The sequence below is a fragment of the Variovorax sp. J31P179 genome (assembly GCF_030316985.1).
Lineage (GTDB): Bacteria > Pseudomonadota > Gammaproteobacteria > Burkholderiales > Burkholderiaceae_C > Variovorax > Variovorax ginsengisoli_B.
In genome coordinates this window covers 113,773-221,867 of the sequence record NZ_JASZYL010000008.1, presented here as the reverse complement: position 1 = coordinate 221,867, position 108,095 = coordinate 113,773, and the positions used below count along the sequence as shown (strand labels likewise).

The following is a 108,095-nucleotide window of genomic DNA, read 5'->3' as shown; positions in this document are numbered from 1 at the left end:
GCATGCGCTCGCGGATCAGTGCCTCGGCTTCGGGATGCAGCGCCAGCGGCACGCCCAGAGCGGCCGCCGCGCACTGGCGCGTGTGGTCGTCGGGCGTGGCGCCGATGCCGCCGGTCGAGAACACGATGTCGCCCGACGCGAAGGCGCGGCCCAGCGCCGCCGTGATGCGCACCGGCACGTCGCCCACGTACTCCGCCCAGCCGAGCTCGAGCCCGCGCGCGGCGAGCAACTCGATCACCTTGGGCATGTGCTTGTCGACGCGCTTGCCCGACAGGATTTCGTCGCCGACGACGATCAGACCGAAAGAACGGCTCATGGGGCACTCCATTGGCTCGCGGCCGCGCTGGCATCCAGCACTTCGACCGCGGAAGAGGAAACGGCGGCCGCGGCACGCTGCGCCCGCAACTGGGCCAGCGCATCGAGGCAATAGTGGGCAAACCACAGCGCCGAGAAGGCGAACACCAGGGTATAGATCCAGATGGCCAGCGGCGCCAGCACGAAGAAGGCGGCGGCGAACAAGAGGCCTGAAGCCCAGACGATGCTGGGTGCCGCACCGAGGTAGCCGCACAGCACGCCGATGCCCAGCAGCGGCAGGCGGTGGGTGCGCAGCAGCGTGTCGCGCTCCTCGGGGCTGGCGTGCTCGGCCAGCGCGTCGAAGCTCATCACGCGGTAGGTCAGCCAGCCCCAGATCAACGGCGGAAGGATCAGCACCAGCGGCGGAATCAGCCACAGCGGCATCGACACCACCAGCGCCAGCAGCGCCAGCACCGTGAGGCCGATCGAACGGGCCATGCTGCCGAAGAAAGAGGCGCCCTTCTTCTGCTCCAGGCTGGCGAAGCGCCGCTCGGCCACCAGCCGGGTGAGCGCCGGCGCCATGATGCCGGCCACGATCAGCAGCGACACCACGACGATCAGCGGCGTGGCGGCGAAGACCACCACCAGCGGCGCCAGCGCGGCCGTGACGTCGCCGGAGAAGAAGCGGCCAATCCAGCCCCAGAAGCCGGCGAGCAGGGGCCAGGCATCGAGCGCCGAGCGGGTCCAGGCCACCGCGGCGTCCCAGTAGAAATAGCCGAGCACCGTCGCCAGCGCGATCATCAGGCCGAGCGGCAGCAGCGACAGCACGATCACCCGCGGGTGCAGGCAGTAGGCGACCGCGCGCCAGAAGGAATCGAGGAGAAGACGCATCGGGTGCCGAGGATAACGCCAGCGGGTGACCGCGGCGCCTCAATCCCTGCCGACCAGGCGCCGCAGCCCGAGCCATTGCTGGGCCCAGAAGCCGCGCCCGTAGTCGCGCACCCGGCCACTCGCATCGGGCTCGACCTGGTCGCGGATGCCGGTGGCGTCGTAGCGGTCTTCGAAGTTGACGCTCCGAAAGAGCATGTCCCACCAGGGCAGCAGCACGCCGAAATTGTGGCCTCCCAAGGTCTTCGGTCCCTGGGACTCGTGCCCGATGCCGATCGCGTGGTGCACCCGATGGAAGCGCGGGCTGATCCACAGGCGCTCGCCGATGGCGCCGAAGCCGAGGCGCAGGTTGGCATGCTGCAGGCTCTCGCTGAGCTGGGTGAAAGCGACGATCGCGATGAACTGCCCCGGCGCGACGCCGATCAGCTGCGCCACGAGGACGATGATCGCGTCGTGGATCAGGTCGTCGAGCAGGTGGTTGCGGTTGTCGCTCCACATCGTCATCTGGCGCTGCGAGTGGTGCAGCGAATGCAGCGCCCACCACCAGCGGAAGCGATGCTGGCCGCGGTGGATCAGGTACTCGACGAAGTCCAGCACGACCAGGTAGATCGCGAACGCGATCCAGGGCACGTCGGTCACGCCGGGCCAGAGTTCGTCCAGGTGCATGCTGCCCCAGCCGGCCGCGCGCGCCGCCCCCAGCAGGTCGTCGAACAGCGGTTGCACGGCGAAGAACATGGCCAGCCGGAACAGCCCGAGCCGGTGGATCAGCGTGTAGAGGATGTCGGTGCGGATCGCGCGCCGGTCGACCACCGGCTCGGCTGGCCGCCAGCGCTGCAGCGGGCCGATGACCGCGACCAGCACCGCGATCTGGATCAGGCCGACCAGCAGCCAGCCGGTGGCGTCGAAGGCATCCTCGACCCAGCCGCCCAGGCCGATGGCATAGACCAGCGGCTGGACGGCGGCCTCGAACAGCCATTGCTGCAAGGACGAGAAGAGGTCGGTGAGCCAATCCATCTGCGTGCGATCCGCGGGAACGACCGAAGGTTCAGGAATGGGCCGCGATCCAGGCGCGGTAGGCCGGATGCTGGCGCAGCGTCTCGAAGCAGAAGCCGCGGGCCTTGAGGCCGACGATCAGCGGCTCGAGGTCGGCCGGCGCCCACGGGTCCTTGCGCGACCAGATGCCCAGGTGCGCAAGCAGGATGTCGCCGGGCTGGATCTTGTCGAGCGCCTGGGCCAGCAGCTGCGCGTTGCTGTAGGTCTCGCTCGGCAGTTCGTCGCCCAGGAAGCCGGCCGACGCCCAGGCCACGTGCTCGAAGCCGCAGGCCTTGGCGGCCGCCAGCAGCTTGGGCGAGGTCTTGCCGCCCGGCGCGCGGAACAGCGGCAGCGGCTTCTTGCCCGTGATGAGCTGCAGCCGCTCGGAGGACTTGGCAACATTGGCGCAGTATTCGGCGGCGCTCCAGGTGAACTCGCGGCCGGCGAAGGCGCCGGCCGTCGGGCGGATCCGGAAGCGCGGCTCGACGCCCTTGATGTCGCCGCGCCAGTAGGCATGGTCGTAGGTGTGGGAGGCGAACTCGTGGCCCTCGGCCGCCCTCGCCTTCCACCACGGCGCCCAATGGTTGTCGAGGCTGTCGCCGTCGGTCTGGGTGCGCTCGGCGGCGGCGAAGAAGGTCACGCGGACGTCCTGCCGCTTGAGCACCTCGGCCACCAGCGGCGCAATGCCCATGTGGCCGGTATCGAAGGTCAGGTAGACCGGCTTGGCGCAGGCCTGGGCCAGCGCCTGGCCCGAGACGGCCGCGCAGGCCGCCAGCAGCAATGCGCCGGCGGCAAGCCTAGGCCGGCGCCGGGCCGCCAGCGCGGCGAAGTCCGCGCTTCGCGCAGACTGGCGGCCTGCTGACTCCCCCTCGGGGGGCAGCGACCCACACGCAGTGGGGGAGCGTGGGGGCCATTCAGGACTTGGCATGGTCGAGCGTCCACACCCCGTGCGGCGACCGGCCGACGTTCACCTGCCGCACCACCTTGCGGCTGGCCAGGTCGACCACGCTGAGCTTCTTGGCCCAGCGCGAGGTCACGTAGAGGGTCTTGCCGTCGGCCGAGACGTCCATGCAGTCGGGTCCGCCGGGCACCGGGTAGGTGTCGGTCACCTGCAGCGTCGCGAGGTCGATGCGGCTGATGGTGTTGGCCACCCGGTTGCTGACGAACACGCTGCGGCCGCCGTCGCCGGCGGCGCGGAAGGCATGGGCGCCCTTGCCGGTCGGGATCTTGCCGACCAGCTTGGGCTGGGCGCCCGCGACGTCGAACACCTGCACGCCATCGCTGCCGGTCAGGCCCACCAGCAGCGTCTTGCCGTCGTGGATGCCGAAGATGTCTGCCGGCATCGGGCCGGTCGCGGTGCGCCAGCGGATGGTCTGCGTCGCCAGGTCGACCGCGATCAGTTCGTCGCTGTCCTGCATCGAGACATAGGCCGTGGTGCTCTTGCCGTCGATCCAGATGTGGCTGGGCGTCTTGCCGGTCGGGATGCGCTTGACCAGCTTGGGCTCCTTGCCGTCCCAGCGGTAGACGTCGACGTGGTTCAGGCGGTTGCCCGCGGTGACGAACCACTTCATGTCGGGCGAGAAGCGCAGGTGGTAGGGGTCGATGATCCCGTAGACCACGCGCTGCACCTCGGCCGTGCGCGGATCGAGGAAGGTCAGCGAGTCACCGGCCGAGTTGGCGACGATCAGCGAATGCTCATCGGGCGCCAGGTAGAGATGGTGCGGCTCCTTGCCGGTCGGGATGCGCGTCTTCTCGGTCCAGCCGGTGGGCTCGATCACGCTGACGGTGGCGTCGAGGGAGTTGAGCACGAAGACTGGCGGGGGTTCGGCGGCCTGGGAAGCCACCGACGCGCAGACAAACAAAAAGGCCGCGAAACGGCCCGTCAGGGAGGAAATGGAGCGCAAGGGAGGAGTTCCGGACGAAGACTGGCTATCTTAACGACCCACACCCACCGTTGGCTGACCGCCGCGCGCGCTGCGCAGGCCTTCGACTTGATCCGCGTCAAGCCAGCGCCACTGGCCGGGCGCCAGGTCGTCCGGCAGCGCCAGTTGCCCGATGCGCGAGCGATGCAGCGCCTCGACCCGGTTGCCGACCGCCGCCAGCATGCGCTTGACCTGGTGGTACTTGCCTTCGGTCAAGGTCAGCCTCAGCTGCAGCGGGCCGGTGGCCTCGCAGGCGGCGGCCCGGACCGGCTTCGGGTCGTCGTCGAGCACCACGCCGGCCAGCAGCCGGTCGATCTGGCCCGGGTCGACCGGATGCTTGGTCGTGACCTCGTAGACCTTCGGCACATGGTGCTTCGGAGACCCCATCCGATGGATGAACTGGCCGTCGTCGGTCAGCAGCAGCAGGCCCGTGGTGTCCTGGTCGAGGCGACCGATCGCCTGCACGCCCTGCACGGCCCCCTTGTTCGGCCGCAGCCGCAGCGGCGAAGGCAGCAGCGTGTAGATGCTCGGGTAGGTCGACGGCTTCTGCGAGCATTCGGTGCCGGCCGGCTTGTGCAGCATCAGGTAGGCCTTCTCGTGGTACGCCCAGGCAGTGCCCTGGACCGTGAAGTGCAGGCCGTCGGTCGCCACGTCCGCGCCGGGATCTGTGACCGGGGCGCCGTCGATCGTGACGAAGCCCTGCTGGACCAGTCCGGCGCACACGCGCCGGGTGCCGAAGCCCTGGGTGTAGAGAATTTCTTCGATATGCATTCAGTAGCCGAGCGCGAGGCCCGTGTTGCGGCGCGGATCGTTGGCGCCATAGAAGCGGTTGGCGCCCACCGGCCGGCCCCCTAGCGTCGGCGCGCCGACCAGGATCGCCGCCAGGTGGTTGGCGGGCTGGGCCTCGCCGAATTCGTGGCCCATGTCGACCAGGATCTTGCGGGTGTCCGGCGACAGCGCGAACGGCTCGACGTTGGTCACGTCCGGCATCCACTGCTGGTGGAAGCGCGGCGCGTCCACGGCTTCCTGCACGTCCATGCCGTAGTCGACCAGGTTCAGGATGCTGTGGAGCACCGTCGTGATGATGCGGCTGCCGCCCGGCGTGCCGACCACCAGCACCGGCCGTCCGTCCCGCGAGACGATGGTCGGGCTCATCGAGCTCAGGGGCCGTTTTCCCGGCGCGATCGCGTTGGCTTCGCCCTGGATCAGCCCGTACATGTTGGGTTCGCCCGCCTTCGAGGTGAAGTCGTCCATCTCGTTGTTGAGCAGCACGCCGGTGCCTGCCGCCATGACCTTGGCGCCGAACCAGTCGTTGAGGGTGTAGGTCACCGACACCGCATTGCCCCACTGGTCGAGGATCGAATAGTGCGTGGTGTTGCTGCCTTCGTGCGGCGCGACCCCGTTGCGCAGGTCCTTGGACACGCCGGCGCGCGCCGGATCGATGGTGCTGCGGATCTTGTCGGCATAGCGCTTGTCGATCAGGCGCTCGACCGGGTTCTTCACGAAGTCCGGGTCGCCCAGCTGGCTGTTGCGGTCGACGTAGGCATGGCGCATGGCCTCGATCTGGTAGTGCACGCCCTGGGCCGACCGGAAGCCCAGCGACTTGAGCGGGTAGCCCTCGAGGATGTTCAGCATCTCGCAGAGCACCACGCCGCCCGAACTCGGCGGCGGCGCCGAAATGACGCGATAGCCGCGGTAGCTGCACTCGATCGGAAGCAGTTCGCGCGCCTTGTACTGGTCGAGGTCGGCCTGCGTGATCAGCCCGCCCCCGGCCTGGTTCGAGGCCACGATCGCGCTGCCCACGGGCCCCTTGTAGAAGCCGTCGACCCCGTGGCGGCTGATCGCCTTCAAGGTCTTCGCCAGGTCTTTCTGGACCAGCTTCTGCCCCACGGCGAAGGCTTCGCCCTTGTTCAGGAACACCGCCGCCGACGCCGGATCGCTGCTGAAATCGGTGGTGGCGGTCGCCAGCATGTCGATGTCGCCCTGCTGCAGCACGAAGCCGCGTTCGGCCAGCGCGATCGCCGGCGCGACCAGCGCGCTGCGCTTCATGGTGCCGTACTGTTCGCGGGCCCGCTCGAGGCCGGCGACCGTGCCGGGCACACCGACCGCGAGGTGGCCCCGGGTGCTGAGGCCCGGAATCAGGTTGCCGGTCTTGTCGAGGTACATGTCGGGCGTTGCCGCCAGCGGCGCCTTCTCGCGGAAATCCAGGAAGGTCTTGCGGCCGTCGGCCAGCTGCGCCGTCATGAATCCGCCGCCGCCGAGATTTCCGGCCGCCGGATAGACCACCGCCAGCGCGTAGCCCACCGCCACCGCGGCGTCGAACGCGTTGCCGCCGCGCTTGAGCACATTGACGCCCACCTGGGTCGCCAGGGTTTGGGCGCTCACGACCATGCCGTTCTCGGCGGTGACCGGTGCCTGCGAGGCCGCCTGCGCAAAGGCGCCGGCCCACGTGAATGCCGCTGCCACGCCCAGGCGCAGCGCCTTCGTCCAGCAGTGGCGCCGCGCATGCACGTCGCTGTGGGTCGTCAATGTCGTCTTCGATGAATCCATGGGCCTCTTTGCACGGGACAGGGGGTGCCGTGGAGGGATTGGATCGCAGATGCGCCGCCGATGCAAAATGCATCGGCGGCGCGTTCTTGAGTGGTGGAGCTGGGGGGATTTGAACCCCCGTCCGCAAGCCTTCTTCGCGCAGATCTACATGTTTAGCGGTCTGATTTGAGTCTCGCCACCGGTGTCGCGCAGTCGCACGCTACACCGGCCGCCAGCACCCTATTTTCTCGTCCCGACCCAAGGTACCCGGATCAGGACCAGCCCATGTAGATTATCTTTGCAGCCGGGAGGCGTCAGATTGCTCTAGCGCCCCCTTGCCCAGCCCATCGGCCTGCTGTTGCAAAGCTCACCGGCAATTAAGCGGCGAGTGCGAAACGTTCGTCGTTTGCAGTTAGTTTGTTTGAATCTGTTTTACGAGCGCATTCAGCTCGACATGCCCCGCTGCGATTCCGAACCCACGTCGAAACCAGTGCAGCCCCAAGGCTCGCATTTTAGGCCTGTTTCAGCCATTGCAAGAGTTCCATCGGCGAAGCGATCGCGGCGTCGGCTTCCCAGCGCGCGACTTCCGCCTGCTCGCCCATGTAGCCGTAGGTGGCAGCCACGGTCCGCATACCGGCGGCCCGGCCGGCCATCATGTCGCGTTCGTCGTCGCCCACGTAGACACAGTGCTCCGGCGCGACGCCGAGCCGGCGCGCCGCCTCGAACAGCGGCTCCGGATGCGGCTTCGCATGCGGCGTGGTGTCGCCGCTGACGATCGCGCGCGCACTCTCGAACAGCGCCATCGCGCGTGTCAACGGCACCGTGAAGCGCTCGGACTTGTTGGTGACGACGCCCCACTGCAGGCCCGATGCCCTCAGCGCCTCGACCAGCTCGGCCACGCCTTCGAAGACCTGCGTGTTGAGCAGCATCCGCGATTCGTACTTGACGAAGAACTCTTCCCGCAGTACCGGGAAATCGGGCGCCTCGGGCGTGATGCCGAACGCCACGCCCAGCATGCCCCGCGCGCCGGCGCCCGCCATCGGGCGATAGCGCGCGAGCGGCAGCGAAGGCAGGCCGCGCTCGGTCCGCATCTGGTCGGCCGCGGCGCCCAGGTCGGGGGCGCTGTCGATCAGGGTGCCGTCGAGGTCGAACAGGACGGCTTCGGTGCGGCGCGTGCTCACAGGGGAGCCGCCGGCTTGCGGGTCGCGAACATGTAGTTGACGCTGGTGTCGCCGCTCAGCCAGTAGCGCCGGGTCAGCGGGTTGTGCTCCAGGCCGCGGGTGTGGCGCAGATCGAGTCCGGCCGCACGGCAATGGGCGGCCAGCTCGCTCGGCCGGATCAGCTTCTGGTATTCGTGGGTGCCGCGCGGCAGCATGCCCAGCAGGTACTCGGCCCCCACGATCGCCAGCATGAAGGACTTGAGGTTGCGGTTGATGGTCGAAAAGAAGACCCAGCCGCCGGGCTTGGCGAGGTCGGCGCAGGCCTTGACGACGGAGGCCGGATCGGGCACGTGTTCGAGCATCTCCATGCAGGTCACGACGTCGAAAGCGGCTGGCTGCTCGGCCGCCAGCGCCTCGGCACTGACCGAACGGTACTTGACGCCGCGCGTGCCGGCCTCAAGGGCATGCAACTGCGCCACCTTGAGCGCCTTGTCGGCCAGGTCGACACCCAGCACCTCGGCGCCCTTGCGCGCCATCGAGTCGGCCAGGATTCCGCCGCCGCAGCCCACGTCGAGCACCTTGCGCCCGGCAATCGGTGCGATGCCGTCGATCCAGTCGAGCCGCAGCGGATTGATTTCGTGCAGTGGCCGGAATTCACTTTCGAGATCCCACCAGCGGTGCGCGAGTTCGGAAAATTTGGCGAGTTCCGCCGGATCGGCATTCACGGTATCTGTCATGCAGCGATTATGAAACGTCGCGAATTGAAATGCCGGCGCGCGGCCGGCCATAAAAAAACCCCGCCGAGGCGGGGTTTTCATCAGCGATTCTGGCGAATCACTTGTTGGGGCGGGTGCCGACCACTTCGATTTCCACGCGGCGGTTCTTGGCGCGGCCTTCGGCGGTGCGGTTGTCAGCGATCGGCTGGCTCTTGCCCTTGCCTTCGGTGTACACGCGGTTCTTTTCGACGCCTTGCGAGACCAGGAAGGCCTTGACGGCTTCAGCGCGGCGGACCGACAGCTTCTGGTTGTACGCAACGGTACCGATCCAGTCGGTGTGACCCACGGCGATGATGACTTCCAGGTTCACGTCCTTGATCTTGGAGACCAGGTCGGTGAGCTTGGCGCGGCCTTCAGGCTTCAGGACGTACTTGTCGAAGTCGAAGAATGCGTCAGCGGCGAAGGTGACCTTCGAAGCAGCGACTGCCGGGGGAACCGGAGCCGGTGCCGGAGCAGGTGCAGCAGCCACAGGAGGTGCCGGAACCAGAGCGCCGTCGCAACCAGCGGCAGCCGTTGCGGGCGTCCAGTTGGCATCGCGCCAGCACAGTTCGTTCGTGCCGTTCTTCCAGACCAGTTCGCCCGTGCCGTTTTGCCAGTTATCGATGACCGGTCCGCCATTCGCAGCGGTGACACGGGTCTGCGCGCCGGCGGCAGTGGCGAGCGCAGCGACTGCAAACATCATCGCCACTTTATTCAGTTTCTTCATGGTTCTCCTCTTGGGGAAAAAGCCGCAGCCGCGCTGCGAATCAAGGACGCTTTAAGTGACCACCACCCAAAACGTTGAGGCGATTGTGCCATAGGGTCTTTGGCAAACCCCCCCGCAGACGCCCCGGAAACGTAGGACGGAGGCGGAATACCGGCCTTGTGTTGCGGCGGTGCGACACCGTCCACAGCGTAAAATTCCGCCTCCCTTGCCGTCAGCGTGCCGCCCATGACCTCGTTCGCCAAAGAAACACTGCCCATCAGCCTCGAAGAGGAAATGCGTCGCAGCTACCTGGATTACGCCATGAGCGTGATCGTCGGGCGCGCCCTTCCGGACGCCCGGGACGGCCTCAAACCGGTGCATCGGCGTGTGCTTTTCGCCATGCACGAGCTCAACAACGACTGGAACCGGCCCTACAAGAAGTCGGCACGTATCGTCGGCGACGTCATCGGCAAGTACCACCCGCACGGCGACCAGTCGGTCTACGACACCATCGTGCGGATGGCGCAGAACTTCTCGATGCGCCACATGCTGGTTGACGGTCAGGGCAATTTCGGCTCGGTCGACGGCGATATGGCGGCCGCCATGCGCTATACCGAGATCCGGCTGGCCAAAATTGCCCACGAAATGCTGGGCGATATCGACAAGGAAACAGTCGATTTCGGCCCCAATTACGACGGCTCCGAAAAAGAGCCGCTGGTATTGCCGAGCAAACTGCCAAATCTGCTGGTCAATGGCGCCGGCGGCATCGCGGTCGGCATGGCGACCAACATCCCGCCGCACAACCTGAACGAGGTGGTCGACGCCTGCCTGCACCTGCTGCGCCACCCCGACGCCAGCATCGACGACCTGATGGAGATCGTGCCGGCGCCCGACTTCCCCACCGCCGGCATCATCTACGGCATCAACGGGATCAAGGACGGCTACCGCACCGGCCGCGGCAAGGTCGTGATGCGCGCCAAGTGCCACTTCGAGGACATCGACCGTGGCCAGCGGCAGGCGATCATCGTCGACGAGCTGCCCTACCAGGTCAACAAGAAGACGCTCCAGGAGCGCATGGCCGAGCTGGTGCACGAGAAGAAGATAGAAGGCATCAGCCACATCCAGGACGAATCCGACAAGTCGGGCATGCGGCTGGTGATCGAGCTCAAGCGCGGCGAAGTGCCCGAGGTGGTGCTCAACAACCTCTACAAGCAGACCCAGCTGCAGGACACCTTCGGCATCAACATGGTGGCGCTGGTCGACGGCCAGCCGAAGCTCTGCAACCTCAAGGACCTGATCGAGGTCTTCCTGCAGCACCGCCGCGAAGTGGTCACTCGCCGCACCGTGTTCACCCTGCGCAAGGCGCGCGAGCGCGGCCATGTGCTCGAAGGCCTGGCGGTGGCGCTGGCCAACATCGACGAATTCATCGCGATCATCCGCAACGCGCCGACGCCTCCGGTCGCCAAGGCCGAGCTGATGAGCCGCGCCTGGGACAGCAAGCTGGTGCGCGAGATGCTGACCCGCACCCGCGCCGATGGCGGCGTGATCAACGCCGACGACTACCGGCCGGACGGCCTCGAGCGCGAATACGGCATGCACGCCGACGGCCTCTACAAGCTGTCGGACACCCAGGCCCAGGAAATCCTGCAGATGCGCCTGCAGCGCCTGACCGGCCTCGAACAGGACAAGATCGTCGCTGAATACAAGGACGTGATGGCCGAGATCGACGACCTGCTCGACATCCTGGCCAAGCCGGAGCGGGTCTCGGTGATCATCGGCGACGAGCTCGGCGCGATCAAGCAGGAGTTCGGCCAGAGCAAGCTGGGCGCCCGCCGCAGCCTGGTCGAACACAGCGCCTTCGACCTCTCGACCGAGGACCTGATCACGCCCACCGACATGGTCGTGACCCTGTCGCACAGCGGCTACATCAAGAGCCAGCCGCTCAGCGAGTACCGGGCCCAGAAGCGCGGCGGCCGCGGCAAGCAGGCGACGGCGACCAAGGAAGACGACTGGATCGACCAGTTGTTCATCGCCAACACGCACGACTACATCCTGTGCTTCTCGAACCGCGGCCGGCTCTACTGGCTCAAGGTCTGGGAGGTGCCGGCGGGCTCGCGCGGCTCGCGCGGGCGGCCGATCGTCAACATGTTCCCGCTGCAGGAAGGCGAGAAGATCAACGTCGTGCTGGCGCTCACCGGCGAGAAGCGCACCTTTCCGGCCAACCAGTACGTCTTCATGGCGACCTCGATGGGCACGGTCAAGAAGACCGCGCTCGACGAATTCAGCAACCCGCGCAAGGCCGGCATCATCGCGGTCGACCTCGACCCGGGCGACTACCTGATCGGTGCCGCCCTGACCGACGGCGCCCATGACGTGATGCTGTTCTCCGATGGCGGCAAGGCGGTGCGCTTCGACGAGAACGACGTCCGCCCGATGGGCCGCAACGCCCGCGGCGTGCGCGGCATGACGCTGGAAGACGGCCAGGGCGTGATCGCCATGCTGGTGGCCGAGGACGAAGAGCAGAGCGTGCTCACCGCGACCGAAAACGGTTACGGAAAACGTACAAGCATTACCGAGTACACGCGTCACGGCCGGGGAACCAAGGGCATGATCGCGATTCAACAAAGTGAACGTAACGGCAAAGTGGTGGCGGCGACTCTCGTGCATGCCGACGACGAGATCATGCTCATCACCGACAAGGGTGTCCTCGTGCGCACCCGAGTCTCCGAAATCCGCGAACTGGGGCGAGCGACGCAAGGCGTCACCCTGATCGGACTCGACGAAGGCGCCAAGCTCAGCGGGCTGCAGCGCATCGTCGAGAATGACGCGAATATCGAGAATGAACCCGGCGCCGACGACGACACTTCCACCCCCCCTTCAACGGAGAACCCTCAGTGAAAAAAATCAAACTCGCGCTCCTCACGGCCGCGCTTGCCGGCAGCTCGCTGGCCATGGCCCAGGACAAGGCGACCTTGATCAAGCAGTTCATCGACATGCAGCGCCCCGGCATCGAATCGCTGGCGCGCGGACTGGTCGAACAGTCGAGCGCCCCGATCGCCCAGGCCGGCTCCCAGTACCTGCAGACGCAGGTGCCGGCCGAGAAGCGCGAAGCCGCCGCCAAGGCCGCCGATGCCGAACTCAAGAAGTACTTCGACGAGGCCTACCCGATCGTGCGCGACAAGGCCGTGCAACTGGCACCGGGCGCCCTGACCCCGATCATGGAGCAGAACTTCAGCGAAGACGAACTCAAGCAGCTCATGGCCTGGATCAGCTCGCCGCTGAGCAAGAAGTACCAGGAGGTCAACCCCAAGCTGCAGACCGCCCTGACCGAAAAGCTGGTGGCTGACACCCGCGCCACGATCGAGCCGAAGATGGTCGCGCTCGACGCCAGCGTCGCCAAGGCCCTGGGCGCACCGACCGGCGGAGCCGCTGGTGCCGGCAAGCCCGCAGCGCCCGCCAAGGCGCCTGCCAAGAAGTGACGAAGCCCGCGGGTCCGCGCCCGTACAACTTCTCCGCCGGTCCGGCCGCGATGCCGGAGGCGGTGCTGCAGCGCGCCGCCGCCGAGATGCTCGACTGGCACGGCAGCGGCATGGGCGTGATGGAAATGAGCCATCGCGGCAAGGAGTTCGGCGCGATCTGCACGCAGGCCGAGGCCGACATCCGCGAACTGCTCGCGGTACCGTCGCAGTTCCACATCCTGTTCATGCAGGGCGGTGGGCTGGGCGAGAACGCGATCGTGCCGATGAACCTGTCGCGCGGCACGCGTGCCGACTTCGTCCTCACGGGCAGCTGGAGCATCAAGTCGCACAAGGAAGCCCAGCGCTACTGCGAGGCGAAGGTGGTGGCGAGCAATGCGGCGGACGGCCACACGCGGCTGCCGGATCCGGCCGGCTGGCAGCTCTCGGCCGATGCGTCCTACGTCCACGTCTGCACCAACGAGACCATCAACGGCATCGAATTCCAGCAGCTGCCCGACCTCGCCGCGCTCGGCAGCAAGGCACCGCTGGTGATCGACTTCTCGTCGCACGTGGCGTCGCGCCCGGTCGACTGGTCGCGCGTGGGCCTGGCCTTCGGCGGCGCCCAGAAGAACCTCGGCCCGGCCGGCCTCACGATCGTGATCGTGCGCGACGACCTGCTCGGCCACGCGCTCCAGATCTGCCCGAGCGCCTTCAACTACAAGACGGTGGCGGACAACCAGTCGATGTACAACACGCCCCCGACCTGGGGCATCTACATCGCCGGCCTGACCTTCCAGTGGCTGCGGGAGCAGCAGGAAGGCGAACTGCGCGGCATCGCGGCCATGGAGGCGCGCAACGTCGCCAAGGCGCGGCTGCTGTACGACTTCATCGACGGCTCCGACTTCTACGCCAACAAGGTCGACCCCAGCTGCCGCTCGCGCATGAACGTCCCTTTCTTCCTGGCCGACGAAAGCCGCAACGAGGCCTTCCTGGCCGGCGCCCGCGAGGCCGGGCTGCTGCAGCTCAAGGGCCACAAGTCGGTCGGCGGCATGCGCGCCAGCATCTACAACGCCATGCCGCTGGCCGGCGTGCAGGCGCTGGTGGCCTACATGCGAGAATTCGAACGGTCGCGTGCCTGATCTGACCCCCACGCTCCTCACTGCGTGTGTCGCTGCCCCCCGAGGGGGCCGCAGGCCGCCTTGGGGCGGCCCGGCGCCGACCTAGGGACCTGCAGACACCGAGCACTTGACCAATGACCGCACCAGCCACACCGCCCTCCACCCCCGAAACCTCCCCCGGCCTGGCCGATCTGCGCGTGCAGATCGACTCGCTCGACCAGCAGCTCCTCGACCTCCTGAACCGGCGCGCCCGCGTGGCCGAACAGGTCGGCGAGGTCAAGAAGCGCGAGGGCACGCCGTTCTTCCGGCCCGACCGCGTGGCCCAGGTGATCGAGAAGATGCAGCAGAGCAACGGCGGCCCGCTGAAGGCGCTGCACGTGGCCGCCATCTGGCGCGAGATCATGTCGGCCTGCCTGGCGCTCGAATCGCCGCAGCGGGTCGCCGTGCTCGGCCCCGAAGGCACTTTCTGCGAGCAGGCCGCGGTCGAGTACTTCGGCGGCGCCGCCGACCTGGTCTATTGCGCCAGCTTCGACGAGGTCTTCCATGCCACCGCCGCCGGCAGCGCCCAGTACGGCGTGGTCGGGGTCGAGAACTCCACCGAGGGCGTGGTCACGCGCTCGCTCGACCTGTTCCTGCACTCGCCGACCCACGTGGTCGGCGAGGTCAGCCTGCTGGTGCGCCACCACCTGCTGCGTTCGAGCAACTCGCTCGAGGGCATCGAGGCGGTGCTGGCCCATCCGCAGGCGCTGGCCCAGTGCCAGACCTGGCTCGCCAAGCACCTGCCGAACGCCGAGCGGCGCGCAGTGTCGAGCAACGCCGAAGGCGCCCGGCTGGCGGCCGGCAACCCGGCCTGGGCAGGCCTGGCCAGCGAACGCGCGGCCACCCGCTTCGGCCTGCACATCGTGGCCCACGCGATCCAGGACGACTCCTACAACCGCACCCGCTTCGCCGTCATCTGCCTGCCGCAGACGCTGGCGATGCCGCCGGCGACCGGGCGCGACTGCACCAGCCTCGTGGTGTCGGTGCCCAACCAGCCCGGCGCGGTGCACGACCTGCTGGTGCCGCTCAAGGCCAACAACGTCTCGATGACCCGCTTCGAGTCGCGGCCGGCCCGCACCGGCCAGTGGGAGTACTACTTCTACATCGACCTCGACGGCCATCCCTCGCAGCCCAACGTGGCCGCCGCGCTCGTCGAACTGCGCAAGCTGTGCGCGTTCTACAAGGTTCTCGGCGCCTACCCCATCACGGCATGAACCCCCACGCTCATCGCTTCGCGTATCGCTGCCCCCCGAGGGCGCGCTCAGTGCCCTTCGGGCGGCCGGGCGGGCACTGACGATGATCGAACAACTGGGCCTGATCGGCTGCGGATTGATGGGCGGCTCGTTCGCGCTGGCGCTCAAGCGCGCGAAACTGGTGAAGCGGGTGGTCGGCTACAGCAAGTCGCCCTCGACCACCGAACGCGCCCGGCAGCTTGGTGTCATCGACGTCGCGGCGCCATCGGCGCTGCTGGCGATGTCGGGCGCCGACCTGGTGCTGATCGCGGTCCCGGTCGGCGCTTCCGAGCAGACTTTCAAGGCGATCCGCCACGGCATCAACGACAAGATGTTCGTGATGGACGTCGGCTCGACCAAGGGCGACGTCATCGAGGCGGCGCGGCGCGGCCTGCAGGACCAGATCGGCGCCTTCGTCCCGGCCCACCCGATCGCCGGCAAGGAGGTTGCCGGCGTCGAGCATGCGGATGCCGACCTGTACGCCGGGCGCCAGGTGGTGCTCACGCCGGTCAAGGCCACGCTGCGCTCGAACGTGCAGCGGGCCTCCAAGGTCTGGACCGCCATCGGTGCCAAGGTGGTGACGATGACGCCCGAGGCCCATGACAGCGCCTTCGCGGCCGTGAGCCACCTGCCGCACCTGCTGGCCTTCGCCTTCATCAACGCCATGACCGCGCACCCCCAGGGGAGCCGCTTCCTCGAACTGGCGGGCCCGGGCTTCCGCGACTTCACGCGCATCGCCGCCAGCGACCCGACCATGTGGCGCGACGTCCTGCTGGCCAACCGCGAGCAGGTGCTGCTGCAGGCCCAGGGCTTCCGCGAGGCCCTGGCCCACCTCGAGGCGCTGGTGCGCACCGGCAACGCCCAGGAGCTGGAAGACGCGATCGCGGCGGCGAGCGGCACTCGCTCCCTGTGGCAGCCCGGCGTGGCCGCCTCGCCGGACTGACCATGTTCACGACCCCCTTCCTCGACATCCCGCCGCTGGACGCGGCCGCCGGCACCGTCCGGCTGCCGGGCTCCAAGAGCATTTCCAACCGCGTGCTGCTGCTGGCGGCACTGGCCAGCGGCACGACGACCGTGCACGACCTGCTCGATTCGGACGACACGCGGGTCATGCTCGATGCGCTGGCCGCGCTCGGCTGCAGCGTCGAGCGCGCCGGCGACACCCTGCGCATCAAAGGGCTCGGCGGCCGGTTGAAGACGCCCTCGGCGTCGCTGTTCCTCGGCAACGCCGGCACCGCGATGCGGCCGCTGACCGCCGCGCTGGCCCTGCTGGGCGGCGAGTTCGAGCTGCGCGGAGTGCCGCGGATGCACGAGCGCCCGATCGGCGACCTGGTCGACGCCCTGACCCAGCTCGGCTGCCGTGTCGACTACCTCGGCAACCCGGGCTATCCGCCGCTGCAGATCCATCCGGTCGCGCTCGACGACCTGCAGCTCGACGCCCCGATCCGCGTCCGCGGCGACGTCTCCAGCCAGTTCCTGACCGCGCTGCTGCTGGCCCTGCCCCTAGCCGCCCGGCGCGACATCGTGATCGACGTGGTCGGCGAACTGATCTCCAAGCCCTACATCGAGATCACGCTCAACCTGCTGGCGCGCTTCGGGATCACCGTGCAGCGCGAGGGCTGGCAGCGCTTCACGATTCCGGCCGGCAGCCAGTACCGCTCGCCGGGCGACATCCACGTCGAGGCCGATGCGTCGTCGGCCAGCTACTTCATCGCGCTCGGCGCCATCGCCGAAGGAACAGGCATCCGGATCGAGGGCGTCGGCGCCGAATCGATCCAGGGCGACATCCGCTTCATCGAGGCCGCGCGCCAGATGGGCGCCAGGGTCGACAGCGGCCCGAACTGGCTGGCGATCTCGCGCGGCGCCTGGCCGCTCCGGGCCATCGACCTCGACGCCAACCACATTCCCGATGCCGCGATGACGCTGGCCGTGATGGCGCTCTACGCCGATGGCCCGAGCACGCTGCGCAACATCGCCAGCTGGCGCGTCAAGGAAACCGACCGCATCGACGCCATGGCCAACGAGCTGCGCAAGCTCGGGGCCACGGTCGAGGACGGCCCCGACTTCATCCGCGTCCACCCGCTGCCGGCCGGCAGCTGGCGGCCGGCCAGCATCAAGACCTACGACGACCACCGGGTGGCGATGTGCTTTTCGCTGGCGGCCTTCAATCCGGACGGCGTCGCGGTGCGCATCCTCGATCCGCACTGCGTCGCCAAGACCTTCCCCGATTATTTCGAGACCCTGTTCTCGGTCGCCCATGCGCCCGAGGTGCCGGTGATCTGCATCGACGGCCCGACCGCCTCGGGCAAGGGCACGCTGACGGTCGAGGTGGCACGGCGGCTCGGCTATCACTACCTGGACTCGGGCACGCTCTACCGCGTGACCGGGCTGGCGATGCGGCGCGCCGGACTCGACGCCCAACCCGCCCACGAGGCCCGCATCGCCGACCTGGCGCGGGCCCTGCCTCTCGTGTTCAACGAGGGCAAGGTGCTGTTGGCAGGCGAGGATGTGAGCGAGGACTTGCGCACCGAGGCCGCCGGCATGGACGCCTCGCGCGTCTCGGTGCTGCCGGCGGTGCGGGCTGCCCTGCTGGCCCTGCAGCGCAGCTTCCGGCGCCTGCCGGGCCTGGTGGCCGACGGCCGCGACATGGGCACCGTGATCTTCCCGGACGCCGGGCTCAAGGTCTACCTCACGGCGAGCGCCGCCCACCGTGCCGAACGGCGCTATAAGCAGTTGATTTCAAAGGGTATTTCGACTACAATCGACAGTCTTCGCGCCGACCTGGAAGCGCGTGACCTTCGGGACTCGTCCCGCAGCGTCGCGCCACTGAAGCCGGCGCCTGATGCCCGCCTCCTGGACAACTCGCACCAGACGATCGAGCAATCGGTCGTGCAGGTGCTTGCCTGGTGGCAGGAAGTACAGCCGTTCGAGTCCGCTTGAACGGTGTTTTCGATCCAGCCGGGTCCCCGCCGCGCGACAGCGCATCGGCCCTGCTGGTTGTTCAACCCTAACCGGGCTTCATGCCCACACAACCGCCGTCGCCAGATCCAAGCCAGCTGCAGGCAATGTCGCCATCGCCGCTGCAAACCCTGCGTGACGGAAGGAAAAACACATGTCTGAATCTTTTGCCGACCTATTCGAAGAATCCCTGAAGCGTTCGGAGATGCGCACCGGTGAGGTCATCACCGCCGAAGTCGTGCGTGTCGAACACAACCACGTCGTCGTCAACGCAGGCCTCAAGTCCGAAGCCTACGTGCCGATCGAAGAGTTCAAGAACGACAAGGGCGAGCTCGAAGTCCAGGCCGGCGATTTCGTTTCCGTGGCCATCGGCAGCGTCGAAAACGGCTACGGCGACACCATCCTCTCGCGCGACACCGCCAAGCGTCTGGCTTCGTGGCTCGCGCTCGAGAAGGCCCTCGAATCCGGCGACTTCGTCACCGGCACCACGAGCGGCAAGGTCAAGGGCGGCCTCACGGTGCTGGTCAACGGCATCCGCGCCTTCCTGCCGGGTTCGCTGATCGACACCCGTCCGATCAAGGACCTGACCCCGTACGAGAACAAGACCCTCGAATTCAAGGTCATCAAGCTCGACCGCAAGCGCAACAACGTCGTGCTGTCGCGCCGTGCCGTGGTCGAAGCCAGCATGGGCGAAGAACGCGCCAAGCTGATGGAAACCCTGAAGGAAGGCGCAGTCGTGCGCGGCGTCGTCAAGAACATCACCGAATACGGTGCGTTCGTCGACCTCGGCGGCATCGACGGTCTGCTGCACATCACCGACATGGCATGGCGCCGTGTCCGCCACCCGAGCGAAGTGGTGCAGGCCGGCCAGGAAATCACCGCCAAGATCCTCAAGTTCGACACCGAGAAGAACCGTGTCTCGCTGGGTCTGAAGCAAATGGGCGACGACCCGTGGATGGGTGTTTCGCGCCGCTACCCGCAATCGACCCGCCTGTTCGGCAAGGTCACGAACATCGCCGACTACGGCGCGTTCGTCGAACTCGAACCCGGCATCGAAGGCCTGGTGCACGTCTCCGAAATGGACTGGACCAACAAGAACATCGCGCCGAACAAGATCGTCTCGCTCGGCGACGAAGTCGAAGTCATGGTCCTCGAGATCGACGAAGACAAGCGCCGCATCAGCCTGGGCATGAAGCAGTGCAAGGCCAACCCGTGGCAAGAGTTCGCGCAGAACACCAAGCGCGGCGACCGCGTCAAGGGCCCGATCAAGTCGATCACCGACTTCGGCGTCTTCGTGGGTCTGGCTGCCGGCATCGACGGCCTGGTCCACCTGTCCGACCTCTCGTGGAACGAAACCGGCGAGACCGCCGTTCGCAACTACAAGAAGGGCCAGGAAGTCGAAGCGATCGTGCTGGCCGTCGACGTCGACCGCGAGCGCATCTCGCTGGGCATCAAGCAGCTCGACAGCGATCCGTTCACCACGTTCACGACCGTGAACGACAAGGGCCAGGTCGTGACCGGCAAGGTCAAGACCGTGGACGCCCGCGGCGCTGAAATCGACCTCGGCGAAGACATCATCGGCTACCTGCGCGCCAGCGAAATCTCCCGCGACCGCGTGGAAGATGCACGCAACGTGCTCAAGGAAGGCGACGAAGTCACGGCCGTGGTGGTCAATGTGGATCGCAAGACCCGCAACATCCAGCTGTCGATCAAGCAGAAGGACATGGTCGACGAGCAAGGCGCCATGGCCAGCCTGAGCCAGCAGTCGGCACGCGAGAACGCGGGCACGACCAGCCTGGGCGCCCTGCTGCGCGCCAAGCTGGACAACTCGGACAAGTAATCCGGGTCCCGGGGACAGGGTCGGCGCCGGGCGCCACCCTGTCTTTTTTTTCGCCTACATTTCTTGCCATGACCCGCTCCGATCTCGTCGAAGAACTCGCAGCCCGCTTTGCGCAACTCACGCACCGCGATGCCGAATACGCCGTCAAGACCATTCTTGACGCCATGGGCGACGCGCTGGTGCGCGGGCACCGCATCGAGATCCGCGGCTTCGGCAGCTTCACGGTCAACCGGCGCCCGCCGCGCATCGGACGCAACCCGCGGTCCGGCGAGAGCGTCCAGATCCCCGAGAAGCGGGTGCCCCACTTCAAGCCGGGCAAGGCCCTGCGCGAGGCGGTCGACGCCCAGACCGCGATCCTCGACGCCGAGAAGAACAAGGCCCGCTGAGGCATAGAATTCCCCGGCCATCGGGGACCCGCATGAAATACCTCCTGTGGCTGCTCAAGGCAGCCATTTTTTTTACCCTCTTCGCCTTCGCGCTGAACAACCAGCACGACGCCACCGTCTACTTCTTCTTCGGCACCTCGTGGCGCGCGCCGCTGGTGCTGGTGGTGCTGGCCGCCTTTGCCGGCGGCCTGGTGGTCGGCGCGCTCGGCATGCTGCCGGGCTGGTGGAAACACCGCAGCGCCGCCGCCCAGCGACCGGCCGCCCCGGTCGCCCCGACGACGGCCTCGCCCGCGGCGCCGCCCGCGCCTGCCACCACCGACCTGCCCGCCGTTCGCCAACATGGACTTTGATTTCAGCTGGCTGCTGCTCGGCCTGCCGATCGCCTTCGTGCTCGGCTGGCTCGCTTCGCGCTTCGACCTGCGGCAGCTCAGGATCGAGAACCGCCAGGCGCCCAAGGCCTATTTCCGCGGCCTGAACTTCCTGCTCAACGAGCAGCAGGACCAGGCCATCGACGCCTTCATCGAGGCGGTGCAGAACGACCCCGACACGCAGGAGCTGCATTTCGCGCTGGGCAACCTGTTCCGGCGCCGGGGCGAATACCAGCGCGCAGTCCGCGTGCACGAGCACCTGCTGGGCCGGGGCGATCTGAGCCGCGCCGATCGCGACCGCGCGCAGCACGCGCTGGCGCAGGATTTCCTGCGCGCCGGGCTGCTCGACCGCGCCGAGGCCGCGCTGCAGAAGCTCGAAGGCACGCGCTACGAGAACGAGGCCCGGCTCTCGCTGCTCGCCATCTACGAACGTTCGCGCGAATGGGCGCAGGCCGAGGACGTGGCACAGAAGCTCGATGAATCCGACCAAGCCAGCTACGGCACCCGCCGGGCCCACCATCTGTGCGAACAGGCGGCCGAACGCGTGGCCGCCGGCGACCTCGGGGGCGCGGGCCGGCTGCTGCAGCAGGCCGTCGCGCTGGCGCCCGAGGCGCCGCGGCCGGCCATCGACAGCGCCACGCTGCAACTGCGCAAGGGCGATGCGGCGGCAGCCTTCGACACGCTGGCGGCACTGAGCGAGACCGCGCCGCTGGCGCTGCCCCTGTACGCGGCGGCGATGCAGCAGGCCGCCGTGGCTTCGCAGCGCTCCGGCGAGGCGCTCGCCCTGCTGCAGCGGCGCTACGTGGCGTCGCCATCGATCGATGTGCTCGAGGCGATCATCGCGCTGGGCGGCACGCCGGCATTGCCCGACGATGCGCCCTCGGATGCGGCGATCTCGGCGCAGCCGCGCGACGGCTACATCGCCCATCTGGCGCACCATCCCTCGCTGGTGGCGGCCTCGCGCTGGCTGGCCGGCGAGCGTTTCGAACACGAGCAATTCCACCCGCAGGTGCAGCGCTCGCTCGACCAGGCCACCCGGCCGCTGATGCGCTACCGCTGCGCGGCCTGCGGGTTCGAGGCCCACCAGTACTTCTGGCACTGCCCGGGCTGCCAGGCCTGGGACAGCTACCCCCCACGGCGCGTCGAGGAACTCTGACCGCCCCTGCCGAGGCGCTTCGCCGATATCATGGTCCGCGCCGGGCGCACTCGGCGCGCGGCGGGGTGCTTCGGCACCTCCCACACCATGTCAGGGAGAGAAAAAAGATGATGAAGAAGATAGTGGCCATCGCGGCCATGCTGTTTGCTGTCGGCTCCTGGGCCGCAGTCGATGCCAACAAGGCCACCGAGGCGGAGCTGCTCGGGATCAAGGGCGTGGGCCCGGCCATGTCCAAGCGCATCACGGACGCCCGCAAGGAGGCGCCGTTCAAGGACTGGGCCGACTTCATGAGCCGGGTCAAAGGCGTGAAGGACAAGGCGGCGACCCAGCTGTCGGCCGAAGGGCTGACGATCGATGGCCAGGGCTTCGGCGCGCCGGCGGCGCCCGCCGTCACGGCGGCGAAGGTCGAGCCGAAGGCGGCGGGCAAGGCCGCAGCGGCGCCGGCGCCGGTCAAGGCCGCAGCCAAGCCCTGAACCGTTCCGGCCACGCCGGACAACAACACGAGGCCGCCTCCGGGCGGCTTTTTCGTGGCCCGAGCCAGTCGCCCATCGGGACTGCCGTGGCAGGGAAAGGCCCGAGCAGTGGCCCGATATTTGCACGTATGCTGCCGATCGCCTTTCTACTTCCGCACCTTCTGGAGAGTCCATGCATCACAAGTTCGGCATTGCCCTCGCTGGCCTGACCCTCGGCGCCGCCGCCTTCGCGCAGACCAAGTGGGACCTGCCCACGGCCTACCCCGCAACCAACTTCCACACGGAGAACATCACTCAGTTCGCGAGCGACGTGGACAAGGCGAGCGCCGGCAAGCTCAAGATCACGGTGCATTCGAATGCGGCCTTGTTCAAGGCACCGGAGATCAAGCGTGCGGTGCAGGGCGGCCAGGCGCAGATGGGCGAGATCCTGCTGGTCAACTACCAGAACGAATGGCAGATGTTCGGTGCCGACGGCATCCCGTTCCTGGCCGACAGCTACGACGCGGCCTGGAAGCTCTATCAGGCCCAGAAGCCGGTGCTCGAGAAGAAGCTGGCCGAGCAGGGCATCATGCTGCTGTACGCGGTCGCATGGCCGCCGCAGGGCATCTTCGTCAAGAAGGAGATTGCCTCGGCCGCCGACCTGAAGGGCGTCAAGTGGCGCGCCTACAGCCCCGCGACCGCACGCATCGGCGAACTGGTCGGCGCCCAGCCCGTCACGGTGCAGCAGGCCGAGCTGTCGCAGGCCATGGCCACCGGCGTGATCGAGTCCTACATGTCGTCCGGATCGACCGGCTACGACACCAAGACCTACGAATACATCAAGAACTTCTACGACACGCAGGCCTGGCTGCCGAAGAACGCGGTGCTGGTCAACAAGAAGGCCTTCGACGCGCTGGACAAGCCATCGCAGGAGGCCTTGCTGAAGGCCGGCGCCGAGGCGGAGAAGCGCGGCTGGGAACTGTCGAAGAAGAAGAACCTCGAGTACCTCGACCTGCTGAAGAAGAACGGCATGACCGTTCACGTTCCCTCCGCCCAGCTCAAATCCGACATGAAGAAAGTGGGCGACACGATGATCAAGGAATGGCTCGAGAAAGCCGGCCCCGAGGGTCAGAGCGTGGTCGACGCCTACAAGAAGATGTAAGGGCGAACGCCTGGCCCCCAATGCGCAAGACACTCGACTTTCTCTATGACAGCGCCGCCGCCCTGGCGGCGCTTTTCATGGTCGGACTGCTGGCCATGGTGCTGCTGTCGATCATCGGACGGCAGCTGTACTTCAACATCCCGGGCATCGACGCCTATGCCGGCTACCTGATGGCGGGCACCGGCTTCCTGGCGCTGGCCCACACGCTGAAGCGCGGCGAGCATATCCGCGTCACGCTGATCGTCTCGCGGCTGGGGCCGGCCGGGCGCCGCTGGCTGGAACGCTGGGCCTGCGGCGTCGGGGCGCTGCTGGCGGCGCTGTTCGCCTTCTACAGCGTGCGCCTGGCCTGGCAATCGCACGGCTACAACGACATCTCCACCGGCAACGACGCCACGCCGCTGTGGCTGCCGCAGCTGGGCATGGCCGCCGGTGCCGTGGTGTTCGCGATCGCCGCGGTCGACGAGTTCTTCGTCGAGTGGAACGGGCGCCCGCTGCAAGCCAACGCCGAGGCGCTGCGCCATGAGTGACATCGCCACCGCAGGCCTGCTGATCCTCACCTTGTTTTTGATCCTCGGCAGCGGCGTCTGGATCGGCCTGACGCTCTCGGGCGTCGCCTGGATCGGCATGCAGCTGTTTTCCGCCCGGCCCGCCGGTGACGCGATGGCGGTGACCATCTGGGGCTCGGCCTCGGGCTGGACGCTGACCGCGCTGCCGCTGTTCCTTTGGATGGGCGAGATCCTGTTCCGCACCCGGCTCTCGCAGGACATGTTCAAGGGTCTCGCACCCTGGATGCAGAGCCTGCCCGGGCGCCTGCTGCACACCAACGTCGCGGGCTGCGCCGTGTTCGCCGCGGTGTCGGGATCGAGCGCCGCCACCTGCGCGACGATCGGCAAGATGACGCTGCCCGAGCTCCAGCGGCGCGGCTATCCGGACGACATGGTGATCGGCACGCTGGCGGGCGCCGGCACCCTGGGCCTGTTGATTCCGCCTTCGATCATCATGATCGTCTACGGCGTCAGCGCCGACGTCTCGATCGCGCGGCTCTTCATCGCCGGCGTGGTGCCCGGCATTCTGCTGGCCCTGCTGTTCTCCGGCTACATCGCCATCTGGGCACTGCTTCATCCGGACCGGGTGCCGCCCGCAGATCCGCCGATGCCCTTCGGCGACAAGCTGCGCGCCTCGCTGAGCCTGATCCCGGTCGCGTTGCTGATCCTCTCGGTGCTCGGCTCGATCTACGCCGGCATCGCGACCGCCACCGAAGCCGCCGCGGTGGGCGTGGTCGGCGCGCTGGTCATCTCGGGCCTGCAGCGCTCGCTGACCTGGGGCACCTTCAAGGAATCGCTGCTGGGCGCGACACGGCTCTATTGCATGATGGCGCTGATCCTCGCGGGAGCCGCGTTCCTCACGCTGGCGATGGGCTACATCGGACTGCCGCGGCACCTGGCCGAGTGGATCGGCTCGCTCGGGCTGTCGAAGTTCCAGCTGATCCTGATGCTGGCGGTGTTCTACATCGTGCTCGGCTGCTTCCTGGACGGCATCTCGATGGTGGTGCTGACGATGGGCGTGATCATGCCGACCGTGACCGCAGCGGGCATCGACCCGGTCTGGTTCGGCATCTTCATCGTGCTGGTGGTGGAGATGGCGCAGATCACTCCGCCGGTGGGCTTCAACCTGTTCGTGCTGCAAGGCATGACCGGGCGCGACCTGATCTACATCGCACGCGTGACGCTGCCGATGTTCTTCCTTATGGTGGCGGCGGTGCTCATCATCTACTTCATACCGCAGCTCGTGACCTGGTTGCCGCAGCAGATGGCGCCGTGAGAACATCGCGGCCCGCATGCTCGTTCACGTCCTCTCCATCTCCGCCGGTGCCTCCATCGGCGCACTGAGCCGCTGGGGCCTCGGCCTGTGGTTGTCGCCGCCGGGTTCGCTGCCCTGGGGAACCGTGGCCGCCAACCTGGTCGGCGGCTACCTCATCGGCATTGCCGTCGCGAGCTTCCAGGCGATGCCGCAACTCGACCCGGTCTGGCGCCTCGCGCTGATCACCGGCTTCCTGGGCGGACTGACCACCTTCTCGAGCTTCTCCGCCGAAGTCGTCGCCATGCTCATGCAGGGCCGCCTGGGTCTCGCATTCGGCACCGCGATGCTGCACGTGGCGGGCTCGCTGGCCCTCACCTGGCTCGGCATCCGGACGGTGCAGCATTTCATGGCCTGACCTGGGGAATTGCCGCGGGGCCGGTCGATAGAATCGACCGCAATGCCCCTTGTCTTCCTCGTTGCCCTTCCCTTTGTCGCCAGCGTCCTCGCCGCGCTGCTGCCATCGGACGCGCGCAACCGGGAATCGACGCTGGCCGGGCTGGTCGCGCTGGGCTGCGCGATCCAGGCGGCCTGGTTCTTTCCGAGCCTCGCCGACGGCAACGTGATCCGCCAGCGAGTCGAATGGCTGCCCGTGCTCGGGCTCGACCTCACGTTCCGCATGGACGGCTTCGCCTGGTTGTTCTGCATGCTGGTGCTGGGCATCGGCGCGCTGGTGGTGCTCTATGCGCGCTACTACATGTCGGCCTCCGATCCGGTGCCGCGCTTCTTCTCGTTCTTCCTCGCCTTCATGGGCGCCATGATGGGCGTGGTGCTGTCGGGCAACCTGATCCAGATGGTGATGTTCTGGGAGCTCACCAGCCTGTTCTCGTTCCTGCTGATCGGCTACTGGCACCACCGGCGCGATGCCCGGCGCGGCGCCAGCATGGCGCTCACGGTCACCGCCGCCGGCGGGCTCTGCCTGCTGGCCGGGGTGCTGATCCTCGGGCGCATCGTCGGCAGCTATGACCTCGACATGGTGCTGGCCTCGGGCGACCTGATCCGCGCCAACCCGCTCTATCCCGCCGTGCTGGTGCTGGTGCTGCTGGGCGCCTTCACCAAGAGCGCGCAGTTTCCGTTCCACTTCTGGCTGCCGCGCGCGATGGCGGCACCGACGCCGGTCTCGGCCTACCTGCATTCGGCCACGATGGTGAAGCTCGGCGTGTTCCTGATGGCGCGGCTGTGGCCGGTGCTGTCAGGCACCGAGCCCTGGTTCTGGCTGGTCGGCGGCGCCGGCGCGATCACCTTGCTGCTGGGCGGCTACATCGCGATGTTCCAGCGCGACCTGAAGGCGCTGCTGGCCTATTCGACCATCTCGCACCTCGGGCTCATCACGCTGCTGCTCGGGCTCAACAGCCCGCTGGCGGCGGTCGCGGCGGTGTTCCACATCATGAACCACGCGACCTTCAAGGCCTCGCTGTTCATGGCGGCCGGCATCATCGACCACGAGAGCGGCACCCGCGACATCAGCAAGCTCAGCGGCCTCATGAAGCTGATGCCGATCACCGGCACGCTGGCGATCATCGCCAGCGCCTCGATGGCCGGCGTGCCGCTGCTCAACGGCTTCCTGTCGAAGGAGATGTTCTTCGCCGAGACGGTCTTCATCCAGTCGAACGTCTGGGTCGACCGCGGCCTGCCGGTGATCGCCACGATCGCCGGGATCTTCAGCGTGGCCTACTCGGCCCGTTTCGTGTTCGATGTGTTCTTCGGTCCGCCATGCGGGTCCGATGTCCCGAAGACGCCGCACGAGCCGCCGCACTGGATGCGGGTGCCGGCCGAGCTGCTGGTCCTGATCTGCCTGGTGGTCGGCATTGCGCCGGCCTGGTCGGTCGGTGCCTTCCTGGCCGCCGCAGCGGCGCCGGTGGTCGGCGGCGAGCTGCCGGCCTACAGCCTGGCGCTATGGCACGGCTTCAACCTGCCGCTCTTGATGAGCTTCATCGCTCTGGCGGGCGGCGCCCTGCTCTACCTGCTGCAGCGGCACGGCCGCGCTCGCGGCGTGCTCTCGACCACGCCGCTGCTGCACTACTTCGACGGCCAGCGGATCTTCGAGAACCTGATGGCGCGCCTCAGCGAAGCCGGCCGCCGCAGCCGCCGGCTGCTCGGCACCCGCCGGCTGCAGATGCAGTTGCTGCTGCTGGTCGCCGTGGCGCTGGCAGGCGCCGGCGCGGCACTTTGGGTCACGCCGGTCGCGCGCGGCTCGCGCGAACTGCTCACCTTCTCCCCGATGTTCGCGATGACCTGGCTGATCGGCGCCACCTGCGCGGTGAGCGCGGCCTGGCAGGCCAAGTTCCACCGGCTCGCTTCGCTGATGCTGGCCTCGGGCGCGGGCCTGGTGTGCTGCATCACCTACATCTGGTTCTCGGCGCCCGACCTGGCGCTGACGCAACTGGTGGTCGAGGCCGTCACCACGGTGCTGATCCTGCTCGGGCTGCGCTGGCTGCCGATGCGCAGCGCCAAGTCGGAGCCGGTCGGCGCGCCACTGCGCCACTGGAGCCGGCGCGGACGCGACCTCGCCATCGCGATCGCCGCCGGCGCCGGCATGTCGGCCATCGCCTGGAGCGTCATGACGCGGCCGTTCCCGCTCAGCATCTCGCCCTTCTTCCTCGACAACGCGCTGTTCCTGGGCGGCGGCAGCAACGTGGTCAACGTGATGCTGGTCGACTTCCGCGGCTTCGACACCTTCGGCGAGATCACGGTGCTCGGGGTGGTCGCGCTGACGGTGTATGCGCTGCTGCGGCGCTTCCGGCCGGCGATCGAGTCGATGGCGCTGCCGATCCAGCAGCGGCTGCAGCCGGCCGACGGCAGCAGCGACCTGCTGAATCCGCGCCGGGCCAAGGACACGGCCGTCGGCTACCTGATGGTGCCGGCGGTGCTGGTGCGGCTGTTGCTGCCGCTGTCGGTGCTGGTCTCGGTCTATTTCTTCATGCGCGGCCACAACCAGCCGGGCGGCGGCTTCGTCGCCGGTCTGGTGATGTCGGTGGCGCTGCTGCTGCAGTTCATCGTCTCGGGCACCGAGTGGGTCGAGGAGCACCTGCGGATCTATCCGCGCCGCTGGATCGCGGTCGGCCTGCTGCTGGCCCTGGCCACCGGCGGCGGCGCGGTGGTGCTCGGCTATCCGTTCCTCACCACGCACACCGCACACCTGCACCTGCCGTTGCTCGGCGAGGTTCACGTGCCGAGCGCGCTGTTCTTCGACATGGGCGTGTTCTCGCTGGTGCTCGGCGCGACCATGCTGATCCTCACCGCGCTGGCCCACCAGTCGGTGCGCAGCCATCGCTGGTCCGACGAGCAGGCCGAGCGGGAGGCCGCGCGCGTCGCGGCCGAAGCCGGAGCGACCGCCTGATGGAAGTCGTGCTCGCCATCGCCATCGGCGTCGTCACCGGGTCGGGCGTGTACCTGCTGCTGCGTCCGCGCACCTTCCAGGTGATCATGGGCCTCACTCTGATCTCCTACGCCGTCAACCTGTTCATCTTCAGCATGGGGCGGCTCAAGATCGACAGCGAGCCGGTGCTCGAACCGGGCCTGGTCGCGACGCTCGCCAACACCGCCGATCCGATGCCGCAGGCGCTGGTGCTGACCGCGATCGTGATCGGCTTCGCGATGACGGCGCTGTTCCTGGTCGTGCTGCTGGCCTCGCGCGGCCTGACCGGCACCGACCACGTCGACGGCAGGGAACGCACGGAGGCGCAGGAATGAACGAGCTCTTCGCCTTCCTCGACCGGCTGCTCGAGTTCAGCATGCCGCACCTGATCGCGGTGCCGATCCTGGTGCCGATGCTGACCGCCGCCCTGATGCTGCTGCTCGGCGAGGAACATCGCCGAAGCAAGTCGGCGCTCAGCGTGGCCTCGGGCCTGATCGGCCTCTTGACCGCGCTGGCTTTGCTGCGCTGGGTCAACGCGCCGGACACCGGCGGCGGCCCCGGCTCGATCGGCGTCTACCTGCCGGGCAACTGGCGCGCACCCTTCGGCATCGTGCTGGTGGCCGACCGGCTGTCGACCATGATGGTCGCGCTGACCGGCGTGGTCGCCTCTGCCGCCTCGATCTACTCGACCTCGCGCTGGGACCGCGCGGGCGTCCATTTCCATCCGCTGCTGCAGCTGCAGCTGATGGGGCTCAACGGCGCCTTCCTCACCGGCGACCTGTTCAACCTGTTCGTCTTCTTCGAGGTCATGCTGGCCGCGTCGTACGGGCTGCTGCTGCACGGCTCGGGGCGGCTGCGGGTGCAGGCGGGGCTGCACTACGTGGCCATCAACCTGGCCGCCTCGTCGCTGTTCCTGGTCGGCGCCGCGCTGCTCTACGGCGTGACCGGCACGCTCAACATGGCCGACCTGGGCGTGCGCATCGCGCAGCTGGATCCCGCCGATCGCGGGCTGGTGCACGCGGCCGCGGCCATCCTCGGAACGGCCTTCTTCGCCAAGGCCGGCGCCTGGCCGCTCAATTTCTGGCTGGTGCCGGCCTACAGCGCGGCGGTGGCCCCGGTGGGGGCGGTGTTCTCGCTGCTGACCAAGCTGGGCATCTACACCATCCTGCGGCTCTGGACCGTGCTGTTCGCACCCGACACCGGCGCCTCGGCGCAAGTCGGCCAGGGCGTGCTGACCACGATCGGCATGGCGACGCTGTTCGTCGGCGCCTTCGGTATCGTGGGGACCCAGCGGCTGTCGAACCTGGCCGGCTTCAGCGTGCTGGTCTCGGCCGGCACGCTGCTGGCGGCGATCGGCTTCGGCCAGCCGGCGATATGGGCCGGCGCGCTGTACTACCTGCTGACCTCGACCCTGGCGGTGGCCGCCTTCTTCATGCTCATCGACATGATCGAGCGCTGGCGCAACGAGGGCCGGAGCATCGCGCCGCACGAGGCGGCGGGCGACGCGCCCTTCCTGTCCAAGGACCTGCGCCGGCTCGACGACGTCAACCTCGACGACGATGCACAGGCGCTCTACGGCCGCGCCATCCCGGCCGGCGTCGCCTTCCTCGGGCTCAGCTTCGTCTGCTGCACGCTGCTGCTGGCGGGCATGCCGCCGCTGTCGGGCTTCGTCGGCAAGTTCGCGATGCTGTCGGGCCTGCTCGGCGCCGAGCACGTCACGCCGGCGGGCTGGGTCTTTCTCGGGCTGCTGATGTTCTCGGGCCTTTTCTCGCTGCTGGCGCTGGGCCGTACCGGCATCCGGCATTTCTGGACCCAGGCCCACGCCACCTTGCCGGCCTTGCCAGCCCTCGAGGTGCTTCCGGTCGCGGCGCTGCTGGCCGCCTGCCTGGCGTTGACGATCGAAGCCGGCCCGGTGATGCACCATGCGGCCGCAACCGCCGAGGGCCTGTTCTCGCCCACCGCCTACCGCCGGGCCGTGCTCAGTGCGGCGCAGGTGCCCAATCCGCCTGCCAAGCCGGGAGCTGCGAAATGATCGCGCGCTGGCTGCCGGCGCCCTCGCTGTCGATCGCGCTGTTCGTGGTGTGGCTGCTGCTGAATCAGTCGCTCGATGCCGCCACCCTGCTGCTGGCGGCGATCCTCGCGATCGCGGTGCCGCTGCTGACCCAGTCGCTGCGGCCGGCCCGCGCGCACATGCGCCGCCCGGCGGTGGCGCTGCGGCTCTCGGGCGTGGTGGCCCATGACCTGGTCGAGTCGGCGCTGAGCGTCGCGCGCCTGCTGCTGACCCGCCGCAGCGCACAGATGTCGCCTTGCTTCGTGCGCGTGCCTCTCGAGATGCGCGACCCCAACGCGCTCGCGGTGCTGGCCATGATCATCTGCCTGACGCCCGGCACCGCCTGGGCCGAGATCGCACTCGACCGCTCGACCCTGCTGATCCACGTGTTCGACCTCGACGACGTGCCGGCCTTCATCGCCATGGTCAAGACCCGCTATGAAGCCCCGCTGATGGAGATCTTCGAATCATGACGCCCGTGCTCTTCTGGGCCCTCAAGCTGGCGCTGATGCTGCTGGCGGTGGCGATGCTGTGCGCGCTGTTCCGCCTGCTCGTCGGGCCGACCGCGCAAGACCGGGTGATGGCGCTCGACTGCCTCTACATCAACGGCATGCTCATGATGCTGGTGCTGGGCATCGTCTACGCGAGCAACGTCTACTTCGAGGCCGCGATGCTGATCGCGCTGTTCGGCTTCGTCGGGTCGACGGCGATCGCCAAGTTCCTGCTGCGCGGGGAGGTGATCGAATGAGCGCCGCGCCGGGCCGCCCCAAGCAAGCTCGCGCCCCCTCGGGGGGCAGCGAGGACACGAAGTGCCGAGCGTGGGGGCTGCAATGAATGAGGCATTGCCACTGTGGGCCGAGGTGCTGACTGCAGTCTTCGCGGTGGTCGGCGCCGCGTTCGCCGCCATCGGCTCCTTCGGCCTGGTGCGCATCCCGACCTTCTTCCGCCGCATCCACGCGCCCACGCTGGGCGCGACGCTCGGCGTCTGGTGCATGACGCTGGCCACCATCATCTACTTCTCGGTGCAGGGGCGCAGCCTGTTCCTGCACGCGGTGCTGATCGCCCTCTTCGTCGCCCTCACCGCGCCGGTCACCACCATCTTCCTGATGCGTGCGGCGCTGTTCCGCGAGCGGCAGAAGAAAAGCGACGTCCCGCCGCCGGGCTGAGGCCACCTTCCGATGCTGTCCGAGCTGCTCCAGCAATACGGCTACATCGTGGTCTTCGTGGCCGGCATCTTCGAGGGTGAGACGATCCTGATGCTGGGCGCGTTCGCGGTGCACCAGGGCTACCTCTCGCTGGGACCGCTGATCGCCTGCGGTGCGGCGGCGGCGTTCCTGACCGACCAGTTCTACTTCCACCTGGGGCGCCGCAAGGGCGCCGCACTGCTGGCGAGCCGGCCCAAGCTGCGGGCCCACATCGAACGGGTCAACGGCTTCGTCGACCGGCATCCGGTGGCGACGATCTTCCTGATGCGCTTCGCCTGGGGCCTGCGCATCGCGCTGCCGGCGACGCTGGGCATGGGCCCGATGCGGGCCCCGCTCTTTGCAGTGCTCGACGCCGTGGCCGCGCTGCTGTGGGCGGCCATCGTGAGCCTGTTCGGGCTCAAGCTGACGGGCTGGCTGCACGCGGCGATCGGCCACCTGAAGCCGTACGAGCATCAACTGATCCTCGGCGCGCTGGTGATCACGCTGGCCCTGGCGCTGTGGCGCCAGTGGCACGCGCGGCGGTAGTGGCGCCGCGCTAGTCCCGGATTTCGAGCGCCTTGTTGACCCGCAGCGCGGCCAGCGTGCACAGCGCGCCCGACAGCAGGTAGACGCTGACATAGCCCAGGCCGAAGTTGGCCGACAGGCCCAGCGCCACCAGCGGCGCGAAGGCGGCGCCGATCAGCCAGGCCAGGTCGGCCGTCAGCGCGGCGCCGGTGTAGCGGTAACGCGACTCGAAATTGGCTGTCACCGCCCCGGCCGCCTGGCCATAGGACAGGCCCAGGATCACGAAGCCGACCAGGATGAAGACGTCCTGGCCGAGCTTGCCGCCGTCGAGCAAGGTCGGGGCGAAACCGCTGAACACGGCGATCGCCACCGCCAGGCTGCCCAGGGTGTTGCGGCGGCCGATGCGGTCGGCGATCACGCCGGAGATCACGATACCGATGGCACCGAGCACCGCGCCGACCATCTGGATGACCAGGAATTCGCTCACCGACTGGGTGGAGTAGAGGGTGATCCACGACAGCGGAAACACCGTGATCAGGTGGAACAGCGCATAGCTGGCCAGGGCGGCGAAGGCGCCGATGACCAGGTTGGAGCCCTGCGAACGGGTGATCTCGACCACGCTGGCCGGCTCCAGTTCGCGCTCTTCGAGCAGGCGGTCGTATTCGTTGGTGGCCACCAGCCGCAGCCGGGCGAACAGCGCCACGACATTGATCGCAAACGCGACGTAAAAGGTGTAACGCCAACCCCAATCGAGGAAGTCCTCGGTCGACAGGCTGGAATACAGGAATGCGAACAGGGCGCTGGCGACGAAAAAGCCAACCGGCGCACCCAGTTGGCCCAGCATGGCGTACCAGCCGCGGCGGTTCGGCGGCGCATTGAGCGCCAGCAGCGAGGGCAGGCCGTCCCAGGAGCCGCCGAGCGCGATGCCCTGGCCGACGCGCAGGATCGACAGCGCGATGATCGAGGCGAAGCCCATGCTCGCGTAGCCCGGCAGGAAGGCGATGCCTGCGGTCGAGATGCCGAGCATGAACAGCGCCGCCGTCAGCTTGGCCTCGCGCCCGAAGCGGCGCTGGATCGCCATCGAGGCCACGGTGCCGAACGGCCGGGCGATGAAGGCGAAGGAGAAGATCACGAAGGCGTAGAGCGTGCCCTCGAGGCGGTTTTCCATCGGGAAGAAGACCGCCGGGAACACCAGCACCGAGGCGATGCCGTAGACGAAGAAGTCGAAATACTCGGAGGCGCGGCCGATGATCACGCCGACCGCGATCTCGCCCGGGGCGATCGGCGAATGGTCCGAGGCGGCGTCGGGGCTGTCGTGCTGAGTGTCGTGCAGCGGCGAGGAGCCGCCGGGACTGATGCTGGACGTCGTCATTTCTGCTTTTGGGTCGTGTTCAACTGGATTCCCCGAGGGTCTCACTGAATCGAGATTGCCGCCATAGGACAAAACGTCCAATATCCCGCAGTCGCCAAACGAAGTAGATTGTGGTCCCTTTGCGCACCAAACGCTCATCCTCCGGCATGCCTCCCCTCAAGAAACTCCGCGGACTGCTCCTGCTCCCGCTCGCCCTGTTGGCGGGCTGCGACATGGTGCTGTTCAATGCGTCCGGCGACATCGCGCGCCAGCAAGGCCAGCTGATCGTGGTCTCCACGGTCCTGATGCTGCTGATCATCGTGCCGGTGATCGGTCTTACCATCTATTTCGCCTGGCGCTACCGGCAGACGAACAAGGAGGCGAACTATTCGCCCGACTGGGACCACTCCACCGAGCTCGAACTGGCGATCTGGGGCGCGCCGCTGCTGATCATCATCGCCCTCGGCGCGATCACCTGGATCAGCACCCACACCCTCGACCCCTACCGCCCGCTGCGCCGCATCGAGCCCGGGCGCCCGGTGCCGTCCGAGGTCAAGCCGCTGACCGTCGAGGTGGTGGCCCTCGACTGGAAGTGGCTGTTCATCTACCCGGAGCAGGGCATCGCCACGGTGAACGAGCTGGCGGCGCCGATCGACCGTCCGATCGTCTTCAAGATCACCGCCTCCTCGGTGATGAACTCCTTCTTCATCCCGGCGCTGGCCGGCCAGATCTACGCCATGCCTGGCATGGAGACCAAGCTCAACGCGGTCATCAACAAGCCCGGTGACTTCGAAGGCTTCTCGGCCAACTACAGCGGCGCCGGCTTCTCCGGCATGCGCTTCCGCTTCCATGGCGTGAGCGAGCCCGACTTCGAGGCCTGGGTCCAGAAGTCGAAGACCGCCGGCGGCGCGCTGACCCGCGCGGCCTACCTCGAACTCGAGCGCCCCAGCGAGCGCGACCCCGTGCGCCGCTTCGCCAGCGTCGAGCCCGACCTCTACCATGCGATCGTCAACCGTTGCGTCGACCGCAACAAGATGTGCATGGAGCAGATGATGGCCATCGACGCCGATGGCGGCCTCGGCAAGGTCGGCGCCTACAACGTCTCGCCGCGCCCCTGGCAGCCCGACGCCGGCATCCCGCCCCGCACCTACGTGACGGCCATGTGCAGCGTCAACGACCCCGCCGGACTTTCGCTTCCGCTTTCCACCGCCCGCATCCGAGAAGAATAAAGATGCTCGACCATCTCGACCTGACGAAGCTCGTCTTCGGCCGCCTCTCCTGGGAGGCCATCCCCTTCCACGAACCGATCCTGCTGTTCACCTTCATCGCCGTCGTTCTCGGCGGCGTGGCGGTGCTCGGCGCGATCACCTATTTCCGTGTCTGGGGCACGTTGTGGCGCGACTGGATCACCAGCATCGACCACAAGAAGATCGGCATCATGTACATCATCCTCGGCCTGGTGATGCTGCTGCGCGGCTTCTCCGACGCCATCATGATGCGGGCCCAGCAGGCCTTCGCCTTCGGCGACAACGCCGGCTTCCTGCCGCCGCACCACTACGACCAGATCTTCACCGCCCACGGCGTGATCATGATCTTCTTCGTCGCGATGCCGCTGGTGACGGGCCTGATGAACTTCGTGGTGCCGCTGCAGATCGGTGCCCGCGACGTCGCCTTCCCGTTCCTGAACAACTTCAGCTTCTGGATGACCACCTTCGGCGCCGGGCTGGTGATGGCCTCGCTGTTCGTGGGCGAGTTCGCGCGCACCGGCTGGCTGGCCTACCCGCCGCTGTCGGGGCTGGAGTTCAGTCCGGACGTCGGGGTCGACTACTACATATGGTCCTTGCAGATCGCGGGGGTCGGCACATTGCTGTCGGGCATCAACCTGATCGCGACCATCGTCAAGATGCGCGCCCCGGGCATGTCGCTGATGAAGATGCCGGTGTTCACCTGGACCGCGCTCTGCACCAACATCCTGATCGTCGCCGCCTTCCCGGTGCTGACCGCCGTGCTGGCCCTGCTGTCGCTCGACCGCTATGTCGGCACCAACTTCTTCACGAACGACTTCGGCGGCAACGCGATGATGTACGTGAACCTGATCTGGATCTGGGGCCACCCCGAGGTCTACATCCTGATCCTGCCGGCCTTCGGCGTGTTCTCTGAAGTCGTCGCCACCTTCTGCGGCAAGCGCCTGTTCGGCTACGCGTCGATGGTCTATGCCACGCTGGTGATCACGATCCTGTCGTACCTCGTGTGGCTGCACCACTTCTTCACGATGGGCTCGGGGGCCAGCGTCAACTCGTTCTTCGGCATCACGACGATGATCATCTCGATCCCGACCGGGGCGAAGATCTTCAACTGGCTGTTCACGATGTACAAGGGCCGCATCCGCTTCGAGCTGCCCATGATGTGGACCATCGCCTTCATGATCACCTTCGTGATCGGCGGCATGACCGGCGTGCTGCTGGCGGTTCCGCCGGCCGACTTCGTGCTGCACAACAGCCTGTTCCTGATCGCCCACTTCCACAACGTGATCATCGGCGGCGTGCTGTTCGGCCTGCTGGCCGGCATCACCTACTGGTATCCGAAGGCCTTCGGCTACAAGCTCGACGAGTTCTGGGGCAAGTGCTCGTTCTGGTTCTGGGTCATCGGCTTCTACTTCGCCTTCATGCCGCTGTACGTGCTGGGCCTGATGGGCGTGACCCGCCGCCTGAGCCACTTCGAGGACCCGTCCTACCAGATCTGGTTCCAGATCGCGGCCTTCGGCGCCGTGCTGATCGCCCTGGGCATCGCCTGCTTCCTGATCCAGCTGGTGGTGAGCTACGTGCGCCGCGATTCGCTGCGCGACCTGACCGGCGACCCGTGGGACGGCCGCACCCTCGAGTGGTCGACCTCCTCGCCGCCGCCGGCCTACAACTTCGCCTTCACGCCCCGCGTGTACGACAACGACGCCTGGACCTACATGAAGAAGCACGGCTACGTTCGGCCGCTCGAAGGCTTCATCCCGATCCACATGCCGAAGAACACCGGCGCCGGCTTCATCATCGCGGCCCTGGCCGCGGCCTGCGGCTTCACCTTGATCTGGCAGATGTGGCTGCTGGCCGGCGTGTCCTTCGTCGCCATGCTGCTCGCCGTGATCATCCATACCTTCAACTACAAGCGCGACTACCACATCCCCACCGAGGAAGTCGTCCGCACCGAAGGCGCCCGTACCCGCCTGCTCGCCGGCCATGTCTGATACCACCGTCCTCTCCTCCCACGGCGCCGTGAGCGCCGGCCAGCACCCGCCCTTCCACCTGCCGGGCGAGCATCACCCGGAGAACGGCACCCTGCTCGGGTTCTGGCTCTACCTGATGAGCGACTGCCTGGTGTTCGCCTGCCTGTTCGCGGTCTTCGCGGTGCTGGGCCGCAGCTTCGCGGCCGGCCCCTCGGGCGCCGACCTGTTCGACCTCCGGCTGGTGGCGCTCAACACCGCCTTCCTGCTGTTCTCGTCGATCACCTACGGTTTCGCGATGATCGAGATGCAGCGCAAGCGCAAGGGCGCAATGATGGCCTGGCTGGCCATCACGGCCCTGTTCGGCGCCGCGTTCATCGGCGTCGAGCTGTACGAGTTCGCGCACCTGATCCGCGAAGGCGCCGTGCCGCAGCGCAGCGCCTTCCTGTCGTCGTTCTTCGCACTGGTCGGCACCCACGGCCTGCACGTCACCTTCGGCCTGGTCTGGCTGGTGGTGCTGATGGTGCAGGTGACCAAGCGCGGCTTCATCCCCGAGAACCGCCGCCGGCTGATGTGCCTGTCGATGTTCTGGCACTTTCTGGACGTGGTCTGGATCGGCGTCTTCACCTTCGTGTACCTGATGGGAGTGTTGCCATGAGCGCGCACAACGAACACGCCGCCCACGGCGGCCATGGCGATCACCACGACGACCATGACGACGGCGCCCCGCACGCCACCGTCAAGGGCTACCTGACCGGCTTCATCCTGTCGGTGATCCTGACCGCGATCCCGTTCTGGATCGTGATGGGCAACGTGTTCGACAAGAGCAGCACGACCGCCTTCGTGATCCTCGCCTTCGCAGCCGTGCAGATGGTCGTCCACATGATCTACTTCCTGCACATGAACGCGAAGTCCGAGCATGGCTGGACCATGCTGGCCCTGATCTTCACTGTGGTGGTGGTCGTGATCACGCTGAGCGGCTCGCTGTGGGTGATGTATCACATGAACCACAACATGATGCCGGGCCTGATGAACGAGACGCACAAGATGCCTTGACCGGCCCAAGGCACGGCGCTTCGGTGAGGAGACTTCTTCCGCGGCTGGCGCTGGCCTTGTGCGCGGTCTCGGCCTTCGCAGGCTTCTTTGCGCTCGGCACCTGGCAGCTCGAGCGCAGGGCCTGGAAGCTGGACCTGATCGAGCGCGTCGACCAGCGGGTCCACGCGCCCGCCGTCGACGCACCGGGACCCGGCCAATGGCCGACAGTCAATCGGGCCGCCGACGAATACCGGCATGTGCGTGCCACCGGCCGCTTCCTCCACGACCGCGAGACCCTGGTCCAGGCCACGACCGAACTGGGCAGCGGCTACTGGGTACTGACGCCCCTGCGCATGGCCGACGGCCGCTCGCTGCTGGTCAACCGCGGCTTCGTGACGCCGGCGCAGCAGAAGCAGCGTGCGGCGCGCCGCGAAAGCGGACCGGCTGAACCGGCTGAACCGGCTGAATCGGTCACTGTCACCGGCCTGCTGCGGATGACCGAGCCGCGCGGCGCCCTGCTGCGCGACAACGACCCGGGCGCCGATCGCTGGTATTCGCGCGACGTCCAGGCGATCGCGCTGGCGCGCGGCCTGAGCGACGTCGCGCCCTACTTCGTCGATGCCGATGCAGCGGCGGCGGCGCCGGGTGGCCCGGTCGGCGGCCTGACCGTGATCGCCTTTCCCAACAACCACCTGGTCTATGCCCTGACCTGGTATGCCCTGGCCCTGATGGTCGCGGGCGCGACCTGGATCGTGGTCCGCCAGGAACGCCGGCGCGCCGAGGAAGGAAGCCCCGATGGCTCGCACGACTGACTACGGCGACGCCACCGGCCTCGAGAACATGCAGCAGCTGATCCAGCTGCGCTGGATGGCGGTGGTCGGCCAGGTGGCGACCATCGCGGTGGTGCACTACGGCTTCGGCATCCGCCTGCCGCTCGACCAGATGCTGGCGGTGCTGGCCTTCCTGGCCGCCTTCAATGCCGCCAGCCAGCTGCGCTGGCGCATCCACCGCGACGTCAGCAACGGCGAGCTCTTCGTCGCCCTGCTGGTCGACGTCGCGATGCTGACCGCGCAGCTCTACCTGAGCGGCGGTGCCGCCAACCCCTTCGTCTTCCTGTACCTCCTGCAGGTGATCCTGGGCGCGGTGCTGCTGGAGGCCTGGTCGACCTGGACCATCGTCGGCATCACCAGCGCCTGCTTCGCCGGGCTGGCGATCTTCAGCGGTCCGCTGCAGTTGCCGATCGAGCATGGGCGCGGCCTGCTGAGCCCGTACATCCTGGGCATGCTGATCTGCTTCGGCCTCAACGCGTCGCTGCTGGTGGTGTTCATCAGCCGCATCAGCCGCAACCTGCGGGCCCGCGACGCCCGGCTGGCCGCGCTGCGCGAACGCGCCGCCGAGGAAGAGCACATCGTGCGCATGGGCCTGCTGGCCTCGGGCGCCGCGCACGACCTGGGCACGCCGCTGGCCACGCTGTCGGTGATCCTCGGCGACTGGCGGCACCTGCCGCATTTCACCTCCGACCCCGAACTGCTCGCAGAGATCGACGAGATGCAGGCCCAGGTGCAGCGCTGCAAGGCGACCCTGAGCGGCATCCTGCTGTCGGCCGGCGAGGCGCGCGGCGAGTCGTCGCTCGAAACCACGGTCAGCACTTTCCTCGACGACACGGCCGAGGAGTGGCGCTCGACCCGGCCGGTGCTGGCCTTCGAGTACGAGAACCGCTTCGGCCACGACCTGCCGATGGTCTCCGACTCGGCCCTGAAGCAGACCCTTTGCAACGTGCTCGACAATGCGCTGCAGGCGTCGCCCGACTGGGTGCGCCTCGAAGCGACGCACGACGGCGACACCCTGCGGCTCACGGTCACCGATGCCGGGCCCGGCTTCGCGCCAGGGATGCTGGCCGATTTCGGCAAGCCCTACCTGTCGACCAAGGGCCGGCCGGAAGGCGGGCTCGGGCTGTTCCTGGTGGTCAACGTGGCGCGCACGCTGGGCGGCAAGGTGAGCGCCCGCAACCGCCCCGAAGGCGGCGCCGAAGTGACGCTGACCCTGCCGCTGGCATCGATCATTCTCGAAGAGGAGGAAGACGAAGGAAATGGAAGCTGAACGCCTGCTGCTGATCGTCGAGGACGACGCGGCCTTCGCCCGCACACTCGGGCGCTCGTTCGAGCGGCGCGGCTACACGGTGCTGCTGGCGGCCAACGTCGACGAGGTCGCTTCCCTGCTCCAGGCCCATTCGCCGCGCTACGCGGTGGTCGACCTCAAGCTCAGCGGCGAGGCCTCGGGGCTGGCCTGCGTCCAACTCCTGAACCGGCACGACCCGGCGATGCTGATCGTGGTCCTGACCGGCTTCGCGAGCATCGCGACCGCGGTCGAGGCGATCAAGCTGGGCGCCTGCCACTACCTGGCCAAGCCCTCCAACACCGACGACATCGAGGCCGCCTTCGGACGCGCCGAGGGCGACACCGACATCGAGCTGACCAACCGCTCGACCTCGATCAAGACGCTCGAATGGGAACGGATCCACGAGACGCTGGCCGAAACCGGCTTCAATATTTCCGAGACCGCGCGGCGGCTCGGCATGCATCGGCGGACGCTGGCGCGAAAGCTGGTCAAGCAGCAGGTCAAATAAGACGGCCGCGGTCGCCGGACTTGTACCGAGCTTCTGTGGATAACGCTGTGCGAAGGGCGTGGAAGCGAATGCACGGGCCCAGTCCCCATGCGGGTTCCCACCGCATTGCCTGCAAAACGGGCAGGCTGGCCGGGCGTGGAAAACTAGGCCGCCGCCGCCAGGTATTTCAAACCGGCGCCCAATGCCACCGCCAGCACGACCAGCAAGAACAGCCGTCCCCATCGGACGCGGGGATGGCTGTTCAGATCGTGCAGTTCGGAACGGTGGAGGCCCGAAAACGACGTCGAATCAGGCTTGTCCCGGGCCCAGTCGTGGAAGTTGTCTCGCTCGGTGTTCATGTAATACATTTTAACTAACATTACATGATTTTTGACAAGCCCCACGTTGAGTCGATACCCATCTCAACGCCGAGGCATCCTATGTGGACGCCGTCCAGAATCCCTGCTATGGTTTGTGGATACCGTACACAATGCAGGAGATGCGGATGCTGCTCCAGAACCAGAGCGCGGTGGTCCACGGTGGGGGCGGTGCGATCGGCGGCGCCGTGGCCCGCGCCTTCGCGCGCGAAGGCGCACGGGTGTTCCTCACCGGCCGGACCCAGTCCCGCCTCGACGCCGTCGCGAACGACATCCGCGCGGCCGGCGGGCAGGTCGAGACCGCCCGGCTCGATGCCCTCGACACCGATGCGGTCGAACGCCACGCCGATGCCGTGGCGGCACGGACGGGACGGATCGACGTCGCGCTGAACGCGATCGGCATCGCGCACGTGCAAGGCACGCCGCTGGCCGATCTTTCGCTCGCCGACTACGAACTGCCGATCACGACTTACGCGCGGGCCAATTTCATCACCGCCAAGGCGGCGGCGCGCCACATGGCCGCCAGGCGATCGGGCGTCATCCTCACGCTGTCGACGCCCGGCGCGCGGCTTCCGGGACCGGGCTACCTGGGCAACTGCGTCGCGAGCGCCGCGGTCGAGGCGTTGTCGCGCCATCTCGCGGGCGAACTCGGCGCCCGGGGCGTCCGCGTGGTCTGCATCAGGCCGCATGCGATCCCCGAGGCCGCCGCCATGGGCTCCCACACCCGCGAGGTGTTCGCCCCGATGGCCGAGCGCGCCGGGCTGACGATCGAGCAGATGCTCGCGGGCGCCGCCGCCGGCACCTTGCTGAAGCGCCTGCCGACCCTCGATCAGGTCGCGAACACGGCGGTCTTTCTGGCCTCGAAGCATGCCGGCGCCATCACCGGCACCGTCGCCAATCTCAGCGGCGGCTTCCTGGTCGATTGAGAGCGACGATTCGCACGTAACGTAGGCCTTCTCCTACAGAAAAGCCCAAGCGAAAAGCCCACCATCAAGGCATGAAAAATCCGATCAAACTCGTTATCGACGAGCCGGCGCCCGGGTCTTTTCTCTGGACGCTGCTCGAATGCGACGCCGGTGGCGTCCCCCACAAGGTGGTGCGCGCCGCCGAATACGGCGCCGACACCTACGAGGCCGCGCTGGCGGCCGGCACCCGCATGATGGACGCCGAGATTCGCAAGAACATGGCGCCGCACCCGGCGGGCACGGCCTGAACCTGCCGGCCGCCGGGGCCTGTTGACCCTCAGGCCAGGTGCGTCTTGAGCGGCACGGCCGGATCGGCCGCGACCGCCGGCTCGGGGCTGCGCCCCGCTTCGAGCAGCTTGCGGCTCATCATGTGGTCGACCGGCGCGTTGACCGATTCGACGCAGCGCAGCTGGCCGTCCACGTAGTGCAGCAGCGAGAACGCAGCCGCGCTGGCCCCGGGGCGCCGCACCGTGACGTGGCCGGGCGCGCCGGGCGCCGGCACCAGGCCGGCCATCTGCAGCCGCAGGCTGCCCTGATCCGACCAGAACCACGGCACCGCGTCGTGCGGCCGCGGCGCACCGGTCAGGGTCGCCACGGCGGTGCGGGCCTGGTCGTTGGCGTTCTGCACCGACTCCAGGCGCAGCGCCTGGCCGGCGCGCCGGTCCGGGAAGCGCGTGCAATCGCCCACCGCCAGCACGCGCTCGTCGCTGGTCTGCATGTAGGCGTCGACCACGATGCCGTCGGCGCACTCCAGGCCGGCGGCCTCGGCCAGCGCGGTCTCGGGCACCGCACCGATGCCGAGCAGCAGCAGGTCGATCGGCTGCGGCGCGCCGTCGACCTCGATCGCCATCAGCCGCGGCCCGTCGATCTGCATTGCGCCGCTCTGCACGCCCACGCGCAGGTCCATGCCGGCGGCGCGGTGGGTCGCCAGCACGTGCGCCGACAGCTCGGGGGACACGGCGCGGCTCAACAGCCGCGGCGCGCTTTCGAGCACCAGCACCTGCTTGCCGAGCGCCAGCGCGGTGGCGGCCACCTCGAGGCCGATGAAGCCGCCGCCGAGCACGGTCACGTGCTGCGCCGCGGCCAGCAGGCTGCGCAGCTGCGCCGCTTCGTCGGCGGCGCGCAGCAGGGCCACGTTGGACAGTCCCGCCAGCGCCGACAGGCGGCGGGCGCGGGTGCCGGTCGCGAGCACCAGGCGCTCCCAGCCGAGCACGGCCCCCGATTGCAGCGTGACCGTGCGGGCGGCGCGGTCGATCGCCAGTGCCGCATCGCCCAGGTGCATCGTGATGCCCGATTCGGCATACCAGGCTTCGGCCCGATGCTGCTGCGGCTGCTCGTCCGGGCTCTTCAGGAAGGTCTTGGACAGCGGCGGCCGGTGATAGGGAATGGTCGCTTCCTCGCAGACCAAGTGGACGCGCCCGCCCTGCCCGGCCTCGGCCAGGCCGGCGCACAGCTGGGCGGCGGCATGGCCGCCTCCGACGATGACGATGTTGGTGCTCATGAATGCTCTCTGGTCGTGTGGCGGCCGATCGGCCCGGGTCCCCGGGGTCGCTGCAGCGCACCGAATGCTACTGCGCCCCGGGGCGGCCTTGGGCTTAGGATGGCGGACGCCGAACGGCGGCGAGTTCGCCGCCAGGAGACAAGGACCCGCATGATCGAGCTCTATCACTGTGTCAGCGCACGTTCGTTCCGCCCGCTCTGGGCGCTCGAGGAACTGGGCGCGCCCTACCAGTTGCGCATGCTGCCCTTTCCCCCGCGCGCGCTCCAGCGCAGCTACCTCGCGCTCAATCCGCTCGGCACCGTGCCGCTGCTGCTCGACGGCGACACGCGCATGACCGAGTCGTCGGCCATGTGCCAGTACCTGGTGCAGCGCTGCGACCCCGGCAACCGGCACGGCCTCGCGGTGCGGCCCGACGAGCCCGGCTTCGGCGCCTGGCTCAACTGGCTGCATCACGGCGAGGCCACGCTGACCTTCCCGCAGACCATCGTGCTGCGCTACGGCCGCTTCGAGCCCGAGGAGCGCAAGCTGCCGCAGGCGGCGGACGACTATGCCAAGTGGTTCATCGCCCGCCTGCGCGGCATCGACGCGGTGCTGCAGCAGCATGCCTTCCTGGCCGCCGACCGCTTCACGGTGGCCGACATCTCGGTCGGCTACGCGCTGCTGCTGGCCAACGAACTCGACCTGGTGCCGCGCTTTCCGGCCGCGGTGGCCACGTACTGGGAGCGGCTTCAGCAACGCGACGGTTTCCGGCGCGCGCTGGCCGCCCAGCACGACGCGGCCGTGGCGCAGGGCGTCTCGCCCTGGACCTCGACGCGTCCGCCACCGGTGGAGTCTGCCTGATGGCGCCGCCGACCTGTCGCATTGACGGCGGCCCCGGCCGGCCTGCATAAACTAAACGGGCATGGACTTCCACAACCCGCTGTTCGAGAGCCTGGCGCTGCCGCTGGTGCTGTCGTTCGGGGCCACCGGCCTGCTGCGCGCCGTCCTCGGCGGGGTGCATGGCCGGCGCTGGGCCTCGGCGGGCGTGGCGCCGGCGATCCTGGTCGCCTCGGCCTGGGTGCTCGGCTGGCAGATGTGGCCGGGCGAGCTGACCGAGGAGCTGCCCTGGATCTACGCCTCGGCCGCCTTGCTCGGCATCGGCCTGGAAGGCATGCGTGCGATGAAGCGCACGACCTGGCTCGCCTGCTGCGTGCTGTGGGCGCTGGTGCTGATAGGGCTCAGCGACCAGCCTGCGGTGCTGCAGGTCGCCACCTGGGCGGTCGGCGCCGCGGTGATCGCGGCGGTGCTGGGCGCGCCGCTCGAGCAGGCCGACGCGCCGGCCAGCCTGCTGATCGCCGGCCTCGGACTGTCGGCGGTGGCTTTCATTTCCGGATCGCCGCTGCTGTTCGAGCTCGGCCTGGCGATCGCCGCCGCCATTGCCGGCTGCGCCTTGTGGCTTTGGCCCAAGGTCCGCATCGGCTTCGGCGCCAGTGGTGCGGTGGTCTGCGTCATCGCCTGGCTGACGCTGGCGCAGGGCCTCGCCCTGCTGACGCCAGTGCAGCCCGAGGTACTGTTGCTGCTCGCTTGTGCCCTGACGTCGGGGCCGACAGTGCAGTGGCTGCGGCGCGGCCGACGCCCTGCGATCGATGCGGTGATCGTCGCGGGCCTGGCGGCGCTGTGGGTCGCAGGCGCGCTCGCGCTGGCGCTTCATGGCGAGGCCCAGGCAGCTCGCCAGACGCCGGACACCCCCCATTCCACGCCCCCACGCCTTGCTGACAAGCCATGATGCACGCCTCCCCCACCCTCCCCGGCATCGATGTGCTGTGGCCGCTGTGCCTGGAGATCGCGTCGCGCCGGCGCAGTCGCCAGCCGCCGCCGGCGGCGGACGCCGGCGCGCCGATCGCCTGGAACGCGGCGGGGGGCTTCGCGTTGCAGGGGCTGTGGGACGACCAGGCGCTCGAGCTGTTCGATCTGCTCAAGCCCCTGCTCGACCAGCCGCGCGCGGGCACGCCCTGGGCGATCGGCCAGCTCGGCCAGAGCCTGGATGGCTGCGTGGCCACGCATGGCGGTGACTCCAACTACGTCAACGGGCCGGAGATGCTGGTGCACCTGCACCGCCTGCGCGCGCTGTGCGACGCGGTCATCGTCGGCGCCGGCACCGCGGCCATCGACAACCCGCAACTGACGACGCGGCGGGTGCCGGGCCCGCACCCGGTACGGGTGCTGCTCGACCCGGCGCTGCGACTGCCGGCGACGCTGCGCGTCTTCTGCGACCGCCAGTCAGCCACCCTGCTGGCCTGCGACGCCGCACGCACGTCCGAAGCGGCGCGCCGCGTGGGTGCCGACCAGGTGCTCGGCGTGCCTGGCCTGCTGCGTCCCGATGGCAGCGCCGACCTGCACGCATTGCAAGCTGCCTTGCAGCAGCGCGGCCTGGGCGTGCTGTTCGTCGAAGGCGGCGGCGTCACCGTGTCGCGCTTCATCGCGCAGGGTTGCCTCGACCGGCTGCATCTCAGCATCGCGCCGGTGATCATCGGGGCCGGCCGGCCAGGATTGCAATTGCCGCGCAGCGCCGCGATGCGCGATTGCCTGCGACCGCCGGGGCGCCTGTTCCGCATGGGCGCCGACGTGCTCTGGGACCTTGATCTGCGCGCCGCGCGGTCTGCGGATTAGGGCCAGACGGCAAGCAAGTCCGCGTGGCCGATGCGAAGCCGGGTGCGCACGAGCAGTTGCATCCGTTCGGCCGACCATGCGGCCACCGATGCGGCGGCGCCGGCGTCCTGCTCGCGCGCGGCGGCCGCGCTGCCTTCGATCAGCGCGGCCAGCATCGCCTGTGCCTGGGCGCCGTCGCGAGCGTCGATGTGCCAGTCGCTGGCGATGCGCTGAAGCTCGCAGCCCAGCGCGCGCAGCCGATCGCCCACCGCCTCCACCGCCCTGCCGCCCAGCGCCGGGCCGAAGCCCTTGTCGCCCCGCTGGTGCGCCTCGAACAGACGCAGAACCGCCTCATCGGCCGCCCGCTTCGGGGTCCAGTCGACGCGCCCGTCGACCGTCAACGCGAACAGCAGCGCCGCCTTCGCCGCGCAGGCGAGGGTCAGCAGTTGGTCGAGCCAGGCGGCCGACACCAGGTCGAGCAGCGCCGACGCCGTGATCAACCCGACCCCGGCCAGCGGCAGCGCGGCCAGCTCGCGGGCGAGATCGAGGTGCACGACTTCCACATCGGCCTGCCAGTCCGGTCCTTCGATGCGCAGCCGATCCCCTTGCGTGCGCACCGCGAAGCCCTGCGCCGCCGCCCAGGCCGCGAGCGCGCCGGGCAATGCCGCCAGCAGCCGCGGATCGTGATCGACCAGCCGCCAGTGCTGCGCGCCGCCCAGGCGGGGCGCCAGTTCGCGCAGGTTGGCCCCGGTGCCGGAGGCCAGGTCGAGCACGCCGAGCGTGGCGCCATCACCGCGCAATCGGCGGGCCAACCCGACCAGGTCGAAGGCAGCGGCCGATGCCTCGCGTGCGGCCCGATCGAAGGATTCGCGCAGCGCGAGCCAGTCGGCGCTGAATCCGGTCATGGCAACGGTGCGCGCGCGGCGGCGTCGAGGGCGACGGCAAAGCGCGCTGCACGCGACGCCCAGGTCGGCAAGCCGCGCCGGGCTTCACGGGCGCCCTCGGCCAGCCGGGCCCGCAGGCCGTCTTCGTCCAGCAGGCGCCGCAACGCAGCCCGCAACGCGTCGACCTCGCCCGGCGGAACCAGCAGGCCCGCCGTGCTCGGCACGGTGTCTGGAATGGCGCCGGCCAGCGTGCTGATCACCGGCAGGCCGTGCGCCAGGGCCTCGGCCAGCGCCATGCCGTAGCCTTCGTGGAAGGACGGCAGCACGAAGACATCGGCAGCCTGGTAGAGCGCGCGCAGGCCGGCCTCGTCGCATTCACCGTGGAGCCGCACGCGATCTTGCAGGCCCCGGGCTTCGATCGCGGCCGCCAGGGCCGCCGCGCAGGCCGGGTCCATCGCGAGGCTGCCGGCGCAATCCAGCGTCCACGGCCGATCGCGCAGGCCGGCCAGCGCATCGACCAGCAAGGCATGGCCCTTGCGCGGCGTCACGCTGGCAACGCACAACAGCGCCAGTGCGGCCACGCCCGACCCCTTTGCCAGCGGCGCGGGATCGGTGCCCGGCTCGACCACCGTGATGCGGGCGTCCTCGACGTCGAAGGCCGCCAGCGCCCGCGCCGTGGCCGGGCCGGTGACGACGACGCCGCGTGCGGACGCCAGCGCGCGCCGCTCGCTCTCGAACAGCACCCGCTGCCGATCGGGCGCCAGCCCGGTCTCGAGCGACAGCGGATGGTGCACCAGCGCGACCCAGCGCAGCCTCTGCGCATGAGCGGCAGCGAGGTCGGGCAGCACGCCGAAGCCCAGCCCGTCGACCACCACCAGCGTGCCATCGGGAAGGGCCTCGATCAGGCGGCGAGCCAACGCCAGGGCCGATGCATCGGGATCGGGAAAGCCGGGTCCCAGTGACTGCACGTCGACCTGCCAGCCGGCCGCGCGCAGGCCGTCGATGATCCGGCGGTCGTAGCCATAGCCGCCGGTGCGGGTGCCGAGATCGCCCGGCACGAGGAAGCTGCAGCGCGCGTTCAATGGATTCAACCCGCCTCGGCCGGCAGTGCGCCCTCGTAGGCGGCCCAAGCCACGTGCGATTCGTTGAGCCGCACCCTCAGGCCCGACAGCCCGCTGGCGTGCGGCCCGAGGTCGCCGACCGGGATCCGCGCGGCGACCCGATCGAAGATCACGCGGGCCATGAACTCGGTGGTCGTGTTGCGTCCCTCGAAGGCCGGGTCGTCGTCGAGGTTGCGCAGGTTGAACTCGCCCAGCACGCTGCGCAGCACCTCGGTCGCCCGCGCGATGTCGACCACCATGCCGTCGGCATCGAGTTCGGCGCGGCGAAACTCGAGATCGACCACGTAGGTCGCGCCGTGCAGGCGCTGGGCCGGGCCGAAGGCCTCGCCGCGAAAGCTGTGGGCGACCATGAAGTGGTCGCGGACGTTGACGCTGTACATGCGGGGGCTCCTGGCAGGTTGGGTCTCAGGCGTAGTCGATGCGCTGGCACAGCGTGTCCGGCGCACCGGCGGCAAGGCGCGCCAGCACCTCGGGCAACTGGTCGAAGGGCGCGGTGTCGGTCACCAGCAGGTCGAGCACCGGGTCGCGCAGCAGCGACAAGGCCAGCGCCAGCCGCCGCCGGTGCGGCCAGCGGCTGCGCTGGGCCGGCGCCACGTGGCCGACCTGGGAGCTCTTGAGCACCAGCCGGCGCGAATGAAAGGCCTCGCCGAGTGCCAGCGACACCGGCCGCTCCCCGTACCAGCTGAGCTCGATCACGGTGGCCTCGAAGGCTGCCAGTGCCAGCGCCGTGGCCAGGCCCTGGGGCTGGCCGCTGGCATGCAGCACCAGGTCGGCCTCGGGCCGCGCGTGCTCCGGCAGCGAGAAGGCGACGCCGAGCCGCTCCGCCACTGCGCGCCGCGAGGACCGCACGTCGACCAGTTCGACCTCGCAGCCCGGCAGCCTTGCAGCCAGCCAGGCGACCAGCAGGCCGACGACCCCGCCGCCCACCACCGTGATGCGATCGCCGACACGCGGCGCCGCATCCCAGAGCGCATTGACCGCGGTCTCCATGTTGGCGGCCAGCACCGCGCGCCCGGGCGGCAGGCCTTCGGGCAGCGGGTGCACCGCATCGACCGGCACCACGTAGCGGGTCTGGTGCGGATGCAGGCAGAAGACAGGACGGCCCCGCCAACCTTCGGGGCCCTGCTCGACGATGCCGACGCTGGCGTAGCCGTACTTGACCGGTGCGGGGAACGCGCCCGCTTGAAACGGTGCGCGCATGCGCTCGAATTCGCTGGTCGGCACCTCGCCGCGGAACACCAGCGACTCGGTGCCGCGGCTGACCGCACTGTGCAGCGTCCGGACCTCGACCTCGCCGGCGCCGGGCGCGGCCATCGGCTCGATCCGGATCGCGGCGCGGCCCGGCGCTTCGATCCAGCAGGCGCGCGGTGCGGCGGCAGTGACTGGGGATGGGTGGGCTGGCATGCTGCTTTCCATCTTAAGGCGATGCCCGTGCATTAGTTCACGCTGCAGACTGATCGGCTCTGTTAGCCTGACGCCATGCGCGCCCTCATCCTGATCCTCAATGTCGCCCTGCTCGCGATCGCCTGGTGGGCGGCCTCGCTGACCGGCGTCCTGATTGCGGCCGGCCTCTGCTTCGTGCTCGTGGCCGGCTTCTTCGCCTTCTCGATGGCCCGCACCGAAGCCCGCGAGTCGCGCCAGATGCAGCGGGCGATGGGCCGCAACACGAGCTTCCTGGCGGAGCTGCTGGGCCCGCGAAAGCGCTGACGGATTCAGCCCACGGCCGCCTTGGCCACCGCCACCGCCGCTTCGCGCGGCAAGGCCACCGCGTTCTTCACCGCCAGGATCTCCGCCATCACGCTGACCGCGATCTCGGGCGGCGTCTTGCTGCCGATGTAGATGCCGATCGGGCCGCGCAGGCGCGCCAGCGATTGCTCGGTCTGCTCGAAGTGCTCGATCATCCGTTCGCGCCGGGCCTCGGCATTGCGCCGCGATCCGATCGCGCCGACATAGAAGGCCTCGCTCTGCAGCGCCTCCAGCAGCGCCAGGTCGTCGAGCTTGGGGTCGTGCGTGAGCGCCACCACGCAGGTCCGGCGATCGGGCTTGAACGCGGTCACGGCATCGTCGGGCATCTCGGTGGTGATGGCGACGCCGGGCAAGGTCCAGGCCGTGTGGTATTCGGTGCGCGGGTCGCACAGCGTGACCGCGAAGCCGCTGAACTTGGCCATCGTCGCCAGGTATTCGGCCAGCTGGCCGGCACCGATCAGCAGCATGCGGTATTCGGGGCCGAAGGTGTTCACCAGTTCGGTGTCGTCGACCAGCAGCTCGGCCGGTGAGGTCGCCTCGGCCAGCGCCACCGCGCCATCCGCCAGCTGCACCGTGCGCTGCATCAGCTGCCCCTGCTCGAGCGCCGCCACCAGCGTCTTCAGGGATTCGGCGTCGGGGTCGTATTCGAGCAGCAGCTCCAGCGTGCCGCCGCAGGGCAGCCCGAAGCGATGCGCCTCGTCGGCCGTGATGCCGTACTTGACCAGCGCCGGCGCGCCCGTGGGCATGACGCCGTCGCCGTGGGCGCGGCTGTAGCGGGCGATCAGGTCGTCCTCGATGCAGCCGCCCGAGACCGAGCCGACCACCGCGCCGTCCTCGGCCAGCGCCATGATCGAGCCGACCGGGCGCGGCGACGAACCCCAGGTGCGGACCACGGTCGACAGCAGCGCACGGCGGCCCGCCAGCCGCCAGTCGCGCAGGGTGCGCAGCACCATGACGTCCAGGTTTTCCATGGCTCAGTCGGGGTCCTTGTTGTCGGTGTCGGCCTTCTTGCCAATGCCTAGCTTCTGCATGAAGCCGGCCACGGCACCGACCTTCTCGGCCGGCGCTTCGGCCGCCGCCTCGGGCGGCGGGCCGTAGCGGCTCTGCATCTCGGCATCGAAGCGCTTGAAGAAATCGTCGGCCGTGGACTTGGCGGCGCCGTCGATCAGCCGCTGGCCCATCTGCGCGATCTTGCCGCCGACCTGGGCCTGCACGGTGTAGTCGAGCTCGCAGCCCTCGGCGCCGTCGGCCACCGGCTTGAGCGACACGCTCGACGCACCCTTGGCGAATCCGGCGACACCGCCCTGGCCCTCGAAAGACAGCTTGTAGCTGTCGGGCGCCAGGATGTCGGCCAGCGTGACCTTGCCGCTGAACTTGGCCGACACCGGCCCGATCTTCAGCGCCAGCCCGACCGAGTACTCGTTCTCGCCGGTGAGCTCGAACCGGTCGCAGCCCGGGATGCACTTCTTCAAGGTCTCGGGATCGTTGAGCGCATCCCAGGCCTGTTGCTGCGTGACGCCGAGACGGCGGTTGCCGAGCATTTCCATGGTGGATTCCTTGTTGTCTTGGTGGGTGAACGGGCCGCTATCGACCTGCGCGCATCAGCGCCGCGAGGCTCGAAGCCAGCTGTTCGAGGGCGCTCAGATTGTGGACCGCGAGCATCGCGTCTGCATGGCGGTGCAACATGGCCGCACCGCGCGCAAGGGGAGCGTAGCCCTCGTAGCGCAGCAACGGGTTGAGCCACAGCACGCGCCGCGAATGCCGCTTGAGCCACAGCAGTTCGTGCTCCAGCGCCTCGGGCTCGCCGGTGTCGAGGCCGTCGCTGATCACCAGCACCAGCGTGCGGCGTCCGGTGAGGCGCCGCGCGTGCCTGTGGCGCAGCTGGGCCAGCGAATCGCCCAGGCGGGTGCCGCCGGCGAAATCGTCGATGGCGGCGCCGGCCGCGGCCAGCATCGCATCGGTGTCGGCGATCCGGAAGGCCGGTGTCAGGTCGGTCAAGTGGGTGCCGAAGGCGAACACGTCGCGCCGGCCCGCGCGCCGGGTCGACGCATGCAGGAAGGCCAGCAGCAGGCGGGCGTAGCGTTCCATCGATCCCGAGACGTCGATCAGCACCAGCAGCGGCAGCGGCTGGCGGCGGCGCGAGAGCTTCGGCAGCCGCAGCATTTCGCCGCCGGTGCGCGCCGCCTCGTGCAGCACGCCGGGCCAGTGCATGCGCGAATGCACGCCGCCGTCGCCGGCCACCCGCAGCCGGCGCGAGGGCAGGGTCGGCACCGGCAACGCAATGTCGCGCGCCAGCCGCTCGACCAGCCGGTACTCGGCGGCGCCGAGCGCGTTGAAATCGGCATGCTGGACCCGCTGCCGGTCGCTGGCGGTCATCGCGGCATCGAAGTCGATCTCGCGCTCGGTCTGCGCTGGCTTGACCGCATCGCGCGGGGCCGCCAGCGCCTCGCGCACCCGCGGCCGGCGCTTCGCCGGCTCGGCCTTGCCTTCGGCGCTCGGCAGCATCTGGGCCAGCAGCTTGTTGGCCAGCTCGGGATCGCGGAACCAGGCGTCGAAGAGCTCGCGGAACACCCCCCGGTCTTCCTCGCGGCTGATCATCACGGCCTCCATCGCGGACGCCAGGTCGCCGCGGCTGTCGACGCCGACCAGCATCGCGGCCTCGGCCGCGAGCCCGATGCGCATGGCGTCGGTGCGCACGCCGGCGCGCCGCAGCGCACGGCCGAAGCCCGCCAGGTTGCCTGCGAGCTTGCCGCGGCGGGCATCGCCGAGCTGCTGCACTCGCTCTGTCAAGACGGGGCCTCCTCCTCGGGCTTGAGCAGGTCGGAGGCCAGCTCGCGCGTCAGCGCGGCGACATCGTCGCGCTGCTTGAACAGGATGCCGGCGGTGTCGGCCACCACCTCGGGGTCGAGTTCGACCGTGTCGAGCGCGATCAGGGCCTTGGCCCATTCGACGCTCTCGGCGATGCCCGGCGCCCGCTGGAAGGCGCTGGCGAACGGGGCCGTGCGCAGCCGGCCGACGAAGGCCGCGACCTGCTCCGACAGCACCCGGCCGGCCTCCGGCACCTGGGCCCGCACGATCGCCAGCTCGCGTTCGCGCTCCGGGTAGTCGAGCCAGTGATAGAGGCAGCGCCGCTTGACCGCGTCGTTGAGTTCGCGCGTGCGGTTGCTGGTGAGCAGCGTGACCGGCGGCACCAGCGCCCGCACCGTGCCGAGTTCGGGGATGCTGACCTGATACTCGCCCAGGTATTCGAGCAGGAAGGCCTCGAAGGGCTCGTCGGCGCGGTCGACCTCGTCGATGAGGAGCACCGCGCCGGGCGGCGCGGCCTGCAGCGCCTGCAGCAGCGGCCGACGGATCAGGTAGCGCGGCTGGTAGACCTCGGACTCGATGTCGCTCGATGCGCCCTGCGCCTCGGCGGCCCGCATGTGGAGCAGTTGGGCCGCGTAGTTCCATTCGTAGAGCGCCTCGCGCTGCTCGAGCCCGTCGTAGCACTGCAGGCGCAGCAGTTCGCGCCCGAGGGCGGCCGACAGGGCCTTGGCGAGCTCGGTCTTGCCGACCCCGGGCTCGCCCTCGAGCAGCAGCGGACGCTGCAGCTTGAGAGCCAGGAACACCGCCGTCGCCAGCCGTCGATCGGCGAAGTAGCCGACGCCTTGCAGCGCCTGCACGACCGCATCGATGGAGGAGAAAGGCGAGGTCGCGGCAGGCGTGGTGTCAGTCATGACGGGAGGATACCGGCGGCCAGGCCGGCGCCGGGCCGCCCCAAGGCGGCCTGCGGCCCCCTCGGGGGGCAGCGAGGACACGCAGTGCCGAGCGTGGGGGCCACATTCAGCCGAGGGCCTTGGCGACCGCGCGCTGGGTCAGCACGCTGATCAGGTTGGCCCGGTAGTCGGCCGAGGCATGCAAGTCGCTGTTGAGGTCGGAGGCGTCGATCTTGACGCCGGCCGCGGACTCGGGCGTGAACGCCTTGGCGAGCGCGTCCTCGAGGCCCTTGTGCCGGAACACGCCGTTGCCAGCGCCCGTGACCGCCACCCGCACGCCGCTGTCGGACTGGGCGACGAAGATGCCGACCAGCGGGAAGTTCGAGGCCTTCTGGCGCAGCTTCTCGTAGGCCGCCCGCTTCGGGATCGGGAACCGGATGGCCTTGATCAGTTCGCCGTCTTCAAGTGCGGTGGTGAACAGTCCCTGGAAGAAGTCGTCGGCCGCGACCTCGCGCTTGTTCGTCACGACCGTCGCGCCGGTCGCCAGCACCGCGCTGGGATAGCAGGCGGCCGGATCGTTGTTGGCGACCGAGCCGCCGAGGGTGCCCATGGCGCGCACCTGGCGGTCGCCGATGTGTGCCGCCAGGTAGGCGAGCGCCGGAAAGGCGGCCTGGATGTCGGCGTGGTTGGCAACGTCCAGGTGCCGGGACATGGCGCCGATGACGAAGCTGTTGCCATCGCGGGTGATCCCGGTGAGCTCCTTGACGCCGCTCAGGTCGGCCAGTTGCTCCGGGGCCGAGAGGCGCAGCTTCATGGAAGCCAGCAGGGTCTGGCCGCCGGCCAGCGGCTTGGCGCCGGCAGCGGCCAGCTTGACCGCGTCGGCCAGGGTGGTGGGACGTTCGAGGGTGAAGGCGTACATGGTGTTTTTTCCTTCGGTGTTCAGGGAGCCGGACGGCCTTGGGTGCTGGCGGCGAGCGAGGGTTGCGGGGTCGTGCTCGCGCTGCCCTTCTGCATGGCCTCCCAGACGCGGTGCGGCGACGCCGGCATGTCGAAGTCCTTGACGCCCAGCGGCGCCAGCGCATCGAGCACCGCGTTGATCACGGCCGGCGGCGAGCCGATGGCGCCGGCCTCGCCGCAGCCCTTGGTGCCCAGCGGGTTGTGGGTGCAGGGCGTGCAGACGGTGTCGAGCTTGAACATCGGGAAATCTTCGGCGCGCGGCATCGCGTAGTCCATGAAGCTGCCGGTGAGCAGCTGGCCTTCGCTGTCGTAGACGCAGTTTTCCATCAGCGCCTGGCCGATGCCCTGCACCAGGCCGCCATGCACCTGGCCCTCGACGATCATCGGATTGATGATGGTGCCGAAGTCGTCGACCGCCGTGAAGCGGTCGACCTTGACCTCGCCGGTCTGCTTGTCGATCTCGACCTCGCAGATGTAGGTGCCGCCCGGGAAGGTGAAGTTGGTCGGGTCGTAGAAGGCGGTTTCGTTGAGGCCGGGCTCGAGCTTGTCGAGCGGGTAGTTGTGCGGCACGTAGGCCGTCAGCGCCACCTGGCCGAACGGGATCTTCTTGTCGGTGCCCTTGACCGTGAACTCGCCGTTGGCGAACTCGATGTCGGCGTCGCTGGCTTCCATGAGGTGGGCCGCGATCTTCTTGGCCTTGGCCTCGATCTTGTCGAGCGCTTTCATGATTGCCGCGCCGCCCACCGAGATCGAGCGCGAGCCGTAGGTGCCCATGCCGAAGGGCACGCGGCCTGTATCGCCGTGCACCACGTCGACCGCCTCGACCGCGATGCCCAGGCGCGCCGCCACCACCTGTGCAAAGGTCGTCTCGTGGCCCTGGCCATGGCTGTGGGAGCCCGTGAACACGGTCACGCTGCCGGTCGGATGGACCCGGATCTCGCCGCATTCGAACAGGCCCGCGCGCGCGCCGAGCGCACCCGCGATGTTCGACGGCGCGATGCCGCAGGCCTCGATGTAGCTCGAGTAGCCCATGCCGCGCAGCTTGCCCTTCGCCTCGCTGGCCGACTTGCGCGCAGCAAACCCGGCGACGTCGGCCAACTGCCTCGACTTGTCCATGCAGGCGTGGAAGTCGCCCGTGTCGTACTGCAGCGCCACCGGCGTCTGGTAGGGGAAGGTGGCGATGAAGTTGCGCTTGCGGATCTCGTCCTGGCCCAGGTTCATTTCCCAGGCGCAGCGCGACACCAGCCGTTCGAGCAGGTAGGTGGCCTCGGGTCGGCCGGCGCCGCGGTAGGCATCGACCGGCGCGGTGTTGGTGAACCAGGCATCGACCTCGACGTAGATCTGCGGCGTCGTGTATTGGCCGGCCAGCAGCGTGGCGTAGAGGATGGTCGGCACCGCGGTCGCGAAGGTCGACAGGTAGGCACCCAGGTTGGCGTTGGTGTGCACCCGCAGCGCCAGGAACTTGCCCTGGGCGTCCATCGCCATCTCGGCATGGCTCACGTGGTCGCGGCCGTGGGCGTCGGACAGGAAGCACTCGGAGCGCTCGCCGGTCCACTTGATGCTGCGGTTGAGCTGCTTCGAGGCCCAGGTCAGGCAGACGTCCTCGGCATAGAGATAGATCTTGGAGCCGAATCCGCCGCCGACGTCGGGCGCGATCACGCGCACCTTGTGCTCGGGCAGGCCGAGTACGAAGGCGGTCATCAGGAGCCGTTCGACGTGCGGGTTCTGGTTCGACACGTAGAGCACGTACTCTTCGTTGGCGCGGCTGTAGCTGCCGATGGCCACGCGCGGCTCCATCGGGTTGGGGATCAGCCGGTTGTTGACCAGGTCGAGCTTGGTGACGTGCGCCGCATTGGCAAACGCGGCATCGACCGCCGCCTTGTCGCCGATCGCCCACTTGTAGCATTGGTTGTCGGGCGCCTCGTCGTGGATCGTGACGCCGCTCTGCTTCTTCGCGGCATCGGCCACGCTGACCAGCGCCGGGTGCACGTCGTAGTCGACCACCACCGCCTCGGCCGCGTTCTTGGCCTGCTCGACGGTCTCGGCCACCACCATCGCGACATGGTCGCCGACATAGCGCACCTTCTTGATCGCGAGGATCGGGTGCATCGGCTCCTTCATCGGCGTGCCGTCGGGGTTGTTGATGAGCCAGCCGCAGGGCAGCCCGCCCATCTTTCCCTCGATGTCCTTGCCGCTGAAGATGCCGACCACGCCGGGCATCTTCGATGCCGCGGCAATGTCGACGGACTTGATCGTGGCATGCGCGTGCGGCGAGCGCACGAAGATGCAGTGGGCCTGGTTGGCCAGGTCGATGTCGTCGGTGTACTGGCCGGCGCCAGTCAGGAAGCGATAGTCTTCCTTGCGCTTGAGGGCCTCGCCGATGTGCGGCAGGCCTGCGAAGTCGGGTGCGCCCATGTCGTGCTCCTCAAGCGGTGGCCGTGGTCTTGGCGGGCGCGGCGGACATCGCCTCGCCACCCATCTGCACCGCCTTGACGATGTTCTGGTAGCCGGTGCAGCGGCAGAGGTTGCCGTCGAGCAGTTCGCGGATCTCGGTCTCGCTGGACTTCGGATGGTGGGTGCACAGGTCGATGGCGCTCATCACCATGCCCGGCGTGCAGAAGCCGCATTGCAGGCCGTGGCACTCCTTGAAGGCCGCCTGCATCGGGTGCATGGTGCCGTCGGGCTGGGCGATGCCCTCGATGGTGGTGATCTGGGCGCCGGCCACCTGCGCGACCAGCACGTTGCACGACTTGACCGCGCGGCCGTTGACGTGGACGGTGCAGGCGCCGCATTGCGCGGTGTCGCAGCCGACATGCGTCCCGGTCAGGTGGAGATGCTCGCGAATCGCTTGCACGAGGAAGGTGTTCGGGGGGGCGTCGACCGTGACCTCGCGGCCGTTGACCGTGAATGGAACCTGCATGTGGCTGTCTCCGTTGTAGGTGATGGCTGAACTTCGGCCGCATGATCTTGGACGGGCGGCAAAGGCACGATCCTAGGCAAAACCCTAGGCGCTTGCGCGTTGTCCTTGAAATTCTCAAAATGAAACAGCTCGCCCTCCGGCGAGTCCCGAACAGGCGCCGCCGAGGCCCGATGTCCACACGATGACGCCCTCTTTCGCTTCTCCCCCGCCCGAGCGCACCCTGTCCATTGCCCAGGCGCGCCGCGCGTGGATCGACGGCGAGCGCCCGGCCGATCCACTGGCGGCGCCGGTCGAGCCGTGGCTGGTTCGCTCGTGGCAGCGCTGCCTGGCCGCCGGCCACCGCCCGCGGCAGCACGTGAGCTTCGATCCGGTCTCGGCCGAGCAGGCGCAGCGAGTGGCCGAGCGCAACCGCGCGCTGGTCACAGCAGCGCGGCCGGTGCTCGACCGCCTGTCGCGGGCGATCGCCGACACCCGCTATTTCGCCATCCTGACCGACGCCGACGGCATCGTGGTCGACATCGGCGCCCTGCCGTCCGGCAGCGACCCGGCCGCGCGGCATGCGCGCGACATCGCGCGCGTCGGCGTCGACCTGTCGGAGCGCGCCGTCGGCACCACGGCGATCGGTGCGGCGCTGGCCGAGCACGCCTCGGTCTGGCTGCATCGCGGCGAACATTTCTTCGACGACACCAGCATCTACAGCTGCGCCGGCGCGCCGCTGTTCGGCCCGCGGGGCGAATGCATCGGGATGCTCGACCTGACCGGTGTCCAGGTGGTCGAGCGGCCCGAGCTGCGCCACCTCGCGGCGTCCTCGGCCCGCAGCATCGAGAACGCACTGGTGCAAGGCCACCCCTGCGAGCTGCTGCTGCAGATCGGCTGGCCCGGCAGCGTCGCCGGCACCGACACCGAAGGCCTGCTTTGCATCGACGCCGACGGCGGCATCAGCGGCGCCAATGCCGCGGCGCGCCAGATGCTGCACCAGCCGCTCGGCGGGCGACCGTCGCTCCATTGCAACGACCTCTTCGCACTGCCGCCGCAGATGCTGTTCGATGCCGCCCGGCGCGGCGACGCCGTGCTCGAGGTGCCGCTGTGGTCGGGCTTGCGGGTCCAGGCCCGGCCGCGGCTGGCGCGGCAGCCCAGGACGGGCGCGGTCGCTGGCGCCAGCGCGCCGCGGCTGCGCGACGTCGAGTCGGCCCTGATCCGCAAGGCCGTCGACGACGCCCGCGGCAATGTGGCGGAAGCCGCGCGGGCCCTGGGCATCAGCCGCGCCACCGTCTACAGAAAGCTCGGCCGGGGGCGCTGACGGACCTCACGCCCGGCATCGCCCTAGTGACAATTTTACAAATTGTTGCTATTGTCAGCGCCTGTTAAAACCTGCGCGCCGAACCCGGCGGCCTGATTGGACGTTGACCATGCGTGAGCCCGAGGCCAATAGCTTTTCCCTGCCGTCGAAACCCAATCGGCGCCAAGTCATCACCCGCATCGCCGGCGCCGCCGGCCTTGCTGCCGCAGCCGGCTTCGGACTGCCCGCGTTCGCCCAGGCCCGGACCATCCGCATCGGTGCTTCGTTCGACAACAGCAGCGTCGAGAAGGCCAACGGCATCGCCCTCTTCGTGGGATCGTCGGCCTACTTCAACGGCCTGAACCGCGCCGGCGGCATCAATGGCACCAAGGTCGAGCTGGTGATGGCCGATGACCAGTTCAAGCCCGACATCGCCAAAGCCAACGCCCTGGCCTTCGCCGCCGACAGCTCGGTGCTGGCCATGGTGCACCCGCTGGGCACGCGGCAGACCGCCGAGATCAGCGATGCCGTGCCCGGCATGGCGGTGGTCGGCCCGAACACCGGCACCGTCTCGCTGCGCAAGAAGGCAGCACCCAACACCTTCTGGGTGCGCGCCAACTACGACCAGGAACTCGACCGGCTGATCGCCACCGCCGCCGTGCTGGGACAGTCGCGCATCGGCATCGTCTATTCGGAAGACCCGCTCGGCCAGTCGCTGCTGGCGGGTTTCAAGGCCGCGCTCGCCAAGGCCAAGCTCGAGCCGGCGGTGATCGCCAGCACGCCGAGCACCACAAGCATGGAGGTCGACGCAGCCGCCGCCAAGATCGCAGCGGCCGAGCCGCAGATCGTCATCATCGGCCTGGCCGGCACCGCGCCGGCCTTCGTTCGCGCGCTGCGCAAGGCCGGCGGCAAGAGCAGCGCCTACGGCCTGTCGATCACGGCCAGCGCGCTCGGCGCGATGGGCGACCTGGCCCATGGCCTGGGCTTCGCGATCGTCGTGCCCTCGCCCTTCGCGACCAAGTTCGAGATCGTGCGGCGCTACCAGGCCGACATGCTGGCCAACGGCGTCAAGGAGTTCTCGCTGCCGAGCCTGGAGGGCTACATGGACGCCTGCGTGCTGGCCGAGGGCCTGCGCCGCGCCGGTCCGTCGCCGACGCGCGCCGGCGTGATCGCCGCGCTGGAGCACATCGAGGGCTACGACCTGGGCGGCGTGAAGATCAACTACGGCCGCGGCAACCGCGAAGGCAACCAGTTCGTGGATGTCGCGGTGATCAGCTCGAACGGCCGTTTGATCAGCTGAACGGGGGCGCCGGCCGCGAGCGGGTTTCGCGCGGCTCGCGCAGAATCGCCGGATGATTTCGAGCTATTCAACGGTCGCGCCTTCGCGCGAAGAGGTCGACGCACTGCCCGGCCCCACCCTGGTCGAGTTCGGCACCGACTGGTGCGGCTTCTGCAAGGCGGCGCAGCCGCTGCTGGCCGAAGCGCTGGCCGCGGCGCCCGCGCTGCGCCACCTCAAGATCGAAGACGGCAGCGGCCGCGCGCTGGGCCGATCGTTCAAGGTCAAGCTGTGGCCGACGCTGGTCTTCATGCGCGACGGCCGGGAGGTCGGCCGGCTGGTGCGCCCTGCCAGCGCGGAGCTGATCCGACAGGAACTCGGCCGGCTCGGCACGGTGGCCTGAGTCCCGAAAATCAGCCGGGCAGCGCCACCACCACCGCCGCCTCCTCGACCATCGCCAGCACGCGCTGGCGCCCGCGCAGCGCCGTGCCGCTGGGCGCGAAGCCCACCAACTGCAGGCCGCCTTCCAGCGCCACCGAGATCTCGTCGCCGTCCTCGCCACGCGCCACGCCGGCGACCATGCCGGCCAGTTGGTTGCCCCTGACACGGCGCTCGGCCGAGGCTCGCTCGACCCGAACGGCGGTTGCCTTGCACAGCGCGATCGCCTGCATGCCCTCGGCCAGGCCGAGCAGTTCCGCGCTCTCCTGCGTGATGCGGGCGGCAAGGCACTGGCTCCCGCCCAGCGCCAGGCGCACCCGCACCAGGCGGCCGGTCGACTCGATCGCCTCGACGGTGGCCGGCAGCTGGTTGCGCATGCTGGTGCGGATCGCGAGCCGCGCCACCGCGTTGCCGGCGCCGGCGGCCGAGCCGCCCGCCGCTTCGGCGTGCGTCTGCACCGCGCGCCGCGCCACCTCCAGCGCCTGTGCGAGCTCGAGCAGCTGCGTACCGTGCGCCGTCAGCGTGGCGCCGCCGCCGCCGGCACCACCGACCGCACTCGCCACCAGGGGCACGCCGGCCAGGTTGGTCAAGGTCGCGACCGCCTGCCAGGCGGCCTTGTAGCTGACGCCGGCGTCGCGCGCGGCCTGCGAGATGCTGCCGGTGCGCCCGATGCCGCGAAGGATGTCGATGCGCTTGTCGCTCATGCCGTGGCCGAGCGCGTCGCCGAAGCGGGGGGATGCGGTTGCTTGTGCTTTCGCCATGGCGGCATTGTGCCGACGGCGCGCACGCGCCCTGCCCCGGATCAGGCCCCGACCGGCACCTTGTCCAGGAAACCCGTGACCGACTGCAGCCGGCCGGCTTCGAGCTGCGCGAAGTCGGTCCCCTCGATCAGGTCCTCGGCGCCGCTGGGGCCCAGGGTCCACGAGAAGCGCAGCCGGTCGCCGTGCGCGTCGGGCTGGCCCTTGAGGGCGAAGCGAAAGCCGGGAAAGCGCAGCTGCACGCCGCCGACGAGCGCGCTGATCTGCGTGCGGCCGCTGGCCTGCGCCAGCGGATCGACATAGCGCGCGTCCTCGGTCCAGTGGGTTTCGAGCAGCCTCAGGCGGCGCTCGGCATCGGTCTCGTTCCAGACGGCGATGTAGTGCTCGGCCACGCGGGTGGCATCGATGGTGGCGGTGTTCATGGCGTTTCCTTTCGATTCACGACCCGCAACAGCGCGGGGTGAACGAATGGTCGCCGTGCGGCCTCCGCGGGTCGATGACCCCGGAGGTCATGGACCCATTGCGAGCAGGTTCTCAGGCCGGCACGCCTTGCGGTCGGCCCGCGCTGCCACGTCCCGGCGCGACCGGCAGGTAGCGATCGACCGACAGCCCGTCGGTGCGAATCTCCGGACGCCGCCCCGTCACCTGGTCGGCCACCAGCTTGCCGGAACCGCAGGCCATGGTCCAGCCCAGCGTGCCGTGCCCGGTGTTGAGGAACAGGTTGCCGTAGCGGGTCGGGCCGACGATCGGCGTGCTGTCGGGCGTCATCGGCCTCAGGCCGGTCCAGAAGCTGGCGCGCGGCAGGTCGCCGCAGGGGAACAGGTCGGTGATGACGCGCTCCAGGGTCTCGCGCCGGCGCGGGTTCAGGCGCAGGTCGAAGCCGCCGAGTTCGGCCATGCCGCCGACCCGGATGCGGTCGTCGAAGCGCGTGACCGCCACCTTGTAGGTCTCGTCGAGCACCGTGGACTGCGGCGCCAGCGAGGGCTCGACCAGCGGCACCGTCAGCGAATAGCCCTTGACCGGATAAACCGGGATGTCGAGCCCCAGCGGCGCGATGAAGTCGCGCGAATAGCTGCCGAAGGCCAGCACGTAGCGATCGGCGGTGAGCACTTCGCTCGCCGCGCCGCCCAGGCGCACGCCGGTGATCCGGCCGCCTTCCGTGACCAGGCCGTCGACCGGCTGGTCGAAGCGGAAGTCGACGCCCAGCCCGCGGGCGATCGCCGCCAGGCCCTGGGTGAACAGGTTGCAGTCGCCGGTCTCGTCGTTCGGCAGGTGCAGGCCGCCGGAGAGCAGGTCGCCGGTGCGCGCCAGGGCCGGTTCGACGCTCGCCAGGCGGCTGCGGTCGAGCAGCGTGTAGGGCACGCCGCATTCTTCGAGCACGGCCAGGTCGCGCTGCACCGCGTCGAGCTGCGCCTGGGTGCGAAACAGCTGGAGCGTGCCCTGGGTGCGCTGCTCGTAGCGGATGCCGGTCTCGGCGCGCAGCGCGCGCAGGCAGTCGCGGCTGTACTCGGCGACGCGCATCATGCGTTCCTTGTTGAGCGCATAGCGATCGGGCGAGCAGTTCCTGAGCATCTGCGCCATCCAGCGCAGCTGGAACAGCGAGCCGTCGGGGCGGATCGACAGCGGCGCGTGCTTCTGGAACATCCACTTCAGGGCCTTCAGCGGGATGCCCGGCGCCGCCCAGGGCGTCGAGTAGCCGGGCGACACCTGGCCGGCATTGGCGAAGCTGGTTTCCTGCGCCGGGCCGCCCTGGCGATCGATCAGGGTCACCTCGGCGCCATTGCGCGCCAGGTAGTACGCGGTGGTGACGCCGATCACGCCACCGCCCAGAACGATCACTTTCATCGCAGAACTCCAAGAAAGCAGGAAAGGAGTCAATGTTATGAATTGATCGTCGGTAAACTCCACTGAAATTCAGCCGCGTTGCAGTGTTTTCAGCTGTTCCAAGCCTGCCAGAGGGCTCCAAGGAGTGAAATGACCGACCTCGACCGCACCGACCGGAAAATCCTCGACATCCTGCAGCGCCAGGGACGCATTTCGATGACCGACCTGGCCGAGCAGATCGGCCTGTCGACCTCGCCATGCTCCGAGCGGGTGCGACGCATGGAGCGCGAGGGCGTCATCAGCGGCTACCACGCGCGCATCGACCCGCAGGCACTCGGCAAGACCTTGCTGGTGTTCGTCGAGATCACGCTGTCGTCGAAGTCGGCCGATGTCTTCGACAAGGTCCGCCAGGAGCTCCTGCACGTGCCCGAGGTGATGGAATGCCACCTGGTGTCGGGCGGCTTCGACTATCTCGTCAAGGCCCGCCTGCGCGCCATGAGCGACTACCGCAACCTGCTCGGCGACCTGCTGAAGAAGCTGCCGGTGCCGGCCGAGTCGAACAGCTACGTGGTGATGGAGGAGATCAAGGAAAGCCTCTACCTGCCGATGGACCGCTGATTCGACATCAAGGGCCGCCGCGGCGGTAGGCGCCGGGCGCGCTGCCGGTCCACACCTTGAAGGCGCGCTGGAACGCCGCGCTGTCGGCAAAGCCCAGTTCGAAGGCCAAGGTCGCGAGCGGCACCGTGCCCGAGATCAGGCGAACGATCGCGGTGTCGCGGCGCAGTTCGTCCTTGAGCGACTGGAACGAGGTGCCTTCGCTGGCCAGCCGCCGCTGCAGGGTCGAGGTCGACATGTGCAGCGCCTCGGCGGTGGCCGCGAGGTCGGGCCATGCCGGCTGGGTGTGCTGCAGGTGGCCGCGCACGCGCGCGCTGCACAGGTCGTCGCCGCGCCGCGGCACGATCACCTGGGCCCGCGCGTCGGCCAGGAAGGCGCGCATCGCGGCCTCGTCGCGGCGCACCGGCTTCTTCAGCTGCGCGGCGTCGAACCAGAACGCCGACTGCGCGCAGCCGAAGTGCAGCGGCGCCGGAAACACCTTGCCGTAGCTGCTGGCGTAGGCCGGACTCTGGAACGCGAAATCGAAGCGCACCGCCGGCAGCTGCCCGCCCGCCAGCCAGGCCAGCAGACGCCAGACGACGCGCAGCATCAGTTCGTGCAGGAAGGCCGGGCGCGCCTGCGACGGATCCACCACGCGCAGCGCCACGCCCGCCAGAGCGCCGTCGCGCACCGGTTCCAGCAGCAGGTCGTCCTGCAGCAGGCGAAACACGTGGGCGACGCGGCGGGTCGCGGCTTCGAGCGTCGGCGCGTCGATCGCGGCGCGGGTCATGAGGGCCAGGCTGCCCCGCCTGACGGGCCGCGACAGGAAGCCCAGGCATTCGTCGTCGAAGCGCTCGATCAGGAGCCCGAACAGCGCCACGTACTGGTCGGCCGTGACGCGCGCACCGGGTTCCTGCAGCAGCCCGGGCGGAATGCCGGCCTCGGCCAGCAGGTCGTCGCAGCAGCAGCCGCGCGCCTGGATGCCGGACACCATGCCCTTGACGAACGCGATCGAGATCGTGACCGGAGGACGCAGCATCGATCGATGGCTCATGAGGGCGAGGGTTGAGGTCTTTTGCCATCGGATCGATGCGAAACGCAATCGTCCGGATGGCCGGCGGTTTCTACCATGAGCCCACCCAGAACAAGGCCACGGAATCCCGGGGTCGGAAGGAGACAAAGGCATGTACCTCACCCAAGCACTGCACCGCGCGGCGCAGCAGCATCCGGATCGCGTGGCGCTGCGCTTCGGCGACCGCCAACGCAGCTTTGGCGAACTTATCGACCGGGTGGCGCGCCTGGCAGCGGCCCTGCAGACGCTCGGCATGCAGCGCGGCGACCGGGTCGCGATGCTGTCGCTCAACTCCGACCGCTACCTCGAATACCAGATGGCCGTGCCCTGGGGCGGCGGCGTGCTCAACCCCTGCAACATCCGCTGGTCGGCGGCAGAGATCCTCTATTCGCTGAACGACTCGGGCTCGACCATCCTGCTGGTCGATGCGAGTTTCGCCCCGCTGGTCGAGCCGTTCAGGCGCGAGGCCACCAGCTTGCGCGAGGTCGTGTTCTGCGGCGACGGCGAGGCGCCCGCCGGCATGCACGGCTACGAGGCCCTGCTGGCCGAGGCCGTGCCGGTGCCCGACGCGCTGCGCCGCGGCGAAGACCTGGCCGGCATCTTCTACACCGGCGGCACAACCGGCTTTCCCAAGGGCGTGATGCTGAGCCACACCAACATGTGCAGCTCGGGCATGGCGCTGCGCGCCGAGGGCCTGGCCGGGCCCGACGGCACCTACCTGCATTGCGCGCCGATGTTCCACCTGGCCGACATGGGACTGGCGATGCCGCACTGGATCGAGGGCAACACGCATTCGATCATCCCGGTCTTCAACCCGGAGCAGGTGCTCGACGTCATCGAGCGCGACCGGGTCACGCACGCGCTGCTGGTGCCGACCATGATCCAGATGCTTGTCGACCACCCGGCGATGAAGAAGCCGCGCGACCTGAGCTCGCTGCGCGCCATCGCGTACGGTGCCTCGACGATCGCCGAGGCGGTGCTCGAACGCGCGATGAGCGCCCTGCCCGGCGTCGAATTCGCACAGGCCTACGGCATGACCGAACTGTCACCGCTCGCGACCCTCAATCCACCCTGGTACCACACCCGCGAGGCACGCCACCTCGGCAAGCTGCGCTCGGCGGGCCGGGCCAGCCATTGCACCGAGGTCCGCATCGTCGACCCGCAGGGCGTCGAGGTGCCGCGCGGCACGGTCGGCGAGGTGATCGTGCGCGGACCCAACGTGATGCAGGGCTACTGGAACCAGCCGGGGCTCACCGCGGCGGCGCTGCGCGACGGCTGGATGCACACCGGCGACGGCGCCTGGATGGACGACGACGGCTTCATCTTCATTGCCGACCGGCTCAAGGACATGATCATCACGGGCGGCGAGAACGTCTATTCGGCCGAGGTCGAGAACGCCCTGGCGCAGCATCCCGCCGTGCTGGCCTGCGCGGTGATCGCGATCCCGAGCGACGAGTGGGGCGAGAGCGTGCACGCGGTGGTGGTGCGGCGGCCCGAACAAGAGGTCGCGCCGGCCGCGCTGATCGCCCACTGCAAGTCCCTGATCGCGGGTTACAAGTGCCCGCGCAGCGTCGACTTCGTCGTTGCGCTGCCGCTGTCGGGCGCCGGCAAGGTGCTCAAGACCCGGCTGCGCGAACCCTTCTGGCAGGGCCGCGAGCGCGCCGTGGCCTGAAGCCATTCCCACACCAAGGAGCCTTTCATGAACCAGGACGTCTACGTCGCCGGGGTCGGCATGATCCCCTTCACCAAGCCCGGGGCCGGCGAGGCCTATCCGCAGATGGCGGCCCAGGCCACCCGGCAGGCGCTCGCCGACGCCGGCATCGGCTACGAGCAGGTGCAGCAGGCCTACGTCGGCTATGTCTACGGCGACTCCACCGCCGGACAGCACGCGCTGTACGAGGTCGGGCTGAGCGGCATTCCGATCGTCAACGTCAACAACAACTGCTCGACCGGCTCGACCGCGCTGTTCCTGGCGCGCCAGGCGGTGGCCAGCGGCACCGCCGATTGCGTGCTGGCGCTCGGCTTCGAGCAGATGCGCCCGGGCGCGCTCGGCGCGGTCTTCAACGATCGGCCGAGCCCCTTCGAGCGCTTCGACCAGGCCTGCGCTGATCTCGTCGGGCACGACGAGATCCCGCTGGCGCTGCGCTACTTCGGCGGCGCCGGCCTCGCCCACATGCAACAGTACGGCACGCAGCTGTCGACCTTCGCGAAGGTGCGCGCCAAGGCCAGCCGCCATGCGGCCAACAACCCGCTGGCCATGCTTCGCAAGGTGGTGACCGAGGAAGAGGTCATGAATGCGCCCGTGATGTGGCCCGGCGTGATGACCCGCCTGATGGCCTGCCCGCCGACCTGCGGCGCGGCCGCGGCCGTCATCTGCTCGAGCGCCTTCGCCGAGCGGCACGGCATCCAGCGCAGTGTGCGCATCAGGGCGCAGGCCATGACCACCGACCGCCCCGCCACCTTCGAGGCCCGCGACATGCGCGAGGTGGTCGGCTTCGGCATGGCGCAGGCGGCGGCACGGCAGGTCTACGAGGCCGCGGGCATCGGGCCCGACGCCCTCGACGTCGTCGAGCTGCACGACTGCTTCGCGCAGAACGAACTGATCAGCTACGAGGCGCTCGGCCTGTGCGGGCCCGGCGGCGCCGAGCAGTTCATCTGCGACGGCGACAACAGCTACGGCGGCAAGGTGGTCACCAACCCCTCGGGCGGATTGCTGAGCAAGGGGCATCCGCTGGGCGCCACCGGCCTGGCCCAGTGCTACGAGCTCACGCACCAGCTGCGCGGCACGGCCGAACAGCGCCAGGTCGAAGGCGCCCGGCTGGCGCTGCAGCACAACCTCGGGCTCGGCGGCGCCTGTGTCGTGACCCTCTACGAACGCGTATGAACAAGGAGCGCCCATGATCGACAAGAAATGGATCGGCCACGAACTGCCCGCATCGGTGTTGCCGATCGAGCGCAGCCGGCTGCAGTTCTTCGCCAAGGCGATCGGCGAGACCGATCCGGTCTACACCGACGTCGCCGCGGCGCGCGATGCCGGCTACCCCGACCTGCCGGCACCGCCGACCTTCCTGTTCGCGGCCGAGCTCGACTCGGGCGCCTCCGAGCAGTTGCTCGCCGACCTGCAGATCCCGATCGCCAAGCTGCTGCACGGCGAGCAGGGCTTCAGCTTTCATGTGGCGGCCTGCGCCGGCGACACCGTGACCGTGCGCAGCACGATCAGCGACATCTACGACAAGAAGAACGGCGCGCTCGAGTTCGTCGTCAAGACCGCGCGCGCCACCAACCAGCACGGCGAGCTGGTCGCCGAACTGCGCACCGTCATCGTCTGCCGCCACTAGGAGCATGTCCGAATGAACCCTCCCACCTTCGACAGCGTGCAGGTCGGCGACGCCTTGCCGCCGCTGCAGCTGCCCGCGGTCGACCGCACCACGCTGGCCCTGTTCGCCGGCGCCTCGGGCGACCACAACCCGATCCACATCGACATCGACGTGGCGCGCCGCGCCGGCATGCCCGATGTCTTCGCGCAAGGCATGCTGGGCATGGCCTGGCTCGGCCGCCTGCTCACCGCCTGGGCGCCGCAGAGCCGGCTGCGCCGCTTCGACGCCCGCTTCCAGGGCATCACCCACCTGGGCAATGCGATGCGCTGCAGCGGCACCGTGGTCGAGAAGCTCGAGCAGGCCGGCGAGCGCTGCGTGCGCATCGAGCTGCTGAGCGCCAACCAGTTCGGCCAGACCAAGATCGTCGGCGAGGCGCTCGTCGCGCTGGCCTGAAACTAAAAGGAAGAAAAGCATGACAAGCAAACTCGAAGGCAAGGTCGCCCTCATCACCGGCTCGGGCCGCGGCATCGGGCGCTCGATCGCGCTGAAGCTGGCCAGCGAAGGCGCGCGCATCGTCGTCAACGACCTCGACGCCGAGCCGGCCCAGGAAGCCGTACAGGCCATCCGCGAGGCCGGCGGCCAGGCGGTCGCCTGCATCGGCAACGTCACGGCGCCGGATTTTGCCGAGCGCTTCGTCGCCACCGCGGTGAACGAATACAAGGGCCTGGACATCATCGTCAACAACGCCGGCTACACCTGGGACAACGTGATCCAGAAGATGAGCGACGAGCAGTGGTACGCGATGCTCGACTGCCACCTGACGGCGCCGTTCCGCATCCTGCGCGCCGCGCAGCCGGTGATCCGGGCGCTCGCCAAGGCCGAAGGCGAAGCCGGCCAGCGCGTGATGCGCAAGGTGGTCAACATCTCGTCGGTGGCCGGCCTGTTCGGCAATGCGGGCCAGGCCAACTATTCGACCGCCAAGGCCGGCATCGTCGGCCTGACGCAGACGCTGGCCAAGGAATGGGGCCGCATGAACGTCACGGTCAACTGCGTGGCCTACGGTTTCATCAAGACCCGGCTCACCGGCAGCGCCGCCGATGGCGGCACCGCCCGCATCGACGGCCGCGACATCAAGGTCGGCGTCAACCCCGATCTGATGGCGGCGATGGAACGCAGCATCCCGCTCGGCCGCGGCGGCACGCCCGACGAGGCGGCCGGCGCGGTGTACCTGCTGTGCATTCCCGAGTCGGACTACGTGAGCGGCCAGACGCTGATGTGCAGCGGCGGGCTGACCGGGATCTAGGGATGACCGCCCTCGTACGCAGTGCCTTCCACGACGGCGTGACCACTCTCACGCTCGACCGCGCCGAGGCGCTCAACGCGCTCTCGCCGCCATTGATGGTCGAACTCGCGCAGGCGCTGCGTGCCGCCGGCGCCGACGAGAGCACGCGCGCGATCGTGCTGACCGGCGCGGGCCGCGCCTTCTCGGCCGGCGGCGACATCGGCTGGTTCGGCGAAGTGCTGGCCGGCGGCGGACGCCACGCGCAGGCCGAGATCGGCCGCTACATGGAAGACGTCGGCAACCCGCTCACGCAAGCCATCGCCGAATGCCCGGTGCCGGTGGTCGCGGCGGTCAACGGACCCTGCGTCGGCGGTGCGGTCGGCATCGCGCTGGCGGCCGACCTCGTGCTGGCTGCGCGTTCGGCGTACTTCCTGGTGCCGCAGGTGCCACAGCTCGGCGCCGTGCCGGACCTCGGCGCCACCTGGCTGCTGTCGCGCCTGCTCGGGCGCAGCCGCGCCCTGGGCATCGCGCTGCTCGGGGAGCGGATCGACGCCGCGCAAGCCGAGCAATGGGGCCTGGTCTGGCGCTGCATCGCCGATGCCGAACTGCAGGCCGAAGCCCAGGCCCTGGCGCGGCGGCTGGGCCGCGCGTCGGCGGCCGCGCTGCGCGACACGCGCCGGCTGATCGACGCGGCCCCCGCCCACAGCCTCGAACAGCAGCTCGCCTGCGAGCGCACGGCGCAGCGCCGGCACGTCGCCGGCCCCTTCTTCAACGATGCCTGCGCGCGCTTCCTGGCCCGCGCGGGCTGACGCCACTGACGAACCCGATCCATGCTCCCCACACTGCTGCGCCATCGCTGGATGGACGACGACATCGAAGCCTTCCGCGCCCCCGTGCGCCGCTACATCGCGGCCGAACTGGCGCCCCATCTGGACGGCTGGCGCCGCCAGGGCTACATCCCGCGCGAGGTCTGGCGCCCGTTCGGCGAGCTGGGATTCCTGCTGCCCGAACTGGACGAAGCCCACGGTGGCGCTGGCGTTTCGCTGGCCTATCAGCTGGTGGTGCAGGACGAACTCGCCAAGGCCGAGGTGCCGGCCAACACCGCGGTCCACAACCTCGCGGCGCACTACATCCTCGACTACGGCACCCAGGCCCAGAAGCAGCGCTGGCTGCCGCGGCTCGCCAGCGGCGAGCTGCTGGCCGGCATCGCGCTGACCGAGCCCGGCTGCGGCTCCGACCTGAAGGCCTTGCGCACGCGCGCCCGGCGCGACGGCGATGCCTACCTGATCGACGGCGCCAAGACCTTCATCACCAACGGCTTCACCGCCAGCCTGCTGGTGGTGGCCGTGCGCACCGGCGACGCCGGCAGCCGCGGCGTCTCGCTGGTGGTGCTCGAGACCGACGACCTGCCGGGATTCAGGGTCGGCCGAAGGCTGGAGAAGCTGGGCCAGCACGCATCCGACACGGCCGAGCTGTTCTTCGACGGCGTGCGCGTGCCTGCCGACCACCTGCTGGGCGAAAAAGAAGGCGAAGGCTTCGTGCAGCTGATGAGCCAGCTGCCCTACGAACGCCTGCTGCTGTGCGTGCCGGCGGCCGCGGTGATCGAGCGCGCGGTCGAGCTCACGCTGGCCTACACGCAGCAGCGCAAGGCCTTCGGCCAGAGCGTGTTCGATTTCCAGAACACCCGCTTCAAGCTGGCCGAGTGCGCGACCCTCGCGCATGTGGTGCGCAGCTTCGTCAACGACTGCATCCAGCGCCTGCTCGACGGCCAGCTCGAGCCCGAGGCGGCGTACATGGCCAAGTTGTGGTGCACCGAGCAGCAAGGCAAGGTCACCGACGAATGCCTGCAGTTGTTCGGCGGCTACGGCTACATGACCGAGTACCCGATCGCCCGGATGTACGCCGACGCCCGCATCCAGCGCATCTACGGCGGCACCAGCGAAATCATGAAGGACCTGATCGCGCGAAAACTCGGCGCCTGAAGGGTGCGGGCAGGGGCTCGCTAGAATCCCGCCCCTTGTCCCCCGTCCGCATCGCGCTCCATGAACATCGTCGTCAACGAAGAACTGAAATCCTATATCGACCCGTTGACCCCGGACGAATACGAATCCCTGGAGCGCAGCATCCTCACCGAGGGCTGCCGCGATGCGCTGGTGCTGTGGGGCGACGTGCTGGTCGACGGCCACAACCGCTACGGCATCTGCCAGAAGCACGGGCTGCCGTTCCAGACGGTGCAGAACACGCGCTTCAAGTCCATCGAGGACGTGCACCTGTGGATGATCGACCAGCACCTGGGCCGGCGCAGCGTGTCCGACTTCCTGCGCGGCGTGCTCGCGCTGCGCAAGAAGGACATCGTGGCCGGCCAGAAGGCCCGGGCCGCCGGGGCGCCCGCGGATGACGCCGACGACCCGCCCTTCGATGCCGATCCGGCGCTGCCGCCGGCGGCGCCGCTCAACAGCCGCGAGGCCATCGCCAAGGCCGCGCGCCTGAGCAGCAGCCAGGTCGTGATGATCGAGAAGATCCAGAAGCAGGCGGCGCCCGAGCTGGTGGCAGCGGTCAAGTCCGGCACGATCTCGATCAATGCGGCGGCGGCCGTGGCGTCCCTGCCGGCCGAAGAGCAGATCGCCGCGGCCAACGGCGGCAAGGACGAGCTCAAGCAGGCCGCCAAGCGGGTGCGCGAGGGGAAGCGCCCGGCACGCCCGGAGCCTGCGAAGGCCGAAGCCTCGGATGAACCCGACGAGGTTCAGCGCCTCACGCAGCGGGTCGCCGAACTGACGGCCGAGAACGCGGACCTGCGCCGCCAGGTGGCCTCGCTGCACGCGCTGCTGGCGGCCGAAGCCTGACGCGCGCAGCGTCCTCGCCCGCGAGAACGATGGCGTCGCTGTCTCCCACGGTCCCATGAGCATCCCCTCGGCCACCCAGGACCCCGCCCTGCTGCGGCGATTGCTGCGAGCGAAGGACCGGCTGGACGCCGCGTCGCACGAGGCATGGTCCGTGGCGCGGCTGGCGCAGGTGAGCGGCGTCTCCATGGCCCACTTCGCGCGATCGTTCAAGCAGGCCTTCGGCATCCCGCCGCACCGCTACCTGCTCACGCGGCGCATCGAGCGGGCGATGACGCTGCTGCGTGAAACCGATCTGTCCATCACCGACATCGCCTTTTCCACTGGCTGGACCAGCCTGGGTACGTTCGGGCGCACCTTCCGCGACATCACCGGCGACAGCCCGGGTGCGATCCGCGCGCGCGGGAAGGCGACGGCGCAGGAACTCGGACGCGTGCCGGCTTGCGTCGTCAGCGCCGCGCGCCGGCCCGACCTCAAGACCGCAGTTTCGGAGAAGCGGCGTCGGGCCATGGACGGTACAAACGGGCCCGAACAACAGGAGATTCCATGAATCAAGGCATCGAAGTGGTCGGTTTGTACGTGCGCGATCAAGACGAAGCGCTCGCCTTCTATACGGGGAAGCTCGGATTCCGCGTCCACACGGACGTGGGAAACGGCAACTATCGCTGGCTCACGGTGCAGCACCCGGACCAGCCGTCGTTCCAGCTCGGCCTGTTCATTCCCGGGCCGCCGGTGCTCGATGCGGCCACGGCGCAGACGGTGCGCGAGATCGTTGCCAAGGGCGCCATGCCGCCGCTCGTGCTGACCGTCGACGACTGCCGCGCCGCCTACGGCCGGATGCTCGCCCAGGGGGTCGAGTTCACGCAGGAGCCGGTGGATCGCTATGGCACGGTGGACGCCGGGTTTCGCGACCCGTCGGGCAACGGGTGGAAGCTCATCCAGCGGCGCGATTGAGGCGCGCGCGCTTGCTCCAAGCGATCTCGTGACCCACGACACATGAAACGGCCGTAGGGCGCTTCCAGGGTGTTTCATCCTATCGCGTGGCGTTGGGAAAGAAGAGTTGCTCGCCGCCGACCTTGTAGGCCGCGATGGTCGACTGCCCGGCCGGCGAGATCACCCAGTCGACGAACTTCTGGGCCCCCGCGCTGTTGAGATTCGGGAACTTGGCCGGGCTCACCACCATCACGCCGTACTGGTTGAACAGCCGCTTGTCGCCTTCCACCAGCACCGCCAGGTCGGCGCGGTTCTTGAAGCTGAGCCAGGTGCCGCGATCGGCCAGCACATAGGCGCCGCTCGAGGCTGCGATGTTGAGCGCCGGCCCCATGCCGCAGCCGCACTCCTTGTAGCCCGTGCCCTTCTTGTCGTTCGGCAGCGGCTGGCCGGCCTCGCCGATGCCGGTCTGCGTCCACAGGCGGCGTTCGGCGGCGTCGGTGCCGCTCTTGTCGCCGCGCGAGACCAACGGCGCATTGACCGACGCGATCTTCTTCAGCGCGGCCACGATGTCCTGGCCCTTGACGCCGGCCGGATCGGCCTTCGGTCCGACCAGCACGAAGTCGTTGTACATGACTGGAAAGCGCTGGACCGCGAAACCTTCGGCGACGAACTTTTCCTCGGCGGCGGTGTCGTGCACGAACAGCACGTCGGCATCGCCGCGCCTGGCCATGTCGATCGCCTGGCCGGTACCGACCGCAACCACCTTGATGTCGATCCCGCTGGACTGCTTGAAGGCCGGTAGCAGGTGCGAGAACAGGCCCGACTGCTCGGTCGAGGTGGTCGACGCCATCGTGAGGGTCTCGGCCGGCGCCGCCAGCGCACCCGCCGCCAGCGTGGCGGCCCCGAAGGCGCGCACCAGGGCCTTGGACAGATTGAACAGCTTCACACCAGTTCTCCTTTGACAAACAGACGGGCTTCCTCGGGCAGCGGCCCGTGGAAGAAATCATGGACCGGCAGGTCGGCCACCTTCCGGCCGTGCTCGAGATAGACGACGCGGCTCGCGAGCCGCTTGACCTGTCCGAGGTTATGGCTGGCAAAGACCAGCGTGCGGCCCTGCGCCGCATCTGCGATCAGCGCCTCGACATCGCGCTTGGCGGTGGGGTCGAGGCTGGCGGTCGGCTCGTCGAGCAGCAGCACCTCGGGATGCAGCGCCCAGGCGCGCGCCAGCGCCATGCGCTGCTGCTGGCCGCCCGACAGCGTGCGGGCATTGCGCCCCGCGAGCTCGGCCAGCCCGACCCTGTCGAGCGCGACGATGGCCTCGCGCTGCGCATCGCGCCAGCGCGAACCCTTCAGCCAGAGTGCCAGCGCGACGTTGTTGCGGACGCTGGCGCGAAGCATGTGCGGCCGCTGGAACAGCATGGCCTGCGACATCGGCGGCACATGGCTCTCGAAGGCGCCGCCCGCGTGCGGCAGCAAGCCGTGCAGCAGCCTGAGCAGGCTGCTCTTGCCGCTGCCGTTGGCACCGATCAGCGCCACCCGCTCGCCCGCCCGGATCTCCAGGTCGACGCCGGTCAGGGCCTGCACCTTGCCGAAGCGCAGCACGATCCCGCGCAGGCTGAACAGCGGCGCCCCGGCCGTCATGGCCCGACCTCCAGCGCCCGCACGCGCATCGCATCGGCCGCCCCGCCGTCGACCCGCTCGCGCCAGGCGCGCAGCGCCGCGATCGCCAGGTTCAGCGCCAGCACCACCGCCAGCAGCACCAGCCCGAGGGCCAGCGCCAGCGGCAGGTCGCCCTTGCTGGTCTCGAGCGCGATGGCAGTCGTCATCACGCGCGTGAAGCCGTCGATGTTGCCGCCGACGATCATCACGGCGCCGACCTCCGACACGGCGCGGCCGAAGGCCGTGATCACCACCGTGACCAGCGCATAGCGCTCGTCGGCCGCCAGCAGCAGGCCGCGCGCGAGGCTGCGGGCGCCGAGCGAGCGCAGCTGCTCGCCATGGGCGCGGTCGGCGTCCTCGATCGCCTGCCGCGTCAGGGCCGTGACCACCGGCAGCACCAGGATGGTCTGCGCCAGCACCATGGCCTTGAACGAGAACAGCCAGCCGAGGAAGCCGAGCGGGCCGGAGCGCGAGAGCAGCAGGTAGATCACCAGGCCCACCACCACCGAAGGCAGCGCCAGCAGCGTGTTCAGCAGTGTCAGCAGCAGGCCGCGCCCGGGGAAGCGCGCCACCGCCAGCCAGGCGCCGAGCAGCAGGCCGAAGCCGCAGGCCAGCAGGCAAGCCGTCGCGCTGACCGCCAGCGAGCGCCCGACGATGGCCCACAGCAGCGGATCGGCGGCAACGACCAATTGCCAGGCGGCAGCGGCGCTGTCGACGAAGGTGTTCATGCGGGGCGTGGGAGGCGAAGCGCAGGAGCGCGCTCAGAGCGCGCAGGTCCTGAAGCCGAAGAAGCCGTCGTCGCGCTCGGGCAGCGCGAAGCCGCGGCGCTTCGGCGAGCGCAGCCGCGCCCGGGTGGCGAACGAGGCGCCGCGCAGCACGCGGGCCTGGCCGAAGGCGGGCTGGGGATCGAACTCGCCGCCCTGGCTCCAAGGATCGGCGCGAAAGCCCGGCCAGGGGTGCAGCGTCCCGGCGGTCCATTCGTGGACGTCGGCCCAGCGGAAGCCGCGCCGGGCCGCCGTGTGGGCGGCGATTTCCCATTCGACCTCGGTCGCAAGGCGCCGGCCGGCCCAGCGGGCCCAGGCATCGGCCTCCCACCAGGCGACATGGACGGCGCTGCGGTTGCCGGCGGCACGCACCGTGCGGCCGAACTGCTGCTGCAGCACCGAGCCGCCGGTGCCATGGCGGGCCGCACCGATCTGCTCGACATGGCGCGGCCCGCGCCGGCCTTCGGTCTGCCGCGCCAGCCATGCGAGGCCTTCGGTGCGCCACAGCTCGGGCCGGTCGTAGCCGCCGTCGTCGACGAATTCGACGTATTGGCTCCAGGTCACGGGCTGGGCATCGATCTCGAACTCGGGCACGTCGACGCGCTCGATGCCGCGGTCCTGTGCAAAGGCAAAGCCACCCTCCGCCAGGCCGAGCTCCCACGGCGTGGCAGGCAGCGAGAGCGGCGGCCGCGTCACCGCGGCCGGCGGCAGCTCGACCTTCAACGGCAGGCCCAAGGTCTGCGCCATGACCAGCAATTGCTCGCCGCGCAGGTCCTCATGGAACAGCGCGAGCCGATAGAAGTAGAGGCCGGCGTCGGTCTCGGCCGCATGCTCGAGCAGCTCGAGCGTGCTTTCGAGCGTGTCGAGCAGATAGGCCTTGGTCTGGGCCAGGTCGGGCAGCCCGGGCGCATCCCGATCCGCGGGCGCGCGCTGGGCCGGGTTCCACCAGTCGTCGGCGTCGGGCTCGATCGCCGCCAGCCGCGTGGGACGCACCGGGCACTCTTCACCGAAGGCGCGCTGCGTGTTGCGGCCGATCCACCATTCGGCGAACCAGCCGATGTGGCCGGCCAGCCAGACCGGCGGGTCGATGCCCGCGACGCGCGGCACCGCGAGCGTCTCGCCGCCCAGCGCCTGCTCGTAGAGCGACAGCAGGTGCAGCGTGTGGTTGCGGGCATCGATCAATGCCAGCGAGAGCAGTTCCCTGCCGGCCCGGCGCATGTCGGGGGAGTCGATCGACGGCGAGGTGCCGGCCGGGCTCACAGCTTGGCGCCCTGCAGGTAGGCGTCGAACGGCGCCTCGGTGAAACGGTCCGCGAACAGCTGGCCCTGCTGGAAGGCACGGTAGTCGCCGTGGAGCTTTTTCCAGGCCGGGTTGCTGCGATCGAGGGCGTGGCACAGGTCCATCGACGCCTTGAAGGCGGCGTCGAGCAGCGGCCGGGGGAAGGGCTTGATCTGCGCCCCCGCGCCGGCCAGTTCCCGCAGCGCCGCCGGGTTCCGGGCGTCGTAGCGGCCGATCAGCTCGGCGTGAACCGTGGCGCTGGCGGACTGCAGGATCGCCTTGTAGTCGGGCGTCAGCGCATCGAAGGCCTTCTGGTTGACCAGCAGGTCGAGCTGCATCGCGCCGGCCCACCAGCCCGGTGTATGGCAGAAGCGCGCGACCTTGGGCAGCCCGAGCTTCTGGTCGTCGTAGGGGCTCAGGCCCTCGGCCGCGCCCAGGCCCTTGGAGAAGGCCTCGCGCAGGTCGCTGCCCGACGCCGGGCCCTGCACCACCCCGCCCAGGCGAGCGATCACCCGTCCGGCCAGGCCATCGAAGCGGACCTTCAGGCCCTTGAAGTCGTTCGCGCCGCGCAGTTCGCGGGCGAACCAGCCGAGCCGCTGGGCCCCCGCGCTGCCGCACGGAAAGCCGACCGCGCCGAAGCCGGCGTGGAACTCGCGGCTGAGCCTGAGGCCATTGCCTTCGGTCATCCAGGCGTTCAGTTGGCGCGCGTTCATGCCGAAGGGGATCGCGGCGCCGAAGGCGAAGGCCTCGTTGTGGTCGACGAACAAGGCGCCCGAGGTGTGGCAGGCCTCGATCGCGCCGCGCTGCACGCCGTCGAGCACGTCCCGCGCCGACATCAGTTCACCGGCGGCATGGACCTCGACCTGGAAGCGCCCGCCGCTCATCTCGCCGACCTTCCTGGCGAAGGACTCGGCGGCGCCGAACAGCAGGTCCTGGGACTTGGCGAAGCTCGATGCCAGCCGCCAGCGCGTCAGCGCCTGCGCATGCACGGCCGGCGCCACGCCGGCAGCGAGCACCCCGGCCAGGCCGGCACGCTGGATCAGAAAACGACGTTGCATCGATCGGAACTCCTGGAAAGCCCCCAAGGCGGGGACGCGCGATTGTAGGAATCACTGAACGCGGGGCCTGTAAGCAGCTTATAAAATGGCCGCCCCCGTTCTTCCCTTTCCCGAAAGATCTTCCCAAATGAGACAACTTCCGTTCAAGACCTCGCTGCTCGCACTGGCGACCTTCGCCGCCTTCGCCGCCCAGGCCGCCGACCTGAAGATCGGCGTGGCCGAAGCCTTGTCGGGCGGTGCCGCGCAGTATGGCGTGGCGATCCGCAACGGCTTCGAGCTCGCAGCCGCCGAGATCAACGCCGCCGGCGGCATCAACGGCAACAAGATCGAGCTGGTCGTCGCCGACGAGCAGGGCAAGAAGGAAGAAGCGATCAACGTCTTCAAGAAGCTGATCTTCCAGGACCAGGTGCTGATGGTCTTCGGCCCGACGCTGTCGAACTCGGCCCAGGCCGCCGACCCGATCGCCCAGGCCGCCAAGACCGTGGCCTTCGGCACCTCGAACACCGCCGACGGCATCACCTCGATCGGCGACCATGTGTTCCGCAACTCGGTGACCGAAGCCGACGTGCTGCCCGAGACCATCAAGACCGCGGTCAAGAACGCCGGCATCAAGAAAGTCGCCGTGCTCTATGGCAACGACGACGTCTTCACCAAGAGCGGCTACGACAACTTCAAGAAGGCGCTCGACGACCTGAAGATCCCGGTCACCACGACCGAGACCTTCGCCAAGGGCGACGTCGACTTCAAGGCCCAGCTGACCAAGATCAAGGCCAGCGGCGCCGATGCGATCGTGCTGTCGGCCCTGCTCGCCGAAGGCGCGCCGATCATGGTGCAGGCCCGCCAGCTCGGCCTGAACGTGCCGATCATCGGCGGCAACGGCATGAACTCGGTCAAGGTGTTCGAGCTCGCCAAGGGCAACTCCGACAACCTCTATGTCGGCAGCCCCTGGTCGGCCAGCAACGCGACACCCGAGAACACCAAGTTCATCAAGGCCTACAACGAGAAGTACAAGACCGCGCCCGACCAGTTCGCGGCCCAGGCCTACGACGCCATGTACATCGCGGCGCAGGCGCTCAAGGGCGTCAAGATCAGCGGCAACCTGACCGCCGACCGTGCCGCCGTGCGCGACGCGCTGCCGAACGCCAAGTGGACCGGTGCCACCGGCGCCTTCCAGTTCCGCCGCGCCACCGACAAGGCCGGCAAGCCGGCCGGCTACGACGCCCAGCAGACCCCCATCGTCAGCGTGACCAAGGGCGCTGAATTCGTAATCGCTAAATAGCGCTCGCCCCCAGGTTGGCTCACTTCGTGTAGCCGCCCACCCCCTACCGGGGGCAACACCTGAAGCCCGGCAAAGCCGGTTCTTCGGTGTTTCACGAACAGCGGGACCGGCTTTGGCCGGCCCGCTCTTTCCGGAACGGAACTTCCATGCTTGAACAGCAACTCGTCAACGCACTCTCTCTGGGATGCGTCTATGCGCTCTTCGCGCTCGGCTTCACGCTCATCTTCGGCGTGCTCGGCGTCATCAACCTCTCGCACGGCGCGGTCTTCATGGTCGGTGCCTATGCCGCGGTGCAGGCCATGGCGCGCTTCGACCTGCCGCTGTGGGCCGGACTGCTGTTCGCTTTCGTGTTCTGCGGCCTGCTCGGCCTGCTGATCGACTTCCTGGTGCTGCGGCCGCTGCGCGCGCGCAACGCCCCCCACCTGATCCCGATGATCGCCACCATCGGCGTCGCGATCATCCTCAACAACGGCATCCAGGGCATCTTCGGTGCCGAGAACGTGCGCTTCCCGGCCGGCGTGGTGTCGGGCGAATCGCTGGACCTCGCGGGCATCCACCTGACAGCGCTCGAACTCGGCATCATCCTGCTGTCCTTCGTGCTGATGGGGGTGCTGATGGTCGCGCTCAAGCGCACCCAGCTCGGCCGCGCCCTGCGCGCGATCGCCGAATCGCCCAAGGCCGCCTACCTGCTCGGCATCAATGTCGAAGGCCTGTTCTTCCTGACCTCGTTCGCGGCCGCCGCGCTCGGCGGCCTGGCCGGGGTGCTGATCGGCCTCTATTCCAACGCCGTGTTCCCGCTGATGGGCCAGCCGATGCTGCACAAGGGCATCGCGGTGATCATCCTGGGCGGCATGGGCGACATCCGCGGGGCGATGCTCGGCGGCCTGTTCCTCGGCTTCGCCGAGGTGCTGTCGGTGGCCTACATCGGCTCGACGATGCGCGACGCGGTCGCCTTCGGCCTGCTGTTCCTGGTGCTGCTGGTGCGGCCCAAGGGCCTGTTCGGCTCCATGCAGGAACGCAAGGTCTGAGCATGGACGCCCTCAACAACTTCTGGTCGGTCTACAGCAACCTGGTGCTCACGCTGGGCACCAACGCCCTGCTGGCGCTGTCGATCTGGCTCACCCTCTCGTGCGGCATGCTGGCGATGGCCAACGCCGCCTTCATGGGCATCGGCGCCTACACCTCGGCGATCCTCACGATGACCTACGGCGTGCCGTTCCCCGTCGCCATCGCGGCCGGCATGGCGGCGCCGGCGCTGACCGCCTTCGTGATCGGCAAGCCGACGCTCCGGCTCTCCGGCGTCTACCTGGCGATGGCCACGCTGGCCTTCGGCGAGGTGGTCCGCATCGTGGTGCTCAACGCCGAATCGCTGACCGGCGGCGCGCTGGGCCTAAACGGCATCCCGCCCATCACCCAGTGGTGGCACGTGGCGCTGGCGCTGGTGCTGGTGCTGCTGGGCCTCTGGCGGCTGCGCCGCTCCAAGGTCGGCCGCGCCTTCGAGGCCATCAAGGAGGACGAAACCGCCGCCGGCCTGATGGGCATCGACGTCCAGGCCCACAAGATGCTGGCCTTCGTGCTCGGCGGCGCCATCGCCGGCCTGGCCGGCGTGCTCAACGCGCACCAGACCTTCTTCATCGGCCCGAACGAATTCGGCTTCGACCGCGGCGTCGACATCCTCACCATGACCGTGCTCGGCGGCATCAACGGCCTCACCGGCCCGGTGCTCGGCGGCGTGATCCTCACCATCCTGCCCGAGGCGCTGCGCGCCTTCGGCGACTTCCGGCTGGTGGTCAACGGCGTGATCCTGGTGCTGATCGTGCTGTTCCTGCCCAAGGGCATCTGGGACCCGGCGCGGTTCCGCCAGTGGTTCGGACGCAAGGGAGCTGCGGCATGAGCACGACTCCTCTTCTCCAGCTCGACGGCGTATCGCGCCACTTCGGCGGCCTCAAGGTGCTGCAGGACGTCAACCTCGAAGTGCCGCAGGGCGGCATCTTCGGGCTGATCGGACCCAACGGCGCCGGCAAGACCACCGTCTTCAACCTGACCACCGGCCTGCTGCCGACCACCGGCGGCACGATCCGCTTCGAAGGCCGGGACCTGGCCGGCGTCAAGCCGCACGAGATCACGCGCGGCGGCATCGCGCGCACCTTCCAGAACATCCGCATCTTCAAGGAGATGTCGCTGCTCGAGAACGTGATGGTCGGCATGCACGCCAAGCTGCGCTACGGCGGGCTCGGCCTGCTGGCCTCGTCGGGCCTGTTCCGCAGCGAGGAGCGGCGCGCGCGCGACCGTGCGCGCGAACTGCTCTCGTGGGTCAAGCTCGACCACAAGGCCGATGACGCGGCCGACAACCTGTCCTACGGCGACCAGCGCAAGCTCGAGCTGGCACGCGCGCTGGCGACCGAGCCGAAGCTGCTGCTGCTCGACGAGCCGGTGGCCGGCATGAACAGCAGCGAAAAGACCGACCTGATGCACGAGATCCGCAACATCAGCGGTCGCGGCTACACCATTTTCATGATCGAACACGACATGCGCTTCGTGATGGGCCTGTGCGAGCACATCGCCGTGCTGAACTTCGGCCGCATCATCGCGCGCGGCGGGCCGGACCAGATCCGCAACGACCCGCAGGTGATCGAGGCCTACCTGGGCCGCGAGGAAGACGAAGCGAGCAACGAGGGAGCCACGGCATGAGCGCTTCCTCTTCTTCTCCCCTGCTCAAGGTCGAGGGCCTGAAGGTCTCCTACGGCCACATCGAGGCCGTCAAGGGCATCGACTTCGAACTGCACGAAGGCCAGATCACGACGCTGGTGGGCGCCAACGGCGCCGGCAAGTCGACCACGCTGCTGGCCCTGTCGGGGCTGGTCAAGAAGGCCGCCGGACGGGTGCTGCTGGGCGGCCAGGACCTGACGTCGCTCTCGCCGCACAAGATCGTGGCCTCCGGCATGGTCCAGGTGGCCGAGGGCCGCGCGACGCTGACCACGCTGAGCGTGCGCGAGAACCTCGAGCTCGGCGGCTACACGCGGCGCGACAGCCGCGCCCAGCGTGCCGACGACCTCGACCACATCTACACACTGTTCCCGCGGCTCAAGGAACGCTCGGACGGCCTGGCCGGCAACCTCTCGGGCGGCGAGCAGCAGATGCTGGCGATCGGCCGCGCGCTGATGGCCAAGCCCCGCGTGCTGCTGCTCGACGAACCCTCGATGGGCCTGGCGCCGATCATCGTGCAGGACATCTTCCGGACGCTGCGCGAGATCAACAAGGCGGGCCTGACGGTGTTCCTGGTCGAGCAGAACGTGCGCCAGGCGCTGAAGATTGCCGACCGCGCGTATGTGATCGAGACCGGGAAGATCGTGCTGGAAGGCGACGGGCGCGAGCTGCTGGGGAATCCGAAGGTGCAGGACGCGTACCTGGGCGGGTAGAACCTACCCAGGCAGCGTTTCGGGCGCCGAAGCCGCGCCCTGCGGTTGCGTTGCGCGGTAGGCCGCCTCCAGTTCGCTGGCGACGCGCTCCGGCTCGCCCCAAAGCTCGGCGATGGCGCGCTCCCCGACGCATTGGCCTTCCAGGCGCACATAGATGAACGGAAAGTTGCCGCCCAGTCCCCGGGCGACATGCAGCAGGCAGGCCGCCAGGGTCGCGAAGCCGCTTTCGTTGAAAGAGACGGGCGGCACCACGCCGCCCGCCCGCGGCGCGCGCACGCCGTAGGCGTAGGTGTGCGTGAAGGCATCCTGGCGCAGCTCGACAACCGGCTGCATGGAGCGCGCGACCTGCTCGAAGATCCTGTCCATCGCGCCAGTGTACGGGTTGCGGCGCCCCGGCCAACCGGCCGCCCGGTCAGTGACGGCTAGAACCGGGCCCGGATCGACTGCTCGATCCCGGCCGCGTCGAGACCGATGCCCGCCAGCAGCTTGGCCGGATCGCCATGCTCGATGAAGCGGTCCGGCAAGCCCAGCTGCAGCACCGGCTTCTGTACGCCCGCTGCCTGCAGCGCTTCGAGCACCGCGCTGCCCGCGCCGCCCATGATCGCGCCCTCTTCGAGGGTGACGATGGCATCGTGCGTGCCGGCGACCTTCAGCAACAGCTCGACGTCGAGCGGCTTGGCCCAGCGCATGTTGACCACCGTGGCGTCGAGCGCCTCGGCGGCCGTGAGCGCCGGATACAGCAAGGTGCCGAAGGCCAGGATCGCGATGCGGCGGCCCTCGCGCCGCAGCTCGCCCTTGCCGAAGGGGAGTGCCTCGAGCGTCAGCGGCGGCGTGACGCCGGCACCGGCGCCGCGCGGGTAGCGCACCGCCACCGGGTGGTCCTGTTCAAAGGCACTGCTCAGCAGCTGCCGGCATTCGGCCTCGTCGGCCGGGCAGGCCACGCTCATGTTCGGAATGCAGCGCAGGAAAGGGATGTCGTAGGCACCCGCGTGCGTCGCGCCGTCGGCACCCACCAGCCCCGCGCGGTCGAGCGCGAACACCACCGGCAGGTTCTGGATCGCGACGTCGTGGATCAGCTGGTCGTAGGCGCGCTGCAGGAAGGTCGAGTAGATCGCCACCACCGGCTTCAGGCCTTCGCAGGCCAGTCCGGCCGCGAAGGTGACCGCATGCTGCTCGGCGATGCCGACGTCGTAGTAGCGGCCCGGAAAGCGCTGCTCGAACTCGACCAGCCCCGAGCCCTCGCGCATCGCCGGCGTGATGCCGACCAGGCGGCCGTCCTGCGCCGCCATGTCGCACAGCCAGTGGCCGAAGACCTGCGTGAAAGTCTGCTTCGGCGCCGTCGCGGGCTTGACCAGCCCGACCGCGGGGTCGAACTTGGACGGCCCGTGGTAGGCCACCGGGTCGGCCTCGGCCAGCTTGTAGCCCTGGCCCTTCTTGGTGACCACATGCAGGAACTGCGGGCCGTCGAGATGCTTGAGATTCTCGAGCGTCGGGATCAGCGAATCGAGGTCGTGGCCGTCGATCGGGCCGACGTAGTTGAAGCCGAACTGCTCGAACAGCGTGGCCGGCACCACCATGCCCTTGGCATGCTGCTCGAAGCGCTTGGCCAGCTCGAACAGCGGCGGCGCCGCGCGCAGCACGCTCTTGCCGACGTTCTTGGCGGCGGCATAGAAGTTGCCGCTCATCAGCTGCGCCAGGTAGCGGTTGAGCGCGCCCACCGGCGGGCTGATCGACATGTCGTTGTCGTTCAGGATCACCAGCAGCTTGCAGTCGCAGACGCCGGCGTTGTTGAGCGCCTCGAAGGCCATGCCGGCCGTCAGCGCGCCGTCGCCGATGATCGCCACCGAATGCCGGTCCTCGCCCTTCTGCTTGGCCGCCATCGCCATGCCGAGCGCAGCCGAGATGCTGGTCGACGAATGGGCCGTGCCGAAGGTGTCGTACTCGCTCTCGCTGCGCTGCGGGAAGCCCGAGATGCCGCCGAGCTGGCGCAGGGTCGGCATGCGCTCGCGCCGGCCGGTCAGGATCTTGTGCGGATAGGTCTGGTGGCCCACGTCCCACACCAGCCGGTCGTGCGGCGTGTTGAAGACATGGTGCAGCGCGACCGTGAGCTCGACCGTGCCGAGGTTCGAGCTCAGGTGGCCCCCGGTGCGCGACACGTTGTCGAGCACGCAGGTGCGCACCTCGTCGGCCAGTTGCTTGAGCTGCACGCGGTCGAACCGGCGCAGCACGGAGGGATCGTGGATGGTGGGGAGCAGCGGAGCCATGGGGATGTGTTGTTGTTATCGATCGCGGTCCACGATCATGCGGGCCAGCGCCCGCAGCGCGGCGGTGTCGGCCAGGGTGCTGCGATCGAGCGCGGCGAGCGACCGGGCCAGCAGTTCGCGGGCCTGCGCGCGGGCGCCGTCCAGGCCGAGCAGCGACACATAGGTGGGCTTGTCGCTGGCGGCGTCCTTGCCGGCGGTCTTGCCGAGCGTCTCGGAATCGGCGACGACGTCGAGGATGTCGTCCACCACCTGGAACGCAAGACCCACGGCGGCGCCGTAGTCGCGCAGGGCGGCGAGCACCGGGGGCGGCTGCCGGTCGCCGCAGGCCGCGCCCATCTCGACGCTGCCCTGCAGCAGCGCGCCTGTCTTGAGCCGGTGCATTTCGCGCAGCTGGGCCTCGTCGAGCGCCAGGCCGACACTGGCCAGGTCGATCGCCTGGCCACCAGCCATGCCCTGGCTGCCGGCCGCCGTGGCCAGCAGGCGGCAGAGCTGGGCCTGGACCTCCGCTGCCACTTCGTCGCCGGCGGGCGTGAGCAATTCGAAGGCCAGCGCCTGCAGGGCGTCGCCCGCCAGCAGGGCGCCGGCTTCGCCGAACGCCACGTGGACCGTCGGCTTGCCGCGGCGCAACACGTCGTTGTCCATGCACGGCAGGTCGTCGTGCACCAGCGAGTAGGCGTGGATCAATTCGACCGCGCAGGCAGCGCGCAGGGCCGCGGCCGGCTGGCCTCCGACCGCTTCGCTGGCCGCAAACACCAGCAGGGGCCGCAGCCGCTTGCCGCCGTCGAGGACCGCATAGCGCATGGCATCGCCGAGCCGGACCGGGGCATCGACGCCGACCCATCGCGACAGCGCCGACTCGACGCTCGCCAAGTGGGGGTCGCTCCAGGCGGCCAGCCGCGCCGCATCCCAGCGCGAGGTGTCCACGCCCTTCATTCGCCGGCCCAGACCTTGAGGCTGCCCGCGTCGAGCACCTTGATCTGGTCTTCGACCGCCTGCAGGCGGTCGCGGCAGAAGGCGAGCAGCGCGGCGCCGCGCTGGTAGCTGCCGAGCAGCTTGTCGAGCGGCAACTGGCCGGATTCGAGTTCGGTCACGAGTTGTTCGAGTTCCTGGAGCCCGGCTTCGTAGCTCGCGGGCAAGGGACCGGTGTCGGGCGAGCTGGCCACGGCGGACGCATCGGCGGGCATGGGAGAGGGAGGCACCTTGGGCATTCAGGGGTTTGGCGTGAAACGCGCCATTTTAGGGCGGGGGCAGGAATGCGGCGCCGAGGGTACAATCGCCCTCTCCCAAAAGCCGGCGCTGCCGGCGCACTCCTTCGGGCCGTCCACACCTTCGACGGCAGCCTTCCGTTTTTATTTCTCTCTCCCTGTGGGGAGCTTGGTCAGGTCACCCATGTCTGATTTAAGTCTTCAACTGCAGCAGGCCTCGAGCCAACTTCCGGTTTCCGCGTACTTCGACGAGGCGCTCTACGCCCGCGAGCTGCAAACGCTCTTCGCCGACGGGCCGCGCTATGTCGGCCACCGTCTCACGGTTCCCGAACCGGGCAACTTCCATACCTTGCCCCAGGAACAGCAGGGCCGCGCGCTGGTGCACACGCCGAAGGGGGTGGAGCTGATCTCCAACGTCTGCCGCCATCGCCAGGCGCTGATCCTGCAAGGCCGCGGCCAGCTCGATGCCCAGGCCGGCGGCAACATCGTCTGCCCGCTGCACCGCTGGACCTACGCCGCCGCCGACGCCCGCACCACCGGCACCCTGATCGGCGCCCCGCACTTCGAGCAGGACCCCTGCCTCAACCTGCACAACTACCCGCTGACCGAATGGAACGGGCTGCTGTTCGAGCAGAGCGCCAACGGTCGCGGCCGCGACATCGGCGCCGACCTGTCCCGGCTCGGCCCGCGGCTGGACCTCGACTTCGAGGGCTACGCCTTCGACCGTGTCGAACTGCACGAGTGCAACTACAACTGGAAGACCTTCATCGAGGTCTACCTCGAGGACTACCACGTCGGCCCGTTCCACCCCGGCCTCGGCAGCTTCGTCACCTGCGACGACCTGCGCTGGGAGTTCGGCCATCATTTCTCGGTCCAGACGGTGGGCGTGGCCAACCGGCTCGGGCGCGCCGGCAGCCCGGTCTACCAGCGCTGGCAAGAGCAGCTGCTCAAGTACCGCAACGGCAACCCACCCCGCTACGGCGCGATCTGGCTCAGCTACTACCCGCACGTGATGGTCGAGTGGTATCCGCACGTGCTCACGGTGTCGACGCTGCATCCGATCGGGCCCCAGAAGACGCTCAACATGGTCGAGTTCTTCTACCCGGAAGAGATCGTCGCCTTCGAGCGCGAATTCGTCGAGGCCCAGCAGGCCGCCTACATGGAGACCTGCGTCGAAGACGACGAGATCGCCGAGCGCATGGACGCCGGCCGCCGCGCCCTGATGCTGCGCGGCGACGACGAGAGCGGCCCCTACCAGAGCCCGATGGAAGACGGCATGCAGCAGTTCCACGAGTGGTACCGCCGCGAGATGCGCAGCCCCTCCTGATGCAGGCGCTCTGGATGGTGCTGGGCGCACTGATCTTCGCCACCATGGGCGTGTGCGTGAAGTTCGCCTCGGCCTGGTTCTCCAGCGCCGAACTGGTGTTCTACCGCGGCCTGATCGGCATCGTCTTCCTGTGGGTGCTGGCACGCAGCCGCGGCGTCACGCTGGGCACGCGCTACCCCGGCATGCATGCCTGGCGCAGCCTGATCGGCGTGGTCTCGCTGGGCGCCTGGTTCTTCGCCATCGCCCACATGCCGCTGGCCACCGCCATGACGCTCAATTACATGAGCAGCGTCTGGATCGCCGCCTTCCTGGTCGGCGGCGCCCTGCTCGCCTGGGTGCCGGTGCCGGGCCGCGACGGCAACATTGCGCGGCCGCCGCTGCAAGGCCCGCTGGTGCTGACCGTGCTGGCCGGCTTCGGCGGCGTGGTGCTGATGCTCAAGCCGACGGTCGGCGACAACCAGGGCTTCGCCGGACTGATGGGCCTGCTGTCCGGCCTCACGGCTGCCTTCGCCTACATGCAGGTCGTCGCGCTGTCACGCCTCGGCGAGCCCGAGGCGCGCACGGTGTTCTATTTCGCGGTCGGCTCTGCCGTCGCGGGCGGCCTCGGCACCCTGCTGGGCGGGGCCACGCCGTGGGCCGAATGGACCTGGGGCCACGCGCTGTGGCTGCTGCCGGTGGGCGTGCTGGCGGCGCTGGGCCAGCTCTGCATGACACGCGCCTACGCCAGCGCCAAGACTGAAAGCGGTACCCTGCTGGTCGCCAATCTCCAGTATTCCGGCATCGTCTTTGCGGCGATCTACAGTGTGCTGCTGTTCGGCGACCGGATCGACGCCTCGGGCTGGGCCGGCATGGCACTGATCGTCTGCAGCGGAATCGCCGCCACCGTGCTGCGCCAGCGCTCGCTGCCCAAGGCGCCCGCCGAGGAACACTGAAGGGGAGCTTCCATGTACACGACCTTGATTTCCGCCGAGCAGCTGAAGACCCTGCTGGCAAGCGGCACCGCATCGATGGTGTTCGACTGCAGCTTCGAGCTGATGAAGCCCGACGCCGGCCCGCAGCTGTACCGCGCGGCCCACATCCCGGGCGCGGTGTACGCCAACATCGACACCGACCTGAGCGCCAAGCATGGCGCGCCGGGCGCCCACGGCGTGGTGGTGGCGCAGGACGATGGCCCGCCGGCCTCGGGCGGGCGCCACCCGCTGCCCAGCCGCGAGCGCTTCGCGGCCTGGCTGTCGAGCGTCGGTTTCGCTAACGGCATGCAGGCGGTGGTGTACGACCGCAATGGCGCCAACTATTGCGGCCGGCTCTGGTGGATGCTCAAGTGGATGGGCCACGAGGCCGCGGCCGTGCTCGACGGCGGCCTGCAGGCCTGGCAGGCCGCGGGCGGCGAGGTCACGAGCCGCGAGGAGCCGACGCATTTCCAGTCGAACTTCGTCGCCGGCGCGCCGCTGCTGAAGCTGGTCGACACGCGAACGGTCGCGGCCCGGCTCGAGCAGCCTGACCAGACGCTGATCGACGCCCGCGCCGCCGCAAGATATCGCGGCGAGGTGGAACCTCTGGACCCGATCGCGGGTCACATCCCGGGGGCCCTGAACCGGCCCTTCACCGAGAACCTCGGTCCCGACGGAAAGTTCAAGCCGGCCGCGCAGTTGCGCACCGAGTTCGAGGATTTGCTGGCGGGCCGGGATCCCGCGACGGTCGTCCACCAATGCGGCAGCGGCGTGAGCGCCGTGCCCAACCTGCTCGCCATGCAGATCGCGGGCCTCGGGCCGACCGCGCTCTATGCCGGCAGCTGGAGCGAATGGAGCAACACGCCGGGGCTGCCGACCCGGCAAGGCGCCCAAGCATGACCCTGTTCCGACGACCGTTCGTCACCTTCGCGATCACCGCCCTCCTGGCCGCTCCCCTGGCCGCATCGGCCCAGGCACAGGCCGCCCACGTCCATGGCCAGATCAGGCTCGACGTCGTGGTCGACGGCCCGACCATCGTGATCGCGATGGAATCCCCGCTCGACAACTTCGTCGGCTTCGAGCGCGCACCGCGCACCGACGCCGAGAAGAAGACCGTCGAGGACGCGATCGCGCAGCTGCGCGCCGGCGCCGACCTGTTCAAGATCGATCCGGCCGCGAACTGCAAACTCGGCCCGGTGACGCTGCGCTCGGCCACGCTGGGGCTGGGCAAGGGCGAAGAAGGCGCCGCTGAAGGCCACGCCGACCTGGACGGCAGCTTCGCATTCAACTGCACCAACGCGACGGCCGCCAAGTTCATCGATGTCGAGCTGTTCAATGCCTTCAAGGGGCCGCGCCAGATCGAGGCCCAGATCGCCGCGCCGCAGGGCCAGTTCAAGCGCACGCTGAAGCGGCCCGCGACCCGGCTGGCCTGGGCCAAGTAGCCTGACCGTGAGCCTTGTCCTTTCGGCCGCCGCGCTGCGCTTCGCCTGGCCAGGCGCCGACCGCCCCTGCATCGACATCGAGCGCTTCGAGGTCGATGCCGGCGAGGCCGTGTTCCTGCACGGGCCGAGCGGCTGCGGCAAGAGCACGCTGCTGTCGCTGCTGGCCGGCGTGCTGATCGCCGACGCCGGCCAGGTCCGCCTGCTGGGCCACGACTGGGCCGCGCTCTCCGGCGCCGCGCGCGACCGGGCCCGGGTCGCGCACGTGGGCTACATCTTCCAGCAGTTCAACCTGCTGCCTTACCTCAGCGTGCTCGACAACGTGCTGCTGCCCTGCCGCTTCTCGGGCCGCCGCATGGCGCAGGCTTCGCAGGACGGCTCGGCACAGGCGCAGGCCCGCGAACTGCTGGCCCGCATGGGCCTGGACAGCAGCCTCTGGCAGCGCCAGGCGATGCAGCTGTCGGTCGGCCAGCAGCAGCGCGTGGCGGCCGCCCGGGCCTTGATCGGCCATCCCGAGGTCGTGATCGCCGACGAGCCCACCTCGGCGCTCGACGAGGACCGCCGCGAGGCCTTCCTCGACGTGCTGCTGGCGGCCTGCGCGGCCCATCGCAGCGCGCTGGTCTTCGTGAGCCACGACCAGCGCATCGCCGCGCGCTTCTCGCGCCACGTGCTGCTGCCCGAGATCAACCGCGCCGCCTCGGGGGTGGCGGCATGACGGCGCTGTTCGGCATCGCCTGGCGCAGTGCCTGGAACCGGCGCTTCACGCTCGCGCTCACGGTGCTGTCGATCGCGCTGTCGACCTTCCTGCTGCTCGGCGTCGAACGCATCCGCACCGAGCTTCGCGAGAACTTCTCGTCCTCCGTGTCGGGCACCGACCTGATCGTCGGCGCGCGCACCGGCTCGACCCAGCTGCTGCTGTATTCGGTGTTCCGCATCGGCGCCGCCACCAACAACCTGCAATGGAAGAGCGTGCAGGCGCTGGCCGCCCACCCGGGCGTCGCCTGGGTGGTGCCGGTGTCGCTCGGCGACTCCCATCGCGGCTTCTCGGTGCTGGCCACCACGCCGGCCTATTTCGAGCGCTTCCGCTACGGCAACCGGCAGCCGCTGCGGCTGCGCGAAGGCAAGCCCTTCGCCGAGCTGTTCGACGCCGTGGTCGGCGCCGAGGTGGCGGATTCGCTCGGCTATCGCGTCGGCCAGCAGATCACGCTGGCGCACGGCAGCGGCGAGCTCGACGTCTCCGACCATGCCGACAAGCCCTTCACCGTGGTGGGCGTGCTCGCGCGCACCGGCACGCCGGTCGACCGCACGGTCCACATCGGGCTCGAGGCGATGGAGGCGATCCACCTCGAATGGGTCGGCGGCGCGCCGATGCCGGGCCTCAAGATCCCGGCCGAGCAGGTGCGCAAGTTCGACCTCACGCCCAAGACCGTGACGGCGGTGCTGGTCGGCCTGAAGAACCGGGCCGCCGTGTTCGCGGTCCAGCGCTGGGTCTCGACCTATGGCGGCGAGCCGCTGATGGCGATCCTGCCGGGCGTGGCACTCGACGAACTCTGGCGCGTGGTCGGCGTCGGCGAGAACGCGCTGCTGCTGATGTCGGCACTGGTCGCGCTGGTGAGCCTGGCCGGGCTGGTGTCGGTGGTGATGGCCGGCCTGAACGAACGGCGCCGTGAACTCGCCGTGCTGCGCGCGGTCGGCGCCAGCCTGCGCCACGTGCTGGCGCTGCTGGCGCTCGAAGGCGCCCTGGTGACGCTGCTGGGCGTGCTGCTCGGCGTCGTGGCGACGGTGCTCGGCGTCGCCTGCCTGTCGCCCTGGCTGCAGTCCCATTTCGGTCTCGCGCTGCGGCTGACCGAACCCACGCAGAACGAATGGCTGCTGCTCGCGAGCGTGCTGGCGGCCGGCTGGCTCGCCAGTTTGCTGCCGGGCATTCGTGCCTACAGGCTGTCGCTTGCCGATGGACTCTCACCCAGGATCTGACACATGAACTTGCGCCCTCTTCTTCTGTCGCTGCTTTCGTTCACCATCGCCGGCAGCGCCCTCGCCGCCGGCCCCGCGCCGCAGGCCACCTCTCCGACCCAGCCGCTCGGCGGCAAGGTCGCCGACACCAGGGCCGTGCCGGGCCAGCCGCGCGTCATCACCTGGGAAGAGCTGGTGCCCAAGGACTGGGACCCGGGCAAGGAGCTCAAGGGCATCGACCTGAGCAAGCTCGACGATAGCGACCCGCGCGCCAACGAGCTGCTCATGAAGCTGCAGGAGATGTCGAACAATGCACCGACCAACCCGGCGCTCAACGGCGTCGAGGTCAAGATCCCGGGCTTCATCGTTCCGCTCGAGGAGAACAAGGGCGAGGTCACCGAGTTCCTGCTGGTGCCCTACTTCGGCGCTTGCATCCACACGCCGCCGCCGCCGGCCAACCAGATCCTCCACGTGCGCCCGAAGCAGGGTGCGAAGTTCCGCGCCATGGACACGGTCTGGGTCAGCGGCAAGCTGCAGACCGTGCGCAACGACTCGATGATGGGCGTGAGCGGCTACCAGATCGCCGCCGACAGCGTCACCAAGTACAGCGGCAGCCCGAAGCCCTAACCACCCGCCGCCCTAGGCCGGAACAACTGGTAGATGCGGTCGTAGAAATCGGCCGGGAAGCGCCAGTAGCGCGCGCCCTCGGGGCTCTGCTGCTCGTCGAGCCCGCGCCGCGGCGGCGGCGCATTCAACAGGAACTGCGCCACCATGTCGCCGCTGACCCAGGGGTCGTCGTACCAGAAGGCGTGCGAACTCTCGGGCAGGTTGGGGATGTCGTTCGGGTCGACGCGGATCAGGTCGAAGCGCAGCTTGCGCGATGCGTCGACCAGGAAGCGGGTCTGCTCCTCGTCGAGTTCGGTCACGTCGGGTCGGCCCGCGCGCGAGGCGCGGCCGACGATGGCGGCGAAGCGCAGCACCGAGTCGTTGAGGTTGGCGGCAATGCTCACGCGCTCGATGATGTCGATGTAGCCGGTCAGCTCGTTGACGAAGCGGCGGGTGTCGATGTCCGGCGCCGCGAAGTAGATCTGCCCGAGCCGCAGGCGCTGCTGCAGCTGGGCCCGCGTCTCGCCGGGCCGCGGCGTGCCCAGCTGCACCAGTGCCGGGCTCAGCACCTGCGCGCCGGCGCTGTAGGCCAGCACGTCGATCTTCGACGCCGTGGTGTTCTCGCCCAGCAGCTCGACCATCCGCGCGAAGGGCTCGACCGTGCTGGCCGCATTGTTGACGTCGGTCAGGTAGCGCAGGATCGATCCCGCAGAAGGCCACATGAAGACCAGCACCACCATCCGCCGTCCGGTGAAATGGCGAAACTGCGCCGCCTGGGCGGCCGCACGGGGGACCGTGTTGTTGGAGCCATGCACGTAGATCAGCAGCTCGCTGTTGGGACTGGCGGCCAGCGCCTTGTTGATCATCGCGAAGAAGGCCTGGGCCTCGGGCGAATTCTTCACGTCCTCGTTCGAGCGCAGCACCGCCTTCTGCTCGAGCCGCTCGAGGTGGACGATCGGGCGCTCGTCTGGGTCGGCGCTGGTCGACAGCCGATGCAGCGTCTCCCAGTCGAGCGACTCGTCGCCGACCCGCACATGCGCCACGCCCATGCGCAGGTCGTCGGTCGGCACGATGGTGTGGACCGGGTCGGGATGCTCGATCAGCGCCAGCCGGTTGGTGGCATAGAACACCGGCACGTCGGTGGTCTTGAGCTTCTCGCCGATGTTCTCGAAGGGGTCGATGTCACCGTTGCTGAAGCTCACCGGGGTGGGCATCAACCGCACCGGGGCGTAGCAGCCGGCCAGCAGCACCGCGGCCAGCAACGAGAGGACAAGGCGAGCGGCCCGGCGGATTCCGACTTGAGAGGGGTGCATGCGCCGGAAGTATAGGGAGCCCCCCACAGACGGCTGCGAACGTGCCACCATGGCGGTCCCGAAAAAAGGAGACCACCATGTCCGATCACGTCTACAAGCTTCTGGAACTCACCGGCTCGTCCCCGACCAGCAGCGACGATGCAGTGCGCCGCGCGATCGCGAAGGCCAGCGAATCGGTGCGCAACATCCAGTGGTTCCAGGTCACCGAGACCCGCGGCCACGTGGTCGACGGCAAGGTCGGCCACTGGCAGGTGACGTTGAAGGTGGGCTTTACCCTCGAGGACTGAGCCTCCGACTCGCCCCGAAGCGGGTCGAAATCAATCCGGTGCCTGGATCACCCGGTCGAATTCCTCGTCGGCCGGCACGTTGTCGGCGTCGAGTTCGCTGGCGTCGGTGAGGTCGATGCCGGTTTCTTCCGACAGCTCGTCGGTGGCGCCGGTTTCGTCCGAATCGAATTCCTCTTCGTCCTCGGGCAAGACGTCATCGGTGTCGTCGATCTCGGGTTCGTCTGCGGCTTCTCCGGACCGCAGAGGGGGGTCGGCGCTGGTCATGATCGGACTCCTAGATTGCTGCTTTGCATGATGCGCTCCAGTAGGCGCGCCCCAGCCGAATCCACCTCATCGGCGAAGGGACAAGAAGCTTGTCAGAAAGCGCCGCGGGTGTCCATTCAATGCGTGTGGGCCGCTTCGTGGGCGGCGTCATGGCCTGCCCCCTCGTGGGCATGGTCGTGGTCGCCATGCGCCAGGCGGCTCACCAGCGTGACCAGCACGATGCCTGCCACCAGCCAGACGATCTGCAAGGCGGTCTGGCGCGCGGGAAGGCGTTTCTGCAGCTGCGGGATCAGGTCGGCCAGGGCCACGTACACGAAGCTGCTGGCCGCCAGCACCAGGAAATACGGCAGCCAGCCGTGCAGCCGGTCGACCAGCCACCAGCCGACCACGCCGCCGAGCGCCGTCATGGTGCCGGCCAGCGAGACCTTGACCAACGCCGCCCGCGGGTTGGCTGAACTCTGGCGCAGCACCACCAGGTCGCCGATATGGTGCGGCACCTCGTGCGCCAGCACCGCGATCGCCGCCACCATGCCCAGCCGCAGGTCGGCAATGAAGGCCGAGGCGATCAGGATGCCGTCGCCGAAGCAGTGCACGCTGTCGCCGGTGAGCACGGCCCAGCCGCCGCCGCCGCGCGGCGCATGCGCATGGGCATGGGCATGGGCATGGGCATGGCCGTGGCCGTGGCCGTGGTCATGGCCCTGGTGATGCTCGTGGCCGTGGTGCCACAGCTCCGCCTTGTCGAGCAGGAAAAAGAAGACCAGCCCGAACAGCAGCACGCCGAACAGCACGCCGGGTTCGATCCGGCTCTCGAAGGCCTCGGGCAGCAGATGCATGAAGGCGGTCGCGAGCAAGGCGCCCGCGGCCAGGCTCAGCAGGTGCTGCGGATTGACCCCGCCGGAGCCGCTGCGCACGCCCACACGCAGCAGCAGCGCGGCGATCCAGACACTTCCGATGCCGGCGACCAGGGTCGCGGCGATGATGGCAAACAAATTCATGGCGGCTTCGCGCTTGGGAGGCAAAAACAAAAGCCGCCCATCGGACGGCTTCGGCGCTTCGATCTTATCAACCGTGTCAAGGGGGATGCCCCGGAACCCCGCGATAGGCGCGCGCCGCCAGCGCCGACGCCAGCACCTGCGCAGGGTCGAGCAAGTCCAGGCCTTCGGTCCCGGCCGCCTCCTGCAGCCCGAGCGGGATCTCGGTGCAGCCCATCACGATCGCGACCGGCCCGTGCCGCTGCGCCAGCTGCAGCGCCACCCGGCTGAAGCAGGAACGGGCCAGCGCCATGTCGCCGGCCTTCACGCCGTCATAGATGCCGCGCATGAGGAGGCGGCGCTCCTCGTCCCGCGGCAGGTGGCAGGCGATGCCGGCGTCGGCCATCGCCTGCGCGTAGAGACCGACCCGGTAGGTGCCTTCGGTCGCCATCAGCGCGGCGCCGCGCACGCCCTGCGCCGCCAGGTGGGCCGACACCTCCCGCGCCACGTGGAGCACCTCGACCTGCGGAAAGCGGGCCTGCAGCGTCCCGTGCCAGGCGTGCGCCGTGTTGCAGGCAATGGCCACGGCGCGGCTGCCCAGCGCGGCCAGCCGCCCCAGCGCCTGCAGCATCGGCTCCAGCGGCTGGTGGGCGCCGGACTCGCTCGACTCGAGCGCACCGCTGCGGTCGGGCACCGGCACCTGGGCCAGCCAGTGCTCCGGAAAGGCCTGGTCGCCGACCACCTGGCCGTGCGCGCGCAGCAGGCGGGCGCAGGCGTCGACGAACAGGCGCACGAAGTCCGCGCCGGCCGCCGGGCCCATGCCGCCGAGGATGCCGACCGTTTGCGGCGCGAGCATGCGATGCCGCCTTCGGGTTCAGGTCGCGGGCTTGTCGTTCGGCGCCTGGATGTTCTCGCGCAGCTGCGGGCTCATCGGCAGGTTCAGCGGCACGCCCTTGGGCGGGATCGGCTGCAGGAACCACTTGGCGTACATCTTCTCGAACTCGCCGCTCTTCATGAGGTCGATGAAGGTGTCGTCCACCAGCTTCTTGAAGGCCGGGTCGTCCTTGGGCAGCATGCAGGCATAGGGCTCGACCTGCAGCGCGTCGCCGACGACCTCGAAGTCGGCCGGGTTCTTGGCATTGGCCATCAGGCCGAACAGCAGGATGTCGTCCATCGCGAAGGCGACCGCGCGGTCGCTCTCGACCAGCAGGAAGGCGTCGGCGTGGTCCTTGCCGAGCACCAGGTCCATGTCGAGGTTCTTCTCGATGTTGTACTTGCGCATGACCAGGGCGTTGGTGGTGCCGGTGGTGCTGGCCACGGTCTTCTTCGCCAGGTCGGCGTAGTTCTTGATCTTCGAAGACTTCTTCACCAGCAGCCGGGTGCCGGTGTAGAAGTGGTTGATGGCGAAGCTGACGTCCTTGGCACGCGCCGTGTTGTTGGTGGTCGAGCCGCACTCCAGGTCGATGGTGCCGTTGCTGATCAGCGGAATCCGGTTCTGCGAGGTCACCGGCATCAGCGCCACCTCGAGCTTGGGCTTGTTGAGCTTCTTCTTGACCGCGTCGACCACCGCATTCGACAGCTCGACCGAGAAGCCGATCGGCTTCTCGCCGCCTGCGAGGTAGCTGAAGGGCACGGACGATTCGCGGTAGGCCAGGGTGATCTTGCCGCTCTCGGCGATCTTGGCCAGGGTGTCGGCGGCTTGGGCGCCGGTGGTGGCTGCGGCGAGCAGGACCGCGGCCATCGATGCGGAGAATTTCATGGAGCCCTTTCGGCTGATTGAAGGTAAGCGAGTGTAGGAATCATTCCTGCGCGGCTCACAATTCCTTTTCTGCGCCGGGGCATGACCAAAAGTTATGGGCTGGGCATGCCATGTGCTTTGGCTATGGGCTGCCGCGCTTTTGGCATTTCCCGGCGCGCCGGCGCGAACCTACAGTCGACCCTTCCGAAACAAGAGAGAGGAACGCGTCATGCACGTCTGCGTGCTCGGGGCCGGCATCGTCGGCCTGGCGACCGCCTGGCGGCTGAACCGCCAGGGTTTCCAGGTCAGCGTGATCGACCGTGCCGCGCCCGGCGCCGGAGCGAGCGGCGGCAATGGCGCGCAGCTGAGCTACTCGTACGTCCAGCCGCTGGCCGACCCGTCGATCTGGAAGCAGTTGCCCAAGCTGCTGCTGTCGCCCTCCTCGCCGCTCAAGCTGCGCCCGCAGCTCGACCCGCTGCAATGGCGCTGGGCCCTGGCCTTCCTGGCGGCATGCAACGCCCGCACCTCGCACGAGAGCACCGCCAGCCTGCTGGCGCTCGCGGCGCGCAGCCGCGCCGCCTTCGAGGCCATGCGGGCCGACATCGCGCCCGACTGCGATTTCTCGGCCACCGGCAAGCTGGTGCTCTACGCCAGTGCTGCATCGCTGGCCGGCGCCCAGCGGCAGCTCGAACTGCAGCGGACCATGGGCAGCCAGCAGCGCCTGGTCACGGCCGACGAGTGCATCGCCATCGAGCCGGCGCTGGCCAGCTACCGGGCGCGGATCGCCGGCGCCGTCCACACGCCCAGCGAATGTGCGGCCGACTGCCTCAAGGTCTGCACGGAACTCCTGCGGGCGCTGCGCGCGCGCGGCGTGCGCTTCATGCTCGACACCGAGATCACCGGCTTCGATGCCCGGAACGGGCGGGTGGCGGCGGTGCACACCGCCGCCGGCGACGTCGAGGCCGATGCCTTCGTGATGGCGCTGGGCACGGCCTCGCACCGGCTCGGGCGCCAGCTCGGCGCCTACCTGCCGGTCTATCCGCTCAAGGGCTACAGCATCACGGTCGATGTCGATCCGACACCGGGCGCGGCGCCGCAGGTGAGCGTCACCGACAGCGTCCGAAAGGTGGTGTTCGCGCGCATCGGATCGCGCCTGCGGGTGGCCGGCATGGCCGAGCTGGTCGGGCACGACTCCAGCATCCCGGCCCAGCGCATCGAGGCGCTGGCCGAGGCCACGCGCGCCGTTTTCCCGCGCGCCGGCCGGCTCGAAGCACTGCAGCCCTGGACCGGCATGCGGCCGGCCACGCCGACCGGCGTGCCGATCGTCGGGCGGCTCGCGGGCGCCCCCTCGAACATGCTCTTCAACACCGGCCACGGGGCGTTGGGGTTCACGCTGGCGTTCGGCTCGGCCGAGCGGGTGGCGGAGGCGCTGGACTGACTTCGACCCCGCGAGGTCGACTCCGTGCGATCATTCCGGGCCTCGACGGAGTAGCCATGATCTCGACCGACTGGAAGCGCCGCGCCAGGCTGTTCATCCAGCGCTTCTGGCAACCCACCTCCGCCTGCATGACCTGCATGCCGGGAAGCTGGAGCAATCTGATGAGCGCGGCGCATTGGGCGACCGCGCTGCAGACCGGCCTGGTGACCGGCATCCTGGCCGTGCTCCTGACCTTCACGCCGGCGGCCAGGCTCTACGGCAACCGGTACGGCAATGCGCTGGTCGTCGGCTGCCTGACCGCGCTGGGCGACGCCTACTCGCATGCCAATCACTACGGCATCCCCTACGCCGAGGCGCTCGTGACCGGGCTCATTTCAGGCCTGCTCACGCTGGCGGGCTCGTACCTGTTCGAAGACCGCGCGCGACGCCTGCGGGCGGCATGGGCGCGGATTTCAGGGCGCTGAGCGGACGCTCAGGCCGGCCGGCGCCAGCGGCCGGACTCGGGGCACACCACGGCCCGTTCACCGTTCAGCAGCACCTGCTCCTGGTCGATCCCCAGGGCGGCGGCGGGATCGGTGTCGAAGTCCACCCGGAGTGTGCGTCCCACATGCGGGTCCTCGATCGGCAGTTCCCAGGTCAGGAACACCTGGGTGCAGTCCTGGCCGGGCGCGAAATCGGCCGGGTCGAAGCCACTGCCTTGGCGCCGGATGACGGCATGCGGCTGGCCGGTGTCGAACACCACCGCCGTCCCGCGGGCCAGCGGGATTCGATGGCCCGCCACCGGAAAGTGCAGGTCCAGGCCCTTGTCCTCGCTCACGAAGAGATTGCAGAAGGCGGCCCCGCCGTAGTGCTCGCCGTCATGGTGGTACCGCGCTCCCCGGCAGGCCATCAGGGCGACCTCGCTGGCGGCCAGCACCTCGGACAGCCCGAGCGTGCGCGTCCAGTCGGACATCGCCTGCACGCAGTGCCGCAAGGCCGGCCAGCGGGCACGCGCCCGCGCCAGCGGCAGGGGCTCGACGTCGCCGGGCTCGAGTTCCAGGCGCGCAGCGACCTCCCGCTCCCAATCGGCAACCAGGCGGGCGGGCGGCACGGGCAGGTCGAGCCGGCCCCACAGCACGACATCGCTCACGCTTCGGCTGCGCAGGGCGTCGCCGCTGTGGAACAAGGACGTCAGGCGGTCGGGCGGACGGCTCATCCCGGCCCCTTCATCTCCTCGATCGCCTCGCGCATGAAGCGGGTGATGCTGCGCACCGCGACCGAATCCGGCCGGCCGGCGAAGCGCAGCGCGCGGATCGGCACCGGGATGTGCGGCTCGAGCGTCAGCACGTCGACCTTGCCGCGATCGGCCGAATTCGCGGTGCAGCCGTCGACCAGCGCCACGCCCAGTCCATGGTGCGCCATCGCCAGCGCCGCGTGATAGGTCTGCACCGTGACCACCGCCTGCTGGAAGCCCACGCCGGCCTGCCGGCAGGCCTGGCTCAGGCTGGTGCCCACCGGGTCGCGGCTGTCGAGCCCGATCACCGGCATCTTGACCAGGTCGTGCAGGGCCACCGAGCCGTTGCGCAGCAGGGCCCGCGGCAGCATGCCCTTCGGGGCGATGCAGACCATGCGGCTGTCGGCCAGCGCCTCCTGGGTCAGCGAGGGATGCACCGCCGGGCTGAACGCGAAGCCGACATCGGCCTCCTGGAGCAGCAGCGCCGACATGATCTGCGGCGAATGCAGCGACTCGAGCGTCACCGCGATCGACGGATGCTGCTCGCGGAAGCGCTTCAGGGCCCGCGGCAGCACCTCGTAGCTCAAGGCCAGCACGCTCAGGACGCGGAGTTCGCCCGCATCGCTCGCCGTGCGCAGGTTGGCCGCCAGCCGCTGCACCTCGTCGAGCTGGGCGAACAGGCGCTCGATGTGCGGGTAGAGGGCCAGCGCCTCGGTGGTGGCCGAGAGCCGGCCCTTGGCGCGCTGGAACAGCGGAAAGCCGAGCTGGATCTCGGCATGCTGCAAGGTGCGGCTGACCGCCGGCTGCGTGATGTTGATGAGCCGCGCCGCGGCGCTCACGCTGCCGGTGAGCATGATGGCGTTGAAGACCTCGATGTGGCGCAGGCGCATCAATCGCTCAGGGGGATGAGATCTTGTCGCGCGAGATGTCCATGATCAGCTGCGCCGACAGCGCCAGCCGCGGCTCGATCGAATCGATCAGCACGTACTCGGCGTCGGCCGAGTGCGCGCCGAAGCCCTGCAGGCCGAAGCGCTCGACCACCGCCGCCTTGGTTTTCAAGGCCGCGAAGGCCGCATCGGTGCCACCGCCGGCGACCTTGTCGTCGGCGCCCAGCTCGCGGCCCATGTCCCTGTAGATCTGCTGCGCATGCAGCGCCAGGGCCAGCGAGGCGTCGTTGGCCTCGAGCGGCGGCCGGCGGCGCTCGAACTTCAGCTCGACCTTGGCCTCGGGGACGAGCTGCTTCTTCACGCGCTCCTGCACCTGCTGCTCGATGCGGTCGTAGTCCGCGACCCTGAGCACCCGCACGTCGGCGCCCGCCGTGGCGCTGGCCGGGATCACGTTGCGGTTGCTGCCCGAGCGCGAGATGGTCCAGTTCATCTTGAGACCGGTCGCCGGGTCGGACAGGTCGCGCATCTGCAGGATCTGGTGCGACAGTTCGTACAGGGCATTCACGCCCAGCTCCGGCGCCGACCCCGCGTGCGAGGCCTTGCCGGTGACGTTCAGGGTGACCGAGGCGATGCCCGCGGTGGCCAGCGACAGCTTGTCGCCGTGGATGTAGGCACCTTCGTAGGACATCACGACGTCGTGCTCGCCACCCAGCTGCGTGATCAGCTTGCGCGCGCCGGGCGAGCTGATCTCCTCGTCGCCGTTGATCAGCACGGTCAGCGTGCCGTACTCCTTGAAGTCCATCGCCTTCAGCAGCGCCAGCGTGTGGGCGATCACGGCGATGCCCTGCTTGTCGTCGGCGATGGCCAGACCGTAGGCCTTGTCGCCTTCGATGCGGAAGGGCTGCTTGTTCAGCATGCCGATCTGGTAGACCGTGTCCATGTGCGCGATCAGCATGATCTTCTTGCTGCCGGTGCCCTTGAAGGTCGCGCGCACGACCTTGCCGATCTTCTCGGGCGTGTCCTCCATGCGGTAGGCGTCGGCCGAGGGATCGATCAGTTCGACCTGGCCGCCGAGCGCACGGAACTTGTCCGCGATCAGGTTGGCGATCTTGTCGAGCCCTTCGAGGTCGCGGCTGCCGGATTCGATCGAGACCAGCTGGTTCAAGGTCTGCAGCAGCGCCGGTTTTTCCTTGGCGGCCAGCGCGGCGATGCGTGCATCGGGGGCGGCGGATGCGCTGCCCATCCAGGCGGCGCAGACGGCGCAGAGCGCAAAGGTGGCGAGAGCGGAGCGTTTCATCGGGTTCATTTTTCTCTTGGGGATTCTCAATGTGCCTTGTCCCAGTTGGGTCCGAAGCCGATTTCGGCCAGCAGCGGGACCTTGAGGTCGGCCACGCCGGCCATCAGGCGCGGTATTTCGGTGCGGACCCACTCGACCTCTTCCTCGGGCACTTCGAAGACCAGTTCGTCGTGCACCTGCATGATCATCTTCGTGCCGCGCTGCTCGGCATCGAGCACCTGCTGCACCTTGACCATGCTGAGCTTGATCAGGTCGGCCGCCGTGCCCTGCATCGGCGCATTGATCGCGGCGCGCTCGGCGCCGCCGCGGCGCGGGCCGTTGGGCGAGTTGATCTCGGGCAGGTAGAGCCGGCGGCCGAACACGGTCTCGACATAGCCCTTCTCCTTGGCCAGCGCCTTGGTCTCGTCCATGTAGACCTTCACACCAGGGTAGCGGGCGAAGTAGCGCTCGATGTAGGAGGCCGCGGCCTTGGTCTCGATGCCGAGGTTGCGCGCCAGCCCGAAGCTGCTCATGCCGTAGATCAGGCCGAAGTTGATCACCTTCGCATAGCGGCGCTGCTCGCTCGACACCTGGTCGACCGGGACGCCGAAGACTTCGCCCGCCGTTGCGCGATGGACGTCGATGCCCTCGGTGAAGGCCCGCAGCAGCGATTCGTCGCCGCTGATGTGGGCCATGATGCGCAGCTCGATCTGCGAGTAGTCGGAGCTCGCGATGACACGGCCCGCGGGCGCCACGAAGGCCTCGCGCACGCGCCGGCCCTCGGGCGTGCGGATCGGGATGTTCTGCAGGTTGGGGTCGTTGCTCGACAGCCGCCCGGTCACCGCCACCGCCTGCGCGTAGTGCGTGTGGACGCGGCCGCTGCGCGGATTGGCCAGCAGGCCCAGCTTGTCGGTGTAGGTGCCCTTCAGCTTGGACAAGCCGCGGTGCTCGAGGATCTTCGCCGGCAGCGGGAAATCCTCGGCCAGCTTCTCGAGCACTTCCTCGTCGGTGCTCGGTGCGCCGCTCGGCGTCTTCTTGATCACCGGCAGCCCGAGCTTGGTGAAGAAGACCTCGCCGATCTGCTTGGGCGACCCGAGGTTGAAGGGCTGGCCCGCGAGCGCGTAGGCCTCCTCCTCGAGCGCCATGATGCGCTTGCCGAGTTCGTTGCTCTGCGACGCCAGGGTCGGCGCGTCGATCAGCACGCCGTTGCGCTCGATCCGGTAGAGCGTCTCGCTGCTGGCCATCTCGAGCTCGTAGACGAAGCGCAGTTTCTCGTCGGCCTCGAGCTTCGGCCAGAGCACCCGGTGCACGTCGAGCGTCTGGTCGGAGTCCTCGCACGAATATTGGGCCGCCTTGTCGATCGACACCTGGCTGAACGAGATCTGGTGCGCGCCCTTGCCGCACAGGTCCTCGTAGTCGATGCCGCTGCGGCCCAGGTGCCGCTCGGCCAGGCTGGCCAGGCCGTGCGGCTTGTGCACTTCGAGCACATAGCTCTGCAGCATGGTGTCGTGGGCGTAGCCCTGCACCTCGATGCCATGGTTGGCGAACACGTGGCGGTCGTACTTGACGTGCTGGCCCAGCTTTTTCTTTGCGCCGTTCTCGAGCCAGGGCCTGAGCTTGGCGAGCACCTCGTCGCGCGGCAGCTGCGCCGGCGCATCGGGGTAGTTGTGGGCCACCGGGATGTAGGCCGCCGCGCCCGGCTCGACGCTGAAGCTCAGGCCGACGATCTCGGCGCGCATCTCGTCGAGCGAGGTGGTCTCGGTGTCGAGCGCGACCAGCTCGGCGGCCTCGATCTTGGCCAGCCAGGCGTCGAAGGCCTCCCAGGTCATGACCGTGTCGTAGACCAGGTTGCTGACCTTCTCGGCCGCCGCCTGGGCCGGGTCGCTGAACAGGTCGCCGTTTGCCTCCGGGCCGCCGCGCTTCTTGTTTTCCTCGATCAGTTCGGGCGGCACGGCGTGCGCCTCGAGCGACTTCACCAGGCTCTTGAAGCCGTACTGCTCGTAGAAATCCTTGAGCGCGTCGACCTGCTGCGGGCCGATCGCGATCGCGTCCAGCGCCGGCAGGCCGGCCACATGCTCGCCGAGCTCGCAGTCGGTGCGGATCGTGACCAGCCGGCGGCCCTGGGGCAGCCAGTCGAGGGCCTGGCGCAGGTTCTCGCCGGCCTGGCCCTTGACCTCGGCCGCGCGCGCGATCAGGGCATCGAGCGAGCCGTATTCGAGCAGCCACTTGGCGGCGGTCTTGGGGCCGACCTTCGGCACGCCCGGCACGTTGTCGACGCTGTCGCCGACCAGCGTCTGATAGTCGATCATCAGGTTCGGCGGCACGCCGAATTCAGCCGTCACGCCGGCCACGTCGCGCTTCTTGCCGTTCATGGTGTCGATGATCGTGACGTGCTCGTCCACCAGCTGGCTCAGGTCCTTGTCGCCGCTGGAGACGATCACCTCGATGCCCTGGCGGGCGGCGGTGCGCGCCAGCGTGCCGATCACGTCGTCGGCCTCGACCTCGGGCACCGTCAGCACCGGCCAGCCGAGCATCCGCACCACGCGGTGGATCGGCTCGACCTGGCTGCGCAGGTCGTCCGGCATCGGCGAGCGGTTGGCCTTGTAGTCGGGATACCAGTCGTCCCGGAAGGTCTTTCCGGGCGCATCGAAGACGCAGGCCGCGTAGTCGGCCCGCACCTCGCGCCGCAGCGCCTGCATCATGTTGATCATTCCTCGGATGGCCCCGGTGGCGGGGCTGCCGTTGTCGCCCGGAACGGCGCGCAGATCGGGCATCGCGTGGAAGGCACGATAGAGGTAGCTCGATCCGTCCACGAGCAGCAGCGTTTTCTTGTCGGTCATCGGGCCATTTTGCCGTGCCGCGCGGCCGCCCCCGGAAGGCCGAAAAGATCGGCCCTCGTGGCTATCTCCGGACCGGACCCGGACCTACAATCTCTTCCATGTCTTCTTCCATGCCCCTGGTCCGCCTGGCACTGCTCGCGCTGGCCTGCGCCGCGCCCGCCGCCGTCGTCTTTGCGCAAAACCCGCAGCCTGCGGCCCCGGCGCCCGCCCAGGCGCAGCCGGACCCGGACAAGGCCGCCGGCCGCCAGAACCAGACGATCGAGCGCATCCACGTCGAAGACAGCGGCGCCACCATCGACGAGCTCCGCGTCGGCGGCCAGACCCAGGACATCAAGGTCAAGCCCAAGAACAACGCCCCGCCCTACCAGGTCCTGCCCAACACCGAAGAGCGCAGCCGCAGCCAGGGCCAGTCCGACTCCAGCGCGGGCGAAGGCGGCTCGCGGGTCTGGTGGAACGTCTTCAAGTTCTGAGCGCGCAGTGGCGGTTTTCACGGAAGTCGGATTCGACGAAGCAGACGCGCTCGTCCGGCGCCTCGGCCTGGGCGCCCTGACCGCCCTCAAGGGCATCGAGGGCGGCATCGAGAACACCAACTACTTCGCCAGCACCGAATCCGGCGAATATGTCCTGACCCTGTTCGAGCGCCTGGGCGCCGAGCAGCTCCCCTACTACCTCTGCCTGATGAAGCACCTGGCGGCGCGCGGCATCCCGGTGCCCGAGCCGGTGGCCGACCCGGCCGTGGCGCCGCCCCAGGGCCACCCGCTGTCGATCCCGGCCAACGCCCCCTGCGAGCTGCTGCACACGGTGGCGGGCAAGCCGGCGGCGGTGGTCCAGCGCCTGAACGGCAAGAGCGAACTGGCCCCCTCGGCCGCCCATTGCGCCGAACTCGGCCGGCTGCTCGCCCGCATGCACCTGGCGGCCCGCGACTACCCCCGCATCCAGCCCAACCTGCGTGGCCTGGCTTGGTGGAACGACACCATGCCGGTGGTGCTGCCCCACCTGGACGCCGCCCAGGCCGCGCTGCTGCGCAGCGAGCTGGCCTACCAGAATCACGTGGCCGAGTCCTCGGCCTATGCGGCGCTGCCGCGCGGGCCGGTGCATGCCGACCTGTTCCGCGACAACGCGATGTTCGACACCCACGCCAGCGCCGACGCGCCACGCCTCACCGGGGTGTTCGATTTCTATTTCGCCGGCGCCGACAGCTGGCTGTTCGACCTCGCCGTCTGCCTGAACGACTGGGCGATCGACCTGGCCAGCGGCCGCCACGATGCGGCCCGGGCCGATGCCCTGCTGGCCGCCTACGGCACCGTGCGGCCGCTGACGGCGCCCGAGCGGGCATTGCTGCCGGCGATGCTGCGGGCCGCGGCGCTGCGCTTCTGGATCTCGCGCCTCTGGGACTTCCACCTGCCGCGCGAGGCCACCATGCTCAAGGCCCACGACCCCACCCACTTCGAGCGCGTGCTGCGGCAGCGCGCCCACGCCACCTTCGAATTCGCGACCGGCGCCGACGCGCTGGCCGCCTGACCGGACCCGATGAAACTCAATCTCGTGCCGGCCCGTACCGGCGTGCTGTGGGTCCGTAGCGGGCTCAAGGCCTTCGCCCGGCAACCGCTGGCCTTCATCTCGCTGTTCTTCTTCTTCATGGCGCTGGTCTCGATCGCCTCGCAGCTGCCGCTGGTCGGCGCCGCGATCGCGCTGATGCTGCTGCCGACGATGACACTCGGGCTCATGGCCGCGGCACAGCAGGCCGCCGGGCCCGAAAAGTCGGCGGCCGGCACCGTGTTCCTGGCCGCCCTGAACGCGATTCGCGCCGACGTGCGGCCGATGGCGGTGCTCGGGGCCCTGTATGCCGGCCTGTTCCTCGGGGTCATGGCGATCTCGGCCCTGGCCGACGGCGGCCAGTTCGCCCGCGTCTACCTGCTCGGCGGCCCGCTCACCCGCGAGCTGGCGGAATCGACCGAATTCCAGGTTGCACTCTGGATCGCCATGGGGCTGTACCTGCCGCTCTCGCTGGCTTTCTGGCACGCACCGGCGCTGGTCCACTGGCACCGCGTGCCGCCGGCCAAGAGCCTGTTCTTCAGTTTCGTGGCCTGCTTCAAGAACTTCGGCGCCCTCACCGTGTTCGGCCTGGCCTGGGTCGGCGTCTTCATCGGCGCCGGCATCGTGCTGAGCCTGCTCGCCAGCCTGCTGGTGGCGGTGGGCGCGATGGGTGCCGGCGACGGTGCCGCCGCGATCGGCGGCGCCATGATGATCGCCGGCGCGCTGGTGATGGCGGCGATGTTCTTCACCAGCACCTGGTTCACCTTCCGCGACTCGTTCCAGGAGTAGCCAGGCTCGGCCCCGTGCCGGGCTGCGCCGGCCGGGGGCCGGGTCAAGGTCAGACGGGCGTGAGCTTGGCGACCGAGAGCGCCAGCCACTTGATGCCGTGGCGCGGGAAATTGATCTGCGCGCGGGCGTCGTCGCCGGTGCCTTCGAGCGCAGTCACCGTGCCCTCGCCGAACTTGTTGTGGAACACCTGCATGCCCGAGCGCAGCCCGTGCGACGGCGCGGCCTTCTGCGGCGGCACCGGCGGGCTGGCGAACGAATCCTTGCTGAAGCCGCCGGCGCCGCCGCGGGTCGTGGCATAGCCGCCGCCATAGCCGAAGGCCGAAGGCGCGAAGCCCTGGTTCTTGGGCGTCAGCCACTTGAGCGCGCCTTCGGGCAGTTCGTCGAAGAAGCGGCTCTTCAGGTTGTAGCGGGTCTGGCCGTGCAGCATCCGGGTCTGCGAGTGGCTCATGTAGAGCCGCTGGCGTGCGCGCGTGATGGCCACGTACATCAGCCGCCGTTCTTCCTCGAGGCTCTCGTTGTCGCTCATCGAGTTCTCGTGCGGGAACAGGCCCTCTTCCATGCCGGTGATGAAGACGCAGTCGAACTCGAGGCCCTTGGCCGCGTGGACGGTCATGAGCTGCACCGCGTCCTGGCCGGCCTGGGCCTGGTTGTCGCCCGATTCCAGCGCCGCATGGGTCAGGAAGGCGGCCAGCGGGCTCAGGGTCTCGCCTGTTTCGGCGTCGGGCGCCAGCGGCTCGTCGAGCAAGGGCCGGTTCGGGTCCAGCCCCTGGCTGGCCGGCGACTGGCGCAGCTCGTCGACCGGCAGCGCCACCGCGTCGCGGCCGAAGCCCTCCTGGGTGACGAAGCTCTCGGCCGCGTTCACCAGTTCTTCCAGATTCTCGATCCGGTCGGCGCCTTCGCGGTCGGCCTTGTAGTGCTCGATCAGGCCGCTGTGGTCGAGCACCAGCTCGATGATCTCGCGCAGCGACAGGCCCTGCGTCTGCTCGCGCAGCACGTCGATCTTCGCCACGAAGGCAGTCAGGTTGCTGCCGGCCTTGCCGCCGACAGCGCTCACCGCGTCGTGCATCGACCGTCCGGCTGCGCGGGCCGCGTCCTGCAGTTGCTCGATGCTGCGGGCGCCGATGCCGCGCGGCGGGAAATTGACGATCCGCAGGAAGCTGGTGTCGTCGTCCTTGTTCTCCAGCAGCCGCAGGTAGGCCAGCGCGTGCTTGATTTCGGCCCGCTCGAAGAAGCGCAGCCCGCCATACACGCGGTAGGGCACCGCGGCATTGAAGAGCGCCGTCTCGATCACCCGGCTCTGCGCA

The 108,095-nt window shown here is 69.0% G+C and carries 114 protein-coding genes and 1 other RNA gene (2 of these 115 only partly in view); 67 read left to right on the top strand and 48 right to left on the bottom strand.

The features are described 5' to 3' along the window. The 11 genes from QTI17_RS22040 to ompA form a co-directional block, all read right to left on the bottom strand. Positions 1-316: the 5' end (the start) of a competence/damage-inducible protein A gene (locus QTI17_RS22040; protein WP_286535602.1), read on the bottom strand. Its footprint begins 485 nt before the window's first position; the window shows 316 of its 801 coding nt (coding positions 1-316); it begins with the start codon at positions 314-316; its stop codon lies beyond the left edge, outside the window. Next, complete coding sequence (locus tag QTI17_RS22035) at positions 313-1,185, bottom strand: EI24 domain-containing protein (RefSeq protein WP_286535601.1); 873 nt, start codon at positions 1,183-1,185, stop codon at positions 313-315. Before QTI17_RS22035 ends, QTI17_RS22040 begins: the two co-directional genes overlap by 4 nt. Positions 1,186-1,224: 39 nt before the next feature. Next, positions 1,225-2,196, bottom strand: coding sequence for a sterol desaturase family protein (locus tag QTI17_RS22030; RefSeq protein WP_286535600.1), 972 nt, complete (start codon positions 2,194-2,196; stop codon positions 1,225-1,227). Between the two features lie 31 nt (positions 2,197-2,227). Beyond that, the gene (locus QTI17_RS22025; RefSeq protein WP_286535599.1) at positions 2,228-2,995 is read right to left on the bottom strand and encodes a polysaccharide deacetylase family protein; all 768 of its coding nucleotides are present in this window, start codon (positions 2,993-2,995) and stop codon (positions 2,228-2,230) included. Positions 2,996-3,128: 133 nt separating this feature from the next. Then, a complete protein-coding gene (locus tag QTI17_RS22020) occupies positions 3,129-4,100 on the bottom strand; it encodes a YncE family protein (RefSeq protein ID WP_478139410.1) in 972 nt (323 codons plus the stop codon). Positions 4,101-4,148: 48 nt separating this feature from the next. Then, on the bottom strand, positions 4,149-4,907 hold the full coding sequence (locus QTI17_RS22015) for a pseudouridine synthase (protein ID WP_286535598.1): 759 nt from the start codon (positions 4,905-4,907) through the stop codon (positions 4,149-4,151). Continuing rightward, positions 4,908-6,686, bottom strand: coding sequence for a gamma-glutamyltransferase (gene ggt / locus QTI17_RS22010; RefSeq protein WP_286535597.1), 1,779 nt, complete (start codon positions 6,684-6,686; stop codon positions 4,908-4,910). Positions 6,687-6,777: 91 nt separating this feature from the next. Continuing rightward, positions 6,778-7,165: a transfer-messenger RNA gene (gene ssrA / locus QTI17_RS22005) on the bottom strand. A gap of 12 nt (positions 7,166-7,177) precedes the next feature. Then, positions 7,178-7,846: a phosphoglycolate phosphatase gene (gene gph, locus QTI17_RS22000; RefSeq protein ID WP_286535596.1), complete on the bottom strand. Its 669-nt coding sequence runs from the start codon at positions 7,844-7,846 to the stop codon at positions 7,178-7,180. Then, positions 7,843-8,562 (bottom strand): bifunctional 2-polyprenyl-6-hydroxyphenol methylase/3-demethylubiquinol 3-O-methyltransferase UbiG, encoded by a 720-nt coding sequence (gene ubiG / locus QTI17_RS21995; protein WP_286535595.1) that lies wholly within the window; start codon positions 8,560-8,562, stop codon positions 7,843-7,845. The genes gph and ubiG overlap by 4 nt, the downstream gene beginning before the upstream one ends. A 97-nt stretch (positions 8,563-8,659) precedes the next feature. After that, the gene (gene ompA, locus QTI17_RS21990) at positions 8,660-9,307 is read right to left on the bottom strand and encodes an outer membrane protein OmpA (protein WP_286526293.1); all 648 of its coding nucleotides are present in this window, start codon (positions 9,305-9,307) and stop codon (positions 8,660-8,662) included. 225 nt (positions 9,308-9,532) lie between these two features. Here ompA and gyrA point away from each other — a divergent pair, with 225 nt between their 5' ends. The 22 genes from gyrA to QTI17_RS21880 all read left to right on the top strand — a co-directional run bounded on the left by gyrA (position 9,533) and on the right by QTI17_RS21880 (position 32,450). Further along, complete coding sequence (gene gyrA / locus QTI17_RS21985; protein WP_286535594.1) at positions 9,533-12,184, top strand: DNA gyrase subunit A; 2,652 nt, start codon at positions 9,533-9,535, stop codon at positions 12,182-12,184. Further along, positions 12,181-12,765: a DUF2059 domain-containing protein gene (locus QTI17_RS21980; protein ID WP_286535593.1), complete on the top strand. Its 585-nt coding sequence runs from the start codon at positions 12,181-12,183 to the stop codon at positions 12,763-12,765. The genes gyrA and QTI17_RS21980 overlap by 4 nt, the downstream gene beginning before the upstream one ends. 50 nt (positions 12,766-12,815) lie before the next feature. After that, positions 12,816-13,883 carry a 3-phosphoserine/phosphohydroxythreonine transaminase gene (serC, locus tag QTI17_RS21975; protein WP_286535713.1) on the top strand — a complete coding sequence of 356 codons (1,068 nt, stop codon included), beginning with the start codon at positions 12,816-12,818 and terminating at the stop codon, positions 13,881-13,883. Positions 13,884-13,996: 113 nt separating this feature from the next. Further along, on the top strand, positions 13,997-15,115 hold the full coding sequence (gene pheA / locus QTI17_RS21970) for a prephenate dehydratase (RefSeq protein WP_286535592.1): 1,119 nt from the start codon (positions 13,997-13,999) through the stop codon (positions 15,113-15,115). A gap of 82 nt (positions 15,116-15,197) precedes the next feature. Then, the gene (locus tag QTI17_RS21965; RefSeq protein ID WP_286535591.1) at positions 15,198-16,076 is read left to right on the top strand and encodes a prephenate dehydrogenase; all 879 of its coding nucleotides are present in this window, start codon (positions 15,198-15,200) and stop codon (positions 16,074-16,076) included. A 2-nt stretch (positions 16,077-16,078) separates the two neighbouring features. Next, positions 16,079-18,073, top strand: a complete 1,995-nt coding sequence (locus tag QTI17_RS21960; protein WP_286535590.1) for a bifunctional 3-phosphoshikimate 1-carboxyvinyltransferase/cytidylate kinase — start codon at positions 16,079-16,081, stop codon at positions 18,071-18,073. Positions 18,074-18,245: 172 nt separating this feature from the next. Then, a complete protein-coding gene (gene rpsA, locus QTI17_RS21955) occupies positions 18,246-19,931 on the top strand; it encodes a 30S ribosomal protein S1 (protein ID WP_286526302.1) in 1,686 nt (561 codons plus the stop codon). 68 nt (positions 19,932-19,999) lie between these two features. Beyond that, the gene (locus tag QTI17_RS21950) at positions 20,000-20,317 is read left to right on the top strand and encodes an integration host factor subunit beta (protein WP_286508188.1); all 318 of its coding nucleotides are present in this window, start codon (positions 20,000-20,002) and stop codon (positions 20,315-20,317) included. Between the two features lie 32 nt (positions 20,318-20,349). Continuing rightward, positions 20,350-20,667 (top strand): LapA family protein, encoded by a 318-nt coding sequence (locus tag QTI17_RS21945; protein WP_286526303.1) that lies wholly within the window; start codon positions 20,350-20,352, stop codon positions 20,665-20,667. Next, positions 20,657-21,841, top strand: coding sequence for a lipopolysaccharide assembly protein LapB (gene lapB / locus QTI17_RS21940; RefSeq protein ID WP_286535588.1), 1,185 nt, complete (start codon positions 20,657-20,659; stop codon positions 21,839-21,841). The genes QTI17_RS21945 and lapB overlap by 11 nt, the downstream gene beginning before the upstream one ends. A gap of 107 nt (positions 21,842-21,948) precedes the next feature. Next, on the top strand, positions 21,949-22,314 hold the full coding sequence (locus QTI17_RS21935) for a ComEA family DNA-binding protein (RefSeq protein ID WP_286535586.1): 366 nt from the start codon (positions 21,949-21,951) through the stop codon (positions 22,312-22,314). A gap of 172 nt (positions 22,315-22,486) precedes the next feature. Then, the gene (locus tag QTI17_RS21930) at positions 22,487-23,455 is read left to right on the top strand and encodes a TRAP transporter substrate-binding protein (protein ID WP_286535585.1); all 969 of its coding nucleotides are present in this window, start codon (positions 22,487-22,489) and stop codon (positions 23,453-23,455) included. Positions 23,456-23,475: 20 nt separating this feature from the next. Beyond that, positions 23,476-23,982 (top strand): TRAP transporter small permease, encoded by a 507-nt coding sequence (locus tag QTI17_RS21925; RefSeq protein WP_286535584.1) that lies wholly within the window; start codon positions 23,476-23,478, stop codon positions 23,980-23,982. Next, a complete protein-coding gene (locus QTI17_RS21920; RefSeq protein ID WP_286535583.1) occupies positions 23,975-25,276 on the top strand; it encodes a TRAP transporter large permease in 1,302 nt (433 codons plus the stop codon). The genes QTI17_RS21925 and QTI17_RS21920 overlap by 8 nt, the downstream gene beginning before the upstream one ends. 16 nt (positions 25,277-25,292) lie before the next feature. Beyond that, positions 25,293-25,670, top strand: coding sequence for a fluoride efflux transporter CrcB (crcB, locus tag QTI17_RS21915; protein ID WP_286535582.1), 378 nt, complete (start codon positions 25,293-25,295; stop codon positions 25,668-25,670). Between the two features lie 42 nt (positions 25,671-25,712). After that, the gene (locus QTI17_RS21910; protein ID WP_286535581.1) at positions 25,713-28,652 is read left to right on the top strand and encodes a monovalent cation/H+ antiporter subunit A; all 2,940 of its coding nucleotides are present in this window, start codon (positions 25,713-25,715) and stop codon (positions 28,650-28,652) included. Further along, positions 28,652-29,005 carry a Na+/H+ antiporter subunit C gene (locus QTI17_RS21905; RefSeq protein WP_286535579.1) on the top strand — a complete coding sequence of 118 codons (354 nt, stop codon included), beginning with the start codon at positions 28,652-28,654 and terminating at the stop codon, positions 29,003-29,005. The genes QTI17_RS21910 and QTI17_RS21905 overlap by 1 nt, the downstream gene beginning before the upstream one ends. Beyond that, the gene (locus QTI17_RS21900) at positions 29,002-30,702 is read left to right on the top strand and encodes a monovalent cation/H+ antiporter subunit D (protein WP_286535578.1); all 1,701 of its coding nucleotides are present in this window, start codon (positions 29,002-29,004) and stop codon (positions 30,700-30,702) included. The genes QTI17_RS21905 and QTI17_RS21900 overlap by 4 nt, the downstream gene beginning before the upstream one ends. Continuing rightward, complete coding sequence (locus QTI17_RS21895) at positions 30,699-31,193, top strand: Na+/H+ antiporter subunit E (RefSeq protein ID WP_436411548.1); 495 nt, start codon at positions 30,699-30,701, stop codon at positions 31,191-31,193. The genes QTI17_RS21900 and QTI17_RS21895 overlap by 4 nt, the downstream gene beginning before the upstream one ends. Beyond that, positions 31,190-31,468, top strand: a complete 279-nt coding sequence (locus tag QTI17_RS21890) for a K+/H+ antiporter subunit F (protein ID WP_286535577.1) — start codon at positions 31,190-31,192, stop codon at positions 31,466-31,468. The genes QTI17_RS21895 and QTI17_RS21890 overlap by 4 nt, the downstream gene beginning before the upstream one ends. A gap of 82 nt (positions 31,469-31,550) precedes the next feature. Further along, positions 31,551-31,886, top strand: coding sequence for a monovalent cation/H(+) antiporter subunit G (gene mnhG / locus QTI17_RS21885; RefSeq protein WP_286526313.1), 336 nt, complete (start codon positions 31,551-31,553; stop codon positions 31,884-31,886). A gap of 12 nt (positions 31,887-31,898) precedes the next feature. Continuing rightward, positions 31,899-32,450 (top strand): DedA family protein, encoded by a 552-nt coding sequence (locus QTI17_RS21880; RefSeq protein ID WP_286535576.1) that lies wholly within the window; start codon positions 31,899-31,901, stop codon positions 32,448-32,450. A 10-nt stretch (positions 32,451-32,460) separates the two neighbouring features. On the opposite strand, the gene QTI17_RS21875 is transcribed toward QTI17_RS21880, so the two are convergent. Then, positions 32,461-33,801 carry an MFS transporter gene (locus tag QTI17_RS21875; RefSeq protein ID WP_286535575.1) on the bottom strand — a complete coding sequence of 447 codons (1,341 nt, stop codon included), beginning with the start codon at positions 33,799-33,801 and terminating at the stop codon, positions 32,461-32,463. A gap of 146 nt (positions 33,802-33,947) precedes the next feature. On the opposite strand from QTI17_RS21875, the gene cyoA reads away from it, so the two are divergent. Genes cyoA through QTI17_RS21840 form a run of 7 tightly spaced genes read left to right on the top strand, consistent with a single transcriptional unit; the run spans position 33,948 to position 40,652 of the window. Then, positions 33,948-35,009, top strand: coding sequence for a ubiquinol oxidase subunit II (cyoA, locus tag QTI17_RS21870; protein ID WP_286535574.1), 1,062 nt, complete (start codon positions 33,948-33,950; stop codon positions 35,007-35,009). A 2-nt stretch (positions 35,010-35,011) separates the two neighbouring features. Continuing rightward, positions 35,012-37,015 carry a cytochrome o ubiquinol oxidase subunit I gene (cyoB, locus tag QTI17_RS21865; protein WP_286508204.1) on the top strand — a complete coding sequence of 668 codons (2,004 nt, stop codon included), beginning with the start codon at positions 35,012-35,014 and terminating at the stop codon, positions 37,013-37,015. Continuing rightward, positions 37,008-37,649, top strand: coding sequence for a cytochrome o ubiquinol oxidase subunit III (gene cyoC, locus QTI17_RS21860; protein WP_286535573.1), 642 nt, complete (start codon positions 37,008-37,010; stop codon positions 37,647-37,649). The genes cyoB and cyoC overlap by 8 nt, the downstream gene beginning before the upstream one ends. After that, positions 37,646-38,047, top strand: a complete 402-nt coding sequence (gene cyoD / locus QTI17_RS21855) for a cytochrome o ubiquinol oxidase subunit IV (RefSeq protein ID WP_286535571.1) — start codon at positions 37,646-37,648, stop codon at positions 38,045-38,047. The genes cyoC and cyoD overlap by 4 nt, the downstream gene beginning before the upstream one ends. A gap of 23 nt (positions 38,048-38,070) precedes the next feature. After that, the gene (locus QTI17_RS21850; protein WP_286535570.1) at positions 38,071-38,838 is read left to right on the top strand and encodes an SURF1 family protein; all 768 of its coding nucleotides are present in this window, start codon (positions 38,071-38,073) and stop codon (positions 38,836-38,838) included. After that, positions 38,822-40,126 carry an ATP-binding protein gene (locus QTI17_RS21845; protein ID WP_286535569.1) on the top strand — a complete coding sequence of 435 codons (1,305 nt, stop codon included), beginning with the start codon at positions 38,822-38,824 and terminating at the stop codon, positions 40,124-40,126. The genes QTI17_RS21850 and QTI17_RS21845 overlap by 17 nt, the downstream gene beginning before the upstream one ends. Then, complete coding sequence (locus QTI17_RS21840) at positions 40,116-40,652, top strand: response regulator transcription factor (RefSeq protein WP_286526325.1); 537 nt, start codon at positions 40,116-40,118, stop codon at positions 40,650-40,652. The genes QTI17_RS21845 and QTI17_RS21840 overlap by 11 nt, the downstream gene beginning before the upstream one ends. 143 nt (positions 40,653-40,795) lie before the next feature. On the opposite strand, the gene QTI17_RS21835 is transcribed toward QTI17_RS21840, so the two are convergent. After that, complete coding sequence (locus tag QTI17_RS21835; RefSeq protein WP_286535568.1) at positions 40,796-40,990, bottom strand: hypothetical protein; 195 nt, start codon at positions 40,988-40,990, stop codon at positions 40,796-40,798. Between the two features lie 146 nt (positions 40,991-41,136). Between QTI17_RS21835 and QTI17_RS21830 the strand changes: the two genes are divergently transcribed. Then, on the top strand, positions 41,137-41,934 hold the full coding sequence (locus tag QTI17_RS21830) for an SDR family NAD(P)-dependent oxidoreductase (RefSeq protein ID WP_286535567.1): 798 nt from the start codon (positions 41,137-41,139) through the stop codon (positions 41,932-41,934). A gap of 71 nt (positions 41,935-42,005) precedes the next feature. Then, the gene (locus QTI17_RS21825; RefSeq protein ID WP_286535564.1) at positions 42,006-42,221 is read left to right on the top strand and encodes a hypothetical protein; all 216 of its coding nucleotides are present in this window, start codon (positions 42,006-42,008) and stop codon (positions 42,219-42,221) included. 29 nt (positions 42,222-42,250) lie between these two features. Here QTI17_RS21825 and QTI17_RS21820 read toward each other — a convergent pair whose 3' ends face one another. Next, positions 42,251-43,474, bottom strand: a complete 1,224-nt coding sequence (locus tag QTI17_RS21820) for an NAD(P)/FAD-dependent oxidoreductase (protein WP_286535562.1) — start codon at positions 43,472-43,474, stop codon at positions 42,251-42,253. A gap of 150 nt (positions 43,475-43,624) precedes the next feature. Here QTI17_RS21820 and QTI17_RS21815 point away from each other — a divergent pair, with 150 nt between their 5' ends. The 3 genes from QTI17_RS21815 (at position 43,625) to QTI17_RS21805 (ending at position 46,123) form a co-directional block, all read left to right on the top strand. Continuing rightward, on the top strand, positions 43,625-44,314 hold the full coding sequence (locus QTI17_RS21815) for a glutathione S-transferase family protein (protein WP_286535561.1): 690 nt from the start codon (positions 43,625-43,627) through the stop codon (positions 44,312-44,314). Between the two features lie 61 nt (positions 44,315-44,375). Beyond that, a complete protein-coding gene (locus QTI17_RS21810; RefSeq protein WP_286535560.1) occupies positions 44,376-45,239 on the top strand; it encodes a hypothetical protein in 864 nt (287 codons plus the stop codon). After that, on the top strand, positions 45,236-46,123 hold the full coding sequence (locus QTI17_RS21805) for a RibD family protein (RefSeq protein WP_286535559.1): 888 nt from the start codon (positions 45,236-45,238) through the stop codon (positions 46,121-46,123). The genes QTI17_RS21810 and QTI17_RS21805 overlap by 4 nt, the downstream gene beginning before the upstream one ends. Here QTI17_RS21805 and QTI17_RS21800 read toward each other — a convergent pair. Genes QTI17_RS21800 through QTI17_RS21785 form a run of 4 tightly spaced genes read right to left on the bottom strand, consistent with a single transcriptional unit; the run spans position 46,120 to position 49,511 of the window. Further along, the gene (locus tag QTI17_RS21800; RefSeq protein ID WP_286535558.1) at positions 46,120-47,007 is read right to left on the bottom strand and encodes a hypothetical protein; all 888 of its coding nucleotides are present in this window, start codon (positions 47,005-47,007) and stop codon (positions 46,120-46,122) included. The genes QTI17_RS21805 and QTI17_RS21800 overlap by 4 nt on opposite strands. After that, a complete protein-coding gene (locus QTI17_RS21795; protein ID WP_286535557.1) occupies positions 47,004-48,077 on the bottom strand; it encodes a glycosyltransferase family 4 protein in 1,074 nt (357 codons plus the stop codon). Before QTI17_RS21795 ends, QTI17_RS21800 begins: the two co-directional genes overlap by 4 nt. Continuing rightward, positions 48,074-48,487: a 6-pyruvoyl trahydropterin synthase family protein gene (locus tag QTI17_RS21790; RefSeq protein WP_286535556.1), complete on the bottom strand. Its 414-nt coding sequence runs from the start codon at positions 48,485-48,487 to the stop codon at positions 48,074-48,076. The genes QTI17_RS21795 and QTI17_RS21790 overlap by 4 nt, the downstream gene beginning before the upstream one ends. A gap of 25 nt (positions 48,488-48,512) precedes the next feature. After that, entirely contained in the window at positions 48,513-49,511 is a 999-nt protein-coding gene (locus tag QTI17_RS21785; protein WP_286535555.1) for a zinc-dependent alcohol dehydrogenase, read from the bottom strand. Between the two features lie 75 nt (positions 49,512-49,586). On the opposite strand from QTI17_RS21785, the gene QTI17_RS21780 reads away from it, so the two are divergent. Further along, on the top strand, positions 49,587-49,814 hold the full coding sequence (locus QTI17_RS21780; protein ID WP_286535554.1) for a hypothetical protein: 228 nt from the start codon (positions 49,587-49,589) through the stop codon (positions 49,812-49,814). Positions 49,815-49,819: 5 nt separating this feature from the next. Here QTI17_RS21780 and QTI17_RS21775 read toward each other — a convergent pair whose 3' ends face one another. The 7 genes from QTI17_RS21775 to QTI17_RS21745 all read right to left on the bottom strand — a co-directional run bounded on the left by QTI17_RS21775 (position 49,820) and on the right by QTI17_RS21745 (position 57,425). Next, a complete protein-coding gene (locus QTI17_RS21775) occupies positions 49,820-50,824 on the bottom strand; it encodes an XdhC family protein (protein WP_286535552.1) in 1,005 nt (334 codons plus the stop codon). 3 nt (positions 50,825-50,827) lie between these two features. Further along, positions 50,828-51,400: an SRPBCC family protein gene (locus tag QTI17_RS21770; protein ID WP_286526342.1), complete on the bottom strand. Its 573-nt coding sequence runs from the start codon at positions 51,398-51,400 to the stop codon at positions 50,828-50,830. 37 nt (positions 51,401-51,437) lie between these two features. Further along, complete coding sequence (locus tag QTI17_RS21765; RefSeq protein WP_286535551.1) at positions 51,438-52,643, bottom strand: vWA domain-containing protein; 1,206 nt, start codon at positions 52,641-52,643, stop codon at positions 51,438-51,440. Then, the gene (locus tag QTI17_RS21760) at positions 52,640-53,569 is read right to left on the bottom strand and encodes an AAA family ATPase (protein WP_286535550.1); all 930 of its coding nucleotides are present in this window, start codon (positions 53,567-53,569) and stop codon (positions 52,640-52,642) included. The genes QTI17_RS21765 and QTI17_RS21760 overlap by 4 nt, the downstream gene beginning before the upstream one ends. A gap of 106 nt (positions 53,570-53,675) precedes the next feature. Continuing rightward, complete coding sequence (locus QTI17_RS21755) at positions 53,676-54,467, bottom strand: FAD binding domain-containing protein (protein ID WP_286535549.1); 792 nt, start codon at positions 54,465-54,467, stop codon at positions 53,676-53,678. Positions 54,468-54,487: 20 nt separating this feature from the next. After that, on the bottom strand, positions 54,488-56,920 hold the full coding sequence (locus QTI17_RS21750; protein ID WP_286535548.1) for a xanthine dehydrogenase family protein molybdopterin-binding subunit: 2,433 nt from the start codon (positions 56,918-56,920) through the stop codon (positions 54,488-54,490). Between the two features lie 10 nt (positions 56,921-56,930). After that, complete coding sequence (locus QTI17_RS21745; RefSeq protein WP_286526348.1) at positions 56,931-57,425, bottom strand: (2Fe-2S)-binding protein; 495 nt, start codon at positions 57,423-57,425, stop codon at positions 56,931-56,933. A 181-nt stretch (positions 57,426-57,606) separates the two neighbouring features. Here QTI17_RS21745 and QTI17_RS21740 point away from each other — a divergent pair, with 181 nt between their 5' ends. The 3 genes from QTI17_RS21740 (at position 57,607) to QTI17_RS21730 (ending at position 60,383) form a co-directional block, all read left to right on the top strand. Beyond that, positions 57,607-58,725, top strand: a complete 1,119-nt coding sequence (locus tag QTI17_RS21740) for a helix-turn-helix domain-containing protein (RefSeq protein WP_286535547.1) — start codon at positions 57,607-57,609, stop codon at positions 58,723-58,725. A gap of 109 nt (positions 58,726-58,834) precedes the next feature. Continuing rightward, positions 58,835-60,004: an ABC transporter substrate-binding protein gene (locus QTI17_RS21735; RefSeq protein ID WP_286535546.1), complete on the top strand. Its 1,170-nt coding sequence runs from the start codon at positions 58,835-58,837 to the stop codon at positions 60,002-60,004. 52 nt (positions 60,005-60,056) lie between these two features. Next, the gene (locus tag QTI17_RS21730) at positions 60,057-60,383 is read left to right on the top strand and encodes a thioredoxin family protein (protein WP_286535544.1); all 327 of its coding nucleotides are present in this window, start codon (positions 60,057-60,059) and stop codon (positions 60,381-60,383) included. A gap of 10 nt (positions 60,384-60,393) precedes the next feature. On the opposite strand, the gene QTI17_RS21725 is transcribed toward QTI17_RS21730, so the two are convergent. The 3 genes from QTI17_RS21725 to QTI17_RS21715 form a co-directional block, all read right to left on the bottom strand. Then, positions 60,394-61,179, bottom strand: coding sequence for a TOBE domain-containing protein (locus QTI17_RS21725; protein WP_286535543.1), 786 nt, complete (start codon positions 61,177-61,179; stop codon positions 60,394-60,396). 41 nt (positions 61,180-61,220) lie between these two features. Continuing rightward, positions 61,221-61,598, bottom strand: coding sequence for a nuclear transport factor 2 family protein (locus QTI17_RS21720; RefSeq protein ID WP_286535542.1), 378 nt, complete (start codon positions 61,596-61,598; stop codon positions 61,221-61,223). Between the two features lie 112 nt (positions 61,599-61,710). Continuing rightward, positions 61,711-63,021, bottom strand: a complete 1,311-nt coding sequence (locus QTI17_RS21715; RefSeq protein ID WP_286535541.1) for a D-amino acid dehydrogenase — start codon at positions 63,019-63,021, stop codon at positions 61,711-61,713. A 129-nt stretch (positions 63,022-63,150) separates the two neighbouring features. Here QTI17_RS21715 and QTI17_RS21710 point away from each other — a divergent pair, with 129 nt between their 5' ends. Continuing rightward, complete coding sequence (locus tag QTI17_RS21710) at positions 63,151-63,618, top strand: Lrp/AsnC ligand binding domain-containing protein (RefSeq protein ID WP_286535539.1); 468 nt, start codon at positions 63,151-63,153, stop codon at positions 63,616-63,618. Between the two features lie 7 nt (positions 63,619-63,625). On the opposite strand, the gene QTI17_RS21705 is transcribed toward QTI17_RS21710, so the two are convergent. Then, entirely contained in the window at positions 63,626-64,648 is a 1,023-nt protein-coding gene (locus QTI17_RS21705; RefSeq protein WP_286535538.1) for an AraC family transcriptional regulator, read from the bottom strand. Between the two features lie 130 nt (positions 64,649-64,778). On the opposite strand from QTI17_RS21705, the gene QTI17_RS21700 reads away from it, so the two are divergent. The 10 genes from QTI17_RS21700 to QTI17_RS21655 are packed head-to-tail and all read left to right on the top strand — an operon-like array spanning position 64,779 to position 73,059. Beyond that, positions 64,779-66,338 (top strand): long-chain-fatty-acid--CoA ligase, encoded by a 1,560-nt coding sequence (locus tag QTI17_RS21700; protein ID WP_286535537.1) that lies wholly within the window; start codon positions 64,779-64,781, stop codon positions 66,336-66,338. A gap of 27 nt (positions 66,339-66,365) precedes the next feature. Beyond that, positions 66,366-67,550, top strand: a complete 1,185-nt coding sequence (locus QTI17_RS21695; RefSeq protein WP_286535536.1) for a lipid-transfer protein — start codon at positions 66,366-66,368, stop codon at positions 67,548-67,550. Between the two features lie 13 nt (positions 67,551-67,563). Then, positions 67,564-68,004, top strand: coding sequence for a MaoC family dehydratase N-terminal domain-containing protein (locus QTI17_RS21690; RefSeq protein ID WP_286535535.1), 441 nt, complete (start codon positions 67,564-67,566; stop codon positions 68,002-68,004). A 12-nt stretch (positions 68,005-68,016) separates the two neighbouring features. Further along, positions 68,017-68,436, top strand: a complete 420-nt coding sequence (locus tag QTI17_RS21685) for a MaoC family dehydratase (RefSeq protein WP_286535532.1) — start codon at positions 68,017-68,019, stop codon at positions 68,434-68,436. 19 nt (positions 68,437-68,455) lie between these two features. After that, on the top strand, positions 68,456-69,286 hold the full coding sequence (locus tag QTI17_RS21680; protein ID WP_286535531.1) for an SDR family NAD(P)-dependent oxidoreductase: 831 nt from the start codon (positions 68,456-68,458) through the stop codon (positions 69,284-69,286). A 2-nt stretch (positions 69,287-69,288) separates the two neighbouring features. Continuing rightward, positions 69,289-70,074 (top strand): enoyl-CoA hydratase/isomerase family protein, encoded by a 786-nt coding sequence (locus tag QTI17_RS21675; RefSeq protein WP_286535530.1) that lies wholly within the window; start codon positions 69,289-69,291, stop codon positions 70,072-70,074. 21 nt (positions 70,075-70,095) lie between these two features. Next, positions 70,096-71,247 carry an acyl-CoA dehydrogenase family protein gene (locus QTI17_RS21670; RefSeq protein ID WP_286535528.1) on the top strand — a complete coding sequence of 384 codons (1,152 nt, stop codon included), beginning with the start codon at positions 70,096-70,098 and terminating at the stop codon, positions 71,245-71,247. Positions 71,248-71,307: 60 nt separating this feature from the next. Then, positions 71,308-72,108, top strand: a complete 801-nt coding sequence (locus QTI17_RS21665; protein WP_286535527.1) for a ParB N-terminal domain-containing protein — start codon at positions 71,308-71,310, stop codon at positions 72,106-72,108. Positions 72,109-72,163: 55 nt separating this feature from the next. Then, complete coding sequence (locus tag QTI17_RS21660; protein WP_286535526.1) at positions 72,164-72,655, top strand: helix-turn-helix transcriptional regulator; 492 nt, start codon at positions 72,164-72,166, stop codon at positions 72,653-72,655. Continuing rightward, complete coding sequence (locus QTI17_RS21655; RefSeq protein ID WP_286535525.1) at positions 72,652-73,059, top strand: VOC family protein; 408 nt, start codon at positions 72,652-72,654, stop codon at positions 73,057-73,059. Before QTI17_RS21660 ends, QTI17_RS21655 begins: the two co-directional genes overlap by 4 nt. A gap of 79 nt (positions 73,060-73,138) precedes the next feature. Here the strand turns inward: QTI17_RS21655 and QTI17_RS21650 are convergent, their stop codons facing one another. From QTI17_RS21650 to QTI17_RS21630, 5 genes are read right to left on the bottom strand one after another with little or no spacing between them, the layout of a single operon-like run. Beyond that, positions 73,139-73,984, bottom strand: coding sequence for an ABC transporter substrate-binding protein (locus QTI17_RS21650; protein ID WP_503011090.1), 846 nt, complete (start codon positions 73,982-73,984; stop codon positions 73,139-73,141). Continuing rightward, positions 73,981-74,679 (bottom strand): ATP-binding cassette domain-containing protein, encoded by a 699-nt coding sequence (locus tag QTI17_RS21645; protein ID WP_286535523.1) that lies wholly within the window; start codon positions 74,677-74,679, stop codon positions 73,981-73,983. Before QTI17_RS21645 ends, QTI17_RS21650 begins: the two co-directional genes overlap by 4 nt. Further along, on the bottom strand, positions 74,676-75,425 hold the full coding sequence (locus tag QTI17_RS21640) for an ABC transporter permease (protein WP_286535522.1): 750 nt from the start codon (positions 75,423-75,425) through the stop codon (positions 74,676-74,678). The genes QTI17_RS21645 and QTI17_RS21640 overlap by 4 nt, the downstream gene beginning before the upstream one ends. Positions 75,426-75,458: 33 nt before the next feature. Continuing rightward, entirely contained in the window at positions 75,459-76,679 is a 1,221-nt protein-coding gene (locus QTI17_RS21635) for an SUMF1/EgtB/PvdO family nonheme iron enzyme (RefSeq protein ID WP_286535707.1), read from the bottom strand. A 38-nt stretch (positions 76,680-76,717) separates the two neighbouring features. Then, positions 76,718-77,797, bottom strand: a complete 1,080-nt coding sequence (locus QTI17_RS21630) for a TRAP transporter substrate-binding protein (protein ID WP_286535521.1) — start codon at positions 77,795-77,797, stop codon at positions 76,718-76,720. Between the two features lie 127 nt (positions 77,798-77,924). Between QTI17_RS21630 and QTI17_RS21625 the strand changes: the two genes are divergently transcribed. From QTI17_RS21625 to QTI17_RS21605, 5 genes are all read left to right on the top strand, one after another. Then, complete coding sequence (locus tag QTI17_RS21625) at positions 77,925-79,076, top strand: ABC transporter substrate-binding protein (RefSeq protein ID WP_286535520.1); 1,152 nt, start codon at positions 77,925-77,927, stop codon at positions 79,074-79,076. Between the two features lie 146 nt (positions 79,077-79,222). Beyond that, positions 79,223-80,104 (top strand): branched-chain amino acid ABC transporter permease, encoded by an 882-nt coding sequence (locus QTI17_RS21620; RefSeq protein WP_286508251.1) that lies wholly within the window; start codon positions 79,223-79,225, stop codon positions 80,102-80,104. A 2-nt stretch (positions 80,105-80,106) separates the two neighbouring features. Next, positions 80,107-80,970, top strand: coding sequence for a branched-chain amino acid ABC transporter permease (locus QTI17_RS21615; protein ID WP_286526378.1), 864 nt, complete (start codon positions 80,107-80,109; stop codon positions 80,968-80,970). Continuing rightward, positions 80,967-81,767: an ABC transporter ATP-binding protein gene (locus QTI17_RS21610; protein ID WP_286535519.1), complete on the top strand. Its 801-nt coding sequence runs from the start codon at positions 80,967-80,969 to the stop codon at positions 81,765-81,767. The genes QTI17_RS21615 and QTI17_RS21610 overlap by 4 nt, the downstream gene beginning before the upstream one ends. Next, the gene (locus QTI17_RS21605) at positions 81,764-82,495 is read left to right on the top strand and encodes an ABC transporter ATP-binding protein (protein WP_286535518.1); all 732 of its coding nucleotides are present in this window, start codon (positions 81,764-81,766) and stop codon (positions 82,493-82,495) included. The genes QTI17_RS21610 and QTI17_RS21605 overlap by 4 nt, the downstream gene beginning before the upstream one ends. A 3-nt stretch (positions 82,496-82,498) precedes the next feature. On the opposite strand, the gene QTI17_RS21600 is transcribed toward QTI17_RS21605, so the two are convergent. Genes QTI17_RS21600 through xseB form a run of 4 tightly spaced genes read right to left on the bottom strand, consistent with a single transcriptional unit; the run spans position 82,499 to position 85,967 of the window. Continuing rightward, positions 82,499-82,861, bottom strand: coding sequence for a hypothetical protein (locus tag QTI17_RS21600; protein ID WP_286535517.1), 363 nt, complete (start codon positions 82,859-82,861; stop codon positions 82,499-82,501). Positions 82,862-82,917: 56 nt separating this feature from the next. Beyond that, positions 82,918-84,759 (bottom strand): 1-deoxy-D-xylulose-5-phosphate synthase, encoded by a 1,842-nt coding sequence (dxs, locus tag QTI17_RS21595; protein ID WP_286535516.1) that lies wholly within the window; start codon positions 84,757-84,759, stop codon positions 82,918-82,920. 15 nt (positions 84,760-84,774) lie between these two features. Beyond that, complete coding sequence (locus tag QTI17_RS21590; RefSeq protein WP_286535515.1) at positions 84,775-85,692, bottom strand: polyprenyl synthetase family protein; 918 nt, start codon at positions 85,690-85,692, stop codon at positions 84,775-84,777. Beyond that, positions 85,689-85,967 carry an exodeoxyribonuclease VII small subunit gene (gene xseB / locus QTI17_RS21585; protein ID WP_286535514.1) on the bottom strand — a complete coding sequence of 93 codons (279 nt, stop codon included), beginning with the start codon at positions 85,965-85,967 and terminating at the stop codon, positions 85,689-85,691. The genes QTI17_RS21590 and xseB overlap by 4 nt, the downstream gene beginning before the upstream one ends. Positions 85,968-86,148: 181 nt before the next feature. On the opposite strand from xseB, the gene QTI17_RS21580 reads away from it, so the two are divergent. The 7 genes from QTI17_RS21580 to QTI17_RS21550 are packed head-to-tail and all read left to right on the top strand — an operon-like array spanning position 86,149 to position 92,260. Continuing rightward, positions 86,149-87,291: an aromatic ring-hydroxylating oxygenase subunit alpha gene (locus QTI17_RS21580; RefSeq protein ID WP_286535513.1), complete on the top strand. Its 1,143-nt coding sequence runs from the start codon at positions 86,149-86,151 to the stop codon at positions 87,289-87,291. Continuing rightward, positions 87,291-88,223: a DMT family transporter gene (locus QTI17_RS21575; RefSeq protein ID WP_286526389.1), complete on the top strand. Its 933-nt coding sequence runs from the start codon at positions 87,291-87,293 to the stop codon at positions 88,221-88,223. The genes QTI17_RS21580 and QTI17_RS21575 overlap by 1 nt, the downstream gene beginning before the upstream one ends. Positions 88,224-88,235: 12 nt before the next feature. Beyond that, positions 88,236-89,141 (top strand): sulfurtransferase, encoded by a 906-nt coding sequence (locus QTI17_RS21570; protein ID WP_286535512.1) that lies wholly within the window; start codon positions 88,236-88,238, stop codon positions 89,139-89,141. After that, on the top strand, positions 89,138-89,683 hold the full coding sequence (locus QTI17_RS21565) for a DUF2796 domain-containing protein (protein WP_286535511.1): 546 nt from the start codon (positions 89,138-89,140) through the stop codon (positions 89,681-89,683). Before QTI17_RS21570 ends, QTI17_RS21565 begins: the two co-directional genes overlap by 4 nt. Positions 89,684-89,690: 7 nt before the next feature. Next, positions 89,691-90,395 carry an ABC transporter ATP-binding protein gene (locus QTI17_RS21560; RefSeq protein WP_286535510.1) on the top strand — a complete coding sequence of 235 codons (705 nt, stop codon included), beginning with the start codon at positions 89,691-89,693 and terminating at the stop codon, positions 90,393-90,395. After that, on the top strand, positions 90,392-91,654 hold the full coding sequence (locus QTI17_RS21555; RefSeq protein ID WP_286535509.1) for an ABC transporter permease: 1,263 nt from the start codon (positions 90,392-90,394) through the stop codon (positions 91,652-91,654). Before QTI17_RS21560 ends, QTI17_RS21555 begins: the two co-directional genes overlap by 4 nt. 3 nt (positions 91,655-91,657) lie before the next feature. Next, complete coding sequence (locus QTI17_RS21550) at positions 91,658-92,260, top strand: DUF3299 domain-containing protein (RefSeq protein WP_286535506.1); 603 nt, start codon at positions 91,658-91,660, stop codon at positions 92,258-92,260. On the opposite strand, the gene QTI17_RS21545 is transcribed toward QTI17_RS21550, so the two are convergent. Beyond that, positions 92,257-93,552 (bottom strand): alpha/beta hydrolase, encoded by a 1,296-nt coding sequence (locus tag QTI17_RS21545; RefSeq protein ID WP_286535505.1) that lies wholly within the window; start codon positions 93,550-93,552, stop codon positions 92,257-92,259. The two genes, QTI17_RS21550 and QTI17_RS21545, sit on opposite strands and share 4 nt — an antisense overlap. 77 nt (positions 93,553-93,629) lie before the next feature. Here QTI17_RS21545 and QTI17_RS21540 point away from each other — a divergent pair, with 77 nt between their 5' ends. Beyond that, the gene (locus QTI17_RS21540; RefSeq protein ID WP_286369278.1) at positions 93,630-93,839 is read left to right on the top strand and encodes a dodecin; all 210 of its coding nucleotides are present in this window, start codon (positions 93,630-93,632) and stop codon (positions 93,837-93,839) included. 30 nt (positions 93,840-93,869) lie between these two features. Here QTI17_RS21540 and QTI17_RS21535 read toward each other — a convergent pair whose 3' ends face one another. The 4 genes from QTI17_RS21535 to QTI17_RS21520 all read right to left on the bottom strand — a co-directional run bounded on the left by QTI17_RS21535 (position 93,870) and on the right by QTI17_RS21520 (position 96,833). Continuing rightward, positions 93,870-94,103, bottom strand: coding sequence for a hypothetical protein (locus QTI17_RS21535; RefSeq protein ID WP_286526398.1), 234 nt, complete (start codon positions 94,101-94,103; stop codon positions 93,870-93,872). A gap of 116 nt (positions 94,104-94,219) precedes the next feature. After that, positions 94,220-95,098, bottom strand: coding sequence for a ZIP family metal transporter (locus tag QTI17_RS21530; RefSeq protein ID WP_286535504.1), 879 nt, complete (start codon positions 95,096-95,098; stop codon positions 94,220-94,222). 76 nt (positions 95,099-95,174) lie between these two features. Next, positions 95,175-95,930, bottom strand: a complete 756-nt coding sequence (locus tag QTI17_RS21525; RefSeq protein WP_286535502.1) for an aspartate/glutamate racemase family protein — start codon at positions 95,928-95,930, stop codon at positions 95,175-95,177. Between the two features lie 18 nt (positions 95,931-95,948). Then, positions 95,949-96,833 (bottom strand): transporter substrate-binding domain-containing protein, encoded by an 885-nt coding sequence (locus QTI17_RS21520; protein WP_286535501.1) that lies wholly within the window; start codon positions 96,831-96,833, stop codon positions 95,949-95,951. A gap of 208 nt (positions 96,834-97,041) precedes the next feature. On the opposite strand from QTI17_RS21520, the gene QTI17_RS21515 reads away from it, so the two are divergent. After that, a complete protein-coding gene (locus QTI17_RS21515) occupies positions 97,042-98,250 on the top strand; it encodes a D-amino acid dehydrogenase (RefSeq protein ID WP_286535500.1) in 1,209 nt (402 codons plus the stop codon). Between the two features lie 59 nt (positions 98,251-98,309). Continuing rightward, entirely contained in the window at positions 98,310-98,714 is a 405-nt protein-coding gene (locus QTI17_RS21510; protein ID WP_286535704.1) for a hypothetical protein, read from the top strand. Positions 98,715-98,722: 8 nt separating this feature from the next. Here the strand turns inward: QTI17_RS21510 and QTI17_RS21505 are convergent, their stop codons facing one another. The 4 genes from QTI17_RS21505 to polA are packed head-to-tail and all read right to left on the bottom strand — an operon-like array spanning position 98,723 to position 104,466. After that, on the bottom strand, positions 98,723-99,445 hold the full coding sequence (locus QTI17_RS21505; protein WP_286535498.1) for a hypothetical protein: 723 nt from the start codon (positions 99,443-99,445) through the stop codon (positions 98,723-98,725). Next, positions 99,442-100,353 carry a LysR family transcriptional regulator gene (locus QTI17_RS21500; RefSeq protein ID WP_286535497.1) on the bottom strand — a complete coding sequence of 304 codons (912 nt, stop codon included), beginning with the start codon at positions 100,351-100,353 and terminating at the stop codon, positions 99,442-99,444. Before QTI17_RS21500 ends, QTI17_RS21505 begins: the two co-directional genes overlap by 4 nt. Before the next feature lie 7 nt (positions 100,354-100,360). After that, a complete protein-coding gene (locus tag QTI17_RS21495; protein ID WP_503011089.1) occupies positions 100,361-101,656 on the bottom strand; it encodes a M20/M25/M40 family metallo-hydrolase in 1,296 nt (431 codons plus the stop codon). Between the two features lie 17 nt (positions 101,657-101,673). Next, entirely contained in the window at positions 101,674-104,466 is a 2,793-nt protein-coding gene (polA, locus tag QTI17_RS21490) for a DNA polymerase I (RefSeq protein ID WP_286535494.1), read from the bottom strand. A gap of 98 nt (positions 104,467-104,564) precedes the next feature. On the opposite strand from polA, the gene QTI17_RS21485 reads away from it, so the two are divergent. From QTI17_RS21485 to QTI17_RS21475, 3 genes are read left to right on the top strand one after another with little or no spacing between them, the layout of a single operon-like run. Then, positions 104,565-104,936: a hypothetical protein gene (locus tag QTI17_RS21485; RefSeq protein WP_286535492.1), complete on the top strand. Its 372-nt coding sequence runs from the start codon at positions 104,565-104,567 to the stop codon at positions 104,934-104,936. A 7-nt stretch (positions 104,937-104,943) separates the two neighbouring features. After that, positions 104,944-105,987: a homoserine kinase gene (locus QTI17_RS21480; protein WP_286535491.1), complete on the top strand. Its 1,044-nt coding sequence runs from the start codon at positions 104,944-104,946 to the stop codon at positions 105,985-105,987. Between the two features lie 9 nt (positions 105,988-105,996). Next, on the top strand, positions 105,997-106,791 hold the full coding sequence (locus tag QTI17_RS21475) for a BPSS1780 family membrane protein (protein WP_286535490.1): 795 nt from the start codon (positions 105,997-105,999) through the stop codon (positions 106,789-106,791). Between the two features lie 49 nt (positions 106,792-106,840). On the opposite strand, the gene QTI17_RS21470 is transcribed toward QTI17_RS21475, so the two are convergent. Next, a protein-coding gene (locus tag QTI17_RS21470) for a UvrD-helicase domain-containing protein (protein WP_286535489.1) crosses the window boundary here: on the bottom strand, positions 106,841-108,095 show its 3' portion. It continues 1,115 nt past the right edge of the window; only the last 1,255 of its 2,370 coding nucleotides appear in the window; its start codon lies beyond the right edge, outside the window; it ends in the stop codon at positions 106,841-106,843.

What these genes read in the sequence shown, in the direction of transcription:
- QTI17_RS21625 (WP_286535520.1), top strand. Translation starts at nt 77,925, where the DNA reads ATGAGACAACTTCCGTTCAAGACCTCGCTGCTCGCACTGGCGACCTTC.
- QTI17_RS21905 (WP_286535579.1), top strand. Translation starts at nt 28,652, where the DNA reads ATGGAAGTCGTGCTCGCCATCGCCATCGGCGTCGTCACCGGGTCGGGC.
- QTI17_RS21740 (WP_286535547.1), top strand. Translation starts at nt 57,607, where the DNA reads ATGACGCCCTCTTTCGCTTCTCCCCCGCCCGAGCGCACCCTGTCCATT.
- QTI17_RS21810 (WP_286535560.1), top strand. Translation starts at nt 44,376, where the DNA reads ATGGACTTCCACAACCCGCTGTTCGAGAGCCTGGCGCTGCCGCTGGTG.
- QTI17_RS22015 (WP_286535598.1), bottom strand. Translation starts at nt 4,907, where the DNA reads ATGCATATCGAAGAAATTCTCTACACCCAGGGCTTCGGCACCCGGCGC.
- QTI17_RS21800 (WP_286535558.1), bottom strand. Translation starts at nt 47,007, where the DNA reads ATGACCGGATTCAGCGCCGACTGGCTCGCGCTGCGCGAATCCTTCGAT.
- QTI17_RS21695 (WP_286535536.1), top strand. Translation starts at nt 66,366, where the DNA reads ATGAACCAGGACGTCTACGTCGCCGGGGTCGGCATGATCCCCTTCACC.
- polA (WP_286535494.1), bottom strand. Translation starts at nt 104,466, where the DNA reads ATGACCGACAAGAAAACGCTGCTGCTCGTGGACGGATCGAGCTACCTC.
- QTI17_RS21540 (WP_286369278.1), top strand. Translation starts at nt 93,630, where the DNA reads ATGTCCGATCACGTCTACAAGCTTCTGGAACTCACCGGCTCGTCCCCG.
- QTI17_RS21500 (WP_286535497.1), bottom strand. Translation starts at nt 100,353, where the DNA reads ATGCGCCTGCGCCACATCGAGGTCTTCAACGCCATCATGCTCACCGGC.
- ubiG (WP_286535595.1), bottom strand. Translation starts at nt 8,562, where the DNA reads ATGACAGATACCGTGAATGCCGATCCGGCGGAACTCGCCAAATTTTCC.
- QTI17_RS21705 (WP_286535538.1), bottom strand. Translation starts at nt 64,648, where the DNA reads ATGAGCCATCGATCGATGCTGCGTCCTCCGGTCACGATCTCGATCGCG.
- QTI17_RS21755 (WP_286535549.1), bottom strand. Translation starts at nt 54,467, where the DNA reads ATGTACGCCTTCACCCTCGAACGTCCCACCACCCTGGCCGACGCGGTC.
- QTI17_RS21530 (WP_286535504.1), bottom strand. Translation starts at nt 95,098, where the DNA reads ATGAATTTGTTTGCCATCATCGCCGCGACCCTGGTCGCCGGCATCGGA.
- QTI17_RS21570 (WP_286535512.1), top strand. Translation starts at nt 88,236, where the DNA reads ATGTACACGACCTTGATTTCCGCCGAGCAGCTGAAGACCCTGCTGGCA.
- QTI17_RS21965 (WP_286535591.1), top strand. Translation starts at nt 15,198, where the DNA reads ATGATCGAACAACTGGGCCTGATCGGCTGCGGATTGATGGGCGGCTCG.
- QTI17_RS21925 (WP_286535584.1), top strand. Translation starts at nt 23,476, where the DNA reads ATGCGCAAGACACTCGACTTTCTCTATGACAGCGCCGCCGCCCTGGCG.
- QTI17_RS21720 (WP_286535542.1), bottom strand. Translation starts at nt 61,598, where the DNA reads ATGAACACCGCCACCATCGATGCCACCCGCGTGGCCGAGCACTACATC.
- QTI17_RS21690 (WP_286535535.1), top strand. Translation starts at nt 67,564, where the DNA reads ATGATCGACAAGAAATGGATCGGCCACGAACTGCCCGCATCGGTGTTG.
- QTI17_RS21620 (WP_286508251.1), top strand. Translation starts at nt 79,223, where the DNA reads ATGCTTGAACAGCAACTCGTCAACGCACTCTCTCTGGGATGCGTCTAT.
- QTI17_RS21590 (WP_286535515.1), bottom strand. Translation starts at nt 85,692, where the DNA reads ATGAAGGGCGTGGACACCTCGCGCTGGGATGCGGCGCGGCTGGCCGCC.
- QTI17_RS21535 (WP_286526398.1), bottom strand. Translation starts at nt 94,103, where the DNA reads ATGACCAGCGCCGACCCCCCTCTGCGGTCCGGAGAAGCCGCAGACGAA.
- QTI17_RS21605 (WP_286535518.1), top strand. Translation starts at nt 81,764, where the DNA reads ATGAGCGCTTCCTCTTCTTCTCCCCTGCTCAAGGTCGAGGGCCTGAAG.
- QTI17_RS21505 (WP_286535498.1), bottom strand. Translation starts at nt 99,445, where the DNA reads ATGAGCCGTCCGCCCGACCGCCTGACGTCCTTGTTCCACAGCGGCGAC.
- QTI17_RS21700 (WP_286535537.1), top strand. Translation starts at nt 64,779, where the DNA reads ATGTACCTCACCCAAGCACTGCACCGCGCGGCGCAGCAGCATCCGGAT.
- QTI17_RS21655 (WP_286535525.1), top strand. Translation starts at nt 72,652, where the DNA reads ATGAATCAAGGCATCGAAGTGGTCGGTTTGTACGTGCGCGATCAAGAC.
- QTI17_RS21675 (WP_286535530.1), top strand. Translation starts at nt 69,289, where the DNA reads ATGACCGCCCTCGTACGCAGTGCCTTCCACGACGGCGTGACCACTCTC.
- QTI17_RS21770 (WP_286526342.1), bottom strand. Translation starts at nt 51,400, where the DNA reads ATGGAAATGCTCGGCAACCGCCGTCTCGGCGTCACGCAGCAACAGGCC.
- crcB (WP_286535582.1), top strand. Translation starts at nt 25,293, where the DNA reads ATGCTCGTTCACGTCCTCTCCATCTCCGCCGGTGCCTCCATCGGCGCA.
- QTI17_RS21790 (WP_286535556.1), bottom strand. Translation starts at nt 48,487, where the DNA reads ATGTACAGCGTCAACGTCCGCGACCACTTCATGGTCGCCCACAGCTTT.
- QTI17_RS21630 (WP_286535521.1), bottom strand. Translation starts at nt 77,797, where the DNA reads ATGCAACGTCGTTTTCTGATCCAGCGTGCCGGCCTGGCCGGGGTGCTC.
- QTI17_RS21475 (WP_286535490.1), top strand. Translation starts at nt 105,997, where the DNA reads ATGAAACTCAATCTCGTGCCGGCCCGTACCGGCGTGCTGTGGGTCCGT.
- mnhG (WP_286526313.1), top strand. Translation starts at nt 31,551, where the DNA reads ATGAATGAGGCATTGCCACTGTGGGCCGAGGTGCTGACTGCAGTCTTC.
- QTI17_RS21485 (WP_286535492.1), top strand. Translation starts at nt 104,565, where the DNA reads ATGTCTTCTTCCATGCCCCTGGTCCGCCTGGCACTGCTCGCGCTGGCC.
- QTI17_RS21910 (WP_286535581.1), top strand. Translation starts at nt 25,713, where the DNA reads ATGCCCCTTGTCTTCCTCGTTGCCCTTCCCTTTGTCGCCAGCGTCCTC.
- QTI17_RS22030 (WP_286535600.1), bottom strand. Translation starts at nt 2,196, where the DNA reads ATGGATTGGCTCACCGACCTCTTCTCGTCCTTGCAGCAATGGCTGTTC.
- QTI17_RS21845 (WP_286535569.1), top strand. Translation starts at nt 38,822, where the DNA reads ATGGCTCGCACGACTGACTACGGCGACGCCACCGGCCTCGAGAACATG.
- cyoD (WP_286535571.1), top strand. Translation starts at nt 37,646, where the DNA reads ATGAGCGCGCACAACGAACACGCCGCCCACGGCGGCCATGGCGATCAC.
- QTI17_RS21775 (WP_286535552.1), bottom strand. Translation starts at nt 50,824, where the DNA reads ATGGAAAACCTGGACGTCATGGTGCTGCGCACCCTGCGCGACTGGCGG.
- QTI17_RS21710 (WP_286535539.1), top strand. Translation starts at nt 63,151, where the DNA reads ATGACCGACCTCGACCGCACCGACCGGAAAATCCTCGACATCCTGCAG.
- cyoA (WP_286535574.1), top strand. Translation starts at nt 33,948, where the DNA reads ATGCCTCCCCTCAAGAAACTCCGCGGACTGCTCCTGCTCCCGCTCGCC.
- serC (WP_286535713.1), top strand. Translation starts at nt 12,816, where the DNA reads ATGCCGGAGGCGGTGCTGCAGCGCGCCGCCGCCGAGATGCTCGACTGG.
- ggt (WP_286535597.1), bottom strand. Translation starts at nt 6,686, where the DNA reads ATGGATTCATCGAAGACGACATTGACGACCCACAGCGACGTGCATGCG.
- QTI17_RS21735 (WP_286535546.1), top strand. Translation starts at nt 58,835, where the DNA reads ATGCGTGAGCCCGAGGCCAATAGCTTTTCCCTGCCGTCGAAACCCAAT.
- QTI17_RS21890 (WP_286535577.1), top strand. Translation starts at nt 31,190, where the DNA reads ATGACGCCCGTGCTCTTCTGGGCCCTCAAGCTGGCGCTGATGCTGCTG.
- QTI17_RS21575 (WP_286526389.1), top strand. Translation starts at nt 87,291, where the DNA reads ATGCAGGCGCTCTGGATGGTGCTGGGCGCACTGATCTTCGCCACCATG.
- QTI17_RS21950 (WP_286508188.1), top strand. Translation starts at nt 20,000, where the DNA reads ATGACCCGCTCCGATCTCGTCGAAGAACTCGCAGCCCGCTTTGCGCAA.
- QTI17_RS21820 (WP_286535562.1), bottom strand. Translation starts at nt 43,474, where the DNA reads ATGAGCACCAACATCGTCATCGTCGGAGGCGGCCATGCCGCCGCCCAG.
- xseB (WP_286535514.1), bottom strand. Translation starts at nt 85,967, where the DNA reads ATGCCCAAGGTGCCTCCCTCTCCCATGCCCGCCGATGCGTCCGCCGTG.
- QTI17_RS21515 (WP_286535500.1), top strand. Translation starts at nt 97,042, where the DNA reads ATGCACGTCTGCGTGCTCGGGGCCGGCATCGTCGGCCTGGCGACCGCC.
- QTI17_RS21930 (WP_286535585.1), top strand. Translation starts at nt 22,487, where the DNA reads ATGCATCACAAGTTCGGCATTGCCCTCGCTGGCCTGACCCTCGGCGCC.
- QTI17_RS21875 (WP_286535575.1), bottom strand. Translation starts at nt 33,801, where the DNA reads ATGACGACGTCCAGCATCAGTCCCGGCGGCTCCTCGCCGCTGCACGAC.
- QTI17_RS21715 (WP_286535541.1), bottom strand. Translation starts at nt 63,021, where the DNA reads ATGAAAGTGATCGTTCTGGGCGGTGGCGTGATCGGCGTCACCACCGCG.
- QTI17_RS21830 (WP_286535567.1), top strand. Translation starts at nt 41,137, where the DNA reads ATGCTGCTCCAGAACCAGAGCGCGGTGGTCCACGGTGGGGGCGGTGCG.
- QTI17_RS22035 (WP_286535601.1), bottom strand. Translation starts at nt 1,185, where the DNA reads ATGCGTCTTCTCCTCGATTCCTTCTGGCGCGCGGTCGCCTACTGCCTG.
- QTI17_RS21555 (WP_286535509.1), top strand. Translation starts at nt 90,392, where the DNA reads ATGACGGCGCTGTTCGGCATCGCCTGGCGCAGTGCCTGGAACCGGCGC.
- QTI17_RS21760 (WP_286535550.1), bottom strand. Translation starts at nt 53,569, where the DNA reads ATGACTGACACCACGCCTGCCGCGACCTCGCCTTTCTCCTCCATCGAT.
- QTI17_RS21600 (WP_286535517.1), bottom strand. Translation starts at nt 82,861, where the DNA reads ATGGACAGGATCTTCGAGCAGGTCGCGCGCTCCATGCAGCCGGTTGTC.
- QTI17_RS21895 (WP_436411548.1), top strand. Translation starts at nt 30,699, where the DNA reads ATGATCGCGCGCTGGCTGCCGGCGCCCTCGCTGTCGATCGCGCTGTTC.
- QTI17_RS21825 (WP_286535564.1), top strand. Translation starts at nt 42,006, where the DNA reads ATGAAAAATCCGATCAAACTCGTTATCGACGAGCCGGCGCCCGGGTCT.
- QTI17_RS21610 (WP_286535519.1), top strand. Translation starts at nt 80,967, where the DNA reads ATGAGCACGACTCCTCTTCTCCAGCTCGACGGCGTATCGCGCCACTTC.
- QTI17_RS21580 (WP_286535513.1), top strand. Translation starts at nt 86,149, where the DNA reads ATGTCTGATTTAAGTCTTCAACTGCAGCAGGCCTCGAGCCAACTTCCG.
- QTI17_RS21805 (WP_286535559.1), top strand. Translation starts at nt 45,236, where the DNA reads ATGATGCACGCCTCCCCCACCCTCCCCGGCATCGATGTGCTGTGGCCG.
- gyrA (WP_286535594.1), top strand. Translation starts at nt 9,533, where the DNA reads ATGACCTCGTTCGCCAAAGAAACACTGCCCATCAGCCTCGAAGAGGAA.
- QTI17_RS21495 (WP_503011089.1), bottom strand. Translation starts at nt 101,656, where the DNA reads ATGAACCCGATGAAACGCTCCGCTCTCGCCACCTTTGCGCTCTGCGCC.
- ompA (WP_286526293.1), bottom strand. Translation starts at nt 9,307, where the DNA reads ATGAAGAAACTGAATAAAGTGGCGATGATGTTTGCAGTCGCTGCGCTC.
- QTI17_RS21780 (WP_286535554.1), top strand. Translation starts at nt 49,587, where the DNA reads ATGCGCGCCCTCATCCTGATCCTCAATGTCGCCCTGCTCGCGATCGCC.
- QTI17_RS21645 (WP_286535523.1), bottom strand. Translation starts at nt 74,679, where the DNA reads ATGACGGCCGGGGCGCCGCTGTTCAGCCTGCGCGGGATCGTGCTGCGC.
- pheA (WP_286535592.1), top strand. Translation starts at nt 13,997, where the DNA reads ATGACCGCACCAGCCACACCGCCCTCCACCCCCGAAACCTCCCCCGGC.
- QTI17_RS21685 (WP_286535532.1), top strand. Translation starts at nt 68,017, where the DNA reads ATGAACCCTCCCACCTTCGACAGCGTGCAGGTCGGCGACGCCTTGCCG.
- QTI17_RS21730 (WP_286535544.1), top strand. Translation starts at nt 60,057, where the DNA reads ATGATTTCGAGCTATTCAACGGTCGCGCCTTCGCGCGAAGAGGTCGAC.
- QTI17_RS21900 (WP_286535578.1), top strand. Translation starts at nt 29,002, where the DNA reads ATGAACGAGCTCTTCGCCTTCCTCGACCGGCTGCTCGAGTTCAGCATG.
- QTI17_RS21815 (WP_286535561.1), top strand. Translation starts at nt 43,625, where the DNA reads ATGATCGAGCTCTATCACTGTGTCAGCGCACGTTCGTTCCGCCCGCTC.
- QTI17_RS21640 (WP_286535522.1), bottom strand. Translation starts at nt 75,425, where the DNA reads ATGAACACCTTCGTCGACAGCGCCGCTGCCGCCTGGCAATTGGTCGTT.
- QTI17_RS21525 (WP_286535502.1), bottom strand. Translation starts at nt 95,930, where the DNA reads ATGCTCGCGCCGCAAACGGTCGGCATCCTCGGCGGCATGGGCCCGGCG.
- QTI17_RS21615 (WP_286526378.1), top strand. Translation starts at nt 80,107, where the DNA reads ATGGACGCCCTCAACAACTTCTGGTCGGTCTACAGCAACCTGGTGCTC.
- dxs (WP_286535516.1), bottom strand. Translation starts at nt 84,759, where the DNA reads ATGGCTCCGCTGCTCCCCACCATCCACGATCCCTCCGTGCTGCGCCGG.
- cyoB (WP_286508204.1), top strand. Translation starts at nt 35,012, where the DNA reads ATGCTCGACCATCTCGACCTGACGAAGCTCGTCTTCGGCCGCCTCTCC.
- QTI17_RS21665 (WP_286535527.1), top strand. Translation starts at nt 71,308, where the DNA reads ATGAACATCGTCGTCAACGAAGAACTGAAATCCTATATCGACCCGTTG.
- QTI17_RS21920 (WP_286535583.1), top strand. Translation starts at nt 23,975, where the DNA reads ATGAGTGACATCGCCACCGCAGGCCTGCTGATCCTCACCTTGTTTTTG.
- QTI17_RS21635 (WP_286535707.1), bottom strand. Translation starts at nt 76,679, where the DNA reads ATGCGCCGGGCCGGCAGGGAACTGCTCTCGCTGGCATTGATCGATGCC.
- cyoC (WP_286535573.1), top strand. Translation starts at nt 37,008, where the DNA reads ATGTCTGATACCACCGTCCTCTCCTCCCACGGCGCCGTGAGCGCCGGC.
- QTI17_RS21880 (WP_286535576.1), top strand. Translation starts at nt 31,899, where the DNA reads ATGCTGTCCGAGCTGCTCCAGCAATACGGCTACATCGTGGTCTTCGTG.
- lapB (WP_286535588.1), top strand. Translation starts at nt 20,657, where the DNA reads ATGGACTTTGATTTCAGCTGGCTGCTGCTCGGCCTGCCGATCGCCTTC.
- QTI17_RS21945 (WP_286526303.1), top strand. Translation starts at nt 20,350, where the DNA reads ATGAAATACCTCCTGTGGCTGCTCAAGGCAGCCATTTTTTTTACCCTC.
- QTI17_RS21960 (WP_286535590.1), top strand. Translation starts at nt 16,079, where the DNA reads ATGTTCACGACCCCCTTCCTCGACATCCCGCCGCTGGACGCGGCCGCC.
- QTI17_RS21545 (WP_286535505.1), bottom strand. Translation starts at nt 93,552, where the DNA reads ATGCACCCCTCTCAAGTCGGAATCCGCCGGGCCGCTCGCCTTGTCCTC.
- QTI17_RS21750 (WP_286535548.1), bottom strand. Translation starts at nt 56,920, where the DNA reads ATGGGCGCACCCGACTTCGCAGGCCTGCCGCACATCGGCGAGGCCCTC.
- QTI17_RS21745 (WP_286526348.1), bottom strand. Translation starts at nt 57,425, where the DNA reads ATGCAGGTTCCATTCACGGTCAACGGCCGCGAGGTCACGGTCGACGCC.
- QTI17_RS21550 (WP_286535506.1), top strand. Translation starts at nt 91,658, where the DNA reads ATGAACTTGCGCCCTCTTCTTCTGTCGCTGCTTTCGTTCACCATCGCC.
- QTI17_RS21785 (WP_286535555.1), bottom strand. Translation starts at nt 49,511, where the DNA reads ATGCCAGCCCACCCATCCCCAGTCACTGCCGCCGCACCGCGCGCCTGC.
- QTI17_RS21660 (WP_286535526.1), top strand. Translation starts at nt 72,164, where the DNA reads ATGAGCATCCCCTCGGCCACCCAGGACCCCGCCCTGCTGCGGCGATTG.
- QTI17_RS21680 (WP_286535531.1), top strand. Translation starts at nt 68,456, where the DNA reads ATGACAAGCAAACTCGAAGGCAAGGTCGCCCTCATCACCGGCTCGGGC.
- QTI17_RS21835 (WP_286535568.1), bottom strand. Translation starts at nt 40,990, where the DNA reads ATGAACACCGAGCGAGACAACTTCCACGACTGGGCCCGGGACAAGCCT.
- rpsA (WP_286526302.1), top strand. Translation starts at nt 18,246, where the DNA reads ATGTCTGAATCTTTTGCCGACCTATTCGAAGAATCCCTGAAGCGTTCG.
- QTI17_RS21935 (WP_286535586.1), top strand. Translation starts at nt 21,949, where the DNA reads ATGATGAAGAAGATAGTGGCCATCGCGGCCATGCTGTTTGCTGTCGGC.
- QTI17_RS21565 (WP_286535511.1), top strand. Translation starts at nt 89,138, where the DNA reads ATGACCCTGTTCCGACGACCGTTCGTCACCTTCGCGATCACCGCCCTC.
- QTI17_RS21520 (WP_286535501.1), bottom strand. Translation starts at nt 96,833, where the DNA reads ATGAAATTCTCCGCATCGATGGCCGCGGTCCTGCTCGCCGCAGCCACC.
- QTI17_RS21725 (WP_286535543.1), bottom strand. Translation starts at nt 61,179, where the DNA reads ATGGCGAAAGCACAAGCAACCGCATCCCCCCGCTTCGGCGACGCGCTC.
- QTI17_RS21670 (WP_286535528.1), top strand. Translation starts at nt 70,096, where the DNA reads ATGCTCCCCACACTGCTGCGCCATCGCTGGATGGACGACGACATCGAA.
- QTI17_RS21840 (WP_286526325.1), top strand. Translation starts at nt 40,116, where the DNA reads ATGGAAGCTGAACGCCTGCTGCTGATCGTCGAGGACGACGCGGCCTTC.